Source organism: Mesorhizobium sp. ES1-6 (assembly GCF_020164775.1).
In the GTDB taxonomy this organism is placed as follows: domain Bacteria; phylum Pseudomonadota; class Alphaproteobacteria; order Rhizobiales; family Rhizobiaceae; genus Mesorhizobium.
In genome coordinates this window covers 724,213-838,158 of the sequence record NZ_JAIUGU010000001.1, presented here as the reverse complement: position 1 = coordinate 838,158, position 113,946 = coordinate 724,213, and the positions used below count along the sequence as shown (strand labels likewise).

General features: G+C 63.3%; 104 protein-coding genes and 5 tRNA genes (2 of these 109 cut by a window edge). 69 read left to right on the top strand and 40 right to left on the bottom strand.

The annotated features are described in order from the left end of the window. From LB564_RS04255 to LB564_RS04240, 4 genes are all read left to right on the top strand, one after another. Window positions 1–433 carry the 3' portion of a (2Fe-2S)-binding protein gene (locus LB564_RS04255; RefSeq protein WP_224535181.1) on the top strand. The gene continues 68 nt to the left of window position 1, outside the view, so 433 of the gene's 501 nt are visible here — the last part of the coding sequence; the start codon falls outside the window, past its left edge; it ends in the stop codon at window positions 431–433. Between the two features lie 113 nt (window positions 434–546). Next, window positions 547–2,892 (top strand): xanthine dehydrogenase family protein molybdopterin-binding subunit, encoded by a 2,346-nt coding sequence (locus LB564_RS04250; RefSeq protein ID WP_224535179.1) that lies wholly within the window; start codon window positions 547–549, stop codon window positions 2,890–2,892. A gap of 115 nt (window positions 2,893–3,007) precedes the next feature. Beyond that, complete coding sequence (locus LB564_RS04245) at window positions 3,008–3,805, top strand: FAD binding domain-containing protein (protein ID WP_224535176.1); 798 nt, start codon at window positions 3,008–3,010, stop codon at window positions 3,803–3,805. 257 nt (window positions 3,806–4,062) lie between these two features. Then, window positions 4,063–5,085 carry an acyltransferase family protein gene (locus LB564_RS04240; protein WP_224535174.1) on the top strand — a complete coding sequence of 341 codons (1,023 nt, stop codon included), beginning with the start codon at window positions 4,063–4,065 and terminating at the stop codon, window positions 5,083–5,085. Between the two features lie 117 nt (window positions 5,086–5,202). On the opposite strand, the gene LB564_RS04235 is transcribed toward LB564_RS04240, so the two are convergent. Beyond that, window positions 5,203–5,406, bottom strand: a complete 204-nt coding sequence (locus LB564_RS04235; RefSeq protein ID WP_224535171.1) for a hypothetical protein — start codon at window positions 5,404–5,406, stop codon at window positions 5,203–5,205. Window positions 5,407–5,637: 231 nt separating this feature from the next. Here LB564_RS04235 and LB564_RS04230 point away from each other — a divergent pair, with 231 nt between their 5' ends. Both LB564_RS04230 and LB564_RS04225 read left to right on the top strand, forming a co-directional pair. Next, window positions 5,638–7,266: a caspase family protein gene (locus tag LB564_RS04230; RefSeq protein WP_224535169.1), complete on the top strand. Its 1,629-nt coding sequence runs from the start codon at window positions 5,638–5,640 to the stop codon at window positions 7,264–7,266. 141 nt (window positions 7,267–7,407) lie between these two features. Further along, complete coding sequence (locus LB564_RS04225; protein ID WP_224535167.1) at window positions 7,408–8,700, top strand: glycoside hydrolase family 3 protein; 1,293 nt, start codon at window positions 7,408–7,410, stop codon at window positions 8,698–8,700. A 7-nt stretch (window positions 8,701–8,707) separates the two neighbouring features. Here the strand turns inward: LB564_RS04225 and LB564_RS04220 are convergent, their stop codons facing one another. The 3 genes from LB564_RS04220 to LB564_RS04210 all read right to left on the bottom strand — a co-directional run bounded on the left by LB564_RS04220 (window position 8,708) and on the right by LB564_RS04210 (window position 10,565). Beyond that, the gene (locus LB564_RS04220) at window positions 8,708–9,202 is read right to left on the bottom strand and encodes a GNAT family N-acetyltransferase (protein ID WP_224535165.1); all 495 of its coding nucleotides are present in this window, start codon (window positions 9,200–9,202) and stop codon (window positions 8,708–8,710) included. Continuing rightward, window positions 9,199–9,957 carry a copper homeostasis protein CutC gene (locus LB564_RS04215; RefSeq protein ID WP_224535163.1) on the bottom strand — a complete coding sequence of 253 codons (759 nt, stop codon included), beginning with the start codon at window positions 9,955–9,957 and terminating at the stop codon, window positions 9,199–9,201. The genes LB564_RS04220 and LB564_RS04215 overlap by 4 nt, the downstream gene beginning before the upstream one ends. Window positions 9,958–10,133: 176 nt before the next feature. Next, window positions 10,134–10,565, bottom strand: coding sequence for a cupin domain-containing protein (locus tag LB564_RS04210; protein ID WP_224535161.1), 432 nt, complete (start codon window positions 10,563–10,565; stop codon window positions 10,134–10,136). Between the two features lie 251 nt (window positions 10,566–10,816). On the opposite strand from LB564_RS04210, the gene LB564_RS04205 reads away from it, so the two are divergent. From LB564_RS04205 to LB564_RS04195, 3 genes are all read left to right on the top strand, one after another. Next, window positions 10,817–11,299: an Hsp20 family protein gene (locus LB564_RS04205; protein ID WP_224535159.1), complete on the top strand. Its 483-nt coding sequence runs from the start codon at window positions 10,817–10,819 to the stop codon at window positions 11,297–11,299. 66 nt (window positions 11,300–11,365) lie between these two features. Continuing rightward, window positions 11,366–11,818, top strand: a complete 453-nt coding sequence (locus tag LB564_RS04200) for a hypothetical protein (RefSeq protein ID WP_224535158.1) — start codon at window positions 11,366–11,368, stop codon at window positions 11,816–11,818. Between the two features lie 46 nt (window positions 11,819–11,864). After that, window positions 11,865–12,164, top strand: a complete 300-nt coding sequence (locus tag LB564_RS04195; RefSeq protein WP_224535424.1) for a DUF982 domain-containing protein — start codon at window positions 11,865–11,867, stop codon at window positions 12,162–12,164. Between the two features lie 122 nt (window positions 12,165–12,286). On the opposite strand, the gene LB564_RS04190 is transcribed toward LB564_RS04195, so the two are convergent. From LB564_RS04190 to LB564_RS04180, 3 genes are all read right to left on the bottom strand, one after another. Next, a complete protein-coding gene (locus LB564_RS04190) occupies window positions 12,287–12,874 on the bottom strand; it encodes a DUF427 domain-containing protein (protein ID WP_318012762.1) in 588 nt (195 codons plus the stop codon). A gap of 138 nt (window positions 12,875–13,012) precedes the next feature. Continuing rightward, window positions 13,013–13,087, bottom strand: a tRNA-Asn gene (locus LB564_RS04185). Between the two features lie 29 nt (window positions 13,088–13,116). Then, complete coding sequence (locus LB564_RS04180; protein ID WP_224535441.1) at window positions 13,117–13,425, bottom strand: hypothetical protein; 309 nt, start codon at window positions 13,423–13,425, stop codon at window positions 13,117–13,119. Between LB564_RS04180 and LB564_RS04175 the strand changes: the two genes are divergently transcribed. The 5 genes from LB564_RS04175 (at window position 13,310) to LB564_RS04155 (ending at window position 17,292) form a co-directional block, all read left to right on the top strand. Beyond that, window positions 13,310–13,570: a hypothetical protein gene (locus LB564_RS04175; protein ID WP_140701630.1), complete on the top strand. Its 261-nt coding sequence runs from the start codon at window positions 13,310–13,312 to the stop codon at window positions 13,568–13,570. The genes LB564_RS04180 and LB564_RS04175 overlap by 116 nt on opposite strands. A 211-nt stretch (window positions 13,571–13,781) precedes the next feature. Beyond that, window positions 13,782–13,855: transfer RNA gene (locus tag LB564_RS04170), tRNA-Cys, on the top strand. An 88-nt stretch (window positions 13,856–13,943) separates the two neighbouring features. Further along, entirely contained in the window at window positions 13,944–14,612 is a 669-nt protein-coding gene (locus tag LB564_RS04165) for a protein-L-isoaspartate O-methyltransferase family protein (protein ID WP_224535156.1), read from the top strand. A 181-nt stretch (window positions 14,613–14,793) separates the two neighbouring features. Then, window positions 14,794–16,179: a TolC family outer membrane protein gene (locus LB564_RS04160; protein ID WP_224535154.1), complete on the top strand. Its 1,386-nt coding sequence runs from the start codon at window positions 14,794–14,796 to the stop codon at window positions 16,177–16,179. A 258-nt stretch (window positions 16,180–16,437) separates the two neighbouring features. Further along, window positions 16,438–17,292 (top strand): PopZ family protein, encoded by an 855-nt coding sequence (locus LB564_RS04155; protein WP_224535152.1) that lies wholly within the window; start codon window positions 16,438–16,440, stop codon window positions 17,290–17,292. A gap of 59 nt (window positions 17,293–17,351) precedes the next feature. Here LB564_RS04155 and LB564_RS04150 read toward each other — a convergent pair whose 3' ends face one another. Continuing rightward, window positions 17,352–17,987, bottom strand: coding sequence for a bleomycin resistance protein (locus LB564_RS04150; RefSeq protein ID WP_224535150.1), 636 nt, complete (start codon window positions 17,985–17,987; stop codon window positions 17,352–17,354). Between the two features lie 266 nt (window positions 17,988–18,253). On the opposite strand from LB564_RS04150, the gene LB564_RS04145 reads away from it, so the two are divergent. The 5 genes from LB564_RS04145 (at window position 18,254) to LB564_RS04125 (ending at window position 27,027) form a co-directional block, all read left to right on the top strand. Further along, entirely contained in the window at window positions 18,254–21,037 is a 2,784-nt protein-coding gene (locus LB564_RS04145; RefSeq protein ID WP_224535148.1) for a valine--tRNA ligase, read from the top strand. Window positions 21,038–21,396: 359 nt separating this feature from the next. Beyond that, complete coding sequence (locus LB564_RS04140) at window positions 21,397–22,527, top strand: outer membrane protein transport protein (protein WP_140701624.1); 1,131 nt, start codon at window positions 21,397–21,399, stop codon at window positions 22,525–22,527. Window positions 22,528–22,955: 428 nt separating this feature from the next. Beyond that, window positions 22,956–24,176 (top strand): OmpP1/FadL family transporter, encoded by a 1,221-nt coding sequence (locus LB564_RS04135; RefSeq protein WP_140701623.1) that lies wholly within the window; start codon window positions 22,956–22,958, stop codon window positions 24,174–24,176. Between the two features lie 291 nt (window positions 24,177–24,467). Continuing rightward, entirely contained in the window at window positions 24,468–26,192 is a 1,725-nt protein-coding gene (gene ilvD / locus LB564_RS04130) for a dihydroxy-acid dehydratase (protein WP_224535146.1), read from the top strand. Beyond that, window positions 26,179–27,027 (top strand): tetratricopeptide repeat protein, encoded by an 849-nt coding sequence (locus LB564_RS04125; RefSeq protein WP_224535144.1) that lies wholly within the window; start codon window positions 26,179–26,181, stop codon window positions 27,025–27,027. Before ilvD ends, LB564_RS04125 begins: the two co-directional genes overlap by 14 nt. Window positions 27,028–27,116: 89 nt before the next feature. On the opposite strand, the gene LB564_RS04120 is transcribed toward LB564_RS04125, so the two are convergent. The 4 genes from LB564_RS04120 to erpA form a co-directional block, all read right to left on the bottom strand. Then, a complete protein-coding gene (locus LB564_RS04120) occupies window positions 27,117–27,416 on the bottom strand; it encodes a hypothetical protein (RefSeq protein ID WP_224535142.1) in 300 nt (99 codons plus the stop codon). Window positions 27,417–27,507: 91 nt separating this feature from the next. Continuing rightward, window positions 27,508–28,302, bottom strand: coding sequence for an exodeoxyribonuclease III (gene xth, locus LB564_RS04115; RefSeq protein WP_224535140.1), 795 nt, complete (start codon window positions 28,300–28,302; stop codon window positions 27,508–27,510). Between the two features lie 7 nt (window positions 28,303–28,309). Continuing rightward, the gene (locus LB564_RS04110; RefSeq protein ID WP_224535139.1) at window positions 28,310–28,702 is read right to left on the bottom strand and encodes a VOC family protein; all 393 of its coding nucleotides are present in this window, start codon (window positions 28,700–28,702) and stop codon (window positions 28,310–28,312) included. A gap of 10 nt (window positions 28,703–28,712) precedes the next feature. After that, window positions 28,713–29,060, bottom strand: coding sequence for an iron-sulfur cluster insertion protein ErpA (gene erpA, locus LB564_RS04105; RefSeq protein WP_224535137.1), 348 nt, complete (start codon window positions 29,058–29,060; stop codon window positions 28,713–28,715). Between the two features lie 76 nt (window positions 29,061–29,136). Between erpA and LB564_RS04100 the strand changes: the two genes are divergently transcribed. The 13 genes from LB564_RS04100 (at window position 29,137) to LB564_RS04040 (ending at window position 45,111) form a co-directional block, all read left to right on the top strand. Then, on the top strand, window positions 29,137–30,351 hold the full coding sequence (locus LB564_RS04100; protein WP_224535135.1) for a deoxyguanosinetriphosphate triphosphohydrolase: 1,215 nt from the start codon (window positions 29,137–29,139) through the stop codon (window positions 30,349–30,351). 59 nt (window positions 30,352–30,410) lie between these two features. Beyond that, window positions 30,411–32,168, top strand: coding sequence for an arginine--tRNA ligase (argS, locus tag LB564_RS04095; protein WP_224535133.1), 1,758 nt, complete (start codon window positions 30,411–30,413; stop codon window positions 32,166–32,168). A 103-nt stretch (window positions 32,169–32,271) separates the two neighbouring features. Next, window positions 32,272–35,724 carry an SPOR domain-containing protein gene (locus LB564_RS04090; protein ID WP_224535131.1) on the top strand — a complete coding sequence of 1,151 codons (3,453 nt, stop codon included), beginning with the start codon at window positions 32,272–32,274 and terminating at the stop codon, window positions 35,722–35,724. A gap of 165 nt (window positions 35,725–35,889) precedes the next feature. Next, on the top strand, window positions 35,890–36,909 hold the full coding sequence (nagZ, locus tag LB564_RS04085; protein WP_140701613.1) for a beta-N-acetylhexosaminidase: 1,020 nt from the start codon (window positions 35,890–35,892) through the stop codon (window positions 36,907–36,909). A gap of 62 nt (window positions 36,910–36,971) precedes the next feature. After that, window positions 36,972–37,772 (top strand): segregation and condensation protein A, encoded by an 801-nt coding sequence (locus LB564_RS04080; RefSeq protein WP_224535420.1) that lies wholly within the window; start codon window positions 36,972–36,974, stop codon window positions 37,770–37,772. Beyond that, window positions 37,769–38,533 carry an SMC-Scp complex subunit ScpB gene (gene scpB, locus LB564_RS04075; RefSeq protein ID WP_224535129.1) on the top strand — a complete coding sequence of 255 codons (765 nt, stop codon included), beginning with the start codon at window positions 37,769–37,771 and terminating at the stop codon, window positions 38,531–38,533. The genes LB564_RS04080 and scpB overlap by 4 nt, the downstream gene beginning before the upstream one ends. 179 nt (window positions 38,534–38,712) lie before the next feature. Beyond that, window positions 38,713–38,934, top strand: coding sequence for a twin-arginine translocase TatA/TatE family subunit (locus LB564_RS04070; protein ID WP_095087696.1), 222 nt, complete (start codon window positions 38,713–38,715; stop codon window positions 38,932–38,934). 30 nt (window positions 38,935–38,964) lie between these two features. Next, a complete protein-coding gene (gene tatB, locus LB564_RS04065) occupies window positions 38,965–39,705 on the top strand; it encodes a Sec-independent protein translocase protein TatB (protein ID WP_140701610.1) in 741 nt (246 codons plus the stop codon). Then, window positions 39,702–40,577: a twin-arginine translocase subunit TatC gene (gene tatC / locus LB564_RS04060; protein WP_096446762.1), complete on the top strand. Its 876-nt coding sequence runs from the start codon at window positions 39,702–39,704 to the stop codon at window positions 40,575–40,577. The genes tatB and tatC overlap by 4 nt, the downstream gene beginning before the upstream one ends. A 103-nt stretch (window positions 40,578–40,680) precedes the next feature. Continuing rightward, complete coding sequence (gene serS, locus LB564_RS04055; RefSeq protein WP_224535128.1) at window positions 40,681–41,985, top strand: serine--tRNA ligase; 1,305 nt, start codon at window positions 40,681–40,683, stop codon at window positions 41,983–41,985. Further along, the gene (surE, locus tag LB564_RS04050) at window positions 41,985–42,743 is read left to right on the top strand and encodes a 5'/3'-nucleotidase SurE (RefSeq protein ID WP_224535126.1); all 759 of its coding nucleotides are present in this window, start codon (window positions 41,985–41,987) and stop codon (window positions 42,741–42,743) included. The genes serS and surE overlap by 1 nt, the downstream gene beginning before the upstream one ends. Continuing rightward, window positions 42,740–43,399 carry a protein-L-isoaspartate(D-aspartate) O-methyltransferase gene (locus tag LB564_RS04045; protein WP_224535124.1) on the top strand — a complete coding sequence of 220 codons (660 nt, stop codon included), beginning with the start codon at window positions 42,740–42,742 and terminating at the stop codon, window positions 43,397–43,399. The genes surE and LB564_RS04045 overlap by 4 nt, the downstream gene beginning before the upstream one ends. Window positions 43,400–43,563: 164 nt before the next feature. Next, window positions 43,564–45,111 carry a peptidoglycan DD-metalloendopeptidase family protein gene (locus LB564_RS04040; protein WP_224535122.1) on the top strand — a complete coding sequence of 516 codons (1,548 nt, stop codon included), beginning with the start codon at window positions 43,564–43,566 and terminating at the stop codon, window positions 45,109–45,111. Between the two features lie 108 nt (window positions 45,112–45,219). On the opposite strand, the gene LB564_RS04035 is transcribed toward LB564_RS04040, so the two are convergent. Then, window positions 45,220–46,110 carry an NAD-dependent epimerase/dehydratase family protein gene (locus LB564_RS04035; protein WP_224535120.1) on the bottom strand — a complete coding sequence of 297 codons (891 nt, stop codon included), beginning with the start codon at window positions 46,108–46,110 and terminating at the stop codon, window positions 45,220–45,222. Window positions 46,111–46,224: 114 nt separating this feature from the next. On the opposite strand from LB564_RS04035, the gene LB564_RS04030 reads away from it, so the two are divergent. Further along, window positions 46,225–47,046, top strand: coding sequence for an AraC family transcriptional regulator (locus LB564_RS04030; RefSeq protein ID WP_224535118.1), 822 nt, complete (start codon window positions 46,225–46,227; stop codon window positions 47,044–47,046). A gap of 38 nt (window positions 47,047–47,084) precedes the next feature. Here the strand turns inward: LB564_RS04030 and LB564_RS04025 are convergent, their stop codons facing one another. Further along, complete coding sequence (locus tag LB564_RS04025; protein WP_224535116.1) at window positions 47,085–47,975, bottom strand: ATP-binding protein; 891 nt, start codon at window positions 47,973–47,975, stop codon at window positions 47,085–47,087. A gap of 291 nt (window positions 47,976–48,266) precedes the next feature. On the opposite strand from LB564_RS04025, the gene yajC reads away from it, so the two are divergent. From yajC to LB564_RS03990, 7 genes are all read left to right on the top strand, one after another. After that, the gene (gene yajC / locus LB564_RS04020; RefSeq protein WP_010909882.1) at window positions 48,267–48,608 is read left to right on the top strand and encodes a preprotein translocase subunit YajC; all 342 of its coding nucleotides are present in this window, start codon (window positions 48,267–48,269) and stop codon (window positions 48,606–48,608) included. 76 nt (window positions 48,609–48,684) lie between these two features. Then, on the top strand, window positions 48,685–49,725 hold the full coding sequence (locus LB564_RS04015; protein ID WP_224535114.1) for a SecDF P1 head subdomain-containing protein: 1,041 nt from the start codon (window positions 48,685–48,687) through the stop codon (window positions 49,723–49,725). Window positions 49,726–49,813: 88 nt separating this feature from the next. Continuing rightward, the gene (secDF, locus tag LB564_RS04010; protein ID WP_224535112.1) at window positions 49,814–52,363 is read left to right on the top strand and encodes a protein translocase subunit SecDF; all 2,550 of its coding nucleotides are present in this window, start codon (window positions 49,814–49,816) and stop codon (window positions 52,361–52,363) included. Between the two features lie 27 nt (window positions 52,364–52,390). After that, window positions 52,391–52,783 carry an Mth938-like domain-containing protein gene (locus LB564_RS04005; protein WP_140701600.1) on the top strand — a complete coding sequence of 131 codons (393 nt, stop codon included), beginning with the start codon at window positions 52,391–52,393 and terminating at the stop codon, window positions 52,781–52,783. Between the two features lies 1 nt (window position 52,784). Next, window positions 52,785–53,627 (top strand): phytoene/squalene synthase family protein, encoded by an 843-nt coding sequence (locus tag LB564_RS04000; RefSeq protein ID WP_181173540.1) that lies wholly within the window; start codon window positions 52,785–52,787, stop codon window positions 53,625–53,627. An 80-nt stretch (window positions 53,628–53,707) separates the two neighbouring features. Next, window positions 53,708–54,142 (top strand): hypothetical protein, encoded by a 435-nt coding sequence (locus LB564_RS03995; RefSeq protein ID WP_224535109.1) that lies wholly within the window; start codon window positions 53,708–53,710, stop codon window positions 54,140–54,142. After that, window positions 54,142–55,092 carry a sterol desaturase family protein gene (locus LB564_RS03990; protein WP_224535108.1) on the top strand — a complete coding sequence of 317 codons (951 nt, stop codon included), beginning with the start codon at window positions 54,142–54,144 and terminating at the stop codon, window positions 55,090–55,092. Before LB564_RS03995 ends, LB564_RS03990 begins: the two co-directional genes overlap by 1 nt. A gap of 92 nt (window positions 55,093–55,184) precedes the next feature. On the opposite strand, the gene LB564_RS03985 is transcribed toward LB564_RS03990, so the two are convergent. The 5 genes from LB564_RS03985 to LB564_RS03965 form a co-directional block, all read right to left on the bottom strand. Next, window positions 55,185–55,427, bottom strand: a complete 243-nt coding sequence (locus LB564_RS03985; RefSeq protein ID WP_263491131.1) for a type II toxin-antitoxin system RelE/ParE family toxin — start codon at window positions 55,425–55,427, stop codon at window positions 55,185–55,187. Beyond that, a complete protein-coding gene (locus LB564_RS03980) occupies window positions 55,424–55,699 on the bottom strand; it encodes a type II toxin-antitoxin system ParD family antitoxin (protein WP_224535106.1) in 276 nt (91 codons plus the stop codon). Before LB564_RS03980 ends, LB564_RS03985 begins: the two co-directional genes overlap by 4 nt. A gap of 71 nt (window positions 55,700–55,770) precedes the next feature. After that, entirely contained in the window at window positions 55,771–57,183 is a 1,413-nt protein-coding gene (trmFO, locus tag LB564_RS03975) for a methylenetetrahydrofolate--tRNA-(uracil(54)-C(5))-methyltransferase (FADH(2)-oxidizing) TrmFO (protein WP_224535104.1), read from the bottom strand. A gap of 565 nt (window positions 57,184–57,748) precedes the next feature. Then, window positions 57,749–57,889, bottom strand: coding sequence for a DUF1127 domain-containing protein (locus LB564_RS03970; RefSeq protein ID WP_065005581.1), 141 nt, complete (start codon window positions 57,887–57,889; stop codon window positions 57,749–57,751). A 49-nt stretch (window positions 57,890–57,938) separates the two neighbouring features. Continuing rightward, complete coding sequence (locus LB564_RS03965; RefSeq protein ID WP_013531315.1) at window positions 57,939–58,079, bottom strand: DUF1127 domain-containing protein; 141 nt, start codon at window positions 58,077–58,079, stop codon at window positions 57,939–57,941. A gap of 231 nt (window positions 58,080–58,310) precedes the next feature. Here LB564_RS03965 and LB564_RS03960 point away from each other — a divergent pair, with 231 nt between their 5' ends. Beyond that, entirely contained in the window at window positions 58,311–59,429 is a 1,119-nt protein-coding gene (locus LB564_RS03960) for a DUF2157 domain-containing protein (protein ID WP_224535101.1), read from the top strand. After that, window positions 59,426–60,010 carry a GDYXXLXY domain-containing protein gene (locus tag LB564_RS03955; RefSeq protein WP_140701595.1) on the top strand — a complete coding sequence of 195 codons (585 nt, stop codon included), beginning with the start codon at window positions 59,426–59,428 and terminating at the stop codon, window positions 60,008–60,010. The genes LB564_RS03960 and LB564_RS03955 overlap by 4 nt, the downstream gene beginning before the upstream one ends. A 95-nt stretch (window positions 60,011–60,105) precedes the next feature. Here the strand turns inward: LB564_RS03955 and LB564_RS03950 are convergent. Beyond that, window positions 60,106–60,188, bottom strand: a tRNA-Leu gene (locus LB564_RS03950). Between the two features lie 359 nt (window positions 60,189–60,547). Here LB564_RS03950 and tig point away from each other — a divergent pair. Beyond that, a complete protein-coding gene (tig, locus tag LB564_RS03945; RefSeq protein ID WP_224535100.1) occupies window positions 60,548–62,032 on the top strand; it encodes a trigger factor in 1,485 nt (494 codons plus the stop codon). A gap of 152 nt (window positions 62,033–62,184) precedes the next feature. Next, window positions 62,185–62,709, top strand: coding sequence for a hypothetical protein (locus tag LB564_RS03940; protein WP_224535099.1), 525 nt, complete (start codon window positions 62,185–62,187; stop codon window positions 62,707–62,709). Between the two features lie 47 nt (window positions 62,710–62,756). Here LB564_RS03940 and LB564_RS03935 read toward each other — a convergent pair whose 3' ends face one another. The 8 genes from LB564_RS03935 to radC form a co-directional block, all read right to left on the bottom strand. Continuing rightward, window positions 62,757–64,073, bottom strand: a complete 1,317-nt coding sequence (locus LB564_RS03935; RefSeq protein WP_140701593.1) for a M20 family metallopeptidase — start codon at window positions 64,071–64,073, stop codon at window positions 62,757–62,759. After that, window positions 64,073–65,032 (bottom strand): ABC transporter permease, encoded by a 960-nt coding sequence (locus LB564_RS03930; RefSeq protein WP_140701592.1) that lies wholly within the window; start codon window positions 65,030–65,032, stop codon window positions 64,073–64,075. The genes LB564_RS03935 and LB564_RS03930 overlap by 1 nt, the downstream gene beginning before the upstream one ends. Beyond that, a complete protein-coding gene (locus tag LB564_RS03925) occupies window positions 65,029–65,976 on the bottom strand; it encodes an ABC transporter permease (RefSeq protein WP_224535096.1) in 948 nt (315 codons plus the stop codon). The genes LB564_RS03930 and LB564_RS03925 overlap by 4 nt, the downstream gene beginning before the upstream one ends. Before the next feature lie 47 nt (window positions 65,977–66,023). Further along, window positions 66,024–67,010 carry an autoinducer 2 ABC transporter substrate-binding protein gene (locus LB564_RS03920; RefSeq protein ID WP_224535094.1) on the bottom strand — a complete coding sequence of 329 codons (987 nt, stop codon included), beginning with the start codon at window positions 67,008–67,010 and terminating at the stop codon, window positions 66,024–66,026. Window positions 67,011–67,044: 34 nt separating this feature from the next. Next, window positions 67,045–67,815 (bottom strand): ATP-binding cassette domain-containing protein, encoded by a 771-nt coding sequence (locus LB564_RS03915; RefSeq protein WP_224535091.1) that lies wholly within the window; start codon window positions 67,813–67,815, stop codon window positions 67,045–67,047. Window positions 67,816–67,851: 36 nt separating this feature from the next. Beyond that, entirely contained in the window at window positions 67,852–68,628 is a 777-nt protein-coding gene (locus tag LB564_RS03910; RefSeq protein WP_224535089.1) for a glutamine amidotransferase, read from the bottom strand. A gap of 60 nt (window positions 68,629–68,688) precedes the next feature. Continuing rightward, a complete protein-coding gene (locus LB564_RS03905) occupies window positions 68,689–69,876 on the bottom strand; it encodes a carbohydrate kinase family protein (protein ID WP_224535087.1) in 1,188 nt (395 codons plus the stop codon). 194 nt (window positions 69,877–70,070) lie between these two features. After that, entirely contained in the window at window positions 70,071–70,832 is a 762-nt protein-coding gene (gene radC / locus LB564_RS03900; protein WP_224535085.1) for a RadC family protein, read from the bottom strand. Window positions 70,833–71,080: 248 nt separating this feature from the next. On the opposite strand from radC, the gene LB564_RS03895 reads away from it, so the two are divergent. After that, window positions 71,081–71,464 (top strand): hypothetical protein, encoded by a 384-nt coding sequence (locus tag LB564_RS03895; RefSeq protein ID WP_224535083.1) that lies wholly within the window; start codon window positions 71,081–71,083, stop codon window positions 71,462–71,464. Window positions 71,465–71,501: 37 nt separating this feature from the next. On the opposite strand, the gene map is transcribed toward LB564_RS03895, so the two are convergent. Then, window positions 71,502–72,329, bottom strand: a complete 828-nt coding sequence (map, locus tag LB564_RS03890; RefSeq protein ID WP_140701584.1) for a type I methionyl aminopeptidase — start codon at window positions 72,327–72,329, stop codon at window positions 71,502–71,504. Window positions 72,330–72,756: 427 nt separating this feature from the next. Here map and LB564_RS03885 point away from each other — a divergent pair, with 427 nt between their 5' ends. The 7 genes from LB564_RS03885 (at window position 72,757) to LB564_RS03855 (ending at window position 87,489) form a co-directional block, all read left to right on the top strand. Beyond that, window positions 72,757–73,053, top strand: coding sequence for a DUF982 domain-containing protein (locus tag LB564_RS03885; RefSeq protein ID WP_224535081.1), 297 nt, complete (start codon window positions 72,757–72,759; stop codon window positions 73,051–73,053). A gap of 155 nt (window positions 73,054–73,208) precedes the next feature. Beyond that, window positions 73,209–73,484, top strand: a complete 276-nt coding sequence (locus LB564_RS03880) for a DUF6074 family protein (RefSeq protein WP_318012760.1) — start codon at window positions 73,209–73,211, stop codon at window positions 73,482–73,484. A gap of 303 nt (window positions 73,485–73,787) precedes the next feature. Continuing rightward, window positions 73,788–84,821 (top strand): hypothetical protein, encoded by an 11,034-nt coding sequence (locus LB564_RS03875; RefSeq protein WP_224535438.1) that lies wholly within the window; start codon window positions 73,788–73,790, stop codon window positions 84,819–84,821. 195 nt (window positions 84,822–85,016) lie between these two features. Next, a tRNA-Cys gene (locus tag LB564_RS03870) sits at window positions 85,017–85,092 on the top strand. 244 nt (window positions 85,093–85,336) lie between these two features. After that, window positions 85,337–86,563 (top strand): pilus assembly protein TadG-related protein, encoded by a 1,227-nt coding sequence (locus LB564_RS03865; protein WP_224535079.1) that lies wholly within the window; start codon window positions 85,337–85,339, stop codon window positions 86,561–86,563. Window positions 86,564–86,567: 4 nt separating this feature from the next. Beyond that, entirely contained in the window at window positions 86,568–87,008 is a 441-nt protein-coding gene (locus LB564_RS03860; protein ID WP_224535077.1) for a TadE/TadG family type IV pilus assembly protein, read from the top strand. Continuing rightward, on the top strand, window positions 86,998–87,489 hold the full coding sequence (locus LB564_RS03855; protein ID WP_224535075.1) for a TadE/TadG family type IV pilus assembly protein: 492 nt from the start codon (window positions 86,998–87,000) through the stop codon (window positions 87,487–87,489). The genes LB564_RS03860 and LB564_RS03855 overlap by 11 nt, the downstream gene beginning before the upstream one ends. 119 nt (window positions 87,490–87,608) lie before the next feature. Here LB564_RS03855 and LB564_RS03850 read toward each other — a convergent pair. The 3 genes from LB564_RS03850 to phaC form a co-directional block, all read right to left on the bottom strand. After that, a tRNA-Glu gene (locus LB564_RS03850) sits at window positions 87,609–87,683 on the bottom strand. A gap of 233 nt (window positions 87,684–87,916) precedes the next feature. Further along, window positions 87,917–89,170 (bottom strand): YcbK family protein, encoded by a 1,254-nt coding sequence (locus tag LB564_RS03845; protein ID WP_224535073.1) that lies wholly within the window; start codon window positions 89,168–89,170, stop codon window positions 87,917–87,919. A 215-nt stretch (window positions 89,171–89,385) separates the two neighbouring features. Next, window positions 89,386–91,221, bottom strand: a complete 1,836-nt coding sequence (gene phaC / locus LB564_RS03840; RefSeq protein WP_224535072.1) for a class I poly(R)-hydroxyalkanoic acid synthase — start codon at window positions 91,219–91,221, stop codon at window positions 89,386–89,388. 98 nt (window positions 91,222–91,319) lie between these two features. Here phaC and LB564_RS03835 point away from each other — a divergent pair, with 98 nt between their 5' ends. The 7 genes from LB564_RS03835 (at window position 91,320) to recJ (ending at window position 98,389) form a co-directional block, all read left to right on the top strand. Further along, on the top strand, window positions 91,320–91,712 hold the full coding sequence (locus LB564_RS03835; RefSeq protein ID WP_224535070.1) for a hypothetical protein: 393 nt from the start codon (window positions 91,320–91,322) through the stop codon (window positions 91,710–91,712). Between the two features lie 62 nt (window positions 91,713–91,774). Beyond that, window positions 91,775–92,992 (top strand): LL-diaminopimelate aminotransferase, encoded by a 1,218-nt coding sequence (locus LB564_RS03830; RefSeq protein ID WP_224535068.1) that lies wholly within the window; start codon window positions 91,775–91,777, stop codon window positions 92,990–92,992. Window positions 92,993–93,028: 36 nt separating this feature from the next. Then, entirely contained in the window at window positions 93,029–94,342 is a 1,314-nt protein-coding gene (locus LB564_RS03825) for a homoserine dehydrogenase (RefSeq protein WP_224535066.1), read from the top strand. A 120-nt stretch (window positions 94,343–94,462) separates the two neighbouring features. Further along, window positions 94,463–94,819: a YqjD family protein gene (locus tag LB564_RS03820; RefSeq protein WP_224535064.1), complete on the top strand. Its 357-nt coding sequence runs from the start codon at window positions 94,463–94,465 to the stop codon at window positions 94,817–94,819. 70 nt (window positions 94,820–94,889) lie between these two features. Beyond that, window positions 94,890–95,057 carry a Thivi_2564 family membrane protein gene (locus LB564_RS03815; RefSeq protein ID WP_081295122.1) on the top strand — a complete coding sequence of 56 codons (168 nt, stop codon included), beginning with the start codon at window positions 94,890–94,892 and terminating at the stop codon, window positions 95,055–95,057. A gap of 200 nt (window positions 95,058–95,257) precedes the next feature. Beyond that, window positions 95,258–96,241: a class II fructose-bisphosphatase gene (gene glpX, locus LB564_RS03810; RefSeq protein WP_224535062.1), complete on the top strand. Its 984-nt coding sequence runs from the start codon at window positions 95,258–95,260 to the stop codon at window positions 96,239–96,241. Window positions 96,242–96,607: 366 nt separating this feature from the next. Beyond that, the gene (recJ, locus tag LB564_RS03805; protein WP_224535060.1) at window positions 96,608–98,389 is read left to right on the top strand and encodes a single-stranded-DNA-specific exonuclease RecJ; all 1,782 of its coding nucleotides are present in this window, start codon (window positions 96,608–96,610) and stop codon (window positions 98,387–98,389) included. A 75-nt stretch (window positions 98,390–98,464) separates the two neighbouring features. Here the strand turns inward: recJ and LB564_RS03800 are convergent, their stop codons facing one another. The 3 genes from LB564_RS03800 to folE all read right to left on the bottom strand — a co-directional run bounded on the left by LB564_RS03800 (window position 98,465) and on the right by folE (window position 100,657). Continuing rightward, entirely contained in the window at window positions 98,465–99,436 is a 972-nt protein-coding gene (locus LB564_RS03800) for a patatin family protein (RefSeq protein WP_224535058.1), read from the bottom strand. Between the two features lie 84 nt (window positions 99,437–99,520). Next, complete coding sequence (gene hisI / locus LB564_RS03795) at window positions 99,521–99,982, bottom strand: phosphoribosyl-AMP cyclohydrolase (protein ID WP_224535056.1); 462 nt, start codon at window positions 99,980–99,982, stop codon at window positions 99,521–99,523. Between the two features lie 42 nt (window positions 99,983–100,024). Further along, window positions 100,025–100,657, bottom strand: a complete 633-nt coding sequence (gene folE / locus LB564_RS03790; protein WP_140701570.1) for a GTP cyclohydrolase I FolE — start codon at window positions 100,655–100,657, stop codon at window positions 100,025–100,027. Between the two features lie 240 nt (window positions 100,658–100,897). Here folE and LB564_RS03785 point away from each other — a divergent pair, with 240 nt between their 5' ends. Continuing rightward, on the top strand, window positions 100,898–101,344 hold the full coding sequence (locus LB564_RS03785; RefSeq protein ID WP_224535054.1) for an iron-sulfur cluster assembly scaffold protein: 447 nt from the start codon (window positions 100,898–100,900) through the stop codon (window positions 101,342–101,344). Here the strand turns inward: LB564_RS03785 and LB564_RS03780 are convergent. Beyond that, entirely contained in the window at window positions 101,341–102,255 is a 915-nt protein-coding gene (locus tag LB564_RS03780) for a LysR substrate-binding domain-containing protein (RefSeq protein WP_224535052.1), read from the bottom strand. The genes LB564_RS03785 and LB564_RS03780 overlap by 4 nt on opposite strands. 322 nt (window positions 102,256–102,577) lie before the next feature. Between LB564_RS03780 and yidD the strand changes: the two genes are divergently transcribed. From yidD to LB564_RS03760, 4 genes are all read left to right on the top strand, one after another. Further along, entirely contained in the window at window positions 102,578–102,946 is a 369-nt protein-coding gene (gene yidD / locus LB564_RS03775; RefSeq protein ID WP_224535049.1) for a membrane protein insertion efficiency factor YidD, read from the top strand. A gap of 147 nt (window positions 102,947–103,093) precedes the next feature. Then, window positions 103,094–103,912, top strand: a complete 819-nt coding sequence (blaOXA, locus tag LB564_RS03770) for a class D beta-lactamase (protein ID WP_224535047.1) — start codon at window positions 103,094–103,096, stop codon at window positions 103,910–103,912. Between the two features lie 142 nt (window positions 103,913–104,054). Then, a complete protein-coding gene (thrS, locus tag LB564_RS03765; RefSeq protein ID WP_224535044.1) occupies window positions 104,055–106,031 on the top strand; it encodes a threonine--tRNA ligase in 1,977 nt (658 codons plus the stop codon). An 85-nt stretch (window positions 106,032–106,116) separates the two neighbouring features. Further along, window positions 106,117–107,055 carry a lysophospholipid acyltransferase family protein gene (locus LB564_RS03760; RefSeq protein WP_224535042.1) on the top strand — a complete coding sequence of 313 codons (939 nt, stop codon included), beginning with the start codon at window positions 106,117–106,119 and terminating at the stop codon, window positions 107,053–107,055. Window positions 107,056–107,062: 7 nt separating this feature from the next. Here the strand turns inward: LB564_RS03760 and LB564_RS03755 are convergent, their stop codons facing one another. Then, window positions 107,063–108,025, bottom strand: coding sequence for a hypothetical protein (locus LB564_RS03755; RefSeq protein WP_224535040.1), 963 nt, complete (start codon window positions 108,023–108,025; stop codon window positions 107,063–107,065). Window positions 108,026–108,179: 154 nt separating this feature from the next. On the opposite strand from LB564_RS03755, the gene LB564_RS03750 reads away from it, so the two are divergent. Together LB564_RS03750 and LB564_RS03745 are read left to right on the top strand one after the other, a co-directional pair. Further along, window positions 108,180–108,764 (top strand): nitroreductase, encoded by a 585-nt coding sequence (locus tag LB564_RS03750; RefSeq protein ID WP_224535039.1) that lies wholly within the window; start codon window positions 108,180–108,182, stop codon window positions 108,762–108,764. Next, entirely contained in the window at window positions 108,765–109,373 is a 609-nt protein-coding gene (locus LB564_RS03745; protein ID WP_224535037.1) for a flavin reductase family protein, read from the top strand. A 3-nt stretch (window positions 109,374–109,376) separates the two neighbouring features. Here LB564_RS03745 and LB564_RS03740 read toward each other — a convergent pair whose 3' ends face one another. Then, on the bottom strand, window positions 109,377–110,258 hold the full coding sequence (locus LB564_RS03740; RefSeq protein ID WP_224535036.1) for an HpcH/HpaI aldolase/citrate lyase family protein: 882 nt from the start codon (window positions 110,256–110,258) through the stop codon (window positions 109,377–109,379). Beyond that, window positions 110,258–110,710 carry a MaoC family dehydratase gene (locus tag LB564_RS03735; protein WP_224535034.1) on the bottom strand — a complete coding sequence of 151 codons (453 nt, stop codon included), beginning with the start codon at window positions 110,708–110,710 and terminating at the stop codon, window positions 110,258–110,260. The genes LB564_RS03740 and LB564_RS03735 overlap by 1 nt, the downstream gene beginning before the upstream one ends. A 152-nt stretch (window positions 110,711–110,862) precedes the next feature. On the opposite strand from LB564_RS03735, the gene LB564_RS03730 reads away from it, so the two are divergent. The 3 genes from LB564_RS03730 to LB564_RS03720 all read left to right on the top strand — a co-directional run bounded on the left by LB564_RS03730 (window position 110,863) and on the right by LB564_RS03720 (window position 112,853). Next, entirely contained in the window at window positions 110,863–111,987 is a 1,125-nt protein-coding gene (locus tag LB564_RS03730; protein WP_224535031.1) for a DUF2336 domain-containing protein, read from the top strand. Window positions 111,988–112,051: 64 nt separating this feature from the next. Beyond that, the gene (locus LB564_RS03725; protein WP_140701557.1) at window positions 112,052–112,402 is read left to right on the top strand and encodes a nucleotidyltransferase domain-containing protein; all 351 of its coding nucleotides are present in this window, start codon (window positions 112,052–112,054) and stop codon (window positions 112,400–112,402) included. Continuing rightward, entirely contained in the window at window positions 112,365–112,853 is a 489-nt protein-coding gene (locus LB564_RS03720) for a HEPN domain-containing protein (RefSeq protein ID WP_224535029.1), read from the top strand. The genes LB564_RS03725 and LB564_RS03720 overlap by 38 nt, the downstream gene beginning before the upstream one ends. Before the next feature lie 7 nt (window positions 112,854–112,860). On the opposite strand, the gene LB564_RS03715 is transcribed toward LB564_RS03720, so the two are convergent. Next, a protein-coding gene (locus LB564_RS03715) for an FUSC family protein (protein ID WP_224535028.1) crosses the window boundary here: on the bottom strand, window positions 112,861–113,946 show its 3' portion. The gene runs 984 nt beyond the window's last position; only the last 1,086 of its 2,070 coding nucleotides appear in the window; its start codon lies off the right edge, out of view; it ends in the stop codon at window positions 112,861–112,863.

Genomic DNA, 113,946 nt, shown 5'->3' with positions numbered 1-113,946 from the left:
CGTCCATTTCCTGCGGGAGAATCTCGGTCTCACCGGCACCCATGTCGGTTGCGACACCTCGCAATGCGGCGCCTGCGTCGTCCATGTGGATGGCAAGGCGGTCAAGGCCTGCACCATGCTTGCTGTCCAGACGTCCGGATCGACCGTGGTCACGATCGAAGGTCTCGCCGACGGCGCCGACCTGCATCCCATCCAGGCGGCGTTCAAGGAACATCACGGTCTGCAATGCGGCTTCTGCACGCCGGGCATGATCATGACGGCTACCGACATGATCAACCGCCATCCCGAAGGCCTCGACGAAGCGACGGTGCGCGCCGAGCTGGAAGGCAATATCTGCCGCTGCACCGGCTACCATAACATCGTCAAGGCGATCCTGGCCGCATCGAAGACGATGGCTAAGGGAGCCAAGAGCAAGGCGAGGCAAGCTGCGTGAGGGACATGAGTGAGTAGTCAGTAGTCGGTAGTGAGTAGTTCGGCCTGAATTGGTCCCCTTTCACTACTCACTACTTTCCTACTCACTATGTCGGCAATTCGGGAGGACTTCTGATGGGTATCGAAGGTGTTGGCGCTCGGGTGGCGCGCAAGGAAGACAAAAGGTTCATCACCGGCGCCGGACGCTATGTCGACGACATGGTGGTGCCCGGCATGAAGCACGCGGTCTTCGTGCGCAGCCCGCACGCGCATGCGCAAATCAAGAAGATCGACGTGAAGGCGGCGCAAGCCATGCCGGGCGTCATCGGCGTGCTGACCGGCAAGGAACTCAAGGCCGACGGCATCGGCAACCTGATCTGCGGCTGGATGATCCATTCCAAGGACGGCTCGCCGATGAAGATGGGCGCATGGTCGCCGCTGGCGGTCGACAAGGTCCGTTATGTCGGCGATGCCATCGTGGTGGTGGTGGCCGAAACCAAGGGCCAGGCACGCGATGCGGCCGAGGCCGTGGAGATCACCTACAAGGAATTGAAGGCCGTCGTCGATGCGACCAAGGCACTCGAGAAGGGCGCGCCGCAGGTGCATGCCGAGGCCGAGAACAATCTGATCTTCGATTGGGAGATCGGCGACGCCAAGACGACCGATGCCGCCATCAAGGCGGCGGCGCACGTCACCCGCATGAAGATCGTCAACAACCGGCTGGTGCCGAACGCCATGGAGCCGCGCGCCGCACTTGGCCATTACGACAAGGCCGAGGATCATTACACCTGCTGGACGACATCGCAGAACCCGCATGTCGCGCGGCTGGTGATGAGCGCCTTCTACAATGTCGCGCCCGAAAACAAGCTGCGCGTCATCGCGCCGGATGTCGGCGGCGGCTTCGGCTCCAAGATCTACATCTACCCGGAAGAAATCGTCTGTCTGTGGGCCTCGAAGAAGACCGGCGTGCCGGTCAAATGGGTCGCCGACCGTACCGAAAGTTTCCTCACCGACGCGCATGGCCGCGACCATGTCTCGACGGTGGAGATGGCCTTCGACAAGAACAACAGGATCACGGGTTTCAAGGTCGACACGATCGCCAATCTCGGCGCCTACATGTCGCTGTTCTCGTCCTGCGTGCCGACCTATCTCTATGCGACGCTCTTGTCGGGGCAGTACGACATTCCCGCCATCCATGCCAATGTGCGCACCGTCTACACCAATACGGCGCCCGTCGATGCCTATCGCGGGGCAGGGCGGCCGGAAGCCACCTATCTGCTGGAACGCACCATGGAGGCCGCGGCACGCGAACTCGGCGTCTCCCCGGCGGATCTCAGGCGCAAGAACTTCATCACGACGTTTCCGCACCAGACGCCGGTGATCATGAACTATGACGCCGGCGACTATGCGGCCTCGCTCGACGCGGCGATGAAAACCGCCGACTATGCCGGCTTTGCCAAACGTAAGGCCGCGGCGGCGAAACAAGGCAGACTGCGCGGCATCGGCATGAGCTGCTACATCGAGGCTTGCGGCATCGCGCCGTCGGCGGCGGTCGGCTCGCTCGGCGCCGGCGTCGGCCTGTGGGAATCGGCCGAGGTAAGGGTCAACGCCGTCGGCACCATCGAGGTGCTGACCGGCTCGCACAGCCATGGCCAGGGGCACGAGACGACCTTCGCGCAACTGGTCAACCAGCGTTTTGGCGTGCCGATCGATTCGGTGTCGATCGTCCACGGCGACACCGACAAGGTGCAGATGGGCATGGGCACCTACGGCTCGCGCTCGGGCGCCGTCGGCATGTCGGCGATATCAAAGGCGCTCGACAAGGTCGAGGCCAAGGCCAAGAAGATCGCGGCCCACCTGCTCGAAGCCGACGAGGGCGACATCGTCATCGAGAATGGCGAGGTCAAGGTCGCCGGCACCGACAAGAGCCTGCCGTGGTTTCAGGTGGCTTTGGCTGCCTATACCGCGCACAATCTGCCTGCCGGCATGGAGCCGGGACTGAAGGAAACGGCGTTCTACGACCCGGCGAACTTCACCTTCCCGGCGGGCTGCTACATCTGCGAGGTCGAGATCGATCCGGAAACCGGAACGACAGAGATCGTCCAGTTCGTGGCGGCGGACGATTTCGGCAACATCATCAATCCGATGATCGTCGAGGGCCAGGTGCATGGCGGCATCGCCCAGGGCGTCGGCCAGGCGCTGCTGGAAGGCGCTCACTACGACGACAGCGGACAACTGCTGACGGCAAGCTACATGGATTATACGATGCCGCGTGCGGGCGACCTGCCGTCGTTCAAGGTCTCGACCTCGAACACCCCATGTCCGAGCAACCCGCTCGGCATCAAGGGTTGCGGCGAGGCCGGTGCCATCGGTTCGCCGCCGGCGGTGATCAATGCCATCACCGACGCCATCGGGATCACCGACATCGCCATGCCGGCCTCGCCGTCCACCGTGTGGGCCGCGATCCGCGCCGCGAAATGAGTGAGTAGGGAGGAGTGAGTAGCGAATAGGACAGCGTGCCACCTCCGGCGGCCACTCCTGCTCCCTACCGACTACTGATTACTCACTACTGCCTGACCACTTAGGGGAGGATCCCATGTACGCAGTCAATTATCACCGTGCCGCCTCGGTCGCAGAAGCCGCCAAGCTCGTGAAGAATGGGGACGCCAAGCTGCTGTCGGGCGGCATGACCTTGATTCCCGCCATGAAGACGCGGCTGGCGGCACCTTCCGATCTGGTCGACCTGTCGCGCATCAAGGACCTGCAAGGCGTCAAGGTGTCGGGCAAGACGGTCACGATCGGCGCCGCCACCACGCATTTCGACGTTGCCAAGGACGAGAAGCTGCGCAAGGCCTGCCCGGCGCTTGCCCATCTGGCGTCGCTGATCGGCGATCCGGCGGTGCGCCACAAGGGCACGATCGGTGGCTCGATCGCCAACAACGATCCGGCGGCGGACTATCCGGCCGCGCTTCTGGCGCTGGGCGCCACCATCCTCACCAACAAGCGCGAGATACCGGCCGACAAGTTCTTCAAGGGGCTGTTCGAAACCGCCTTGAAGGAGGGCGAGATCGTCACGGCGGTCTCCTTCACCGCGCCGGCAAAGGCTGCCTACGAGAAATTCCGCAACCCGGCCTCGCGTTATGCGATCGTCGGCGTGTTCGTGGCCAAGGGCAAGGACGGGGTCAGCGTTGCCGTCACCGGCGCCGGCGACGACGGCGTCTTCCGCTCGAAGGAGATCGAGGCAGCGCTTGCCAAGAGCTTCGACGCTGCTTCGCTCAGCGGCGTGAAAGTGCCGGCGAAGACCCTGATGAGCGACATTCACGCCTCCGCCGACTACCGCGCCAATCTGATCGCGGTCATGGCCAAGCGCGCGGTGGCGGCAGCCAACGCCTGACGCGAGATCAATTGCGAACGAGCAAAGGGGCTGTCACGGCCCCTTTTTCGTTGTTGTTGCCCTGTGGCTGCCAGTCCGGTGCAAGCTCGGCCGCTCGAAGCCATTCCGGCCCATACCGCCCAGAAATCGCATCGGCGATCATCTCGCACTTGCACAAACTTATATTGCACTGCAGTATGAGTTGGGGCGGGAATGCGAGCCGGGTTCGGACTGTGTACCGCCGTGCCCTTTCGCATGCCAAATGCGAAGGGATCGGCATGTCCGAAATTTCCGCGACAGATATGGTTCCATCCCGAGCGACCGCCGACCGATCGGCCAGGACACGGCTCGCCTATCTCGATGGCTGGCGCGGCCTGTCGATCGCGCTCGTGCTGATCGGGCATTTTTTCCCCGTTCCCGGCATCAATCTGGGTGTGCTGGGCGTCGAATTCTTCTTCGTTCTCAGCGGCCGGCTGATGGCCGAGATCCTGTTCATCGAACGCTATCCGCTGAAGAAATTCTTCAAGCGCCGCTTCTCGCGCATCTATCCGGCGCTGCTGGTCTTCGTCGTCGTCGCCATGGTCGCGCTCTCCGGCACGTTCATCGCCTTCAAATGGAAGGCGGCCCTGACCGCGCTGACATTCACCTACAATTATGCCGGAATTCTCCTGAACCGGGCCGGCGCGCTCGACCACATCTGGTCGCTCTGCATCGAAGAGCATGCCTACATCATCCTGGCGGCGATCAGCGCGGTCGTTGCCAGCCGCGACCGTGTCGTACCGCTGCTGCTGGTCCTGGCTGCGCTGGCCATGACCAATGGCGCGGTTTCCTACTGGTTCCTGCACATGGACTATGAAACCACGTACTGGCGCACCGATGTGCACATCGCCTCGATCCTGCTGTCGGCGGCGATCTGCCTGCTCAAGGCCGACGGCAAGCTGCCGTCCTTGTTGAAGGGCCCTTATGTCGCCGTGGCAGCGGCCGCCGGCGCGGTTTTCCTGTTCATGGACACGGTCCCAACCCCGATCCACTACCTGCTCGCGGTGCCGTTGCTGGCGCTCGCCGTCAACGCGCTGGATTTCAGCACGCGGCTGTTTTCCGGATGGCTGTCATCCCTGCCGATGACGACGCTGGGCCTGTGGTCGTATTCGCTCTATCTGTGGCAGCAGCCCTTCTACAAATTCGTCTACGAGCAGGGCAGCAACCCATGGCCGATGCTGGCCGGCGTCTTTGCCTGCGCGCTCTGCAGCTATTACCTCATCGAGCGGCCAGCGCGCGAATGGCTCAACCGCAATTGGTGATCTGGGCAACCCGCCACTGCGTCAGAACGCAAGTCAGGCCGCGGGCGGGCTATGGGACGCAAGGCCCTATGGCATCCCGTCAGGCCGGTCGGCTCGTCTTTTCGGCCAGATAGCGCCTTAGAGCAGGGCGCCGCGCGCCCGTGCCCTTGCGCGCGAACCAACCGGTGCCTTGCCCTTACCGTCGAGCGGCACGACTTCCTTGTAGACATCGCCCCACCACAGCGGCAGCAACTCGGCGTCGGACAGCACGTCCCACACTTGCCGAGGCGTGCTGCCGGGAATGTGCCAGCTTTCGTCAAAGCGGAAGACGTTGCTTGGCATAGCGGTTCCCCCGATCAATGAATGTTGCCCTGTCTGCCAGCGACCGGCTTGGCGGCTGCCGATCATGTCGAGCAATGACACCGGCTATTTGGCTGACACCCCAAAGGTTGCCTTTCTTTCGGCAATATACTTATCATGATTGCTTACCACGCAACGCGTCTGACGACGCTTGAGTGGTTGCGGACCGGGGTTCGGCGTCAGGTGGGTAGACGCCTTGGGATGGGCGGTTGGATGCGTAGGGTTGTCGCAGCTCTGGGGCTGGTGCTGTGGTGCGTCTTGTTTGCCTTGCCGTCGTCGGCCGCCGGCAAGGTGGCGCTGGTCATCGGCAATTCCAACTATGAACATGTTGCCCAGCTTCCCAATCCGAAGAACGACGCCGACGACGTGGCAGCGGCTCTTGACCGTATTGGATTTTCGGTAACGAAGGAGACCGATGTCACCTTCGACGGGCTGAGGCGGGCGCTCAGCGCGTTCGCGCGCGATGCCGCGCAGGCCGATATAGCCATTGTTTTCTTCGCGGGCCACGGTATCGAAGTCGACAAACACAATTTCCTGCTGCCGACCGACGCGAACCTCGAGAGCGATCTGGACGTCAATTTCCAGACCGTACCGCTGGATATGGTCGTGGATGCCGTGAGCCGGGCACACGGCCTGAGAATGGTCTTCCTCGACGCGTGCCGAAACAATCCATTCGCCAATCGCATGCGTATGTCGGACGCGACGCGCTCGATCGGGCGGGGGTTGTCGCCGATCGAGCCCAAGGGCAGCACGATCGTCTTCTATTCCGCTCGCGATGGTACCGTCGCCAGCGACGGATCGGGGCGCAACAGCCCGTACAGCCAGGCTCTGCTCAAATATCTGCCGCAAGCCGACCTCGACGTCGACAAGATGCTGCGCAAGGTCCGGGAGGACGTGATGGTGGCCACCAACGGCATCCAGGAGCCCACGTCCTACGGGTTGTTGCCGAGCAAGGATATTTTCCTGTTTCAGTCACGGTCGGCGGTTTCCCTGGTCGAGAATGCAAAGGCGGACGCCCCATCACCGGCGGTTCCGCCGGTGCCGCCAGCCGACCAGGCCGCGACCGAATGGGCGGCGATCGAGAATACCAACAGCCCGGCGATGCTGCTGATATTCATCCAAGCACACGGCGATACCGTGTATGCGAAATATGCCCAGGCAAGGCTTGCCGAATTGCAGGAGCGTGAACGCCAGAGCCAGCAAGTCTCGGCGCAGGAGCAACCCGCTCAACCGATATTTCCGGCACCCAACCAGGTGTCGTCACAGCAATACAATGTCGCTTCCGCCGCGCCGGTCCTGCCGTCTCGTCACTGGTATCTGGCAACTTATTCCAACATGGATTTCTACGGTGGCGATCTGTATTCGAAAGGGCTGGCGTCCGCCTCGCTGGATCAATGCGCGCAGGTTTGTGCCGGCAATCTTTCGTGCAAGCTTTTCACCTACAACAGCGAGAAAAATCGCTGTTTTCCCAAATCGGGCTATTCCTACGCCCAGATTATGACGGGTGCTCAAGCCGGCTACTTCTTCGAAAGCGAGCGGCGGGACCAGGCTCCGACGTTCAGGGCCGAGTGGGAGATCTTTGTGAAGGCCGACCTTCTGGGCGGCGACCATTACTCCGCCAGGGCAGGCTCCTATGACGACTGCCTGCTGATGTGTAAGTCGGACCAGTCGTGCCGCGCTTTTTCTTACGTGCCGTTCGGCAAAAGCAAAAGCTGCTGGATCAAAACGTTCGCGGCCGCGTTGCCTACCCGCAGTCAAAAGACGGAGCGGGGCATCGTGTCGGGAAGGCGTGTCGACGCAACCGTCCAGCCGGACGGCGTTTACGACACGGCTGCCAGGTAATGTCCGGATTGTTCCCGCCGTCCCCGCTATGGTTAATGATCGGTTAGAGACCTCCACGTATTGATTGACGAGAAACCGTCAAACGGGAGATTCGAAGTGTTCTCCACCACTCTGTCAGCCGGACTTGTTTCGGTGTTGCTGATGAGTTCAGCAGCAGTCGCCGGGCAGCAGGCAAAACCGGTGCAGCAGTCCGGACGAGAACCGGCGAGCACATCGAGCCTGGCGCCCGCGCCAGCCGAAACCGATGGCAAATCGGCCGCCCCGCGAGGCCCGGGCGATCCAAGCCTTCGCATGATGATCGGGCAGATGATCCTGGTTGGGTTCAGCGGAACCTCAGTGGACTCGCCATCGGTCGTCGCGGTCAGGGGAGCGATAGCCGACGGCAGCATCGGCGGTGTGATGTATCTTTCCGACAATGTCAGCGACAGAGCGCATGTCGCCGACATGAACGCCGCGTTCCTGGCCGCCAACCAGAAGCTGCCGCCGTTCATTTCGGTCGATGAAGAGGGCGGTGCGATTGCGAGATTGACCACCGGGAGCGGATTTCACGAAGTCCCGGCTGCCATCGATGTCGCCAGGAAATTTACGCCTCGCGGCGCCTACGAACTCTATTCCGGCCTTGCGACGGAATTGCGCGAATGGGGGTTCAATCTCAATTTCGGCCCCGTGGCGGACCTTAACGTCAACCCGGCCAACCCCATCATCGGCAAGCTGGGCAGGAGTTTCTCCAACAATCCGGAAATCGTTGCCCAATACGGCGCGGCCTTCGTCAGAGCGCATCGCGATGCTGGGGTCGTGACCACGCTGAAGCATTTTCCCGGGCACGGCTCCAGCACGACCGACAGCCACAAGGGGCTGGCCGACGTGTCGGACACCTGGTCGAGCCTGGAGCTGGTCCCGTTCCGCAAGCTGATCAATGCGGGTTACGCGGATTCAGTCATGGTTGGCCATATCTACGACAAGGGGCTGCAGAAAGGCGAAGCAGTTGGCCCTGCCTCGCTTTCGTCGGCGATCGTGAGCGACCTGTTGCGCAAGAAACTTCGCTTCCAGGGGTTGGTCTTTTCGGATGATCTGCAGATGGACGCGGTGGAAAAACGCTATTCCCTTGCTGGCGCCGTGGTGCGCGCGGTCGAGGCGGGAGACGACATCCTGATCTTCTCCAACCATAAGAATCCGGACGCCAACCTGTCCGCAAAGGTCATCGATATTCTTATGGCGGAAGCCCGTAGAAACAAGCTGGTCGCGACCAACATCGTGAAATCGTTCGCCAAGATATCGGCCCTCAAGTCTGGCCTTGCCGAGCGGGGTGCTTCAAAGGTGGATATGCTTTCGACCAAATCCATCGATCCCGATCGCGCAAATCAGGTGATGCCGGCCGATGTGGAGATGGTCAGGCGCGACGTCGCCTTGAAGGTCATCGGACTGCCGGGTTGACCGCGCCTCAGACAGCCTTGGCCAGGTCCCGCACGTAATAACGCACCGCTTTCTTGCCGCCATGGATCACCGCGTCGCCGACTTCGGCGAAGCCGAGGACGGCGTGGAAGGCGTCCGAGGCCGGGTTGGGCGGATCCGTGTTGACCTCGCAGGTGACCAGCGTGTGGCCGGCGCTCTGCGCATGGTCGAACAGGTCCTGATAGAGCCGGCGCGCATGGCCGCGGCCCCTTGCATGCGCCGCGACGACGACGCGGTCGACATAGACGAAGCGTTCGTAACGCTCGCGGAACCAGACGAAGTTCGGGCTGTCGTAGTTCGCATCCTGGTCGAAGGTCATGATGAAGGCCTCGAGATCGCCGATGCGGCGCGCATAAAATGCCTCGCCGAGCAGGAAGGACAGCCGTTCGGCTTCGAGCCACGACAATTCGGCGGCGTGCTCGTTGTTGAGCGCCAGAATGGCGGCTTCATCGTCCTGCGCTATGCGGTCTATGGGAGAGGTCATGCCTTGGCCGCCGTGATCGTCGCCGCCACCAGCGGCGTATCGGTCAGCGTGTTGCGATATTCACGGTCGAGGTCCGAGCCGCCCATGCCGACCTTCGGATTGCGGTAGCGCATGGCGCTCGGCACGTCCTTGAGGGCGGCGAAATGCATTTCGACGAGGCCTGTCTTGGCGCGCACCTCGGCGATGTTGCCGAGATCGAGGCCGCCGCAGCCAAGGATGATGATGCGTCCGCCGGCCTGGCGCACCAGGTCGGCCAGCAACGGCAAGCCTTCGATCGCGGTGTCGCGCTGGCCGCTGGTCAGCACACGGCCGACCTTGCAGCGGATCAGCGCTTCCAGCGCCTCGGCGGGATCGCGTGTCATGTCGAAGGCGCGGTGGCAAGTGACGTTCAGGGAGCCGGCAGCCTCGGTCAGTTCGCCCATACGCTGCTCGTCGATGGTGCCATCGGCATTCAGGCAGCCGAACACCACGCCGGGCACGCCTAGCTCGCTAAGCGCGGCAACGTCGGCAAGCATCGAGCGATATTCGGTCTCGCTGTAGAGAAAATCGCCGCCACGCGGCCGCACCATGACGTGGAACGGCACGGTTGCCTGATCGAGCGCGGCGCGCACCGTGCCGAGGCTGGGCGTGATGCCGCCCTCGACGAGGCTGGCGCAGAGTTCGACCCGGTCGGCGCCTGCGGCTTGCGCGGCGAGCAGGCCGTCAATGCCTTCGACACAGATTTCGATCAGCGGCGGGCGGGTTTGCGTGGTCAAGGGTCGATCCAGTTCATGATGTGGTGGAGAGCCCTAGCACCGGGACGGCTGACGCGAAAGCGTGAACCCCACGCCGCCATTTGGACCAGGCAAGATTTCCCTGCTTGCCCGTCCTGCACGTGGGACAACGCGGGAAGGCGGCTGACGTTCTTGCCTTCGGGATATAGTCTTGGCGGCTACTGGCGCAATTCCGTGTTCTTGGCGCCTTCCTCGACCTGATCGATCACCAGGAGTTTGACCGGCCCGTCGCCAATGTTGGTGGCCTGGTGCCACTGGCCGATCATTTCGATGATGAAATCGCCTGTCTTGTAGGTGTTGGCGTTGCCGGTCTCGACATTGGTGACCTTCAGCGTTCCGGCCTCGACATAGGCGTAGCGCGGGAAGGGGTGGCGATGGACCGGCAAGGTCGCGCCGGGCGCGATGTCATAGGTCGAGACCAGCACCTGCACGTTCTTTTGCGGCAGCATGATCGGCTGGCCGGATGCCGTGGTGGTGCGTGATGCGAGCCGCGTCACGACGACCGGGGTCCCGCTGCTGTCGAACGCCAGGGCACAATTTGCATAAAGCGCGGCCGCAGCCAGCAATGCCGATGCCAGGATTTTCCGCATGATGTCCTCCCTTTAACGCAGCATCTATCGCGCGGCGGCGGGAACGTGCAAGGGAAGGCTGTCGCCGAAGGCCTGATACATGCCCGATCACGAATGGCCGTGACGCGGCTCCTAAAAATTTTTCGAGCGACCTCTTGAACAGAAAAACCGTGATTCCCAGATCGTTTTCCGTCGAGGCTTCGGCTCGACAGACCGCGTCGCGGCGACGCCGCGGCGACCCCAAACCATGTTGCTTTACGGAGGATATGGCTATGAGAAGCTTTGATTATTCCCCTCTTTACCGCACCACGGTCGGCTTCGACCGGCTGTTCGACATGCTCGAAAACAGCGTGCGCTCCGACTGGCCGCCCTACAACATCGAGAAGAATGGCGACAACGACTATCGCATCACAATGGCCGTCGCCGGTTTCGGTCCTGATGAAGTGGAACTTGTGCAGAACGGCCCTGAATTGTTGGTAATCGGGCAGAGGAAGCCCGATCAGCAAAATCGGGAAATCCTCCACCGTGGCCTGGCGATAGGCAACTTCAAACAGGCGTTCAAACTCGCGGACCACGTCAAGGTCAAGGCGGCCAATATCCATAATGGCCTGCTGTCGGTGGAGCTGGTCCGCGAAGTGCCCGAGGAACTCAAGCCTCGGCGCATCGCGATCGGTTCCGAAGCCAGAGCGGTTCCGCTTCAGGATGGCGGCAACAAGCAGTCCATGGATGCAGAGCCGCAGCGCAAGGCAGCCTGACAGTGAACCTCAGTCTGTGGTCCGCCTCCCGGCTTGGCCGGGAGGCACAGATCGCGGAGAATGGAGATGAGATCCCAAGCATACAGTTTTCACGAGTCCAAACCGACAGATCACGCTGCGGAATTCGCTGCGATTCGTAGGCCCGAGGACGTCCTGAACGAGGACATGGCGATCGGCGAAAAGCGGGCTCTGCTCGCCTTCTGGGCTTCAGACGCCCATGCGGTTCCTGACAATCCCACCCTACGCCAATTGGACAACGGTGCGATTGCGCGGGTCAGCGAGATTCTTGGCGCGCTCCACGCCCTGGACGGGATTGGGCGCAAGCCGCCGGTCGGGGCATCGTTTGACCGCCGTCCGTCTTCAGGCCGGCGTCGCAACGAAACCAGGCGCCACTGGCTGCGATACCCCTGGCGAGATGACGATGATGATGATCCACCGCCGGTTCCGGCATTTGCCGGCGTCCCGCCCAGACGTGGCGATGGCGGCATGTTCGCGGAGCCTGAGCATGCCGTCGCGTGAAAAGCCGAACCAGCAAATCAAATCGCTCAACCGAATGGAGGACCATATGGGCGACAGGACATTCGATGGACCGGTGTTGGTCAAGAATGGCCAGTTCATTCAAGAATTAGGCAGCCTCGAGGATGCATTCGACTTCCTGGATGAGTGGCCCCGGGAGCGGCGGGGGCCAATCTTCGAAACGGCCTTCCGGGCCTGCCAGCGTGCTTACGACGGCCAGATTCCACTCTCGGTCGCGCGCGATGCCGTCGCTGGATTTGCGAGATCCGTCAAGATTCTGCACGAGCCGCTTGAACCGCTGCCCTGGATGGACGGCACCAAATCCGGCCGCGGCGGGGTGGCCGTCTAACCGCGACAACGGCAGCGGCACTGACGGCATCCGCTTTTTTACCAAGAACGGCTTCGATTGGACCTCATCGGCGAGACAATATCGCCGATGAGGTCGGGCATTCGGATGGTCGAGACGTCGTCCTACTCCATTACATGTGGAGTATGCCGCTTGTCCTCCTTGGGATCGACGTCAATACGGGCCCTTTTCGGATCAAAGGCGCCATGACGCGCGATGGCCAGGGCCGCGGTATCCGGCGTCTCATACGCCCACATGAAGTCGTCGGCCGAGCCGCCGACAGCATGAACACGCCAATAGCTCGCGGTGCCCTTCAGCGGGCACTCGCTGGTGGTGTTGGTCTTTTCGAAAAGGTCGAAATAGATATCCTCGAAGGGGATATAGAATACCGGCTCATGACCTTCCTCCCGAAGAATTTTCGCTCGGTCGGTGGCGGCGACTATGGCGTCGGAAAACCGGACCGTCACCGTGCCGAGGAATGGTTCTATGCTCATGCCGCCGATAGGGCGCCTAGAAATCGCTTCTGAACCTTGCATCTGAATTCTCCTTGGCCAGCGACTTGATGATCGGATGACATTGTCTTCCACGGATGAAGTCGAAATGCGCAGCAGTGGATTGAGGTTCCGGTCCCTCCGGAAATCCTGCCGCCTTGCACGACCAAACTGGGATCGACCGGGACGAAGAAAGCTGCGACCACGGGCAATGCGATGCATGCACCATGCTCGTCGTGGAAAACGGGTCCTCTCCCGCCTGAGCTTCGCGGTAACGGCCGGGGCAGTTGGCTGATCGCACCGTGTGGACCGCCAGGAAAGGCCTGAAAACGTTGAGAAATGAGGACTTCGTATGGAAAGTGGCTCCCCGGGCCGGATTCGAACCAGCGACCAACCGGTTAACAGCCGGTTGCTCTACCACTGAGCTACCGGGGAACGGAGGCTCTTTGAGCAAGTGGCGCAGCCTATAGCAAACCCGTTTCGGCTTTGCAAAGAAGCATTTCGCATTTTTCCGAGACTTTTTCGCGCAGCGGTTTCTCGCAATAGGCCTTGCCCGCCCTCATATTAGCCGTCTTGACGATGGCGCGGAACCGAAAGGGCGGTCGCGGCTTTCGTAAAATGACATTGTCGAGCCCCAGGACAGGCCAGCCATTCACGATGACCGCAGCGGACGAAAACCGGGCACCAGCACGAAAGATCTCGGTTTTCGGGCGGCAATTCACCATGCCGCGGTCGCGCGGGCTGAGAATCGCCATCGGCGTGCTTTTGACCATTGGCGGCATTCTCGGCTTCCTGCCGATTCTCGGTTTCTGGATGGTGCCGCTCGGATTGCTGGTACTCTCCTATGAATTTGCCATGGTGCGGCGCCACCGCCGCCGTTTTGTCGTCTGGTGGGAGCGGCGGCGCCGGCCTGATTGAGCGGGCAGGCAACGCCTGCAAGCGCGTGGCGTCTCTCGTGATTTCCCATTACACATAATGATCTGCTAATGTTCGTCGTCGCCGTAGTGCGCGACGCTTCGATGCGGAGGGTCAGATTCATGCCGAGGAAACCGCGCGGAATGCGTGGTGGCCGCTTGACGCCATTTTCGCCGCAACCTATTGGAACCGGGTGGAACGCCGGGAGCAACGAGGCCTCGTGGCGGAGTGGTTACGCAGAGGACTGCAAATCCTTGCACCCCGGTTCGATTCCGGGCGAGGCCTCCAATGCCCCAGGCTCCCGCGCGCCAGCGCCGGAGCCTGAAGTTCCTATCCAATGGACCGCGATCGTGCCGCGGAAAGCGAGGCTTGGAACATGAGCGCTGAATTTTCCGAACTTCGCGTCAAGATGGTCGACGGTCAGGTTCGCACCACCGACGTGACCAGCGCGCCGCTGCTGGAAGCCATGCTTGTCGTGCCGCGCGAGGTTTTCGTCGGCGAGCGCCAGCGCGATCTCGCCTATATCGACGAGGACATCCGCATCGCCGACAGCGCGGACGGCGCGCGCTACCTGATGGAAGCCTCGCCGCTGGCCAAGCTGATGCAACTGGCCGAGATCAACCCGACCGATTCGGCGCTCGATGTCGGTTGCGGGACCGGCTATGCCTCGGCGATCCTGTCGCGCCTGGCGCGGTCCGTCGTGGCGCTCGAAAGCGATTCGGCCTTGGCGCAAACCGCCGCGTCGACCCTTTCCGGCCTTGGCTGCGGCAATGTGACCGTGGTCCAGGGCGCGCTGGCGCAAGGCCATGCGGCCAAGGCGCCTTACGATGTCATCTTCGTCGGCGGCAGTGTCGGCAAAGTGCCGGCTCCGCTGCTTGACCAACTCGCCGAAGGCGGCCGCCTGGTCGCGGTCGAAGGCCAGGGAAATTCGGGCGTGGCGCGACTTTTTTTCAAGGCTGGGGGGGTTGTAACCGGGAGAAGGGCATTTAATGCGGCAATTAAGCCACTACCCGGATTCGAACGTGAGCATGCTTTTGAATTCTGAATGATTTGGCCTTGCAGCAAAGGCTTTGTCATGGTCGCTTGGATTTGAACGATCGTCGCTAATCCCAGACTGGGGGCACTTTGGGCTGCGCGACAGGGAACATGAAACACGCCGTTCGGGCTGCTCAAAGGGAGAAGCTGGCGCGGCGCGGTTCCCATGGAAAACGAATGAGGGTTAAACCGTGCCGTCAGTACGCAAGTCACTTTTCACCGCCGTCCTCGTTTCGGCGACCGCGCTATCCCCGCTCGGCGCTTCGGCCGAGACCATCACCGGTGCTCTTGCAAAAGCCTACCAGTACAATTCCACGCTGAATGCATCGCGTGCCGGTGTGCGTGTCACCGACGAGAGCGTGGCCATCGCCAAGTCGGGCTGGCGCCCGACGGTTACGGGTTCCGCCAATATCGACTACACGAACACGCGCCAGGCAAATGGCGGCGGCAATTCGAAGCTGACAAGCGGCAGCTACGGCATCCAGATCAACCAGTCGCTGTTCGACGGCTTCCAGACGAGAAACAACGTCGCGGCCGCCGAATCCCAGGTCAAGGCGTCGGTGGAAAGCCTGCGCAACACCGAGGAGAACACGCTGTTCAACGCGGCCACGGCCTACATGGACGTGATTCGCGACCGGCAGATCGCGGTGCTGACCGAGCAGAACCTGCAGTTCCTGACCGAGCAGGCGCGCGCGGCGCGCTCGCGCTTCGAGGTCGGCGAAGGCACGCGCACCGACGTCGCGCAGGCCGATGCGTCGCGCGCTTCCGCGGTGGCGTCGCTGAGCGCTGCCCGCGCGCAGGCGCTGGCAAGTGCAGCAACCTATCACCAGGTCGTCGGTGACGAGCCAGGCAAGCTCAAGGCCGCTTCGCCCTTGGGCCGGCTGCTGCCGTCGAGCCTCGGCGCCGCGATCGCCATCGGCTCGGCCGAACACCCGGCCATCCTTGCCACCCAGCATCTGGTCGACGCCGCGGCGTTTTCGGTGAAATCGTCGGAGGGCGCGCTGTTGCCGCAATTGTCGGCTTCGGCCGGCGTTTCGGAGAACTACCGCAACTCCATCCCCGACGTGACGGGTTCCAACGGCAATTCGACCTCGGCCAATATCGGCGCGACGCTGACCATCCCGATCTATTCCGGCGGCCGGACCTCGGCGATCGTGCGGCAGGGCAAGGAGTCGCTCGGCCAGGCGCGTATCCAGGTCGACGTCAGCCGCGACCAGGTTCGCCAGGCGATCGCCACGGCATGGTCGCAATACACCGCCGCGCAGCAAAGCGTATCCGCCAACAGGCAGGTGATCGACGCGGCGCAATTGGCGCTGAACGGCGTCATCGAGGAGCGCAATGTCGGCCAGCGCACCACGCTCGACGTGCTCAACGCGCAGGCCACCGTGATCACCGCCAAGATCAACCAGGCCAATTCCGAACACGATGTGGTCGTGGCGAGCTATGCCATCCTTTCGGCGGTCGGCCGCCTGTCGGTCGACCGGCTAGGGTTGGCGGTGACGAAGTACAGGCCCGAAGAGCACTACAACGCCGTCAAGGACAAGTGGATCGGCCTGCGCACGCCGGATGGCCGCTAGGCCTCTTCGTTCGAACGGCGTTTCCAGGCTGGGCAGTTCAATCGGGCACGCCCGGCTGCCGCTGGCCTTGTGTCGAGTGCTGACGGGGAGCCGTCATACGACTTTGGCGGAATCGCTCTAATCTGTTGAAATCCCACATGTCCCCAGATTGGGGATTCTCGTGCGGCGATCCGTCGGTTACGCTGCCGTCATGATTCGAATCCGGCTCTTGCCGGAGCGGAAAACCTGCAACGGGTCACAAGGGCGGCGGATGTGACGATGGCAACGGCAAGCAGCGCGCAGCGCGAACCTTCCATGGAAGAGATACTGGCTTCCATCAGGAGGATTATCGAAGACAGCGACAGCGGCCGCAAGCAGCCCGGCGACGCCGAAGAGTCGCGGGCCGATGAGTTGCGGCAGGACCTGGAGCCCGCACCGAGTGCTGTTGCCGCCGCCGACATCGATGCGTTCCGCGCCGAACTGCATGCCGCCCCCGAGGTCGGGAAATCGGCGGTGATGGCTGAAGTCCAGGCGCCGGCCGTACGGCCGGAGATCGCACGCATGGAAGTGCCGCCGCGTGCCGATCCGGCTTTGGGCAGGACGCCGACAACGCTGGCCGAGGTCAGCGCCCGGGTCGCCGCGGAGCCAGCGCCTGCCGCCAGCCGCGACGCGCCGGCGGCTGCCGCGGAGGTTGCGACAAGCGAAGCCGTCGTCGCCGACTGGCGTCGCGAGATCGCGGCCGTTGGCGAGCAAGCCAAGGCGATGCCGGACCGGAGCATCCGCAAGCCAGTGCCCCAGCCGGAGGTGTCGGCGAGCGAGCCGGCGGCGGAACCCGCGATCGAGCGGTCTTCGTCAAGCGATGCTCCAACGGGCACGGCCCAGGCGCGTGCGGCGGCAAACGAAGCGCACGCGGTGCGTCCCGCGATTGTTTCCGAACATACCGGCCGGCAGGTCGCGGCCGCCTTCGGCGAACTGTCCGACGCCTTTGCCAGCCGCGGCAAGAAGACATTTGACGAGATGGCCGAAGAAATGCTGCGGCCGATGCTGCAGGATTGGCTGGATAACAATCTGCCGACGCTGGTCGAAAGGCTGGTGCGCGAGGAAATCGAGCGCGTGGCGCGCGGGGCGCAGTAATCTCCGCCAACGACCACTCTCGAAACGCCGCCCATGAGGCGGCGTTTTTGTCGATGAGATCAGCCCGCGCTGGTCGCGAAGCAGATGAGGTTGCCGTCGGGGTCCTTCACGATGAACGTGCGGGCGCCCCAGGGTTCAGTCCGCAATGTCTGGTGGAACGGGGACGTGGCTGCCTGATATTCCAGAAACAGAGCCTTAATGTTGTCGACAACGATCGTTGCCGCCAGCAGGTCATCGGCCGAACTGGCGGCAAGTGGAGGCTTGTCGTCGACATGACGCAGGTTGAGCCGTGCGCCGTCGCGGATGATTTGGGCGTAGAAGGGCGGCTCACCATAGGTGAAGCGCGTCTCGAAGCCGAGCTTTTGCCGGTAGAAATTACAGGCCGTTACGATGTCGCGGACAAAGAGCTGTGGCTCGGCAAAGGCAAGATGCGGTTTTGCGGCGTCTGTTGCCGCATGATCTGTCACGGCTTGAAGGCCTCCCTTCAGCGCCTCCCAGCTTTCGAAACCTGACTTCCTGGCGACAAGTTCCTGGGCATCGGCAAGCTTGAAACCGTGATCGAGGATTTGGCTGTCGCTGAGACCGTGAAAACGCGGCAAGAGCCATCCGATCACGGCGGCGACGGGATAGTACCGCTCGCGGTGCCATTTCAGATAGAGCTTGGCCTGTTTCTTGTGGTGTTCGAGGGTCTGCATGGGCGCATTTGTGGGGTTGAGGTGGCGTAGGCGGGCAATGCCCCTCCGGCCGGAAGCCGATGCGCCCTACAGCAGCGCCTGTACGGTATGGCCATGACGCCCGGCGGTCAAGCTGCGAGTGCCTCGCGCCAGGACATTCGTTGAAATGAGCGCCGGCACGCCTATTTGCTTCTCATGATCCCAGGCTGCCCTCGCGGTTGACTTGGCCAAGACCTTCCGATTTACACCGAACCAGCAAAATTCCCGACAGCGCGGACCGTTTTCCCATGCTTGAAAAGACCTACGACGCAAAAACCGTCGAGCCGAAGATCGCCAAGGTGTGGAAGGAAGCCGACGCGTTTCGCGCCGGCGCCGGCGCCGAGGAGGGGGCCGAGGCCTTCACCATCGTCATTCCGCCGCCCAACGTCACCGGGTCGCTGCATATGGGCCATGCGCTCAACAACACGCTGCAGGACATCCTGGTTCGCTTCGAGCGTATGCGTGGCAAGAACGTGCTGTGGCAGCCCGGCATGGACCATGCCGGCATCGCCACGCAGATGGTGGTCGAACGCCGGCTGATGGAAAAGCAGATCCATCGCCGCGACCTCACGCGCGAGGAATTCATCGAGAAGGTGTGGGAGTGGAAGGCTGAATCGGGTGGGTTGATCTTCAACCAGCTGAAGCGCCTCGGCGCCTCCGCCGACTGGTCGCGTGAACGCTTCACCATGGACGAGGGCCTGTCCAAGGCCGTGCTCGAAGTGTTCGTCACGCTCTACAAGCAAGGGCTGATCTACAAGGACAAGCGCCTTGTGAACTGGGACCCGAAACTGTTGACCGCGATCTCCGACCTCGAGGTCGAGCAGCAGGAGGTCAACGGCAATCTCTGGCATTTCCGCTATCCAATCGAAGGCGCGGCCTTCGATCCGGAAAACCCGAAGACCTTCATCGTCGTGGCGACGACGCGCCCCGAGACGATGCTTGGCGATACGGCTGTCGCTGTTCATCCCGGCGACGAGCGGTTCCAGCATCTCATCGGCAAGAATGTCGTCCTGCCGATCGTCGGGCGCAAGATCCCCGTCGTGGCGGACGAGTATTCCGACCCCGAAAAGGGGTCGGGTGCGGTCAAGATCACGCCGGCGCATGATTTCAACGACTTCGAGGTCGGCAAGCGCCACAAGCTGCCGGCGATCAACATCCTGACCGTCGAAGCCGCCATCAAGCTCCGGGATAATGAGGACTTCCTCGCCGGTCTCGATGTGACGCCGGAGCGCCAGGCTGTCTGGGACGAGCTCGACGGTCTCGACCGTTTCGTCGCGCGCAAGAAGATCGTCGAGCTGATGGAGGCCGGCGGCTTCCTCGAAAAGGTCGAGCCGCATCGCCATGCCGTGCCGCATGGCGACCGCGGCGGTGTGCCGATCGAGCCGTACCTGACAGAGCAGTGGTACGCCAACGCGGCGGAACTGGCCAAGCCGGCGATCGCCTCGGTGCGTGAGGGGCGCACCAATTTCGTGCCTAAGAACTGGGAGAAGACCTATTTCGACTGGATGGAGAATATCCAGCCCTGGTGTATTTCGCGCCAGCTGTGGTGGGGGCATCAGATCCCGGCCTGGTACGGACCGGACGGGCGCGTCTTTGTCGAGAAGTCCGAGGAAGAGGCGCTGGGCGCGGCGATCGAATATTATCTGGCGCTCGAAGGCCCCTGGAAGGCCTGGGTCGAGGACAAGCTGGAGAATTTCAAGCCGGGCGAGATCCTGACGCGCGACGAAGACGTGCTCGACACCTGGTTCTCGTCGGCGCTTTGGCCGTTCTCGACGCTCGGCTGGCCGGACCAGACGCCGGAACTGAAGACCTACTACCAGACCGACGTGCTGGTGACCGGCTTCGACATCATCTTCTTCTGGGTCGCCCGCATGATGATGATGGGGCTTCACTTCATGGACGAGGAGCCGTTCCACACCGTCTATGTGCATGCGCTGGTGCGCGACAAGAACGGCGCCAAGATGTCGAAGTCGAAAGGCAACGTCATCGATCCGCTCGACCTGATCGACGAATATGGCGCCGATGCGCTGCGCTTCACGCTGACCGTGATGGCGGCGCAGGGACGCGACGTGAAACTCGACCCGGCGCGCATCGCCGGCTATCGCAATTTTGGCACCAAGCTGTGGAACGCCACGCGCTTCGCCGAGATGAACGAAGTCGCGCGCAATGACGATTTCTGGCTGAACGACGCAAAGCTCGCGGTCAATCGCTGGATCCTGACCGAGCTGACACGCGCCGCGCGCGAGGTCACCGACGGCATCACCTCATACCGCTTCAACGAGGCGGCGGGAGCCGCCTATCGCTTTGTCTGGAACCTGTTCTGCGACTGGTATCTGGAATTGCTGAAGCCGGTGTTCATGGGTACGGACGAGGCGGCCAAGGCCGAGAGCCGCGCCTGCGTCGCTTTCGTGCTCGACGAGATCTACAAGCTGTTGCATCCGATGATGCCATTCATGACCGAGGAGCTGTGGGCGCAGACGGCGGGTGAGGGCAGGGAACGCGCCTCGCTGCTGTGCCATGCCGCCTGGCCGTCGCCGGATTTCGAGGACGCCGAGGCGGCCGCCGACATCAACTGGCTGGTCGACCTCGTCTCAGGCATCCGCTCGGTGCGCTCGGAGATGAATGTGCCGCCGGCGGCAATAGCGCCGCTGGTCGTGGTCGGGGCCAACGCGGTGACCCGCGAACGGCTGGCTCGCGAGGACTCGGCGATCAAGCGGCTGGCGCGTGTCGGCGACGTCTCGCTCGCCGATGCGGCACCCAAGGGTTCTGCGCAGATCGTGCTCAACGAGGCGACGATCTGCCTGCCGCTTGGCAGCCTGATCGACCTCACCGCGGAGGCCGCGCGGCTGCAGAAGGAACTGGTCAAGGTGACCGAGGAAATCGCGCGCCTGCACAAGAAGCTGTCCAACGAACGGTTCGTCGCCAGTGCGCCGGCCGAGGTCGTCGAGGCCGAACGCGAAAAGCTGGCCGAGTATCGCGACGCCCAAGACAAGCTTTCGGTGGCATTGACCAGGGTACGTGACGCCGGCTGAAGAGCAGATTCGCGAGACTTTAGCGCCCTCTAAAATGGGTGGTCTTTCGCCTCGAAAATCGGCATTCCGTTGCGTTAATTTTGACGTAAACGGAAGTTTTTGCCCCATTGTTGCCATAATGTAACAATGGGGCCTGTTTCCCCTAAAACCGCTGTTTTGGAGCCTTTTCGGGCCTTTTTTGTATATTTTTTCGCTTGGCTGAGTGGGCATCAGGCCCTTTTTGAGCTTGGGCCGGTCCCTCTGCATTTTGTCGAAAATGCGTTTAGCGGACATGTACATGTACGCCCTGGAATTCGTTGTTGCGCCGTTAACCTGAATTGGTTCTAGCTTGAACCACTAGTTATTCGGGGAGGACATCCATGAACAATTTGCGTCTGAAAGCACTGCTGGGGGCAGGGTGCTTTTCGGTGGCCTTGATGGGTTCGGCACACGCTGGCGGGTTCTCGCGCGGCACGGCCGATACCGATATCCTTTTCGAGGATGGCAATTTCAACATGCGTACGAGCGTGACCTACGTCGCGCCGACCAGAAAGTATTCGACCAACGTGGCCAATCCGTATCTGGTCGGAGAGAATTTCTCCGACAGCTATGTGATCCCCTCGGCCGCGGTTAAATTCAAGCTCTCGGATAGCCTGTCGTGCGCAGGTACTCTTACGCAATCATTTGGCGGCAACGCGACATGGTCGCGTTCAAGCGGTACGCTCGGCAAGTTGAATGAAGACTTCACCATGTATGAGTACGGCGCCACTTGCGGGTTGAAGTTCGATCTCAGCAAGGGACGTATCTGGATCATTGGTGGCGTCTACAATGAAACCACCGACTATAATCTCGTTGCGGGAGCTCCGCTTGGCACTTCCAATTCGAGGCTCGGCGTTTCATTGCACGACAGCAATTTCGGCTGGCGTGCAGGCATCGCGTACGAGATTCCGGAGATCGCGCTCCGCACGCAGTTGATGTATCGCTCCGGAGTAGACATCAATGCCAGCGGTTCGGCGACTTATTTTGGCTTTCCTGCTGGCTCCGCCACGGGCAAGGCGAATTTTCCACAGAGCGTGGAGTTCAAGGCGCAAACCGGTATTGCTCCGGGCTGGCTCGCTTATGGTAGCGTGAAGTGGACGGATTGGTCTGTCACTGAGCAGCTTATCCTCAATGTGCCGGCCCTAGGATTGACCAACGGCAATCAATATTTCTGGCGCGATGGGTGGACCGTCACAGGCGGCATTGGCCACAAATTCAACGATCAGTTTTCCGGAACCGTCTTTGCGACCTATGACCGGGGTGTCAGCACGGGTTGGGATTTGACCGGTGACAGCTATACCATCGGCACCGGTGTTTCGATGAAGGACAAACTGGGCGGCGAACTTCGCCTGGGCGTTGCTGCCATTTACCTGGCGTCGGTGTCGGAAACCAAATATGGCCCGATATTCGATCGTACTGTCCAGGGCGACTGGGGTTACGCGGTCTCGGGCGGTTACAGCATCAAGTGGTAATCCAGACGTCCAACATATTTCGCAAGAATGGCCGGGTATTTGCCCGGCCTTTCTTGTTTGACGATCCGTTCCATCCCGCAGATAGAACAGCCTTGCGGGTGTTGGATTGGCTGCGGATGGAATATTAGCTTTCATGCACATAGTTCCGTTGACGTAAACGGAAGTTTTTCAGCCGATTGTTGCCATAATGTAACATCGGGGCGATTGACCGCCAGATTGCCGCGTTTCGGGACGGTCCGGCACCATTTTCTAGTTTCTTCCAAGCGAGCTGCACGCGAAACGGCGCTTTTCGGCAGGCTGTGGGCCTCGGCGTCATCGGGGCAGAATTCATCCGCAGTATTTGTACATGTACGCCTCTTGAAATCGCAGTTGCGTAACCCATGCAAATTGGTTCTTGCTTGGGTTGTACTCGATTTGGGGAGGGACTCATGGACAAGTCGCGTCTGAAAGCACTGGTAGGGGCGGGGTGTTTTTCCCTCGCCGTGATTGGCACCGCGATGAACGCAGCCCATGCCGGCGGCCTGGAGCGTGGCGGCTACGACATCGACCTTTTGTTTGATCCGGCACCGTTCGCGTCGGATGTGGGGGCGACTTATGTGATGCCACAACGCGACCTCAAGAACGCGGTGGACACATCAGGCGGCGGCCTGACGGGCAAGAGCACTGCTCGCAACACCGAGGGGTACTGGGTGCCTTACGTCGGGGTCAAGGCAGCGCTTGGCCATGGCGTCGACTGTATGCTGGACTATTCGCAGCCCTGGGGCGCAAGTTCAAACCCGGGTATCTGGAACGGCTCCTATTCCAACACCAACACTCAAATCAAAAGCAACAACTATGCAGGAACCTGCTCCTACAAGATGGATGCTGGCAAAGGACAGCTTCGTTTCATCGGCGGTGTCTTCTACCAGGAGGTCTACGGCTTCAAGGAAAGCTACGCCAGCCCGCTTCTTGGCACGACGCTTGGTCGTGTGGATCTGACCAGCAGCGGTTGGGGCTGGCGAGCCGGCATCGCCTACGAGATCCCCGATATCGCGTTGCGCGCCAGCCTTGTCTACAACTCACAGGTCAAGCTCGATAATATTTCGGGCACTCTGAACATCGGCGGCAGCGTGGCGGACATCTATGGTCCAACCCAGTCGATGCCGGATTCATTGGAATTGAAACTGCAGTCCGGCATCGCGCCGGGCTGGCTAGCTTTCGGTTCGGTCAAATGGGTCAACTGGAGTGTGCTGCAGAGTGTTCCGATTTGCTCGTCGGAGACCAAGGCCTTCGGATGCACGACGGTTTCTCCATACCCGGTCAGGCTAACCTCGCTCGACCTGATGTATCGTGATGGCTGGACGGTCACCGGCGGCATTGGCCATCAGTTCAACGAGCAGTGGAGCGGTGCCGCGCAAATCTCCTGGGATCGTGGCACGTCGCACGGCTATGGCGACCAGACCGATACATGGACGTTGGGCGGGGGTGTCGCCTATACGCCGCGACCCAACATCGAACTCCGTCTGGCGGGAGCAATCGGGGTGCTGACCAGCGGCCATTCCGGAGTGGTAGTTGATGCCAATGGTTATCCAGCCGGCACCGACGTCAGCTACGACTTTGGCAACGATCTGGTCACGGCGATTTCCGGCGGTCTCAAGATCAAATTCTAAGACTGTGAAAATGCTTCGAAAAAGGCCGGGCGATGCCCGGCCTTTTTCGTTTAGGCGGGGACTGCCGGCGAGCCCGTCATCCGACCTGCGAAATCCATACGCCGGGCCGGTTGCGCCTCGTGCGAATGTGACGTTTTGGCAACACTTTCTGAACAACCCCCGCGCTAGAAGTCAGGCCGGGGAAATTGCCCATTTCCCGCCATAAACCCGGCGCACCTCGAACTTGTCTCGGGACACGCGCCAAAAGGCTCGGCGATGAGGCAGGCCGCACCGCCCGCGGCAAGGAAGAGAATGGACGCCAAGGTCATTTCAAAGGCTAAGCTCCCTAGCCGCCATGTGACTGTCGGTCCGGCACGTGCGCCGCACCGGTCCTATCTCTATGCCATGGGCCTGTCGGCGGCCGAAATCGCGCAGCCGCTGGTCGGCGTCGCCTCCTGCTGGAACGAAGCAGCACCCTGCAACATATCGCTGATGCGCCAGGCGCAGGTGGTCAAGAAGGGCGTGGCAGCCGCCAACGGCACGCCGCGCGAATTCTGCACCATCACCGTCACCGACGGCATCGCCATGGGCCACCAGGGCATGAAGTCCTCGCTGGTATCGCGCGAGGTCATCGCCGATTCGGTCGAGCTCACCATGCGCGGCCATTGCTACGACGCGCTGGTCGGCCTCGCCGGCTGCGACAAGTCGCTGCCCGGCATGATGATGGCCATGGTGCGGCTCAACGTGCCGTCGATCTTCATCTATGGCGGTTCGATCCTGCCCGGCAGCTATCGCGGCCGCCAGATCACCGTGCAGGATGTGTTCGAGGCGGTCGGCCAGCACTCGGTCGGCACGATCGGTGATGCCGAACTGCTCGAAATCGAGCAGGCGGCCTGTCCCTCGGCCGGTTCGTGCGGTGCCCAGTTCACCGCCAATACCATGGCCACTGTCGCCGAGGCGATCGGCTTGGCTCTGCCCTATTCCTGCGGCGCGCCGGCGCCTTACGAAATGCGCGACCGTTTCAATTTCGCCTCCGGCGAAAAGATCATGGAGCTGATCGCGAAGAACATCCGGCCGCGCGACATCGTCACGCTGAAGGCGCTGGAGAATGCGGCGACCGTGGTTTCGGCCACCGGCGGCTCGACCAATGCCGCGCTGCATCTGCCGGCGATCGCCCATGAGGCGGGGATCAAGTTCGACCTGTTCGACGTCGCGCGCATCTTCGAGAAGACGCCTTACATCGCCGACCTCAAGCCGGGCGGCAAATATGTCGCCAAGGATATGTTCGAGGCCGGCGGCATTCCGCTGCTGATGAAGACGCTGCTCGACCATGGTTATCTGCATGGCGATTGCCTGACGGTCACTGGCCGTACTTTGGCCGAAAACATGCAGCACGTTGCGTGGAATGAGCATCAAGACGTGGTCCGCCCGGCCAACAGACCCATTACCCAAACCGGCGGTGTCGTGGGGTTGAAGGGAAACCTTGCCCCAGAAGGCGCGATCGTGAAGGTCGCGGGCATGGCGGAGTTGAAATTCTCCGGCCCGGCGCGCTGCTTCGATTCGGAAGAGGAATGTTTCGAGGCGGTGACGAACCGCGCCTATCGGGAAGGCGAGGTTCTGGTCATCCGCTATGAAGGGCCGCGCGGCGGTCCTGGCATGCGCGAGATGCTGTCGACCACGGCGGCACTCTACGGCCAGGGCATGGGAGGGAAGGTGGCGCTGATCACCGACGGCCGTTTCTCCGGCGCGACGCGCGGCTTCTGCATCGGCCATGTCGGCCCGGAAGCAGCGGTTGGCGGCCCGATCGGTCTCCTCCGGGATGGCGACGTGATCACGATCGACGCGGTGAACGGCACGATCGAGGTGGCGCTGTCGCAGAGCGAGTTCTCGGCGCGGGCCAAGACATGGAAGGCGCGCACGACCGACTATCAGTCGGGCGCGATATGGAAATACGCACAGACGGTAGGGTCCGCCAGGGATGGCGCGGTCACCCATCCGGGCGGTGCGCAAGAAACACACTGCTATGCGGATATCTGAGTTGTTGAGGTCAACACCAGAGTTGTTGAGGTCATCTGTCCTGCCGGCACTGGTCGCGGTCGCGATCTTTGGCGCCGTGGGCCAGGCCATGGCCTTCGACGACAAGGTGTTCGACGACAAGACCGGGGTGAAGCCGCAGTCGAGCCCCTGGGCGGTGTTCCAGTTCGGGTTCTCCGCCTATAAGAGCGGCCATAAGGAGCAGGCCGCCGAGGCCTACAAATATGCCGCCGAGAACGGCCAGATCGGCGCCACCTGGAAGCTTGCCCGCATGTATGCCGAGGGCGACGGCGTGGCCCGCGACGACTATGAGGCGTTCAAGTTCTTCTCGGAGATCGTCGACCAGGACGTCGAGCCCGGCTCGCCGGAAGAAAGCTATGTCTCCGACGCGCTGGTGGCGCTGGGCGACTATCTGCGCACGGGCATTCCCGGCAGCCCGGTCACCGAGAACGAGGTGGCGGCGCAGGAATACTACATGCGCGCCGCCGCCAACTACCGTAATCCGAACGCCCAGTTCGAGATGGGGCAGATGTTCCTGAAGGGCGAGGGCGGCGTGAAGGCCAGCGTCAAGCAGGCCGGGCGCTGGTTCCAGCTCGCCGCCGAGAAGGGCCATGCCGGCGCGCAGGCGACGCTTGGCCATTTGCTGTTCCAGAGCGGCAAGATCGTGCGCGGCCTGGCGATGATGACCGCGGCCCTTGAGCGCGCGTCGCCGACCGATCAGCCCTGGATTCGCGGCATGCAGGAAGAGGCTTTCGCCGCCGCCGGCGAGGCCGACCGCCGCACCGCTATCTCGCTAGCCGACGATATCCTGACCAAGGGCAACAACGCCGATCAGTAGGGCTGAACGGCCGGGAGAAATTCCCGGCGGGGCAGCGCTGGCGTTCCAGGCCTCGTCTGTTGCTTGCCGACGAGACGATCTCAGGAAAATCAGTTTTCGGTCGGCTCCGTCGGCACCATGCTCGGCGCTGGTGTCGAGATCGGCCTGACATGCAGGTGCGGCGCCATGGTGTTTGACGGGCAGCTATCCCCAACCTTCGTCCAGGACGTGTTGTTGAGCACCATGTCGCAGCGCGCCAGATGACTTTGGTCGGCAACCGTCAGACAGGCGACCTGGCCGACCGGATAGGATTTTCCATTGGCAAGACATTCCGGCGCGGCGAAGGCCGGCACGATCGCGGCCGTGGCGAATGCCAGGCCGATCGGATAAAGCGAAAATCGAATGGTCATGGGAACCCCGGCCGCCGCCATGATGATTTCCCATCATGCGCCCGATTGTGGCGACACGAGGTCCGGTCATTCGGCGGCAGAAGGGGCTGCGTCAGGCCGGCTGCAGGGCAAGGTCGATCGCCACCGGGACGTGATCGGACGGTTTTTCCCAGGCGCGCACATGTTTTTCGATCGAGGCCGACGAGAACCGGTTCGCGGCTTCCGGCGACAGCAGCAGGTGGTCGATGCGGATGCCGTTGTTCTTCTGCCAGGCACCGGCCTGGTAGTCCCAGAACGTGTAGGTGTCGGGCGAATCGGTGACCGCGCGCACGGCTTCGGTGAAGCCGAGATTGAGCAGCCGCCGGAAGGCCTGCCGTGTTTGCGGCTGGAAGAGCGCGTCGCCCAACCAGTTTTCCGGGAACCGCGCGTCGATCGGCTCGGGGATGACATTGTAGTCCCCGGCCAGCACCAGCGCCTCTTCCAGCCTCAGGCGCTCCTGCGCCCAGCGCTCCAGCCGCGCCATCCAGGACAGCTTGTAGGGAAACTTCTTCTCGTCATCGATCGGGTTGCCGTTTGGCAGATAGAGCGAGGCGACGCGCAGCGCACCCTTGTCGGTCGAGAACACGCCTTCGATGAAACGTGCCTGTTCGTCGGTGTCGTCGCCCGGCAGGCCTCTGATGACCTCGTCGAAAGGAAGCTTCGACAGCAGCGCGACACCGTTGAAACCTTTCTGACCATGGGTCTCGACATTGTAGCCAAGCGCCTCGATCTCGGCGCGCGGGAACTGCTCGTCGACCGTCTTGATCTCCTGCAGGCAGACGATGTCGGGCGCGCTTTCGGTCAGCCAATGGGTGAGGTTGCCGATGCGGGCGCGCACGCCGTTGATGTTCCAGGTGACGATTTTCATGGCGACCTCAGTCTTCTTCCGGGGCAAGTCGTTCGACTAAACCGATCGTATTGCCTGCCGGGTCCTTTAGAAAGGCCATCCATTCGCTTTCCCCCGCCGGACCGAACTGGCCCTCGGTGTCGCGATGGACGAGAGCAGGCGGTGCGGTGAACGGAACGCCCGCGGCTTTTGCCTTGGCGTGGAAGGCTTCGAGGCCCGCTATGTCGAGATAGACGATGCCGGCCGGGATGCCGTCGGTGAACAGCAGCCTGACGTCGCCAGCCATGATGAAGGCGATGCCGGGCGGATCGTAGCGTGCATGCACGCCCATGCCGAGCACGTCGCGCCAGAAGGCGAGGGTGATGTCGAGATCGCGCCCGGCCGATAGCGCGATCTGACGGACCGCGCCGATTATAGCCATAACGATATCGCTAGATGGAAAAACTGGTGCCGCAGCCGCAGGAGGCAACCGCGTTCGGGTTCCTGATCTGGAAGGACTGGCCCATCAGATCGTCGACGAAGTCGATCACCGAGCCGCCCATATAGACCAGGGACAGATCGTCGATCAGCACCGTGGCGCCGTCCTTCTCGATGGCGACGTCGTCGTCATTGCGCATATCGACCAGATCGAATTTGTAGGAGAATCCGGAGCAGCCGCCGCCTTCGACGGAAACGCGTAGCGCCGTCTTGCCGGCTTCGGCCGAAACAATCCTGGCGATCCGCTTGGCGGCGGCCTCGGTCATCTCGACTTTCATGGCGGTCTTGGCATCAGCGCCCATGGGCGTCACCTTGCTTTCGGTTTCACATGATAGGTATGAAGCGCGACGGGGCAAGTCAACTGCGGCGGCATCAGCCATGACAAATGAGCTTGGCGACATCGGATTCGGCTATCGGCCGCGCGCGGCCTACGCCACCGATCCGGCGCGCTCGCGCGGCCGGCTGTTCGACGAGGTCGAAAGTCCGACCCGTACGCCGTTCCAGCGCGACCGCGACCGGATCATCCATTCGACAGCGTTTCGGCGGCTGAAGCACAAGACGCAGGTCTTCATCGCCCATGAAGGCGACCACTACCGCACCAGGCTCACCCATTCGATCGAAGTGGCGCAGATCGCGCGTGCATTGGCGCGGGCGCTGCGCGGCGACGAGGATCTCGCCGAGGCGGTGGCGCTGGTGCATGATTTCGGCCACACGCCCTTTGGCCACACAGGCGAGGACGCGTTGAACGAGAAGATGGCGGCGTGGGGCGGCTTCGACCACAACGCACAATCGCTGCGCATCGTGACACGCTTGGAGGCGCGCTACGCCGAGTTCGATGGGCTCAATCTGAGCTGGGAGACGCTGGAAGGCCTGGTCAAGCATAATGGTCCGCTCACCGACGGCAATGGCAAGGGCCTGAAGGGGCCGGTCCCGCAGGCGATCCGCGACTATTCGCAATTGCAGGATCTCGAGCTCGATCGGTTCGCCGGCATCGAGGCGCAGTGCGCGGCGATCGCCGACGATATCGCCTACAACACGCATGACATCGACGATGGGCTGCGGGCAGGACTGCTGACGCTGGACATGCTGAAGGCCGTTTCTCTGCCCGGAACGATCCTGAAGGGGGTGCGCGAGCGCTATCCCAGGCTCGACGACGTGCGCACCGGCCACGAACTGATGCGGCGCCAGATCACGGCCATGGTCGAGGATGTGATCAAGTCGACGACCGCCAATCTGGAGCGTGTCAACCCAGGAAGCGCCGACGCGGTGAGGGCGGCGGGCGAGACGATGGTGACCTTTTCGGCCGAGATGGCGCAAGCCGAGAAGGAACTGAAGGCCTTTCTCTACAAGCATCTCTACCGGCACGAGGAGGTGATGCGGGTACGTGCGGACGCCGAGCAGATCGTCAGGGACCTGTTCGACGCCTATTTCGCCGACCCGCGCGCCATGCCGGACGGCTGGCGCGAAGGGTTGGACCGGGCAGAGGATCGCATCAAGGCGCGCAGCGTCGCCGATTTCCTGGCCGGCATGACCGACACCTATGCCCTCAAGGAACACAGGCGTTTGTTTGACCGCACCCCGGATTTGAGCTAGGGCGGGCTCGATTTGCCGGCCAAAGGGCTGGATTCGTCGTAAAGCCGCCAGAGCACACAATGAACATCTTCGCCGATTTCACCGCGCGAGTCGTAAAGGCTGTCGAAGCGCTCGACCTGAAAGACAAGGACGGCGTTTCGCCTGATCTGTCGCGCATCGCGGTCGAGCCGCCGCGCGACGCCAGCCATGGCGACCTCGCGACCAATGCGGCTATGGTGCTGGCCAAGCCAACCGGCCAGAACCCGCGTGCGCTGGCCGAGAAATTGGCGGAAGCGCTGCGGACCGACAATGATGTCGCCGCCGCCGAGGTGGCCGGTCCCGGTTTCGTCAATCTCAGGCTCAAGGACGGCTTCTGGCAGGCGCATCTGTCGGCGCTTCTGGGCGAGGGGCGCAACTACGGCCGCTCGACGATCGGCGCCAGCCGCAAGACCAACGTCGAATATGTCTCGGCCAACCCGACCGGACCGATGCACGTCGGCCATTGTCGGGGTGCCGTCGTTGGTGACGCGCTCGCCAATCTGATGGCGTTCGCCGGTTACGACGTGACCAAGGAATATGTCATCAACGACGCCGGCTCCCAGATCGACGTGCTTGGGCGCTCGGCGATGCTGCGCTACCGCGAAGCGCTTGGAGAAGATATCGGCGAGATTCCGGCGGGGCTTTATCCCGGTGACTATCTTGTCTCCGTCGGCGAGGCCCTGGTCAGGGAGTTCGGTCGTTCCTTGCTGCAGATGCCGGACGACGAGGCGCTGGCCATCGTCAAGGACCGCACCATCGATGCGATGATGGCGATGATCCGCGAGGATCTGGCGTTGCTCAACGTGCACCACGACGTCTTCTTTTCAGAACGCACGCTGCACGCCGACAATGCCCGGAAGATCCGCTCGGCGATCAACGACCTGACGCTGAAGGGCCATATCTACAAGGGCAAGCTGCCGCCGCCCAAGGGCGAGAAGCCTGACGACTGGGAAGACCGCGAACAGACGCTGTTCCGCTCGACCGCCGTCGGCGACGACATGGACCGGGCGCTGGTCAAGTCCGATGGCGCGTTCACCTATTTCGCCGCCGATGTGGCGTATCTGAAGGACAAGGTCGATCGCGGCTTTGTCGACCTGATCTATGTGCTTGGCGCCGACCATGGCGGCTACGTCAAGCGCTTGGAAGCCTTGGCCCGGGCGATTGCCGGCGACGAGGTCAAGCTCACCGTTTTGCTGTGCAACCTGGTGAAGCTGTTTCGCGAAGGCGAGCCGGTGCGGATGTCGAAGCGGTCCGGCGATTTCGTGACGCTGCGCGAAGTGGTGGAAGAAGTCGGACGCGATGCGATCCGCTTCATGATGCTTTACCGCAAGAGCGATGCGCCGCTCGACTTCGACTTCGCCAAGGTGACCGAGCAGTCCAAGGACAATCCGGTGTTTTACGTCCAGTACGCCTCGGCGCGCTGCCATTCGGTGTTCCGGCAGGCGAGCGAACAGTTGGGGGAGGCGAATTTCGACCGCAACAGCCTGGCGGCCGCGGCAAGGTCGCTGACCGATGAAGGTGAAATCGGGCTGATCAGGAAGCTTGCGGAATATCCGCGCCTGATCGAGTCCGCGGCCCTTGCGCTCGAGCCGCATCGGCTGGCATTTTATCTCTATGATCTGGCTTCCAGTTTCCATGGGCACTGGAACCGTGGCACGGATAATCCGGACTTACGTTTTGTTAAGGTTAACGACCGACAATTGACGCATGCCAGACTAGGGCTGGTGCAGGCTGTTTCGGACGTGTTGACGTCCGGCCTGACGTTGATCGGAGCCGCCGCGCCCACCGAAATGCGTTAGGTTTGACTAAAAAACCTGTCACCTTTTGCCCACATTGCGCTGGTAAGGGCCAACCCTGCGCGACGTCCATGGCGTCCGAATGAGTGCGAGTTCGGGAACAATAATGGCAGACAGAACCCAGCTGAGAGTAGCCGACAACAACGACATCGCCGACGATGATCCGTTCGCGGAACTGACCAGGATCATGGGATTCGACCCACGCCAGCCGGTCAAGGCGCCGGCCCAGCCGAAAGCCGATGTCACCGGTCCATCCGCGGGAGAGAGCGATTTCGACATCGACCTCGAAAAGGAACTGATGGGCGAATTCGACGCTTCCGACAGCGTGGCCGCTCCGCTTGTCGAAGCTCATGAGCCGGCATTCGAGCCTGTGGCCGTCGATGTTGCGGACGACGATCTTGCGTTGTCGCTCGACGATGATTTCCACCTGGACTTGACTGATGTCGACGACCATGCGGCCGTTGCCAGCCATGCCAACGCCGGCGCAGCGCAAGCCGTGCCATCCGTCGAGCCTGCCTTCGACGGCGATTTCGACAATGCCGTCGCCAGTTCGCTCGAGGGCGTTTCGCCTTTTGACGACGATCTGCCGATGGAGGACGAGCTCGCCGCCTCGCTCGACCGGGATTTCCATATCGAGGACGAGGCCGCCGAGACCCGGCACGCCGTTGCCGAGGCTGCGGTTGTCGAGGCGCCGCCTGCCGTCGGGCCGGCCTCCGATGATGAATTTGACGACGCCGTCGCGATCTCACTCGAAGACGAGTTGATGCTCGACGACCATTCCATTGATCAGCGCCATGCGGCCGCTGTCGAATATGCTGAACCGGTGCAGGCCGCCGCGAATGAAACCCAGGCGATCTCCGATGAGGATTTCGTCGGCCACTTCGACGATGCCATGGCCGACGTCGACATGGATTTTGACGTTCGAGCGGATGAACCGGTCGCTTTCGATGAGGAACCGGCGCACGAGTTGCTTGCCGATGGCTTCGAGACGCAGGACGAGATTCCAGGCGCCGAAGCCGTTTCGGATGACGCTTTCGACTTGAATCTGGACGAGGCGTTTGCCGAGCCTGCCGAGGAGCCCGTTGCCGAAATCGCCGCGGCCCCCGCGCAGCCGGCAGCGCCCGTGGCAAGCATCGCGCCGCCGCAAGCCCCCGTAGCGGACGAACGAAGCCTCGAAGACGAGTTGAACGCGCTTCTCGGCGCCATGACCGCACGCACGCTGCCGTCGGCCAAAGAGCCAGCCATGGCTCAGCCCGTCGCGACCCAGCAGCCGGCCGCCGCGCTCGTTCAACCGCCTCTCGCCGCGACTGCAAAGACCGCGGATGAGCCCGCCGATCTTGTCGGTGAGCTCGACTGGGACCTCGAAGAGCCCGTATCCGAGGATGTGCATCACTCCGATCCTATCCGTGCCGCCGACGCCGACCTCGACGACCTGCTGCTCGATGAGCTTCAGGATCGGGATTTCGGCTCGGATGCCGCTGAACAAGGCAATGTCGATTTCGACAATGATGCGTTCGACGCCGCGATGGCCAAGGATATCGATCCGCGTGACGAAACGGCGTCCCGCCAGGATCAACCCGATTCGCTCGATTGGCTGGCGGATCGCTCCGCACCGTCGGAGCCGGCCCGTTCCTGGAGCCGCGTGACACCCGTTCCGCAACAGCCGTCATTTGCCGCGCAACCTGTCGCGGCGAGGACGGCGGTACCGGAAGTGGCGACCTTGCCCTCCTACCGTTCGGCCGAGCCGGTTGCGGCTGCCCCCTATATGGCTCCCGCTTCGGCACCGCAGGCGCGGCAGCCCTCACCCTATGAAGAGATGCCCGATGTCGAGACGGTCGATGTGCCGGAGCGCGTCGTGGCGCTGGCTGACGATCTCGACATTCCGGAATTGCATTTCGAGGAGGATGAGCCGGCGGCAGCCGGTTATGACGATCTCGATGCCGAATTCGCCAGCCTTCTGACCGAGATGAATTCGGTCGAGGTCGCGCCTGCGCCTGCCGGCAACGCCGCCTATGCCGATGAATCCTACAATGCCGGGTTCAATTCGGGATATGGCGCGGCCAATCCGGGATACGACCAGGCCAATCCGGGATATGGCCAGGCCAATCCGGGATATGGCCAGGCCAATCCGGGATATGGCCAGGCCAATCCGGGATATGAGGACAATCGGGCATACGAAGAGCCCAGGCCGACCTATCAGCCGGAAGCGCGGACCTATGCGGCACGGCCGGCGGAAACGCCTGCCCGCGCGTCGGCCTCGGGCTATGCCGACGCCGCCGAAGGTTTCGATCTCGACAACCTGCCCGGCAGCCAGCCGGTTTCGCAGGCGGACGATTTTGCCGTCGACGAACTCGACTACGATCCCGAACTGGACGAAGCGATGTCGGTTCCGGGCCTGGGCGAGCGGGAAGCCGCCAGGCCGTCGGGCCGGCGCGGTCTGTTCATTGCCGCGATTGTCGGTGCGGTCGCGGTCGCTGGCGGCCTTGGTGCCTTTGCGCTGTCTTTCGGCGGCAAGGGCGGCAGCGAAGCTCCGGTGATCGTCAAGGCTGACAATTCGCCGATCAAGGTCAAGCCGGAAAACCCGGGCGGCACCGTGGTGCCGAACCAGGACAACAAGGTTTATGACGCGGTGGTCAAGGGCGCTAAGCCGGCCGAGCCGGTCCAGCAGAAGCTCGTCACCAACATCGAGGAACCGGTGGACGTGCAGGCGAAGGACCCGGCGCGCGCCGTCGATCTTTCCGCCGACCAGAACGCCGCCGCCGGTACGGATGGCGGTGGGGATGCTTCGACCGCAGGCGCGGCCCCGGCCGACACCGCGGCGCCAGCGCCGAAGTCGGAGGATCGCATCGCGCAGGTCCTGCAGGACGCCGACAAGGGCAACAACAACGATGTCATTGCCGTTGCGCCGCGCAAGGTCAGGACCATGGTGGTCAAGTCCGACGGCTCGCTGGTGGCGCGCGAGGATCCGGCCCCGGCGGCACCGCAGGTGGCCGCGGCCGAGCCGACCGATCCGGCGCCACAGCATGTCGCGCCTGCCGGAGCCGACCAGACTGGAGCCGACCAGACTGGAGCCGACCAGACTGGCACCGACCAGACTGGCACCGTGGCGCCCGCCGCCGCGCAGGCCGACGACGAGCCGGCCCTGAAGCCCGCCGCCAAGCCCGCCAAGGCTGAAGCCAAGGCGCAGTCGGCCAACACGCCGCCCAAGGTTGCGATCGCGCCGCAGCGTCCGTCCGACCAGCCGGTCGACGTGGTCGGCGAAGTCAAGCCCGATCAGGTCGCGTCCATTGATCCGGCCTCGACCGCGACCGGCAACGGTTCGTGGTCGATACAGATCGCTTCGCAGCCGACGGTGGATAGCGCCCAGTCGACCTACCAGGATCTGCAGCGCCGCTATGGCAGCGTGCTTTCCGGCCGCACGGCCAACATCGTCAAGGCCGAGATTGCCGGCAAGGGCACGTTCTACCGGGTCCGCGTTCCCGCCCAGTCGCGCAACGATGCCATCAATTTGTGCACCAGCTACAAGGCCGCGGGCGGCAACTGCTTCGTATCGCGCTAGACCTCGATCGACTTCTTCAAAGCCGGCGCGGCCCAAGGCCGCGCCGGCTTTTTCGTACGGCTACATTCATATGACTGACTTTTTCATGTGGAAGCTTGTCTTGCAGCCCGCCGCATGCGGTCAGGGATGATTCCCTTTGGTCGCGCGAAGCCCTAGACTCCTGAAATGACCGAATCAAAATCCATGATCCTCGGCTGTGCCGGGAAATCGCTCACCCGCGAGGAAATCAATTTCTATCGCAATGAATGCCCATGGGCCTTCATCCTGTTTGCCCGCAACATCGGCGAGGCCGAGCAGATCCGCGATCTGGTCGCAGAGATGCGTGACTGCATCGGCCGTCCCGATGCCTTGGTGTTCATCGACCAGGAGGGCGGCAGGGTGCAACGCCTGCGGCCGCCGCTGGCGCCGAACTATCCGGCTGGCGGGGCGCTTGGCGCGCTGTGGCGCGACGATCACGACGCCGGTGCCCGGGCCGCCTGGCTGATGGCGCGGCTGCATGCCTTCGACCTGTTGCGCTACGGCATATCAGCCGATTGCCTGCCGGTCCTCGACGTGCCGATCGAAGGGGCCAGCGACGTCATCGGCGCGCGCGCCTATGGCAAGGATCCGCGTCCGGTCATCGAGCTTGGCCGTGCAGCGGCCGAGGGCCTGATGTCGGGTGGCGTGCTGCCGGTGATGAAGCATATTCCGGGGCACGGCCGCGCCTTTGCCGACACGCATTTCGAACTGCCCGTCGTCGACGCCTCGCTCAGCGATCTGCAGCGGCATGACTTCGCCCCGTTCAGGGAGCTCAACCATCTGCCGATGGCGATGACGGCGCATGTCGTCTACAGCGCGATCGACCCAAAAAACCCGGCGACGACTTCCGGCAAGGTCATCGACGAGATCATTCGACGCGAGATCGGCTTCGATGGACTGCTGATGAGCGACGACACCTCGATGAAGGCACTTTCTGGGGATTTCCCGACAAAGGCGGCCTCGATCCTTGCGGCGGGCTGCGATCTGGTCCTTCACTGCAACGGTGTTTTCGAGGAAATGGCGGGCATCGCATCGCGCACCACGGGGCTTGAAGGCAAGGCGCTGGAGCGCGCCAAGCGGGCGATGACCTATATAAGCAAGCAAGACGCGGTCGAAGAGACCGAGATTCGCGCTGAATTCGCCACCTATTTCGATGCGGTGGCCTGACGAAGGGAAGTGACAGGGTCGTGGCGGAAACATTGGAAAGCAAGGCCGCGAAGGCCGCACCGATGGACCGCCTGTGGGCCGAGAACGACGATTCACGCGTCACCGGCGATCCGTCGCTGGTCGTTGACGTGGCCGGCTTCGAAGGCCCGCTCGATCTTCTCTTGCATCTTGCCCGCACCCAGAAGGTCGATCTGGCGCGCATTTCTATCCTGGCACTGGTCGAGCAGTACCTGACCTTTGTCGAGACGGCGAGGGCGCTGCGACTTGAGCTTGCCGCCGACTATCTTGTGATGGCGGCGTGGCTCGCCTTCCTCAAGTCGAAGCTCCTGATCCCCAAGCAGCCGGGCGAAGAGGGCGAAAGCGGCGAGGAACTGGCGGCGGTGCTGCAATTCCGGCTGAAGCGGCTCGAAGCCATGCGCGACGCGTCGTCGCGGCTGGTCAACCGCAACCGGCTCGGCCGCGACGTGTTCGCCCGAGGCATGCCCGAAATGGTCATCATCGAGAAGCGCAACGCCTATTCGGCGTCGCTCTATGATCTCTTGACCGCCTATGCGCAGCAGCGGCAGAAGCAGGCGATCAACAACGTGACGATCGCCAGGCGCGGCGTCTGGTCGCTCAAGGACGCGCGCGACATCCTGACCCGCCTTGTCGGGGCTGTAAGCGACTGGACGACGCTGGAAAGTTTCCTGATCGTGTACATGACCAGCCCCGAGGAAAGGCGCACGGCTATCGCCAGTTCCTTCGCGGCGACATTGGAACTGGTGCGCGACGGCACGATGGACGTCCGGCAGGATCAGACGTTTGCCCCGATCTATCTGCGCGGCCGCGTGCAGGCAATCAAGGCAGTGGAGGTGGCATCATGAGCGAGCGCGCCAACGCTTCGGTTGTCCCGTTCAAGGTCGAGGACGAGCCTGAGCAGGAGCTGTTTTCCGAGGATGCGGCCGAGCAGGCGCGGAACCCGGCCGAACGGCTGCACATGGCGCAAGCCGTGCGCATGGCCGAGGCGATCGTGTTCGCCAGCGCCGAGCCCGTGAGCGAAAAGCAACTGGCCGCACGGCTGCCCGACGGCATCAATGTCGCCGCGGCCATGGCCGAGCTGCAGCAGATCTATGCGCGCCGCGGCGTCAATCTGGTGCGGGTGGGCGACGCCTGGGCGTTCCGCACCGCCGGCGACCTGGCCTTCCTGATGAGCCGCGATACGGTGCAGCAGCGCAAGCTGTCGCGGGCGGCGCTCGAAGTGTTGGCGATCATCGCCTATCACCAGCCGGTGACGCGCGCCGAGATCGAGGACATCAGAGGCGTCGAGACCTCGAAGGGGACGCTCGACACGCTGCTCGAGACGGAATGGGTGCGCATGCGCGGCCGCCGCAAAACGCCCGGTCGTCCCGTCACCTATGGCACCACCGAAACATTCCTCGACCATTTCGCGCTCGAGGAAATCCGTGATCTTCCCGGTATGGAGGAACTGAAGGGCGCCGGCCTGCTGTCAGGCCGCATGCCGTCGAATTTCTCGATCCCGCTGCCGCCGGCCGATCCCGACGCGCTGACCGAGGACGAGGATCCGCTGACCGACATCGACCTCGAGGAGCTCGGTCTGCTGACGCCGCGCGTCACGGAAGATTGACCGCGAGCGCCTATCAAAAGCCATCCCGTGGCTTTACATGCGCCGTTTGGTAGCGGACCGCATAGCCGAAAATGCGTGACATCCGACACCCTTTCATAAACTCTGTCGCGGTTGTGTTTGAATCCCAACGCGAAAACGCATAGATCATCGCCAGGGAAAACATTCGAGAGAGATTTGCTATGGGTTCATTTTCGATTTGGCACTGGATGATCGTGCTGGTCATCGTGCTTCTGGTGTTCGGCCGCGGCAAGATCCCCGAGCTGATGGGCGACATGGCCAAGGGCATCAAGAGCTTCAAGAAGGGCATGGCCGACGACGACGTTGCAGAGGACAAGCGTACCGTCGAACACCGTGCCGATGAGACCGTTTCGGCCGCGAAGGAAAAGGCCAGCAAGAGCTGAGCCAAAAAGTTCTAGTCGGAACAGATTGCCATGTTTGAAGTCGGCTGGACCGAAATGCTGGTGATCGCGATCGTCATGATCGTGGTCGTCGGGCCGAAGGATTTGCCCAACATGCTGCGCACCTTTGGCCGCACGACGGCCAAGCTGCGCGCCATGGCCGCCGATTTCCAGAAGCAGTTCAACGAGGCGCTGAAGGAAGCCGAGCTCGATGACGTCAAGAAGTCGGTTGACGAGCTCAGGGGCCTGAGCCCGGTTGCCGAGATCAAGAAGCAGCTCAATCCGTTCGAACAGGCCGCGGCCGATGTGCGCGCGGGCGTTGACGCGGCGATGAAGCCGAAGCCGGCCACCGATCCCTCGGTCCCCGCCGCTTCGACGCCGCAGGCGGCCGAGCCGCTGAAGAACGGCGCAACTGAAATGCCAGGCGTCAACGGGCCTCAACCGACGACACCAGCGCCGATTTTTCCGACGATGACCGATGAATCGGCGGCATCCACGGGTCCTGCCGTTGCGACGAAGGCAGCCAAGAGAACCGCCAAGACGGCACCGGCTGCGAAGGCGCCGGCCAAGGCCTCGGCATCCACGAAGGCAGTGGCGGCAAAAGCCCCACTGGCGCCCAAAGCGGCGACAAAGACCACGACGCCGGCAAGACCTGGAAACGTGGCTGCAGAGAAGCCTGCCGCGGCCAAGGTAACCGCCAAGGCGTCGGCGAAACCGAAACCTGCCGTGGCGAAGAAGCCGGCGGCCAAAAAGACGGCTGGAGCCGCCAAGTGAGCGTTTCGGACAAGGAAAAGGACGAGATCGAAAAATCGTCGGCGCCATTGATGGAGCACCTGATCGAGCTGCGCAGGCGGCTGATCTGGTCGCTGGGTGGCTTCTTCGTCGCGTTCCTGGTTTGCTTCTTCTTTGCCAAGAAGCTGTTCAACTTGCTGGTCGTCCCGTTCAAATGGGCGACGAAATGGGCGGGGCTCGACCCGCACAAGGTCGAGCTGATCTACACCGCGCCCCAGGAATTCTTCTTCACGCAGGTGAAGCTTGCCATGTTCGGCGGCATGGTCATCGCGTTTCCGCTGATCGCCACGCAAATCTACAAGTTCATCGCGCCTGGCCTCTATAAGAACGAGCGCAACGCCTTCCTGCCGTTCCTGATCGCATCGCCCATCCTGTTCCTGATGGGCGCCTCGCTGGTCTATTTCTTCTTCACGCCGATGGTGATGTGGTTCTTCCTCGCCATGCAGCAGGTAGGCACGGACGACCAGGTACAGATTTCCCTGCTGCCGAAAGTGTCGGAATATCTCAGCCTGATCATGACGCTGATCTTCTCCTTCGGCCTGGTGTTCCAACTGCCGGTGGTGACCAGCCTGATGACGCGTGTCGGCATGCTGTCGTCCAAGGCGCTGGCGGAAAAACGCAAATGGGCGATCGTCATCGCCTTCATCGTGGCTGCGGTGCTGACACCTCCGGATCCGATGAGCCAGATCGGCCTGGCCATTCCGACCATCCTTCTCTACGAGGTCTCCATCTGGGCCGCGCGATGGATCGAGCGGGATCAGGAAAAACAGCGGCTTGCGCGCGAGAAGCAGGAAGCCGGCGAGACCGTGGCGGACAAGACACCGGACGAGCCTCCGGCGCCGGCTGCTTCGTAAGACTTTGGCGGCGACGGAAAACGACAACCGCCGCCCCGCCTCGTCTTGCATCGATCAAGGATGCGGTTTACGCCCTCAAACCTTAGCTTGAGGACGGATAACCATGCTTGACATCAAATGGATTCGCGACAACCCGAAGGCTCTCGTCGAGGCGCTCACCAAGCGCTCGTGGCCGTCGGCTGAGGCGCAATCCACGGTCGACGGGCTGATCGCCAAGGACGAGGCGCGGCGCGAGCACGTCACCGAGCTGCAGACCAAGCAGGAGCGCCGCAACGCCGCCTCGAAGGAGATCGGCAACGCCATGCGTTCGGGCGATGCCGCACTTGCCGAAAAGCTCAAGGCCGAGGTCGGCGAGATCAAGACCTTCATCCAGAATGGCGAGGCGCGCGAGCGCGAACTCGACAAGGCGCTGAACGACGCGCTGGCGGTGCTGCCCAATGTGCCGCTTGACGACGTGCCGGTGGGCAAGGACGAGCATGACAATGTCGTCAGGCATATCGTCGGCAAAGTGCCGACGCGGCCGAACTGGGTGAAGGAGCATTTCGAGATCGGCGAAGCGCTCGGCATGATGGATTTCGAGCGCGCGGCAAAGCTGTCGGGCTCGCGCTTCACCGTGCTCAAGAGCGGCCTGGCGCGGATGGAACGCGCGATCGGCCAGTTCATGCTGGACCTGCACACGACCGAGCACGGCTATGAGGAAATCATCCCGCCGTTGATGGTGCGTGACGAGGTTCTCTTCGGCACCAACCAGTTGCCGAAGTTCGAGGAGGATCTGTTCTTCACGCCGCACGGGGAGGGCAGGCTTGGCCTGATCCCGACCGCCGAAGTGCCGCTCACCAACCTGGTGCGCGAGGAAATCACCGCCTATGAGAAACTGCCGCTGCGCTACACCGCGCTGACGCCCTGCTTCCGGTCCGAGGCGGGTTCGGGGGGACGCGATACGCGCGGTATGCTGCGCCAGCATCAGTTCTATAAGGTCGAGCTGGTGTCGATCACCGACCAGGACTCCTCACTCGCCGAGCACGAGCGGATGACGCAATGCGCCGAGGAAGTGCTGAAGCGCCTCGGCCTGCCGTTCCGGACCATGGTGCTGTGCACTGGCGACATGGGCTTTGGCGCGCGCAAGACCTATGACATCGAGGTCTGGCTGCCCGGCCAGAACGCCTATCGCGAAATCTCGTCCTGCTCGGTCTGCGGCGATTTCCAGGCGCGGCGCATGGATGCCCGCTACAAGGACAAGGATGGCAAGGGCAACCGCTTTGTTCATACGCTCAACGGCTCCGGCACCGCCGTCGGCCGCGCGCTCATTGCCGTCATTGAAAACTACCAGAATGAGGATGGCAGCGTAACCATTCCTGAAGTGCTGCGGCCTTACATGGGCGGCCTGGAAAAGATCGAATCGAAATAATGCGCATTCTTCTGACCAATGACGACGGCATTCATGCCGAGGGCCTGGCGTCGCTCGAACGCGTCGCCCGCACGCTGTCCGACGATGTCTGGGTGGTGGCGCCGGAGCAGGACCAGTCGGGTTACGCGCACTCGCTGTCGATTTCGGAGCCGCTGCGGTTGCGCAAAATCGGCGAGAAGCATTTCGCCGTGCGCGGCACGCCGACCGATTGCGTGATCATGGGCGTCAAGAAGATCCTGCCCGGTGCCCCCGACCTGATCCTGTCTGGCATCAATTCTGGCGCCAACATCGCCGACGACGTGACCTATTCGGGCACCGTCGCCGGCGCCATGGAAGGCGCGCTGCTCGGCATCCGTTCGATCGCGCTCAGCCAGGGCTACAGCTATGTCGGCGAGGACCGCGTCGTCCCTTACGAGACGACCGAGGCGCTGGCGCCGGCGCTGCTGAAGAAGCTCGTCGCGACGCCGCTTCCCGACGGCGTGCTGCTCAACGTCAATTTCCCGAACTGCCTTCCCGAGGAGGTCGCCGGCACGGTGGTCACCACGCAGGGCAAGCTGGTGCATAGCCTGTGGGTCGACGAGCGTCGCGATGGGCGCGGCCTGCCTTACTACTGGCTTCGCTTCGGCCGCGAGCCGGTCGAAGGCAAGCAGGGCACCGACCTCCATGCCTTGCGCAACCGGCTGGTGTCGGTGACGCCGTTGCAGCTTGACCTTACCGCGCATGAGATCCGTGACCAGCTGAGCAAGGCGCTTGCATGAATCAGGGCTTTCCAATCGATGATCGCGAGGGACTTGCCGCGTTCCTGCTGCGCCTGCGCGGCCGGGGAACGGTGCCGAAGGCTCTGATCGCGGCTTTCGAGGCGACGCCGCGCCGCGGCTTCCTGGCGGCGCAGTTCCACCAGATCGCCTGGTCGGACCGCATGCTGCCGATCGAATGCGGCGAAGCGATCGAAGGGGCCGACATGCAGGCGGCGGTGATCGCCGCCCTTGCCATCGAAGCGGGAAACCGCGTGCTCGAGATCGGCACCGGTTCCGGCTACACGTCGGCTGTCATGTCGCGGCTGGCGGGGCGGCTCGTCACCATCGACCGCTACAAGACGCTCGTCGAGCAAGCCAGGCAGCGTTTCGAGGCGCTCGGCATCGGCAATGTCATCGTGCGCCAGGCCGACGGCTCCAATGGATTGCCCGCCGAGGGGCCGTTCGACCGTATCGTCGCCTGGGCGGCCTTCGACAGCCTGCCGCGTTTCCTGCTCGACCAGTTGTCGAGCGGCGGCATCGTCATCGCGCCGATCGGTCCGGAGGAGGGCGAGCAGGTGCTGGCAAAGCTTACCAAGGTCGGCAGCCGTTTCGAACGCGAGGATATCGGCATGGTGCGGCTGCAGCCGATCCTGCGCGGCCTGGCGGCGGTTATCTAGTTTCAGGCCGGCCGCGGATCTCTTTCGGCCCTGCTCTGCGGGTCGCCGACCATCCTCAAATGTTTTAAGAAAATTTTCGTCGGATTCTAATGGGTTAACCGCCCAGTAACATTAACGCGCTTTAATCCTGTCCAGTTGGTGCAGCGTTTGTGCGGGTTAGTGCGATGCAACTCAGTGTTTTGAAGGCAAATGGTCGCAATCTGGCGCGGGGCTGCGCTGTCTTGATGATTGCGGGCGCGGCGGCAGGGTGCAGTTCCCAGGCTTCGCGGTTCAACAGCGTCGATGACGTGTTCACCTCCTCGACCAACAATCAGCGCACCATCATCAACAAGCAGGATGCCGTGCAGCCCTATCCGGGCGATGTCGCGGCTGCTCCTCTCGACGGCAGCCACACGCAGTCGGTGAGCCGCTCCAGCCTCGAGCCGGTTTCGAGCCGGCCGCTGCCGCCGCCGGTTTCCGCGCAGGCGCAGCCGGCTCCAGCGCTCGCGCCGGCCGCCAATCCGGTGCGTGTCGCATCGGCACCGGCCCTGGTCCGGCCCGCTCCCCATCTCGACAGGACGGCGACCGGCACTGTCGAACCGGCCGCGAAGCCGTTCAAGAATGCCCAGCCCGACGCGCCGAAAATGGCCGAGGCGGGCAGGCCGCACGCCACCGAAATCGTCGTCAGGGACGGCGAAACGATCAATGGCATCGCGCAGCACTACAACGTGCCGGCCGACGTTATCATGAAGGTGAACGGCCTGAGCGCAACCAAAGGGTTGAAGACCGGCCAGAAGCTGGTCATCCCGGCCTATGCCTATTCGAGCAAGGCGGAGCCGAGGGTTGCCGATGCCAAGCAGTTGAAGGACGGGCCTGCGAAAGACGGCAAGCACGACCTGCCGGCCACGGCGCCGGACAAGGTGGCCGTGCTGCCGCAGCAGCCGAAGCTCAAAGAGGGCAAGTCCGCTGCCCAGGTCGATGCGTCGGCCGCGGCGAACCAGCCCAAGGAGCCCAAGCCGGCACAGGTGGCCAAGGCGACCGGCGCCGCCGGCACCTATACGGTCCAGTCGGGCGACACGATGTCCTCGGTCGCCAGGAAGACCGGCGTCGGCGTCGTTGCGCTGAAGCAGGCCAACGGCATGAAGGACGGCATATTGAAAATCGGCCAGACCTTGAAAGTGCCGGCCGGCGGAACGGCGACGGTCGCCAGCGCCAAGCCGGCCAAGGTCGATCCGGTGACCACGGCGACGACGCAAGCCCCGGCAAAGGCCACGCCTTCGGAAACGCTTGCCTCCTACACGCCGCCGAAGAAGGACGCCAAGGTCATCCAGCAGGCCGAGGATGACGACGCGGTGGCGCCGGATGCGACCGGCATCGGCAAGATGCGCTGGCCGGTGCGCGGCCGGGTGATCTCCGGTTTCGGATCCGGCAAGGATGGCGTCGACATCGCCGTGCCCACCGGCACGCCGGTCAAGGCGGCCGAGAACGGCGTCGTCATCTATGCCGGCGACGGGCTCAAGGAATTCGGCAACACGGTGCTGGTGCGCCACGAGAACGGCCTGGTCACCGTCTATGGCCATGCCAGCTCGATCGAGGTCCAGCGCGGCCAGAAGGTCAAGCGTGGCCAGGAGATCGCACTGTCCGGCATGAGCGGCACGACGGACTCGCCGAAGCTGCACTTCGAAGTGCGCAAGAATTCGGCACCGGTCGACCCCTCGACCTATCTCGAATAGAAGAAAAGAAGCGATATGCGGGCCGTCTGACCTCCAGTCCGGCCCGCCGGCTCAGCCCGTTCCGCAAGGAGCGGGCTTTTTCAGTTCTGGCGGATGCCTGTTTCAGGTTCAAAGATGATCGCGGAGCGTGTCGGCGATCATGACCTCGAGGCTGCTGGCCTTGATGCCGAGAAGCATCTCGGCGTCGGAAGAATCGACCAGCAACGGGTTCTCGAAAAGATAACGCATCTCGATCAGCTCATGCATGCCCAGTGCTTCCATCTCGGCAATGGAGTAGGAACGGATTTCAGAGACCTCTCGTCGAAGCATCGCGGCGGTTTTCTGGATGAGCTCCCTGGATGAGGCGTATTGCGAGGGAACGTGAAAAGCGCGCCCCCATTCGCCTGTGTAGCGGGAGGCCGCGACAAGCGTCCTGGCGACATCCTTGGTGAAGGCCCAGGCATGTGTTGCGTCGAGGTTTCCAATGAAAGCGGTGGGTTTGCCCTCGATGATGGAGGGCAGCGCAACCAGCGAGAAGTAGCTGATGGCGCCGTGTCCGAGATAGTCGCTGGACCGCACTTCGATCGCCGGAACGTCGGCACGGACCGCCCGCTGCCACATGATCGTCCTGGCGGTTCCTTTCTTCGAAGTCGGGTCCAGGCAATGGTCGGACCGAAGCGGGCTGTCGGCATTTTCCCCATAGCCATAGAGGTTTCCCAGCACGATCAGCTTCGCGCCGACCGTCTCGGCCGCGCGCACTGTGCCGTCGATGATCGGGAAGAAATCAGTCGGCCACCGGTGATAGGTGGCCATGGCACACATGAAGATGGCATCGGCGCCTTGGCAGACGCGCGCGAGTTCCGAGGCATCGGTGGCGTCGGCCTTTACGGCCAGTACGTTCGGCAACGCGTTAGGGCCGACGCTTCGGCTGGTGAGAACGACATTATGTCCTTCCTCGCCAAGAAGGCGGGCGGTTTCGCGACCGACCGGACCGGCTCCGACAACAACATAGAAACTCATGGCATAACCTCTCGTCCAAGTTTGATGGAGAGGCGTGAGTACAGGTCCGCGGCATTGAAAATCGCGCGGGAATTGCCAAATCTCGAACAGGTTTTGCCATGAAACGAGAGATCCATGCGTTCGCAATTCGCTCCGGCCCAGGCCGCGCCCGACGTAACGATGGCCTCCAGGCATGTCAAAGCCGGCGTCCATCGTTTGCCCCGGGCGCCACACCATCGCATCATGGTGCATGCCAGCGCGGCGACGCGCTCCTACTGCAATCAGGTCGGACGATATTTCGTCAGGCGCGCCGGCGATATCGACCTGGTGCCGGCTGGCCAGGAGGGCGGCTTCGAGGCCGAAACCCCGTTCGACACGATGGAGATTGCGTTGCAGCCAGCCTTGATGGACAGGGTGGCGGCGGAGCTTGGCGGCAAGGCGCAAGCATTGCGGCTCGACACGCGCCACATGCTTCGCGACCAGCGCATCGAACATCTCGTCCGGGCGCTCGAGAGCGAACTGAACGCTAACGCGCCGAGCGACCCTTTGTTTGCCGACAGCATCGGCGCCGCATTGGCGGTGCGGCTGCTTGGCCTCGGTGAACCGGATATCGATCCAACGAACCGTTTGTCGGATACCCAGCTCACGCGCGTGCTGGAGCACATCGAGGCGGCTCTCCACGAGCCGCTTTCGATCCAGCGACTAAGCCGTGTCGCCGGCGCGAGCAGCTCGCATTTGCGGACATGGTTCAAGGTGGCGATGGGGGTCACCTTGCACCGCTACGTATTGCGGCGTCGCGTCGAACGCGCACGCGTTCTGTTGCGGCAGGGTGACCTCAGCACAAGCGAAGTGGCTGAAATGAGCGGCTTCGCGCATCAGTCACATCTTGCGCACTGGATGCGCCGCGAGATCGGCCAAACGCCGCGCGACCTCAGGCGGGCGCAACCGCTCAAATAAGCCTGCGCTGGATCGCGTTGGTTACGCGATCCAATGCTTCAATCGTTCAACGGCTTGCCGAGCCGTCCGGCCAGGTCCTGCGTGAACTGCCAGGCGACGCGGCCCGAGCGGCTGCCGCGCGTCGTTGCCCATTCCAGCGCCTCCGCCCGCAACTGCTCGGGGGCGATGTCGAGGCCATGGTGGCTGGCATAGCCGTTGACCATGGCGAGATATTCGTCCTGCGAGCATTTGTGGAAACCCAGCCACAGGCCGAAACGGTCGGACAGCGAGACCTTTTCCTCGACCGCCTCGGACGGGTTGATGGCGGTCGAGCGCTCATTGTCGATCATGTCGCGCGGCAACAGGTGCCGCCGGTTAGACGTGGCGTAGAAGATGACATTGGCCGGGCGGCCCTCGACGCCGCCTTCGAGCGCTGCCTTCAGCGACTTGTAGGACGTATCGTCATGGTCGAAGGAGAGGTCGTCACAAAACAGGATGACGCGGAAAGGGGCAGCCTTCAGCAGGCCCATCAGCTTCGGCAGCGTGTCGATGTCCTCGCGGTGGATTTCGATCAGCTTCAGCGGCAGGCCGGATGTGGGCTTTCGTGATTTGGCCTTGGCGTTGATTTGCGCATGCACGGCCTTGACCAGCGACGATTTGCCCATGCCGCGGGCGCCCCACAACAGGACGTTGTTGGCGGCAAAGCCGGCGGCGAAGCGCTCGGTGTTGTCGACGAGGATGTCGCGGACGCGGTCGACGCCGCGGATCAGGCCGATGTCGACGCGGTTGACCTTGCGCACCGGCTCCAGATAGCCGGGATCGGCCTGCCAGACGAAGCAATCGGCCACGTTGAGGTCGGTTTCAGGCACCGGCGGCGGCGCCAGGCGGCTGACGGCCTCGATCAGGCGGTCCAGTTTCTGGTTCAGGGCGTCGATGCTGGTGTCGGTCATATCAGGTCTTTTTTGCTTCGGTTCTTGCGGTGGCAGGCCGAACCGGCTCGATTCCGGCGGTTTCGAAACCGGTTGCAACCATTTGTTCGAACGTGATCTTTTCCGAAAACCGGCTCCCGGTTTTCGTGATCCTGCTCTAACACGGCTAAACAGGCCGGAAAAGCAGCGGATTTGCCTGGCGCCGCAGTTGCATTGACAACTTTACCGACTATATTCCGGCCAAATTTCGCGGAGCCGCCAAATCTCGCTTAACCGTTTGGCGGCTGTTTTTCAAAATTCAGGAGTACCTCGATGTTCGTGACACCGGCATACGCCCAAGGCATCGGCGGCGCCTCTCCCGATATGTTCATCAGCATTTTGCCGTTTGTCCTGATTTTCGTGATCATGTATTTTCTCATCATCCGCCCGCAGCGCACGCAGCTGAAGAAGCGCGGCGAGATGCTGGCGGCGGTCCGCCGCGGCGACACGGTCGTCACCGGCGGCGGCTTCGTCGGCAAGGTGACCAAGGTGATCGACGACAACGAGCTCGAGATCGATCTTGGCGGCGGCACCAAGGTGACGGCGCTGCGCTCGACGATCGCCGATGTGCGCGTCAAGGGCGAACCGGTCGCCAACCAGAACGCCAAGAAATAACCCGATTTCAGGCGGAGCGATCCGCGGACAGGGCTCTGACGAGCGACCGTATATGTTCCACCTTTGGCGCCTGAAGATGATGCTGACGTGGCTTGCCGTGGCCACGGCGCTCGTCTTCGATGCCTCGAACCTTTTCGCTGCCCCTCCACAGGCCATGCGACCCGAAGGGCTTGCCGACAGCGGGATGATCGTCGAAGCAAGCCAGCAAGATGGCATCCTGCTTCGTTTGAACGTGGCCGATGTGATCGAAGGGCGGCTGAAGGCTACACGCGGCGATATAAGGGCGCTGCTGCTCGACGCCAGGATTGGTTATGCTGGCCTCGCCATATCGGACAGGGCCGTGCAACTGCGCATCACCGATCCGGCTCGGCTCGATGCCGCCAAGGCAGCGCTCAAGACGATAACCGATCCTGTCGCGGACAGCGGTATTCAGGAAATGACTTTGGACGCCGGCGGGTCCGCGTTGCTCAAATTCACATTGACGGACGCGGGTTTGAAATATCGGAACTCTGTCGCGATCACGCAGTCGATCGAGGTCATTAAAAACCGTCTCCAGGATTTGGGCGCCACGGGCGCGGTTGTCCAATCGGCGGGCAAGGACAGTATTCTTGTTCAGGCCCCGAGCATCATGGATCAACAGAGGCTGAGAGATGTCCTCATTCGGCCTGGTCGCCTAAGCTTCCAGTTGGTCGATCTTTCGATGCCCGTGAACGATGCGATCAGCGACCGCCCGCCTGTTGGCTCGGTGGTACTTTATACGCAGGACGATCCGCCAGTTCCTTATCTGGTCCAAAACCGGGTTATCCTCTCCGACAAGAACCTGCTCGACGCCAACGCAAACTACAATGCGCAAGGCGGTCAACCGGTTGTCGTATTCCGGCTCGATTCCCAAGGTACGGCACGGTTCAAACAGGTTACAACACAAAACATAGGCAATCCGTTTGCGGTGATCCTGGATGATCACGTGATTTCGGCGCCTGTCATTCGTGAGCCGATCGATGGCGGCTACGGTCAGATTTCGGGCAATTTCACGGCCCAGGAAGCCAAGAACATCGCCTTGCTGCTACGCACCGGCGCATTACCGGCAAGATTGACAATCGCTGAGGAAGCGCGATAGGGCCGGCCGTGATCAGAATGAGAAACGTACCCACGAACCGAATCGATGGCGGAACGCTGCCGCTTTACGCCTGAACGGATAAGAATCGATGCTGTATTTCTCGCGCTTCAAGATGATCCTGATCTGGCTGGCCGTGGCCGCCACAGTGGTCCTCGCCGCGCCCAATCTGATCCCCGCAAGCACCTTGGCCCAGCTGCCCAGCTGGGTGCCGAAGCGGCAGATGACGCTTGGCCTCGACCTGCAGGGCGGTTCGCACATCCTGCTCGAGATGAACCAGAACGATCTGATCAAGGATCGGCTGGAGACGACGCGCGACGAGATCCGCACGCTGCTGCGCGATGCCAAGATCGGCTACACCGGCCTCGGCGGCACGGGGCGGTCCTTGCAGGTCCGCATCACCGATCCGGCCCAGGTCGATGCCGCCAAGACGGCATTGAAGACCTTGACCGATCCTGTCGCGGCCGGCCTGTTCACCGGCGGCTCCATCCAGGAGATGGCGCTGGATGATTCCGAACCGGGCCTGCTCAAGTTCACCGTCACCGATGCCGGCATCAAATATCGCACATCGACCGCGCTGGCGCAGTCGATCGAAGTGGTCGAGCGCCGCGTCAACGAACTCGGCACGACCGAGCCGATCGTCCAGCGGCAAGGCGACGACCGCATCCTCGTCCAGGTCCCTGGCCTGCAGGACCCGCAGCGGCTGAAGGAAATCCTCGGCCAGACCGCGAAGCTGACCTTCCAGATGGTCGACCAGTCGATGCCGGTGCAGGACGCGCTCAAGGGGCGCCCGCCGGCCGGTTCTTCGGTGCTTTATTCGCAGGACGATCCGCCGGTTCCCTACCTGATCGAGAACCGCGTCATCGTATCGGGCGAAAACCTTGTCGACGCGCAGGCGACATACAATTCGCAGAACAACGAGCCGGTGGTTTCGTTCCGTTTCGATTCGAAGGGTGCGGCCCGCTTCGGCCAGGCGACATCGCAAAATGTCGGCAAGCTGTTCGCCATTATCCTCGACAACCAGGTGATCTCGGCGCCGCAGATCCGCGAGCCGATCCTCGGCGGCACCGGCCAGATCTCAGGCAATTTCACCGCCCAGAGCGCCAATGATCTCGCCGTGCTGCTGCGTGCCGGCGCGCTGCCGGCGACGTTGACGGTCATCGAGGAACGCACCGTCGGTCCGGGCCTTGGCCAGGATTCGATCCATGCCGGTAAGGTCGCCGGCATCATCGGTTCGATCCTCGTCGTCGCCTTCATGTTCGTGGCCTACGGCTTCCTCGGCTTCCTCGCCAACATCGCGCTGGCGGTGCACGTGGCGATGATCGTCGGGCTGCTGTCGCTGCTTGGCGCGACACTGACCTTGCCTGGTATCGCCGGTATCGTGCTGACCATCGGCATGGCGGTCGATTCAAACGTTCTGATTTACGAGCGCATCCGCGAGGAGCGACGCGCCGGTCGCTCGGTGATCCAGGCGATCGACACCGGTTTCTCGAAGGCGCTGGCGACCATCGTCGATTCCAACGTCACCTCGTTGATCGCGACCGTCGTGCTGTTCTATCTGGGTACCGGCCCAGTGAAGGGCTTTGCCATCACCTATGCCATCGGCATCCTGACCACGGTCTTTACCGCTTTCACCTTCACCCGTCTGCTGGTCTCGATCTGGCTGCGGCGTGCACGTCCGAAGGAGTTGCCGCGCGCGCCGGTGACCTTCGTTCCGCCCGGCACGAAAATTCCGTTCATGGGTATCCGGCGGTGGACGTTCGCGCTGTCGAGCACACTTTCTATACTGTCCGTCGTCTTGTTCATGAGCGTCGGCATCAATTACGGCATCGACTTCAAGGGCGGCTCGCTGATCGAGGTGCAGTCCAAGAGCGGCGATGCCAATATCGGCGATATCCGCAGCCGATTGACGGAACTGAATATCGGCGAAGTGCAGGTGCAGCAGTTCGGCGCCCCGAACGACGTCTTGATCCGCGTCGGCACGCAAGACGCTGGTGAGAATGCCGAGCAGACGGTTATCGACAAGGTGCGCGGCGAGTTGCAGGATCAGTATGATTTCCGCCGCGTCGAGGTGGTGGGGCCGACTGTTTCCGGCGAACTGGCCAAGCAAGGCACGATCGCCATGATCGTCGCGCTGATTGGCATCCTGGTCTATGTCTGGTTCCGCTTCGAATGGCAGTTCGCGGTCGGCGCCATCATCGCGACGGTGCACGACGTCGTCATGACTCTCGGCTTCTTCGTCATAACAGGGCTTGAATTCAACCAGTCGTCGCTGGCGGCGATCCTGACCATCATCGGCTATTCGCTGAACGACACGATCGTGGTCTATGACCGCGTTCGCGAGGATTTGCGAAAATACAAGCGAATGCCGCTGCCGCAGCTGTTGAACAACGCCATCAACGAAACACTGTCGAGAACGACGCTGACGTCCGTGACGACCAGCTTGGCACTGCTGGCGCTGGTGCTGTTCGGCGGCGAAGTGATCCGTTCCTTCACACTGGCGATGTTGTTCGGTGTGGTGTTCGGCACATATTCGTCGATCTTCATCGCGGCGCCTTTGCTGATCCTGTTCAAGCTGCGGCCGCAGGCCTCGGCCGATGAGGAAAAGCCGGTCAGTGGCGGCAAGGCGGTCGCGACCTGACGCGCGGCCTCGAGGGGTGACAGAGTGATGGCCGGCAAAGGCATCGTCATCCGCGAGGCGCATTTCCCTGGCCGTGCGCCGATCGAGGCCTATGGCAATGGCGGGTTCCGCTTTGCCGACATGTCGCATCGGGGCTCGCTGCTCTGCCTGCCCACGGGCATCCATGGCTGGGAGCCGGCGGATCCCCTGGCGTTGACGATCGCGGATTTCGGAAAACTTCTGGCCGAGGCGGACAAGGTCGAGATCCTGCTGGTCGGCATGGGCAGGGATCTCAGGCCGTTGCCGCCGGCGCTGCGAGCGGCGCTGAAGGAGGTAGGCATAGCGTCCGACCCGATGTCGACCGGCGCCGCGGTGCGGACCTACAATGTCCTTCTGGCGGAAGACCGCGCCGTGGCCGCCGCTCTCATCGCCGTCGATTGACATGCCAGGGAACACAGAGATCGTCATGGACGCGGTACGCGCCACCGATCATGACCGGTATCTGACGGCGCTCTACGCGCCCGCCGACAAGCGCGACGCGCTGTTTTCGCTCTACGCCTTCAATGCCGAGATCGCGGGCATTCGCGACCGCATCCACGAGCCGTTGCCCGGCGAGGTGCGGCTGCAATGGTGGCGCGATGTGATCGCCGCCGGCGGCGAGGCGGGCGCGGGCCATCCCGTTGCCGAAGCCCTGAACGCCGCCATCGCAGCGTTCAACCTGCCCAAGCCGGCCTTCGAGAACATGCTCGAGGCACGCATCTTCGACCTCTACGACGATCCGATGCCGTCGCGCACCGATCTCGAAGGCTATTGCGGGGAGACGGCGGCCGCACTCATCCAGCTTGCGGCGATGATGCTCGATCCGGTCGAGGCTCCACGTTTCGCCGAGCTTGCGGGAAGGGCAGGCTGCGCCCAGGCGATTACAGGGCTTTTGCTGCTGTTGCCGCTGCACCGCAGGCGTGGGCAGTGTTTCGTGCCGGCCGACATACTGGCGGCGGCGGGATCGTCGCCGGAAGAATTTGTGGCTGGCGATGGCGGGTCTGGTGCGCAGCGCGCCGTGGCGGCGATGATCGCGCTGGCGCGCGAACACCTCCGGGCCTTCGAGCAAGGTGCCGCCGCGCTGCCGCCCTCGCTGCGCCCGGCGTTTCTGCCGCTGGCGCTGTCGCGGGCCTATCTGGCGAAGATCGAAAAAGGTGACCCGCTTCGTGTCACCCCTCGGCTCTCGGCGTTGCGCCGGCACTGGTTGACGCTGCGTCGCGCGACGAAAGGCTGGCCGGCACTTTGACGTAAACGTCAATCATGCTAAGCATCGCCGCGCGGAACCGTTGCTTGAGACAACGGGCCGGTCGGAGGAGATGCCTGTCCATGAGCTTGCCCGTGCTTGTCGCGATCGTCGTGCTTGGCATAGCGCTGTCGGTCGCCGCGGTGCATTTCACCGGCGGCAGCCGCAAGGCAAGGCTCGCCGACGCGGCGCAGGCGCGCGAACGTTTTGCGCAGGATTATCCGGATGAAGAGGTAACAGCCGTCCGGCTCACGTCCGACGGTCAGGCCGCTTTCCTGGAGTTGGGGAGAGGGCGTCTCGGCATCGTTCAGGTTATAGGCGATTGTTTCCTGACCCGAGTCGTCGCACCTGGTGATGTCGCGGCGCTGACCTCGGACGCCGCCAACGCCATCACTTTGCGGCTTGCCGATTTCACCTGGAAAGGTGGCCGCTTCACCTTCGCCGACGCCGGCGACGCAAAAGCGGTGCTGGCCCGGCTTCAGCCGCAAACACTGAGTGGCGACAGGGAGGCCGCGTGATGGACAGCTATGATTTTCCGCAGGTCACCCAGCTGGCCATTCCGTTTTTCGTCGCGGCGATCCTGATCGAGCTATGGCTGGTGCGCAGCGGCCGCGCCAAAGGTTCGTTCGAGACGCGCGACACGCTGACCAGCCTGATGATGGGAACCGGCAATGTCGTTGCCGGGCTGCTGCTTGGCGTCGTCTCCTATTGGGCGCTGCTGTGGCTGTGGCAGTTCCGCGTCTTCAATCTCGGCCTGTCTGTCTGGGTTTTTCTGACCGCCTTCCTGCTCGATGATCTGCGCTACTACGTCTATCACCGCATCGCGCATCGGGTGCGCTGGGTGTGGGCGGAGCACGTCAACCACCATTCCAGCCAGCACTACAATCTGTCGACGGCGCTCAGGCAGAGCTGGACCGGCCTTTTCACCTTCATGTTCGTGCTGCAGGCGCCGCTGGTGCTGCTCGGCTTTCACCCGGCGGTGATCGCCTTCACCTTCGGCTTCAACCTGGTCTGGCAATTCTGGATCCACACCGAGACGATCGGCAAGATGTGGGGCTGGTTCGAGCTCATCTTCAACACGCCGTCACACCACCGCGTCCATCACGCCACCAATCCGCGCTATCTCGACGCCAATTATGCCGGCACGCTGATCATCTGGGACCGCATGTTCGGCACCTTCGTCGAGGAGCTGGAAGAAGATCGGCCGCGCTATGGAATCGTCAAGAACCTGGGCACCTTCAACCCGCTGAAAGTGGCGTTCCACGAATGGATCGGCATGTTCCGGGATGCGTTCGCGCCCGGGCTGACGCTTCGAGAGCGCCTGAATTACCTCATCAAGCCACCGGGCTGGAGCCACGATGGCTCGCGCGATACGTCGGAGAGCCTGAAGGCGACATATGTGCGGAGAAATCCGGGAGAATCGGGCAAGCCGGGATTGCCGTTTGCCGGCACGGAACCGGCGGAATAGCAGTTCCTCAGGATGGCTCGCTTGATCCGCCATCGCGCATCATCGTTTCAAAGTCGCGGCCGCCGTAGAAGGTGTTGACGATGCGCACGAGATCATTGTCGACGACGTATGCGATAATGGCGGAGTTTTCGAACGGGTTCGCAGGCCCGGCATGATGTCATCACGGGACCGGCACCGCGAGGCGCATTGCCTATGCTTTGGCAGCGGAGTTCGATGCGATCGACGAATTTAATGGCGACTTGCTGGCTTCCGCTCTGATTGAAGATGTAGCTGGCTATCGAACCCATATCCGCGATCGCTTCTTCACTAACAATGACGGCGAGACGCTGGATCATCGCTCTCCCGCCAACCCCGAGATTCGTTTTCTTACTCTCTCGATCGCTTCATCCAATGGAACGCCCGGTCTCGTGTCTTCGATCGAAGCTTTCACGCGGGCTCGGATGGCGGCCATACGCTCGGCATGTTCTTCTTCTTCGCGCTGGAAGGCGCGAAGAGCGGCGCGGATGACCTCGCTTGCCGAGCCGAAAGAACCATCCTCGACCTTTTCGCGGATCATACGCGCCATGGCGGGCGTGACGGTGACGGATAGTTTCTCGGCGGATTCCATGACCGGGGCTCCAAACGCAAAGTAGGATACTATCCTACTTTGGCTTCGGACCCAACCAAAAGGGCTGACCGCTACTCCGCCGCCTGAGCCGTCTCCGCCGGCAAACTCAGCCACTGTCGACAGTCATTCCGCGCGCGCGACGTGATCGCATGGCGTTTGGCAACGGTCTTGTCCTTGCCGCGCAGACGCTTGCCTTCGACTTTCTGTGCTTCCACTGGCGGGAACAGGCCGAAATTGACGTTCATCGGCTGGAAGGATCGCTTGCCCGGTTCATCATCGGAAACGATATGGCCGCCGGTGATGTGGTTGAGCAGCGCGCCGAAGGCGGTGGTGAGCGGCGGCAGGGACGGTGCATGGCCGAGCCGCTCGGCCGCGGCGAAGCGGCCGGCGAGCAGGCCGATCGCCGCACTTTCGACATAGCCCTCGCAGCCGGTGATCTGGCCGGCAAAACGCAGGCCGGGCCGCGACTTCAGCTGCAGCGAGGCGTCGAGTAGGGTCGGCGAGTTGATGTAGGTGTTGCGGTGCAAGCCGCCCAGCCGTGCGAAATCGGCGTTTTCCAGGCCCGGAATGGTGCGGAACACGCGCACCTGCTCGGCGTGCTTCAGCTTGGTCTGGAAGCCGACCATGTTGTAGAGCGTGCCCAGCGCGTTGTCCTGGCGCAACTGCACCACGGCATAGGCCTTCACCGTCGGGTTGTGGGCGTTGGTCAGGCCCATCGGCTTCATCGGCCCGTAGCGCAGCGTCTCGACGCCGCGTTCGGCCATGATCTCGATCGGCAGGCAGCCGTCGAAATAGGGCGTGCCTTCCCACTGCTTGAATTCGGTCTTCTGGCCCTCGATCAACGCCTGCACGAAGGCGAGGTACTGCTCCTTGTCCATCGGACAGTTGATGTAGTCCTTTCCGGTGCCGCCAGGCCCGACCTTGTCGTAGCGCGACTGGAACCAGCAGGTATCCATGTCGATCGTGTCGAAATGGATGATCGGCGCGATGGCGTCGAAGAAGGCCAGCGCATCGGCGCCGGTCGCTTCGGCGATCGACTGGGCCAACCCGGGCGCGGTCAAGGGTCCGGTGGCGATGATCGCCTGATCCCAGTCCGCCGGCGGCAGGCCGGGAACCTCCTCGCGCTCAATGGTGATCAGCGGGTGCGCTTCGAGCTTTTTGGTCACCGCATCGGAAAAACCGTCGCGGTCGACGGCAAGCGCGCCGCCGGCCGGCACCTGGTTGGCGTCGCCGGCGCTCATGATCAACGAACCGGCCAGGCGCATCTCGGCATGCAGCAGGCCAACGGCGTTGTTCTCGGCGTCGTCCGAGCGGAAGGAATTGGAACAGACCAGCTCGGCCAGGCCATCGGTCTTGTGGGCGTCGGTGCCGCGAACCGGGCGCATTTCATGCAAGATGACGGGAACGCCGGCCTCGGCCGCCTGCCATGCCGCTTCGGAACCGGCGAGACCACCACCGACGATATGGATTGGATTTTTGCTCATGGCCGCCGGAATAATCGCTTGGCGTCGCGATTGCAATTGTCGCGCGGCGGTAACGCGAACCCTCGTCGGGAGAGCCTGTCCCTGAAAACAACAACACCCGCCGGGGGAGGAGGTCCGGCGGGTGTCGTTTTTGGGGCCGATCCTCGGGAGGAGGTGAAGATCGACCGTATTCGTCATCGCCGGGGAGGAGGTCGGCTCAGACGAAATTCCTTTCGCCATTTAAAGAGGGCGAAACCTCTGGGGCAAAATACCTTTTGCCGGGGGAAACAACGCCCGCCGCGGGAGGAGGTGCGGCGGGCGCCGTTTGTGTGGCCAACCCTCGGGAGGAGGTGAAGGTCCGGCCTATTCGTCATCGCCGGGGAGGAGGTCGGCTTTGACGAAATTCTTTTCGCCTGACTAAGAGGGGCGAAACCTCTGGGGCAAAATACCTTTTGCCGGGGGAAACAGCGCCCGCCGCGGGAGGAGGTGCGGCGGGCGCCGTTTTGGTGGTCAACCCCTGGGAGGAGGTAAGGGCTGACCGTATTCGTCTGGGTCGGGGAGGAGGTCGACCCGGACGAAATTCAGTTTAGATCGCCTTACGGGCAATGATCTTGATTTCGTCGCGGACGATACCGAGATCATGCAGCTGGCGGTTCGAAAGGCGACCCAGCTCGGTAACCGTCTCGCGATAAACGCGCCAGTTACGATAGTTGCGGATCAGGTTCATTGTCGTTCTCTTTTTCAAAACTGGTTCGGACCATTCGCGGTCCGAAGAATTAGACCGCCTTGCGAGCGACGTAAGGAATGTCGCTGCGGCTGATGCCGAGGTCGGTCAGTTCACGGTTGCTCAGGCGGCTCAGCTCGGACACGGTGTCCCGGTAGCGGCGCCAGTTGCGGTAGTTGCGGATCAGGTTCATGGTAGTCTCGTTTCGTCTTTCTTGCGGATCATTCCGTTTGTGTACGAACCATAAATAGGGGGACCCATATCGATTTAAAAGCGCTATGGCTGCATGGCAGCAATGCAAATTGTGCAATGCAACATTAACGCGGCTTCACGGACCTGACATAAAGAAGCCAGAATCAGAAAGTGCCGTGACGTCAACGGTTTGGCTGTGTCGGCTAAAAGACGACCAGGGTGGGGAGAAGACATGGCGGGCTACTCAGCGCGGGTCAGGGGCGACATCGGGCGATGGCAACAGGCCGGGCTGATCGATGCCTCGACGGCTGACCTGCTGAGGCGCGACGTCGAGGTCAACGCACGCCAGTCGCTCAGCTTCGGTTCGATCCTCGCAATGATGGCGGCGCTGCTCTTTGGAGCGGCCATCCTGATCTTCGTCGCCGCCAATTGGGAAGCGATCCCGCGGCTGGCGCGGGTGGCAGCACTCTTTGCGGTCATTCTGGGCGGCTATGCCGGCGGCGCGGTGCTGAAGACACGCGACCATGCGGCGATCGGCGAAGCGTTGTGGATCGTGGCGGCGGCGGCGTTCGGCGGTTCGATCGCGCTTATCGGCCAGATGTATCATTTGTCCGGCGACGAGGCTTCCGCCCTGGTCACCTGGGGCGTGGGCACGGCGCTGGCGGCGGCGGCGCTGCGCTCCAACCCGCTGACCGTGGCGGCGGTCGGCATCGCCGACGCCTGGCTGTTCCTGAAAGGCTTCGACTATTACAGCCGCAGCGACTTTCCGCATGCCTTCGTCGTCATGGCGATCGTGCTGTTTGTCCTATCGTTCTGGACCCGAAGCCAGCCGGCACGGCACCTGATCATCCTGTCGCTGCTCTTCTATCTCGTGCTGTTGGCCACGGATCACGCGACACTTCCGGTGGCGATCCCGCTGGTCGTTGCCTCTGTCGTGCTTTTCGCGGCTGGCGTCCTTGTACCGGAACCGGTCGACAGGATCGTGCAGCTTGGTGGCCGCTTGCCGTTGCACGCATTGCTCGGCTTCCTCACCGGCCTGGCCGTCATCCAGTTCGAACTGGCCGACGAACGCACCTACAACAGCGGTTTCACCATTGCCTCGGTCGTAGCCCTGGCGGGCATCGTCGCGGCAATCGTGTTCGCGGGGCGCGAGAGCCGGGGGCTACGCTGGCTCGCCTATCTCGGCTTTGCCTTCGAACTCGCCACGATCTATGTGGTGACCCTGCAATCCATGCTCGACACAGCCGGTTTCTTCCTAGCCGCCGCGGTGCTGCTCGGCATTCTGGCAATCGTCATCATCCGCGTCGAAAAACGCATGAAGGATCCAGCCACCGGGGGAGCCACTGCATGATGACCGGGAAGAGGCTTGTTATCTCGGCGCTGGTGCTGGCGGTCGTCCAGATCGGCTTCCTGAGCTGGATCATCGCCGGCCGGGCGGCGATCCTGCGCAACGGCAAGGAAGTGCTGCTGAAGATCGAACCGGTCGATCCGCGCGACCTGTTGCGCGGCGACTATATTGTCCTCGGCTACGACATTTCACGCATACCGGTGAAAATGATCGCCAACATCCCCGCCGACAAATTCTCCAGCGACGATGGCTCGATCGTGGTTCGGCTGAAGAAGGGCGTCGATGGCTACTGGACGCCGACCACCGCCTGGTTCGGCAAGGCGGCGACGCCGGCCGCTGCCGATGAGGCCGACATTTCGGGCCATGTCGCCGCCGGTTGGGATCTGCGCGGCGAAGGCATGACGATCGCGCCGGACTATGGGATCGAACGTTTCTACCTGCCCGAGGGCCAGGGGCTGGCGATCCAGAATGACATGCGGGTGCGTCCGTTCGGAATCAAGCTGGCGTTGGCCAGCGACGGCACGGCGCAGATCAAAGCGCTGGTCGACGGCGATAAGACGCTGTTCGAGGAACCGCTTTATTAGATTGAGGCGCCGGTCCTCCTTCGCCAAGGCTTCGGAGGACACCTTCGGCTGCGTGCCTAAGGTGGCCTGCCACCCGAAGCTCGAAGAGCGAAGGGTGGTGCGGGTAGAGGGACTCGAACCCCCACGATCTCTCGCCAGAACCTAAATCTGGTGCGTCTACCAGTTCCGCCATACCCGCATGATCCGGCAATCCCATGTAGCCATCATTCTGTCAATGTCGGAGACAAGATGTCGGGCAAGGGCCGAAATGTGGTTATTCGCCTAAGCGCGAAGACTGTTGAAAATTAGGCTCGCCTGTGACAAAAGGCGTGTCAAATGTGACGGAACGCGACGATCCGCTTCTACAAGATGTGATAAGAAGTAGGAAAAACAAGAACTTATTCACATTTTGGAACGCAGTTTGGGAGAGTTTGAGCCGTATTTCCGGTCAAATCGCCAGGTTCCGTACCAAAAGCCATTCCCGGCAAGAATTACCGGCAGGCTGTGAACGGCAGGGAGCCGTTTGGCAGCCTCATTGGTGAAAACAAAGGTTTTACGATGCAGGTCACCGAAACACTCAATTCCGGTCTCAAGCGCGAGATCAAGATCACCGTGCCGGCCGGTGACATGGAAGCCAAGCTGATGGCCCGGCTGTCTGACGCGCGCAACAAGGTCCGCATCAACGGCTTCCGTCCGGGCAAGGTGCCGGTGCAGCACCTCCGCAAGGTCTATGGCAAGTCGTTCATGGCCGAGGTCGTCAACGAGATCCTCAACGACTCGACCCGCTCCATCATCACCGGGCGCGGCGAGAAGGCCGCCATGCAGCCCGAGGTCATCATGACCGAGGACGAGAAGGAAGCCGAGAAGATCCTGGCCGGCGGCGTCGATTTCGAATTTCGCCTCAACTACGAGGTCATTCCGGCCATCGAGATCAAGGATTTCTCCGACATCAAGGTGACGCGCCAGGTGTTCGACGTTCCGGATTCGGAAATCGACGACCAGGTCAAGCGCGTCGCCGAATCGGCGCGCAGCTACGAGCCGAAGACCGGCAAGGCCGCTGAAGGCGACCGCGTCTCGATCGACTATCTCGGCAAGATCGACGGCGAGGCTTTCGCTGGCGGCGCCGGCACCGACCAACCGCTGGTGCTGGGCTCCAAGGAGTTCATTCCGGGCTTCGAGGATCAGCTCGTCGGCACCAAGGCCGGTGACGAGAAGCAGGTCACCGTGACTTTCCCGGAAAACTACCAGGCCGCGCATCTGGCCGGCAAGGAAGCGACTTTCGACGTTACCGTCAAGGAAGTGTCGAAGCCTGGCGAACTGGAAATCAACGACGAGACCGCCAAGAACCTCGGCCTGGAATCGCTGGACAAGCTGCGTGAGATCGTGCGTGGCCAGATCGAAAACCAGTTCGGCTCGATGACGCGCCAGAAGGTCAAGCGCCAGCTGCTCGATCAGCTCGACGCGGCCTATTCGTTCGAAGCGCCGTCGAAGCTCGTCGAGGCGGAATTCAACAACATCTGGGCGCAGGTCAACCGCGACCTGGAAGCCGCCGGCCGCACTTTCGCCGACGAAGAGACGACCGAGGAAGAGGCGCGCGCCGAATATATGCGCCTTGCCGAGCGCCGCGTGCGCCTCGGCCTGGTGCTGGCCGAGATCGGCGAGAAGGCCGGTGTCACGGTATCGGACGAGGAACTGCAGCGCGGCCTGTTCGAGCAGGTTCGCCGCTTCCCGGCCAATCAGCAGCAGGAAGCCTTCGAATTCTACCGCGGCAACCCCGAGGCGCTGAACGCGCTCAGGGCGCCGATGTTCGAGGAAAAGGTGGTCGATCACCTGCTCGGGCAGATTTCGGTCACCGACGTCAAGGTCAGCAAGGAAGAGCTGATGGCCGACGACGAGGAGGCCGATACCGCGACCAAGGCGAAGCCTGCGAAGAAGGTGGCCGCCAAGAAGGCCGAAGCCAAGGCGAGCGAAGCCGCCGACGACGCGGAAGAGCCGAAGAAGAAGGCCGCGCCGAAGAAAAAAGCGGCCAAGGACGCCGAATAAGTCCGCATATTCCAATGAATTCCTAAAGGCCGCCTCCGGGCGGCCTTTTTCGTTGCGAAACTGCAACATCGGATTGGCTTGTGATGGGTGCCAGTGGCGATACGAAGCCTTGATCATTATCTGGTTGATTGAAAGACCAGAGGTAATTGGCGATGTCGTTGCGGGTGTTCGTGGAACTGAGGCGCGCTGCCGCCACAGGGTTTTTCCTGGCCTTGGCCTGCGGCGCTGCCGGGGCAGGCACGGACAATTGGCGTTTCGACACCGGCAATGACGGCCTCGTCACCGCGTCGGTCTATGCCACCAACAAGCTGATCACCGGCGGCGGCGCGCTGAGCTACAGCCCGGTGCTGACCATTGCCTGCCGGGCGGACGGCGAGCCCGCCTGGACCGAATGGCTGCAGTTGAACGACGCGGTCTCGGCCAGCCGGAAAATCACCATGTCGGTCGCCATCGACGGTTCCGGCAAATTCGACGAGAGCTGGTCCGTCGGCACACGCGGCAGGGTGCTTGTGCGCGACGGCGCCGATGGCATCAAGCGCCTCGTTCCGGCAAACCGCCTGCTGCTGTCATGGCGCTTCGGGCTGTTGTCCGGGCGCGGTCAGGCCGATTTCGACCTCGCCGGTTTCGGCGAGGCGGTCAGCCAGATTGCCGGCAGCTGCAAAACCGATCCGCCCTGATTTTTGGAAAAGCCGCAGCCTGTCGGGCCATCGCCACTGGGGTGGCTCTAACGGCACCATTTCTCGACGGCGAGCGCGATCGCCTTCGTGCAGTCGACGAGATCGCGTACCGAAACACGTTCATTCGGCTGATGTGCCTGCGCCGGATCGCCCGGGCCGAAGTTGACGGTCGGCGTGTTGCCGAGACCGGTCGGCAAGCCGATATCGCTGTGCGCGCCAAAGCCGCTGAGGACCGGCGACAAATTGGCCTGCTCGACCGCCTGCCGGAAGACGCCGACGAATGGATTGTCCGACGGGATTTCGGCGCAGTCGGCGTCGAGGATCCATTCGACGCGGGCAGGGTGCTTTCGCAGATAAGGGTCCGCCTGACAGACATTGGCGATATGCTCTTCGATCTCGCGTTTGACGTTGCCGCCCAGCTTGAATTCGTCATGCTCGCTTGGCAGGTACTGCGCGTCGATGATGATCTCGCCGCGGCCCGCCATCGAGGAGGGGTGTTCGCCGGCATTGATCTGGGTGACGATGATCTGGTTGGGCAGGTCCATCAGCGGATGGTTCTTCCTGGGGTCGAACATCCAGCGCCGGTTGAGGATGTCGATGCCGTCGAGGATTTGCCGGCAAAGCTGCACGGCATCGACCGGACCGCTCGAATACCAGGCGTTCGGCGTCAGTTCGGCATGGCCGCCTATGCCGTCGATGATGATCTTGCCCCAAAGGATCCCGTGACAGAGGGGAGCGATCTTGTTCGCCGTCGGTTCGGTCATGATACCGGCATCGGCGCGAAAGCCGCGATCGACCATGGCAAGCGAACCCATGCCGCCGATTTCCTCGTCGACGACGGTGGTGAAAACGACGTCGCCAGACAGGGGAACTTCGAGTTCCCTGAGGATCTCGACCGCCATCAGCATGCAGGCGACGCCGCCTTTCATGTCGACGGTGCCGCGGCCATGCAGGAATCCATCCTTGAGAACGGGCTGGAAGGGGTCGGTTGCCCAGTGTCCGGCGGCGCCTGGCGGGACGACGTCGATATGGCCGGTCAGCATGATGGAACGACCGCCGCCAGTGCCCTTCAAGACGCCGCCGAGATTGGGCCTGCCGTCGAACGTCCTGCCTTTGTTGGCGCCGGCGCGCCCCTTGTATTTTTCGTAGAGCGCGGGGCCGTCCGGATCCCAGAGATCGGTCGTAAAGCCCAGCGCCTCGATGCGCTTCTGCAGATAGAGCTGGCAATCGCGCTCGCCGGGACCTGCTTCCTTCGGGTTGGATTTCACGATCGAAGGGAAGGCGACGAGATCGCTCAGCGTTTCGACGATGCGATCGGCCGCTGCCTCGACGCGCGCGGCGATGGTCTCTTCCATGGAAGGCATTATGATCTCCAACGTTGGGAAAGCCGGTCGGCAAGCAGGACGAACACCAGAAGGGCGCCGACGATCCCCACCTGCCAGACCGTGTTGATGTTCAATTGCAAGAGGCCGGTCTTCAGCGTGACCAGCAGCAGAACAGCCGCGAACACACCACCGACGCCGCCGCGCCCCCCGGTGATGACGATGCCGCCGAGCATTGCGGCGGTCAGCGATTCGAGTTCGAGGTTCTGGCCGATATTGGGCCTGCCGCTGCCCAGCCAAGCGATCGAGACGAGGCCTGCGGCACCGGCAAGGGCACCGCTCAGCACATAGAGAATGAAGCGAACGCGCTCGACCGGGATGCCGACCAGTTTGGCCGAGCGTTCATTGAAACCCATGGCATAGATCCAGCGGCCCCAGGCGGTCGCCATCAGCACCAGGCCGGCAAGCGCGAAGCACGGGATGGCGAGTGTGAGGAAGGGAACGGGAATGCCCAGGAAAACCCCACGGCCCCACAGAAGCAGCCATGCGGGCACCCCCGCCTGCGCCGCGCCGCCGGTGACGGCAAGCGCGACGCCTGAATAGACGAAGAAGGTGCCGAGCGTGGCGATGAAGGGAAGAAGGGCGAGACCGTTGACCAGCCACCCGTTCATCGCACCGAGCAGTGCGCCGGCCAGGATGCAGATGACCGGCAACAGAACAGGCGGCAATCCAAGCTTCAGACAAAGCATGGCGATGATTGCCGAGAGCGAGACCGCACCGCCGACAGACAGATCTATGCCCGTTCCGCCGGCCAGGATGACCAGCCCTTGTCCGAGGCCGACCAGAGCGAGGATCGTCGAGAACTGCAGGATGGTGGTGACGGTGCCGAGATTGAAAACCGATGGTTTTAGCGCCAGCAGGCCCAGGATCACGATGAGCCAAAGTCCGCACAGCAAGGCGAGGGTCAGGGCAGGACCCTGCAGGTTCCGAAGCGTTTTCATGCGCGGGCTCGCTGGAACCGGGCCAGAGGGAGGCGGTTGGAGACGGCTTCGAAGCCGAGCACGCCAAGGATGAGAACGCCAGTGACGACGGGCTGCCAGAGCGAGGGAATACCGATCAGAAGCAGTCCGTTTTGCAGAATTCTGAGCAACAACACCCCAAGCACCGTGCCGATCAGGCTGCATCGCCCGCCCAATATGCTGGTGCCGCCGAGAATGACCGCCGCTATTGCATCGAGTGCCAGCGTGCTGCCGATCGTCATTTCGACATTGCGGTATGTGGCGACGTAAAAAGTGGCGGCGATGCCGGTGAGGACACCGCTGATGACGAAGGTCGCGAAGCGTATCTTGACCACCGGGATTCCCGACAGCCGCGCCTTCTCTTCCGAATTGCCGATTGCCAGCAGGTGCAATCCATAGGGCGTGCGCCGCAACGCCAGCCATACGGCGAGATAGGCAACGGCTATGGCGAAGGCCGCGACGGGGATCCCCAACACAGTGGTTGAGAGAAGATCGGTGAGGCTCGAAGGCAGGCCGGAGAGCCATTGCCCGCCAAGCAGGACGAAGACGGCGGTGCGGTAGACGCCCAGCAGGCCAAGCGTTCCGACGATCGCCGGAACGCGGCCGAGAACGACCACCGCGGCCGTCACGCAGCCCAGCACCGCGCCGGCCATGGGACCCGCGACGATCGCCAGGAACGGGCTGCCATCGGCGCCGAGTATGCGCCCGATGGCAATGGCGGCGAGGCCCATGACGATACCGATCGAGACATCGATACCGCCCATGGCCAGAAGCAAGGTCATGCCAAGGCCGATCAACAGCAGTTCGACGCTGTTGCGCAGCACAGTCACCGCATTGCCCGAGGTGGCATAATGCGGCGATGCGACGGAGAAGATGGTGATCGCCAGCAGGCAGGCGACAAGCAGGGACCATTCCCGCCCGTTCATGGAGAAGATACCGTTTCCAGACCGTCGCACCGTATTCATGTCAGGGCTCAGAAGTTGAACTTGTCGACATTGTCCTTGGTGAAGACGGCTGGCGGGCCGAGCAGAAGAATGCCCTTCGCGGCATCATAGGTGGCGGGCTTTTCCAGGCCGGTGATGTTGTTCTCGGCCTCGAAGCTCTTGCCATCGATCAGCTGCTTGCCGGCCCAGACCGTGAGATAGCCGAGCTGTTCGGGATCCCACAGCACGGTGAAGCCGAAGGCGCCGCTCTTCAGGTAGGATCGCGCGGTGTTGGGGCTGCAATAGCCGGCGCCGATGACCGAGCCGATCTTGCCCGCGGTTTCGATCGCCTGGGCGACGCCCGGGCAAGTCGAGGAGGCAACGGCGATGATGGCCTTGATGTCGGGATTGGCGGCCATGAGGTCGCCCGAGATCTGCGCGGCGCGCTCGGCAGTGCCGCCGGCAAATTGCGGAGCCAGCAGCTTCAGCTTCGGATATTTGGCGGTTGCCTCCTTCTGCATGAAGCCGATCCAGGCGTTCAAATTGGATGCCGTGGCTTCGCCCGAGACGATGCCTATCGTCGCGTCCTCGCCGACGCGCTTGACGAGTTCGTCGATGATCGTCGTGCCGAGGCCTTCGTCGGTCGCCTGGGCCACATAGACCGCGCGGCCGCTGTCGGGCGCGTCGCTGTCGCTGGTGAACAGTTTTATGCCCTTGGCCTTGGCGCTCTCGACCACGGGAGCGATGCTGGAGGCATCGAGCACGCTGACCGAGATCGCTTCGACGCCCTGGTCGATCAAGTTCTGCACGATCTGCAACTGGTCGACCGGATTGGTGTCGACAGGGCCGGAATAGATGAAGTCGACGCCGAGATCCTTGGCGGCGCGATTGCCGCCGGCTTCCATGGCGTTGAAATAGGGAATGCCGATCAGCTGCGGGACGAAGGCGACCTTGTGCTTGTCGGCCGCATGCGCCGCCGTGGCAACGGCGAGCGACAGGGCCGAGGCGGCGAGCACTTTCCTTAGATGTGAAAGCATTGTGGTTTTGATCCTCTCTGGAATGACGTGCGTTTCAGTTTGTTTTTTCGAGCGCCCGCACGTCGGGATGGGCGCCTGTTATGAGCGATACGACTTCCTCGTGATTGGTCTCGGTGGCCAGCCGTTCGGCCACCTTGCGGCCGCGTCGGAAGACGACGATGCGGTCGGCGACTTCGAACACTTCGGAAATGTTGTGGCTGATGAGGACGACGGCGCAGCCGCGCGCGGCAAGCCGCCGCGTCAACGCCAGCACCTTGCGGGTCTCGGCGACGGCAAGGGCTGCCGTCGGTTCGTCCATGATGACCAGTTTGGCGTTCAGATTGAGCGCACGGCAGATGGCGACGGCCTGGCGCTGGCCGCCAGACAGGCTGCCGACCGGCGCTTCGGGGTCGGAAATGTGGGCGTCTAACTCTTGCAGCAGCCCATCGACGCGCTGGCGCATCTCGCCGCGCTTCAGAAAGGGGATGCCCAAAATGGAGCGTTTCAATTCACGGCCGAGAAAGACGTTCTCGGCGATCGACAGGTTCTCGGAAAGCGCCAGTTCCTGGAAAATCGTCGCGATTCCCGATGCGGCCGCATCCTTGGGCGAGGAGAAGGCCACCGGATTGCCTTCGATGATGATCTCGCCCTCGCTCGGCGGATGGGCGCCCGCCAGGATCTTGATGAAGGTCGATTTGCCCGCGCCATTGTCGCCGAGCAGCGCCAGCACTTCGCCGGAGCGGACTTCCAGGTCGACATTGGCGAGCGCCGTCAGCGCGCCGAAGCGCTTGGCGATGTTCCTGGCGACAAGAAACGGGGCTGTCATGGCGGTTTCCCAGCGGTTGCTGATCGGGTTGAGTGGCTAGATGGTCTTGCTCACCCAGCGCAGCACATTGGTCCAAAGCCTGGCATAGCCGGGCCATTCGACGAAGCTGTTCGGCAGCCAGTGCGGCCCGATATCCGACGTCCAGACCAGCGTGCGCCCCTCGCCATGGCGCCCGGTAACCAGCAGCGGATGACCGCCCTGGTCCCGCGGCAACCGCGCCAGCACCTCGACATCATCCCGGTCGCGGGTAACGACCTCGTTGGCGCCGAGAAGAATGGGCCATTCACCGTCGATGCCGGCAAACAGCGGATGATCCATGGGACCGGTGATCTCGGGCCGGAAGCCCTCCGGGATTTCGAGCCGGTCGTCATTGGGAAGGCAGGTTACCGGCAGCGCATCCTCGACGGCCGTGCGATGCCAGCGGGCCTTGCCGTCAATGCCCTGGAAGCTGAAATAGCCGCCGATCATGACCAGCCCACCGCCGGCTTGCGTCCAGTCGCGAAGAAGCTTGAGCCGGTTGGGAACGGTCTTGCCGTGCAGCCAGACGTCAGGATGCAGCAGCAGCGAATTCGCGCCGATATCGGACAGGATGATCGCCCTGTATTGCGACAGGCCTTCCATGGTGAAAGGCAGCTTTTCGACGGCTTCGTGGGCCGGCATGTATTCGAGATCGAATTCGCTGTCCTTCAGGGCGTTGACCAAAGGTGTCGCGCCGAGATGGAAGGTGACGCTGCCGAACTGGTCGAAACCCTTGTAGTGGGTGGCCGAACTCATCCAGCTCTCGCCGACCAGAAGGACTTTCGCTTTCGTCATGATCATGTTTCTCCCGATATTGCCTGGTGTGGGATGCTTTCATCCCGGTAAGGTATCGATTTAGCTTGCCATCACGTCATTCGCTAAAGCGGTGGCCTTCAATGTCGTGAAGTCGGCGATGTACCCTTGAGCGCCCTCGACGGTGGTCGTCAGGCTGGCGCCGATCGCCGCGTAGCGGGCCGCTGTTTCCAGCGATGCGCCATGCAGCCACAGACTGAGGAAGATGCCGGCGAAGCTGTCGCCGGCACCGGTCGCGTCGACCCTGTTGACGGGCAGCGCCGGGACCTCGATACGCGGTCCGCCCGTCGACGGAAAGACGACCGCGCCGAACTCGCCAAGGGTGAGCACGACCGTTCCGCGCGGCTTGACGCGCGACAGGATCAGCCGCACCTCTTCGATCATGGTCGCCACTCCGGTGCGAAAGCCGAAAATCTCGCGCATCATGACGTCGTTGATGAAGGTCAGGTCGATCTGCCTGATCATCCGCGCAAAGACTTCGGGCGTCCGCGCGCTCCTGGGCAGACCGGCGGAATGCAGGCTCACTTTCCATCCGGCTTGATGAAAGCGCTCGATGGAAGCGGTCATCGTGTCATAATGAAAGCCTTCGATGTGCAGGCAGGCGGGGCGTAGCTCGGGTTTGATCTCCAGATTGGCGGTCAGGTCGACTTCGCCCAGTTCGAACGGTTCGCTGATGATGGTGCGGCTGCCGTTGCGTTCGATGATGACGATCGCCTGCGAAAGCCGGTTGTTGGGCGTGCTGCGGATAGGCAAGGCGTGGACGCCCAGTTTCGAAAGCGCGCCAAGCGCCCAGTCGCTCTCCGCGTCCTGGCCGACCGCCGTCGCCAGTTCCACGTCCAGCGCATAGGGCGCCCCGACGCCAGCGGCGGCAACCGCAAGGTTGGCCGCGGGGCCGCCCAGCGCTTTTTCGATATGGCTTGCCGTGATCCGGTCGTCGCGATGCGGCAGCACGTCGACGCGGCACAGGAAGTCGACGCTCACCCGGCCCGCCACCAGAAGCCTCGGCAAATGGTCGAGATTCTTCAGCCGCTGCGGCGCGCGGCCGGGCAGGGAGCGTGCAAAGGAACTCGGCCGGTACATCAAGGCGGCGATCGCCTTCTCGATGCGGTCCCGCGTGCCGTCCTTCAGCCCGGCTGTGCCATTGATGAAGTTCGAAACCGTGCCGATGGAGACACCGGCCGTTCGTGCGACATCCGCTATGGTCGGGCGCTTGCGTTGCAACTGCGTCATCCAATTGAAGCGTTTCAAACCGTAACAGCGGAAATGCCAGCCCTCAACGAAATCATCTTTCAAAAAACTGGATGCGCCGCTTCGTCTGTGGAAGATTGATCCGCAAAACGCACGATATCGGGATCGTCCTTTCCAAGATTGAACGATTTTCAAATTACGGCCAAGACGTCACCCGCTTTGGCGGGACCTTGGACCTAGATCAGCAGCAGGCCCTTCATGCTGGCGTATCCTTTCCGCCCGATGATGATGTGGTCGTGCACGGAAATGCCCAGCCGCTTGGCGGCTTCGATGATCTCTTTCGTCATCTCGATATCGGCGCGCGACGGCGTCGGGTCGCCCGAGGGATGATTGTGGACCAGGATGATCGCTGTCGCCGACAGTTCGAGCGCGCGCTTGACCACTTCGCGGGGATAGACCGGCGTGTGGTCGACCGTGCCTGTCTGCTGCACCTCGTCCGATATCAGTGCGTTCTTCTTGTCCAGGAACAGGATGCGGAACTGCTCGCGCGCCTCGAACGCCATGGCCGAGTGGCAATAGTCGAGAAGCTGCTGCCATGAGGCCAGGACCTCGCGGCCTTGAACCTCGCCGCGCGCCATGCGCTGTGCCGTTGCCGCAACCACCTTCAGGTCGAACGCCACCACCGGACCGATGCCCTTGATCTCCTGCAGAAGGCCAACGGGCGCGCCGAGCACTTCGGCCAAGGTGCCGAAGCGGGCCAGCAGCGCCTTGGCGACCGGCTTGGTGTCGGCGCGCGGGATCAGGCGGAAGAGCAGGAGTTCCAGAAGCTCATAGTCGGGCAAGGCATCCGGACCGGCCGACGCAAAGCGCTCGCGCAGACGATCGCGATGGCCGAGATAATGGGGCTTTTCGGCTGGGGCGGGCTTTGCCTTCGCGGCTTGCCGGACCGGCACTTCGGAGAAGAAACCGCGCTCGTCGTCGTCGCCTTGTCTCGCCATGTACCGCCCATATCCAGCCCGCAGCCGAGCAATGATCGCTGATCCCCACGAAATACTAGGACGGCGGGCGGGGGCGGTCGAGGTCTTTTCGGCGCTGCCAATCAAGCAATAACCGTCAAGAGGCTGGGCCGCTCCCAGTCGGCGGCAGGGAATGAGTAACCTCCGCCTTCGACGCAATGTTGCGGCAATGGGGCGCGTGCAAGCTCTCGGTGTCGTCACTGACAACGCCACATTAGGAGACAACCAAGATGCCCAGGCTCATTCGTATCCTGCTGTCCGCCGGGCTGCTTCTTGGCTTCGCCCCGGCAATGGCTGCCCCGATGATCGATGCCGGACCCGCCGTTAGCCGCCCGGATCAGCACTTTCCGATCCATGTCATCCAATACGATGATCCCTGCACTGACGGCCGTTACAACGACGGGAGGCCGCATGATTGCCGCGAGATCCTGCGCATGCTGGATCACCGCGAGCATTATCGGGAAAGGCACCGGAACTACGCGCGCGAACGCTACGATCCCTGCACGGATGGCAGGGTCAGCGATGGCCGTCCGCGCAGTTGCCGGGAAATAATGCGCTGGTTCCGAGACCAGGACGAGGACGAGGACTGGCGGCCACGCCAACACTGGAAATAGGCGCGAAACAGAACAGGCGATTGAGGGCCACGGGCTCCTAGGCTGGCAGGCCGGGGCGGTCGAGCTTTTTGGGCGACAGGGTGAAAATCTCGCAGCCGGTGTCGGTCACGCCGACCGTATGCTCGTATTGCGCCGACAGCGAGCGATCGCGCGTCACCGCCGTCCAGCCATCCGACAGCACCTTCACATGCGGCCTGCCGAGATTGATCATCGGCTCGATTGTGAAGATCATGCCGGGGCGCATTTCCACGCCTTCATTGGCGCTGCCGTAGTGCAGGATGTTGGGCGCGTCGTGGAACAGCTGGCCGACGCCGTGACCGCAGAAATCGCGCACCACCGAGCAGCGCTCTGCTTCGGCGTAGGTCTGGATGGCAGCGCCGATGGCGCCGGTGCGCGCGCCCGGCCTGACCGCGGCGATGCCGCGCATCAGGCATTCATGGGTGACCTCGAGCAAGCGCTCGGCGGCGCGCTTGATCGTGCCGACCGGATACATGCGCGAGGAATCGCCATGCCAGCCATCGAGGATGTAGGTCACGTCGATGTTGACGATATCGCCATCCTTTAGCGGTTTGTTATCGGGAATGCCGTGACAGACGACATGGTTGATCGAGGTGCAGGACGATTTCGTGTAGCCGCGATAGTTGAGCGTGGCCGGCAGTGCGCCATGATCCATGCCGAACTCGAAGACGAAACGGTCGATCGTGTCGGTGGTGACGCCGGGACCGACCATCGGCGCCAGCTCGTCAAGGCAGCGCGCGGTGAGGTCGCATGCTTTGCGCATGCCGGCAAAGCCTTCCTCGCCATAGAGGCGGATCTGGCCGGTGTTTCTGAGCGGTGCCGTGGCGGCGTCGAGATAGGTGACCATTTTGTCCGTATAGAAGATGACGCGTCGCAGGAGTGCTGGCGCGAATATGCCACCAGATTTGGCACTTGGCGGCGAAAGGTTCAAGGAAGAACTGCCTGGTGCGGCTCCCGCCGCCCGGATATTCGCTTGCCGAACCCGACCGGAGCGCTCGTCCTTGGCGCGCTGTTCGCCTTGCCGTCGGCCTATGTCTTGCTGATGGTGGTGCCCATGGCCTTCGACGCGGAGACCGACCCGGCCAACCAGTAGTCGCTGCCTGGTGCGCCGGAAAGCCTTGCCGGGCCGGCTGTGCCGGCAGGGCTTTCCCTGGCCGGCTGCAGCAGAAGCGGCTGCTTCCGCAGTGACGACACATTTTCGTGGCACAAACGGATAAAGCAACTTTTGACGACGAACGGCGTTGCTTGGGCGACGCCAGTTCGGGAGATGTTGGATGGACAGATTGCAATTCGAGGTACCGGTGCGCATCGCACCAGGTCCCGGCTTGCCGGTCGAGGAAATCTACAGCGTCGAGCAGGCGCTCGATTTTCTGCAGGACTGGCCAGCGCGCCGGCAGGGCCCGGTGTATCAGAAAGCCTTCAATGCCTGTTTTGGCGCCACGGTGGACGTGGTCGAGACCGAAGACGCCTGCCGGGCGTTCATGGCGTTCTGCCGCGTCACCGGATTGATGGCCGGCGACATGATGGCGCCGCGCAAGCGCGGCGGCGAGGCGAGACCGCTGCAGGCCTGAGGCGGCTTCGAATCCCCGGGTGACCAGCTCATCTTCCGGCGCGCATGACAATGTCACGTGCGGCGATGCTTCGGCTCGCCTCGTTAAGCTTCCGTTTCCACCTTCGCGGTTAGCCATTGCTTGTTCGGCAATGGTTGATTCGTTGCGTCAGTTTCATGGTTCGGAAGATGTCCCCAGAAAAAGTCCGTGCGTTCCCGATCGATCGTCAGCTATTCTTGGTCAGGGAAGTGGCCGCTACGCTCGGTAGTCTAAACGGCGAGAAGGCCACATCGTTCTGGAGGGCCAAGGCGGCGGAGCTGCTTGATCGGATCATAGGATCGGGCAGAGACAGGGCTACGGCCAGTGACGAAGTACGCAGGTTTTTCCTTGCTGTACAAAGAGAATTGTCGGCCGGGTCGGTTGCTGAGCCGGCGCCAGTTCTTTCTGCTTGAAGCAGATTTTATTCCATAGTCTTGTGCTACTTCCCAACAATACGTAACCACCCGATGGTTGCTGCGGTTTCTGTGTCTAAACGGCAACAGAGTATCTAAATTACCTCATATCTATTCTTGAGAATACCCGGCCGTGGCTGCGATCTGATAGGTTGCATTAGCAAGGGATGATTCGTTCCGGGTTGGGCGCGGGTCGGGGGGATGGCGATGGCTCTTCGGGAGAGTGCGGTCGGGTCGCGTGGTGTTTCAGCATGGCTGAAACCTCGATGTCTCGGTATTTCCGGCTTCGTGGCGGCAGCTGCCGTGACCTTGGTCATGGCGGCGATGCTGTTCATTGGTCCGACCGGTCCCGCCAAGGCGGCTTGCGTTGCGGCCAGTGGCAATGTCGAGAACTGCACAGGCGCGCCAAATGCCGACATCAGCTATACCGCGCCGGGCGTCACGACGCTCAACGTCAATACGCTGACGATCGATCCCAGCCGGATATCGTTGACTGGGACAGGCGCTGCCCCCGCTGACCCAAGTGCGGGTGTGCAGCACTACACCTGCAGCAGCAATGATCCAGCGCGGTGCACGATCACGCCGGCGACGCCTGCCAGCAACGGGCATCCCGCTACCGCCGAGTCGTGCGCTGGGCCCGATTGCGTCGCGCCGCCCGCGACAGCGGCAGGTGGACCATCTGGCAATTCCGGTCCGACACTTACGGTCAACTACAACCAGCCTGCGGCCAACACCAATACATCCGGCAGCGGCGCGGTGATCGCGAACGGCACCATCGGCGTGCTTGGGTCCTCAAGCGGCAGCCGCGGCGGCAATGGCAGCAATGGCTACGTCTTTTCCAACGGCGGCGACGGTCACGACGGCGCCGATGGCGGTAGTGTTACGGTCAACGTCACCGGAGCCGTCCAGACGAGCAACAATTGCGTATTGCCAACGGCATGTCCCAACGCGGGCATCGTTGCGAGCAGCGTTGCTGGCGATGGCGGCGACGGCGGCGACGCCAAAGGCATCTCGGGCAATGCCGGCGACGGTGGCTTGGGTGGCAGTGGTGGCACGGCTACGGCCAACTTCAATGGCGGCAGCGTCGAGACCTTCGGTAACTACTCCGCTGGTGTCGTCGCTATCAGCCAGGGCGGTCATGGCGGCAATGGCGGCGGTGGCGGCGGCCTGGTCTTCAACCCCGGCGGCGGCAGTCCGGCTGGCAGCGGCGGCAACGCCAACGTCTTCACCGGCGTCGGCACGACGATCGTCACCCACGGTATCTATTCGCACGGCATAGTCGCGCAATCGATCGGCGGCGGCGGCGGCGGCAGCGCCGGCGGTTTCGGCCTCTTCTCTTCTTCCGGCGGTAGCGGCGGCAATGGCGGCAATGGCGGCATCGTCCAGGTCACCAACAATGCCGCCATCACCACCTGGGGCAACAATTCGCAAGGCATCCTCGCCCAGACAATCGGCGGTGGCGGCGGCGACGGCGGTTCGAATTTCGGCCTGTTCGCCTCGGGTGGCAGCGGCAGTCTCGGCGGCAATGGCGGTCCGGCCAATGTCGTGACCGTCGGGGTCACCAATTCGGGCGCGATCGTCACCCACGGCCAGGAATCGAACGGCATCCTTGCCCAGTCGATCGGTGGCGGCGGCGGCAATGGCGGCAATTCGGGCGGTCTCGTGTCGCTCGGCGGCAACGGCGCCTCGACCACCAATGGCGGCATCGTCGAAGTGACGAACACCGCCGCCGGTTCCATCGACACCGACGGCAAGCAGTCGGCCGGCATCTTCGCGCAGTCTGTCGGTGGTGGTGGCGGCAATGGCGGTACGTCCGGCGGCCTGTTCTCTGCTGGCGGCAAGGGCGGCGCGGGCGGTAATGGCGCCCGCGTGACGGTCACCAATGCCGGCGATATCGAGACCGGCAAGAACGCGATCTTCGACAGCACGGCGGCGGTCAATTCGGCCGGCATCTTCGCGCAATCGGTCGGCGGCGGCGGCGGCAATGGCGGCGGCGCCTTCTCCGGCGGCCTCGGCTTCAGCGTGGCCCTTGGTGGCGCTGGCGGCAGCGGTGGTACGTCCGGCGCCGTCGAGGTGCTGCGGGACGCCAGCGACACCGCCTATTCCATCATCACCCATGGCGACCAGTCCGACGCTGTGTTCGCGCAGTCGATCGGTGGCGGTGGGGGCAATGGCGGCTTTGCGGTTTCGGGCGCGATCGGCCCCCTTGCCCTTGCCATGGGCGGAGCGGCCGGCAATGCCAGTGACGGCAACACGGTGACGGTGGAGACCGCCGGCTCGCTGACGACCTACGGCGACGGCTCGCGCGGCATCTTCGCGCAATCGATCGGTGGCACGGGTGGCAATGGCGGCGCGGCGATCGCGGTCGCGGTCAATGCCACGGGAACGTTCGCGGCGGCGATCGGCATCGGCGGCAATGGCGGGAAGGGCGGGGCATCGAAGCTCGTTACAGTGTCGAGCCTGAGCGACATTTCGACATCTGGCGACAATGCCGCCGGCCTCGTCGCGCAGTCGGTCGGCGGCGGCGGTGGCAACGGTGGCTATTCGATCGGCGGTGCGATCGGCGGGATCGGTATCGCGGTCAACATCGGCGGCCAAGGCGCCGGCGGCGGTGCCGGTGCGGATGTCATCGTCGGCAGCTCCGGCTCGATCCATACCAAAGGCGAGAACTCGACCGGCATCCTGGCGCAATCGATCGGCGGCGGCGGCGGCAATGGCGGCTTTACGGTCTCGGCGGCAATTGGCGTCGGCGCGGCAAGCGTCGGCCTTGGCGGCGCCGGCGCCGACGGCAGCAACGCTGGAAACGTCATCGTCAACGCCGACGGTGCCAACCATGCGGTCACCATGGCCGCTTATACCGGCACCTGGAACCTGGTCACCGAAGGCAAGAACGCCGTCGGCGTCCAGGCTGAAAGCATCGGGGGCGGCGGCGGCAATGGCGGCTTCTCCGGCAGTCTGACACTTGGCGGCGTGGCCGCCGTCGGCGTCAACCTTGGCGGCAAGGGCGGTGGCGGTGGCGATGCCGGCACGGCGACCGTCAACAATGGCAAGAAAGTCGGCAATGTCGTCACGCAAAACAGCATCCTGACCATCGACGACGGATCAACGGGCATCCTGGCGCAGTCGATCGGCGGCGGTGGCGGCAATGGCGGCTTTGCCGTGACGGTGAGTGGCTCCGGCTCCTACGAGGGCGCCGGCGGCGCGGCGGCGGTATCGATCGGCGGCAGCGGCGCCACGGGCGGCGTCGGCAAGGATGTTTTCGTCACCAGCTACGGCAACATCGCTACATACGGCAAACAGGCTGACGGCATTCTGGCACAGTCGATCGGCGGCGGCGGCGGCAATGGCGGCTTCAGCGTCGCCGGCACGTTCACCACCGGCGCGTTCGGCGCCTCGGTGGCGATCGGCGGCAGCGGCGGCACCGGCCAGCTCGCCGGCGCGGTCACCGTGACCTCGACCGGCAACATCCAAACGCATGGCGACCAGTCGATCGGCATCATGGCGCAGTCTGTGGGCGGCGGCGGCGGCAATGGCGGCTTCGCCGGTTCCGGCGCGATCACGCTGCAGGGTGTGGCAGCAGCGGTCGGCCTGGGCGGCAATGGTGCCGGCGGCGGCAGCGCCAAGACGGTCAAGGTCACCTCGACCGGTAACATCACCACTTATGGCGACCAGTCGATCGGCATCCTGGCGCAGTCGGTGGGCGGCGGCGGCGGCAATGGCGGCTCGACCGTGTCGCTGGCTTTAGGTCTGGATGCGGGCATTGCCGTTGGCCTTGGCGGTAAGGGCGGCGCGGCGGGCGCCGGTCTCGACGTCACGGTCATATCGACCGGCAATATTTCGACTGGCGCGGGCTTCACAGCTGGAGACGTGCGCGGCACGGGTGCCGCCGGCATCCTGGCGCAGTCGGTTGGCGGCGGCGGCGGCAATGGCGGCTTTGCCGGATCGCTCGGCGGCGGCAAGTCGATCGCTATCGGCGTCTCGCTTGGCGGTAACGGCGCCGGTGGTGGCGCCGCCGACATCGTCAAGGTGACGAGTACCGGCAACATCTCGACGAATTTTGACAATTCCTCCGGCATCATCGCCCAGTCGATCGGCGGCGGCGGCGGCAATGGCGGCTTTGCGGTCGCCGTCTCGGGCGCGATCGGCGATCCTGACGCGGCTACGGCGGCTGTCGCCATCGGCGGCAAGGGCGGCGTCGGCGGCGTCGGCAAGGACGTGACGGTGACGAGCACCGGTACGATCACAACGACCGGCAAGTTCTCCAACGGCATCCTGGCGCAATCGGTCGGCGGCGGTGGCGGCACAGGCGGCTTTGCCATCGCGGGCTCGGCGACGACAGGCAATGCCGGCATCGGCGTCGGCGTCGGCGGCAAGGGCGCGACCGGCTCGACCGCCGGCAAGGTGGTCGTCAACAGCTATAGCCTCGTCGACGGCAACGGCCTGCCGGTGCTGCAGGCGCCGCCGTCAAACACCGTTTCGATCTGGACCCAGGGCGACAATTCTTCCGGCATCTTCGCGCAGTCGGTCGGCGGCGGTGGCGGTTCGGGCGGCTTCGCCGGCAGCCTTGGCGTTGGGCTTGGCGGTGGCGGGCTGGGCGTCAGCATCGGCGGCGGCGCCGGATCCGGCTCGAATGCCGATACGGTCACCGTCACCAGCTACAACAATATCCTGACGCAAGGAAAAGATTCTTTCGGCATACTGGCGCAATCGGTGGGCGGCGGCGGCGGCAATGGCGGTTTCGCCATCGCGCTGTCAGGCAGCAACGCCATGGCAGCCAGCGTCGCGGTGGGCGGCTCCGGCTCGAGCGGCGGCGCCGCCGAGGCCGTCACCGTCACCAGCAATGGCAGCATCGAGACCGATGGCGACGGCTCGCATGCGATCTTCGCCCAATCGGTCGGCGGCGGCGGCGGCAATGGCGGTGGCGCCGTGGCCGGCACGCTGACCGGCCGGGGTGCGGGCAGCCTGGCCGTCGGGGTCGGCGGCTCGGGCGACAATGGCGGCGACGCCAAGTCGGTAACGGTCACCTCGACCGGCGATCTCAGGACCGAAGGTTTGAAGGCCGACGGCATCCTGGCGCAGTCGATCGGCGGTGGCGGCGGCAATGGCGGGTTCTCGGGCGCGCTTGCGATCACCGCGGGTCAGGGCGCGGTGGGCGTCGGTGTCGGGGGTTCGGGCGCCGGCGGCGGCAATGCCGATACGGTCACCGTGACCTCGACCGGCAATATCGTTACCCTAAAGAACGGTTCGAACGGCATCCTGGCGCAATCGGTGGGCGGCGGCGGCGGCAATGGCGGCGCGGCGGTGACCATCGCCGGCTCCGCGCAGCAGGCGGCCGCGGCCGTTTCAGTCGGCGGCAGCGGCGCCAAGGGCGGCACCTCCAAACTGGTCACGGTCAACAATACCGGCACGATCGACACGACGGGCGACAAGGCGAACGGCATCCTGGCGCAGTCGATCGGCGGCGGCGGCGGCACAGGTGGCTTTGCGATTTCCGGAGAGATGGTCGTCGACGGCGCCGGCGGCGCCGCCGTCAGTGTCGGCGGCAACGGTGGCACCGGCCAGGATGGCGGTCCCGTCATCGTCAACAGCAATGTCGGCACCACCCTCGCCGACAACAACGCAACCGTCCACACCGTCGGCGGCGATTCCAACGGCATCTTCGCGCAGTCGGTCGGCGGCGGCGGTGGCGATGGAGGTTTCTCCGGCGCCATCTCAGTCACCGGCCAGAATGCCAAGGCCGCGATCGCCGTGTCTGTCGGCGGTTCAGGTGCGGGCTCCGGCGACGGCAAGACCGTCAATGTCACTTCGGTCGATAACATCCTGACCGAAGGCAACGGCGCAAACGGCATCCTGGCACAGTCCGTCGGCGGTGGCGGTGGCAATGGCGGCTTCTCCTTTGCCGCGACCATCAAGGGCTCGCTCGGCAAGAATCCGAGCAAAAACGGCGCGGTTTCGGTATCGCTCGGCGGCGGGGCCGGTTCCGGCGGCGATGCCGAGAAGGTCACGGTCGATTCAACCGGCATCATCCAGACCGGCGGTGATAAGGCCTTCGGCGTCCTGGCGCAGTCGGTTGGCGGCGGCGGCGGCACCGGCGGGCTCAGCGTGGCGGCGGCTCTCAACCTCGGTGAGGGCGGCAATCAGATCACCGCCGCCGTCGGCGGCGAGGGCGGTGGCGGCGGCACGGGCGGCGAGGTGCTGCTGACGCGCCACGGTTCGACGATCACAACCGGCGATCAGTCCGTTGGCCTCTTCGCACAGTCGGTCGGTGGCAGCGGCGGCAATGGCGGCATGGCGATCTCCGGCGTGATTGCCGGCACCGACGCCAAGACCTTGTCGGCCAGCGTCGGCGGCTTCGGCGGTGCTGGTACCAACAGCGGCAAGGTGACGATCGACAATACCGGCGCGATTTCGACCTATGGCATCGAATCCCATGCCATCCAGGCACAGTCGATCGGCGGCGGCGGCGGCAATGGCGGCATGGCCGTCTCGGCGGTGATCGGCTCGCTGGGCACCGGAACCAATTTCAATGCCGGCGTCACGGTCGGCGGCTTCGGCGGAGACGCCGGTTTTGCCGGCGACGTGTTCGTCACCAATCACGGCCTGTTGCAGACCGGCCTGCTCGCGGCGGGCCAGACCACGACCAACGGCGATGGCGCTTACGGCATCTTCGCGCAGTCGGTCGGCGGCGGCGGCGGTTCCGGCGGCAACGCCATCACCGGCGTGCTCGGCCTCAACGGCAACAATGCGGGCACGCAGGTCAACGTCAGTGTCGCGGTCGGCGGCTCGGCGGGCAACGGCAATACGGGTGGCAACGTCACTATCAGACAGTATGGCGGCATCGAAACCAGCGGCGTGGGCGCTTTCGGCATCCTGGCGCAGTCGATCGGTGGAGGCGGCGGCACCGGTGGTCGAGCCAATTCGATCTCGCTGCAGCTTGGCGCGAAATGCACCCTTCCGAAAGTCTGCGAACCGGCCGGCGGCAAGCCGAACTGGAATCTTCAGGCGACGGTTGGCGGCGCCGGTGGAACCGGCAACGACGCCGAGACCGTCGACGTCGGCAATTATGATTTCATCATCACCCATGGCGACAAGTCGTCCGGCATCGTCGCACAATCGATCGGCGGCGGCGGCGGCATCGGTGGCGACGCTTATGTGGGAACGGGTGGCCTCTTCGCGATACCTTACGTGCCGGTCGATCCGACGCTGCTGCTGAAGCCGCTCGGCACCAGCAGCCTGACCAGGTCCGGCACGGTCGCCATCGGCGGCAACGGCGCTGGCGGCGGCAATGGCGGAACCGTCATCGTTGCCAACGAAGGCGTGATCACCACCTTCGGCACCAAGTCGGATGGCATTCATGCGCAGTCGATCGGCGGCGGCGGCGGCGATGGCGGCGACGGCCAGGCCGGCGCGCTCGGCACCGTCGGCATCGGCGGCCGGGGCGACGCCGCCGGCAATGGCGGCTCGGTCACCGTCACCAACGGCAAGGCCGACCTCAGCCAGGCCGGCACGGCCACCATCGAGACGCACGGCACGTCGCCAACCCCGCCGGCCGAAGGCGCCCCGAGCGCCGATCCGGAGCAAGGCTATTCCGCCGGCATCTTCGCGCAGTCGGTCGGCGGCGGCGGCGGCACCGGCGGCGGCGCCGGCGGCCTGCTGTCGCTCGGAGGTTCCGGGAAAGCCGGTGGTATAGGTGGCCACGTCACGGTCAACAATTATGGCGGCATCCTTACGCATGCCGATGATTCCGTTGGCATTTTCGCGCAATCGATCGGCGGCGGCGGCGGCGCCGGCGGTTCGCTCGGCATCAGCGCGATCGCCGTCGGCGGCTCTGGCGGCTCCAGCGGCAATGGCGGCCAGGTGGATGTCATCAACGACGCCATGATCGAGACGCACGGCATCGATTCCTATGCCATCCAGGCGCAGTCGGTGGGCGGCGGCGGTGGATCGGGCGGCGGCAAGAATGGCGGCATCACCGGCTCGATCCCGGCCCTGATCTCGATCGGCGGCGCCGGCGGCTCATCCGGTATCGGCGGCATCGTCAACGTCACCAACAACAACAGCCTGCACACTTATGGCGCAGGCGCCGACGGCATCAACGCGCAGTCGATCGGCGGCGGCGGCGGTTCGGGCGGCCGCGCGATCGGCTTCATCGCCGTTGGCGGCAAGGGCGGCGATGTTGGCAACGGGACCATGGCCGGCAGCAATGGCGGCGGCGGCGCGGTCACGGTCAACAACAATGCCAATGGCACGATCACGGTCGAGGGCATCGGCGCGCATGGCATCTTCGCGCAATCGGTCGGCGCCGGTGGCGGCTCGGGCGGTGGTGGCATCGGCGCCAGCATCGTGCCGACCTCGATCGGCGTCGGCGGCGATGGCGGCAGTTCTGGCGACGGCGGCGTCGTCACCGTCAACAATCACGGCGACATCACGACCGTCTCGGCCGCTTCGGTGGCGATCTTCGCCGAATCGATCGGCGGCGGTGGCGGCAACGGCGCCATGAGCATTGCCGCGGCGCTCAGCCCGGGCGCCTTGACATTCGGCATCGGCGGCGACGGTGGTGCCAGCGGCAAGGGCGGCGACGTCAACGTCACCAATTTCAGCGACGGCTTCATCCACACCCAGGGCTTTGGCTCGACCGGCATCATGGCGCAGTCGGTTGGCGGCGGCGGCGGCAATGGCGGGGCGACCTACTCGGTGGCCGGCGGCGTTCCCGGCTTCTCGCTGGCGCTGGGCGGCAAGGGTTCCGCCGGCGGCGACGGCGGCGTGGTCACCGTCGTCAACAACGGCCAGATGCAGCTCGACGGCGACAATTCGGTCGCGATCTTCGCGCAGTCGGTCGGCGGTGGCGGCGGCAGCGGCGGCACCGCGATCGCGGCGACCATCGGCGTTCCGGTGTTCATCGGCGGCGACAGCGGCGCGACCGGCAAGGGCGGCGATGTCACCGTCACCAACACCGGCGTGATCGTGTTGAAGGGCAATGGCTCGGTCGGCATTTTCGCGCAGTCGGTCGGCGGTGGCGGCGGCGTGATGACCGCCGGCACCGATGGCATCATCGAGGCCGTCAATGGCGGCAGTGGCGATGGCGGCAAGGTGACGATCAACAGCAATGTCGCCATGCTGATCACCGGCGACAATTCGGTGGGCGTCTTCGGCCAGAGCGTCGGCGGCGGCGGCGGCGTTGGCGGGTTCTCCGGTAATTTCCTCGGCCTCGACCAGGCACCGGCTGCAACCAGCCTGATGGTGAGCCCGTTCTCGACACCGGCACCGCAAGGGTTCATGGGCAGCGCCGGCGGCGCCGGTGTGGGTGGCGACGTCACGTTCGAGCAGACCGCCAACCTCTATGTCACCGGCAAGAACTCATCCGCGCTGATGGAGCAGAGCTCCGGCGGCAGCAGCGACATCGCCGACAATGGCGACATCAACGTCACCATCGCCAAGGACGTGATGATCATCGGCGGCTCGGGCACCGGCGCCGGCGTCAGCTACCTGGACGGCAGGGACAATGTGCTGACCAACAACGGCTTCGTCGGCGCGGTCACCGGGGCCGACGGTTGCATCCCCGGGGTCGACGCGGGCTGCGAGCGCAAGATCGACGGCTATGCCATGCTCGGCGGCGTCGGCAACGACACCTACAACAATTTCAAGGACACGATGGGCTCGATCGCCCTCGGCGACGGCCAGAATGCTTTCAACAACGAGAAGGACGCCATCTACCGGATGGGCGACACCGTCGACCTCGGCGGGACCGGCCAGTTCAGCAATGACGGCTATGTCGCGCCGGGCGACCTCGACCATGTCCTGACGACTTACGTCACGGGGAACTGGACGCAGTCGGGGATCGGCACCTACCTGCTCGACCTCGATCTCGACCCGCAAGCCGATCAGATCAACATCACCGGCACGGCAGACCTCGATGGCAAGGTCAATCTCAACATCATGGAACCAGGTGCCGCGAAGCCGGGCACCGAGGAGTACCTGATCCTGCATGCCGATGGCGGCATCACCGACAGCGGGCTCGTGCTCGACTCGATCCCCAGCGCGGTCGCTCAGTACAAGCTGGTGTATGAGGGCCTCGACGATCTCTATCTCAATGTCGATATCAACTTCGCCCGCACCGGCCTGACCGAAAACCAGACCTCGGTCGGCCAGGCCGTCAACGCCATCCAGACGGACCTGACCTCGCCGGCCTTCGAAAAGATCGCCGCTGCGCTGTTCTATATCCCGACGCTCGATCAGCTTGGCGCTGTCTACGACTCGATCTCGGGCGAGGGTGTTTCTGGCTTCGAGCAGCCGCAGTTCGACGCCTATGACACATTCATGGCCTCGATGAACCGGCAGGCGAATTTCTGGCGCACCGGGCTCGGCACCGATCCAACGGATTATTCCCTCAAGCCGCAGGCCTATGACGAGCCGGCGGCGAAGAAAAAGGATCCGTTCAAAGCCATGCAGCCGGACGAACGGCGCTGGAGCTACTGGGGAACGGCCGGCGGCAACGCGGGTGACCTCGGCGGCGATGCCGTCGTGGGCAGTGCCGAAAATGTCTACAGGGGTGGCAGCTTCGCGGCGGGTCTGGAGTCCACCGGCGACTCCGACATGGTGATGGGCTTTGCGCTGGGCGGCGCGGCGGCGTCCTTCGCCGTCGACGACCGCCAGACCTCCGGCAACATCATCGGCGCCCAGGCCGGCGCCTATGTCGCGCGCAAATGGGATCAGTTCTACATCAACGGCGGACTGGCCTTCGGCCTCTACAACAACAATGTCCATCGGGCCACCTCGGTACCCGGCTCGGACACACCGCTCGATCCCGTGCCCGCGATCACGACGGAGAACTGGCGCAGCAATTTCCTGAGCGCCGGTTTTGGCACCAATGTGGAGGCCGGCTGGCGCCAGCAAGTGGGCCAGGGCGCGATCACGCCGTTCGCCGCGCTCCAGTTCTCGTTCCTGTCCATGGATGCCTTCGACGAGACGTCGCTTGGCGGCGGCGCACTGGGGCTCAGTTTCAACCAGCGCGTCATAACCTCGCTGCCGGTCTCGCTCGGCTTGCAACTCGACACGACGATCGCCGCAGGCGGTGACCGGTCGCTACAGGCCTGGGGTCGGGCGGCATGGGTGCACGAGTTCGAACCCGACCGCTCGGTCAAGCCGAGCTTCCAGGCGGCGCCGGGCTATTCCTTCGTGATCCAGGGCGCCGCGGCGGCCGAGGACGCGGTCGCCGTCAATGCCGGCCTGAAGATGAACTGGAACAGCAACACCTCGATGTTTGCCACTTTCGACGGCAAATTCGGCGACGGCGTGCAGACCTATGGCGGCAATGTCGGCTTCAAGGTGAACTGGTAGGATAGCGACGGAAAAGAGAAGCCAGCAAGGGCGTGGAGCCCTTGTGGAGCCAGATGCAATTCACGTCCGGCAAGCGAGTCCTGGATGACATGTATCTGCCGTTTGACAGGCTCTTTTCCACAATCGGGAGTTGCTGAAAGTTTTACCCACGACATCAAGAGACTTTAAACTTCTGCCCGATAGCAAAGCACGTATGGCCTCGTGGCGGAGCGGCTACGCTAGAGACTGCAAATCTCGGAAGCCTCGGTTCGATTCCGGGGCGAGGCCTCCAAAATTCCGAAGCGGATAGGCAGGTGGATCGGGCGCGACTGGACGCCCATCCCCCGGCCTATTCTGGCATTGCGCCAAGCGGCTTCACGCGCGATTGCCGCCCGGGTGGAGTGTTCCTGCTCACGAAGATGTCAGCGCGCGGCGATCGGCCAAGGCGCTGTTTGAAGCCAATTGGCGCCCGCGAGCACAAATGAACCGAACTTTTTAGCCGTTCGTTCATATATGCATGCTTTCTAATTTAAGTTATGGCTTTCAATTGCATCACCCGATTTTGGCTCGCGGCGACCGGCATATGCCGGAGCAGAAATGCAAACGTTGCCACCATCTTCGCCCTCAGCCTGCCGATCGTCGTGGGTGCGGCGGGTTTCGGCGTGGAAACGTCCTACTGGTACTATAACAGCCTGAGACTGCAGGCCACGGCCGATGCCGCGGCCTATGCCGGCGCGCTGGAGCAGATCTCTGGTTCCGACAAGCCAACAGTCATCGCGGCGGCAACGCAGTCGGCCGCGACGAACGGGCTTGGCGCGGGCACGATCGTCGTCAACACGCCGCCGGCGTCCGGGCCGAACACGGCGAAGAAAGCTGTCGAGGTCATCGTCGGGCAGAACCTCGACCGCGTGTTCACGGCGATCTTCACGCAGACTCAGGTTCCCGAACGGGCGAGGGCGGTGGCCCTCATCACCAATGCCTCGAAGGCCTGCATGACCGCGCTCGATCCGACCGCTTCGCAGGCCGCACTGTTTTCCGGCAACACCGCGGTGAAGGTCACCGGTTGCGTGATAATGTCCAATTCGATCGCGCCGGACGCCATCAAGCTCCAGGGCTCGGCGAGCCTCCAGGTCGATTGCCTGATATCGGCGGGCGGTGTCTCTCTCAGCAACCCCGTCACGACCATCTGCGCGGCGCCGATCACGCAGGCGCTGCCTGTCGCCGATCCATTTGCCGACCTGCCGACCCCGGCGGCCTCGAATCCCTGCCAGAATGACAACAAGGCGACGCTGAGCCCAGGCACCTATTGCAACGGCATGTCGCTGAAGGGCAATGTCACCCTCTCGCCCGGCGTCTATGTCGTTCAGGGCGATCTCAAGATTAACGCCAACGCGGCCATTGTCGGCAGCGGTGTGACCATCTTCATGTCGGGCAGTTCGACCGTCGGCATGAATGGCACCGCCTCCGTGAAGCTCAGCGCGCCGACCTCCGGTGCCTATTCCGGTGTGCTGTTCTATGGCGACAGGACCGGCAACAGCGCATCCAGCACATTCAACGGCACGGCGGATTCGCTGCTGACCGGAGCCATCTACTTCCCCAGGCAGCAAGTGAGTTATCTCGGCAATTTCTCGGGCAACAGCGGCTGCACCCAGGTCGTCGCCAATACGATTCAATGGTCCGGCAGCACAACCGTCAACCAGGATTGCACGAGTCTCGGAATGCGCGACATCCCGGCGGCGCAGTCCGTGGCGCTGGTCGAGTAGCCCTGTGAAACGCCGATCGGTGCCGATCCTGAGCGATAGAGCGGGCGTTGCGGCGGTCGAGTTCGCGATGGTTCTGCCCTTCCTGTGCGTGGCGCTGCTCGGCATCATCGATGGCTGGTCTTACATGACGAGCTCGCTGTCGATGCGCGCTGGTGTCAAGACCGCCGCGAACCTGATCATGGCGGGATCGACCAATGATACGGCGACCCAGGGCGTGGCTATTTCGAGCTGGGAGAAGCGACCGCCGGATGGCCAGGTCACGCTAAGCCGGATTTACAAGTGCGGGACGACGGTGGTCGATGCTGCCACCTTGTGCAGCGGGCCGAAGGCGCCATCGGTCTATGTACAGATTCAGGCATCGGCGACCTGGGTGCCGCCCTTCGCCTTCGGTGTCTTCTCCAGTTCCAGCGTCATCGGTCACCTGGAGGTGATCCGTGTCCGCTAAAGCAATCCCGGGAAAAGCGCACAGCGGTTTTCCGTCCGGAATTGCGTCAAAACAGGCATCTTCAGGACGTCGTCAACGGCCTGCTGGAGCAAACGCATTCAGGCGGGATCAGGCGGGTGGGGCCGGGTTGGAATTCGCGCTCATCGCGCCTTTTCTCGTCATGCTGTTGTTCGGCATCTTCGCCTTCGGCTGGTCGATGAACGCCGTCTCCAGCGTTCGCTATACGCTCGAGACATCGTCACGATCACTGCAACTTCAAAATACGTTGACCCAGGCCGACATCCAATCGATCGCGACGCAGAAACTGCAGGCCTTGGGCCTGAAGGATGTGAACGTCACGATCGCCATCGATCCGGCAAGCGGCGGCTTTCGCATGGCGCACCTGACCGCGACCTACGCCTTCGTCATCGATTTTCCCTACTTCAGCGCCTTTCCGATCAACTACGCGACAACCGTTACCGTGCCCCTGGTTGGCAGTTAGGCCATGTCGGGGCGTGCGCTTTTGGTGGTCAGGTGACGCAAGCCCGGCCCGATTCTCGAGCGACATGGCCAAGCATCGGACGTGGGAAAAAAGGTTCTCGGCAAAGTGCTTGAAAAGCCTGGTACGCCCAAGGGGAATCGAACCCCTGTTACCGCCGTGAAAGGGCGGTGTCCTAACCGCTAGACGATGGGCGCGCTCAGACGAAGCGGCTTATACTGACGTTGTGCGCAACCGGCAACCCGTCAGGTGCCGCCTTGGACAACTTTTTTCCAACCTGACAAATCAGCGATTTCACGAGGGGCGGCAGGGCTTGGCGATTAGTGGTGACGTCAGTTGCTTCGTCACGGAGCTCCGCTCCTTGCTCCGCCCGTGGATAACGAAGTTGGCCGCCCCTAGCCGACAGGCTTTCGGTCCGCCAAATCAGCCGCTAGCCGTCGCCACCGCCGCTGCGCCGGCGGCAGCGCCAGTTCCAGTCGCGCTCGGGGCCGACGTCGACATGGACCGATTCGGTGTGGCAATAGGTTCCGACGCCGCCGCGGCCGGGCATGGTCCTGATGTAGTTCGCCAGCTCCCATTTGGAGACGCCGGGCACCTGGATGTCGGCGGCGGCGCAGTACATGTGCAGCGAATTCTTGGCGCCGTTGGCGCGGCGGTTGCGGGCCGGGTCGCGATAGCCCGAGGTCACCATCATCTTGCGGCCGTAGTGGCCTTCGATCGTCTTCAGCACACGCACCAGCGACGGCTTCAGGCAGGCGACATCCACGCTCTCATTCTGCTTCAAGAGGCCGTTGGGCGCCAGGCGGGCCATGCCGGCGGCGGACGCGACCTGATAGCTGCCGCCCGAGCCTTCGTCCTCGTTGAGGTCGACGTCGCTTTCGTCGTCGAGGCCGGATTTGCGCTTTATCTCGAACAGGGCCGTCTGGCGCACGCCAGGCAAGGCGTCGCTGCCCGTGATGTGACCGGCATCGTCACCGCCGGTCGAAGCCAGTTGTATCGGCTTTGCCGTGGAATCGGCCGAGGCCAGTGTGATGATCGGCTTTGCCGCCGCCGGGGCAGGCTTGGCCTGCACGACCGGCTGTTCGCCAGATCGTGTGTTGACCAGCGGGGCAGGCGTCGCCGAAGCCGGGGTGGCACCGAACATCGATGCCAGGAAGCCTTTTTTCCTCGGGGCGTCGGCTTGCGGCGCCTCGCCAGCGGTCACATAGACGGGGTTGTTCATCACCGGTGCGGCTGCCGGCTTCGGTGCGATCGCGGCGGCATCCGCAGCGGCGATCTTCTGGGCAACCGCGTCGGTCTGCTGTGCCGTCTGTACTGGTTGTTGCAAGGCCTGCGGCGTCTGTCCCACGATCGTTTCAGCGCCGGCCGGCGTGGTGAGCGGGAAGACAGCCTGCGGCTTGGCCATCGGCACGTAGGCAACCTTTTCGGGGAGCGCCGTGTCGGTTTCGCTCATCACGGTCGTCTGCTCTGTCGCCACCTGCGACGACGAATCGGCGGCGGCGAGCGGCTTGCCGGTGGAGGCGGCGTTCATGTTCGACGCGGAAGCATTGTAGCCGGGCATTCCAGCCGACATTGTCGGGTCGCCAGCCGATGTGCAGGAGGCCAGGAGCATCGAGCAGAGCGCTGCCACAATGGCGCGGCGTTCTCCCTTTGCGAGGCTCCATCCTGCTGATTTCAAAGTCAAATTCCCCCTCGATGTCCGGTCGGTATATCCGAGACGCTGACCAGTATGTCCGCGTCAGGGTGACCTTTGTCTCCGATCCGGAAACGAGACCTGTGTCAAATCAGCAAGCCTGTAAGTATTTTTGCAGCGACTGCCGAATTGCGGCTGCTTGATGGTTGACGACACCATTTCGCCCGCTTTTACGGGTCCGTCAACTCACCACACATTACAGTCCGTTACACACGCACCCTGACATAGGTCCCGGGAGCATCGCCCAAGGTTTTCATATGCTTGCCGGGTTTGCGGGCAGGGACGCGGGTGTTGTCCTTGGCCTCTATCCAGCTTTGCCAGTGCGGCCACCAGGATCCGGGATGGTCCTGGGCGCTGGCTATCCACTGGTCGAAGTCGCCTTTCGGCGGGCCGCCGGTCCAGTACTGGTATTTGTTGGATGCGGGCGGATTGACGACGCCCGCTATATGGCCCGATCCCGCCATCACATACTCGACCGAGCCGCCGAAATATTTCGAGCCGAGGAAGACGGACAGCGCCGGCGCGATGTGATCTTCCCGGGAGGCGAGATTGTAGACCGGAATGGTGACATCGCCGAGCGAGACCGTGTGGCCCGCCAGCTCCATCGTGCCGCGCGAGAGTTTGTTCTCGAGATAGCAGTTGCGCAGGTAGAAGGAATGGTTGGCCGCCGCCATGCGGGTCGAATCGGCGTTCCAATAGAGCAGGTCGAAGGGCAAGGGATCCTTGCCGCGCATGTAGTTGTTGACGACATAGGGCCAGATCAGGTCGCCCGAGCGCAGCATGTTGAAGGCGGTGGCCATCTTGGTGCCGTCGAGATAGCCCTTTTCGTTCATCGACTTTTCCACCGCCGCGACCTGTTCCTCGTCGACGAACACTTTCAGGTCGCCGGCATAGGTGAAGTCTACCTGGGTGGTGAAGAAGGTCGCCGACTTGATGCGGTCGTCGCCTTCCCTGGCCATCAGCGCCAATGCCGCCGCCAGCAGCGTGCCGCCGACGCAGTAGCCGATCGCGTTGACGTAGCGTTCGCCGGTCGCCTTCTCGATTGTATCGAGGCCGTATTGCAGGCCTTCCCTGATATAGGCTTCCCAGTTCTTGGCGCCGTGGCGCTCGTCCGGATTGATCCAGGAGATGACGAAAACGGTGTGGCCTTGCTCGATCGCCCAGCGGATGAAGGATTTCTGCGGGTTGAGGTCGAGGATGTAGAACTTGTTGATCCAGGGCGGGCAGATCAGCAGCGGGCGCTTCAGCACCGTCTCGGTCGCCGCATCATACTGGATGATCTCGGCGACATCGCTGCGGCCGACCACCTTGCCGGGCGTGGTGGCGATGTTCCTGCCGATCTCGAAGGGCGAATAGTCTGCCTGGCGCAATTTCAGGTCGCCCTTGCCGGCGGCGATGTCCTCGGCCAGCATCCTCATGCCGCGCACCAGGTTTTCGCCGTTGGAGGCGACGGTTTCGCGAAACAGTTCGGGATTGGTCAGGATGAAATTGGACGGCGAGATGGCGTTGGATACCTGCTTGACGTAGAAGCTCGCCTTGTGGCGGGTGTGCTCGTCCAGGCCTTCGGCATGGTCGACCAGCTCGGACGCCCAGCGCGAGGTGACGAGATAGGCCTGCTTGAGGAAATCGAAGAAGGCGTTGCGGCCCCATTCCGGATCCTGGAAACGCTTGTCGCCGCGCTCCGGTTTGACGGCATCGTCGGGCCCTTCGGCGTTGGGGCTGACGCGCTGGATGGCATTTGCCCAAACCGTCATATAGCCGGCGAACAGCCTTGTCTGCGCCTCGAGCGCGCGCTGCGGATCGGCAAGCCAGTATTCCGAGAGCTTGGAGAAGGTCTTGACCATGTCGACGACCGGCTCGGCGACATGGTCGCGCACCTCACCTTTTTCGCGCGGTTCGGCCCAGGCGGAGGCAGCTTTGCCGGCCTGCTCGATCATCCGCGCCATGTTCAGCGCGAAGCGTTCCGGATCCTTCACCAGATATTGCTCGACCGTCGAAGGTCCGCCATCTTCCGCTTTGCCCGAATCGGGTGTTTTGGACATGGTTCGCGGGGTTCCTCCGGAAGCGTTTTCTTGACATATTAACATGGGACATCCGACAGGGTCCAATCTCGCTCTACCCCGGCTGCCAAGGAAACAATATGACGAATAAGTTTGGCGAGACTGTTTTTTTCGGTGCCGGCCATTTTTGCCGCATCGGCACGGCGATCATGTTCGTGGCCATTGCCGCATGTTCGAGCACGAATACCAGTGGTCCGGTGCCGATGGCTTCGGACGCCGGCCCGAAGGACACCGGCACCTTTCCGAACCTGAACATCCCGCCGAAAGTGGCGGCGAAACAATTCACCGAGGCCGAGAAGAACGCCAAGCTCGCCCAGTTGAAGGCCGACGAGAACGGGCAGGGCGCCAAGGGTGGCGGCCCGGCCGTCACCAATCAGGCGGCGTTGACCGATCTCGCCAAGAAACACGGTCCGCAGACGCTGAAGCAGATCGAAGGCAAATGCGACCCCGCCCTCGACCCTACCTGCAAATGAGTATATAGCGCGCGCCCAATGCCCTAACATGTCCGGGGCTCCCTTCGCTGTCTGGAACCGCCATGGAAGAATTTCACAAGGTCCGCCGGCTTCCGCCTTACGTGTTCGAGCAGGTCAACCGGCTCAAGGCCAGCGCCCGTTCGCGCGGCGCCGACATCGTCGACCTCGGCATGGGCAATCCGGACCTGCCGACGCCGAAGGCCATCGTCGACAAATTGTGCGAGGTCGTGCGCGACCCGCGCACGCACCGCTATTCCTCGTCGCGCGGCATTCCAGGCCTGCGCCGCGCCCAGGCAAACTACTATGCCCGCCGCTTCGGCGTGAAGCTCAACCCCGACACGCAGGTGGTGGCCACGCTTGGCTCGAAGGAAGGCTTCGCCAACATGGCGCAGGCGATCACCGCGCCCGGCGATGTCATCCTGTGCCCCAATCCGACCTATCCGATCCACGCCTTCGGCTTCATCATGTCGGGCGGTGTCATCCGTTCGCTGCAGGTCGAGCCCGATGACGGCTTCATTCCGGCGCTCGAGCGCGGTGTCCGTCATTCGATCCCGAAGCCGCTGGCGCTGATCCTCAACTATCCGTCGAACCCGACGGCACTGGTGGCCTCGCTCGATTTCTACAAGGACGTCGTCGCCTTCGCCAAGAAGAACGACATCATCATCCTGTCCGACCTTGCCTATTCCGAAATCTATTTCGACGGCAATCCGCCGCCCTCCGTGCTGCAGGTTCCGGGCGCCATGGATGTCTGCGTCGAGTTCACCTCGATGTCGAAGACCTTTTCCATGCCCGGCTGGCGCATGGGCTTCGCCGTCGGCAACGAGCGGCTGATTTCGGCGCTGACCCGGGTCAAATCCTATCTCGACTACGGCGCCTTCACCCCGATCCAGGTGGCCGCCGCCCATGCGCTCAATGGCGACGGCGCCGATATCGCCGAGGTGCGCGACATCTATCACAAGCGCCGCGACGTGATGGTCGATGCCTTCGGCCGCGCCGGATGGACCATCCCGGCCCCGGCCGCCTCGATGTTCGCCTGGGCGCCGATCCCGGAGCCGTTCCGGCATCTCGGCTCGCTCGAATTCTCCAAGCTGCTCATCGAGCATGCCGACGTGGCGGTGGCGCCGGGTGTCGGCTTCGGCGAGCATGGCGACGATTTCGTGCGCGTGGCGCTGGTCGAGAACGAGCACCGGATCCGCCAGGCGGCGCGCAACATTAAGCGCTTCCTGTCGACCAGCGCCAAGCAGCCCAACAATGTGGTGCCGCTTTCCGCCCACCGGTAAATACAATTCGATCTGATTTGAGGGACGCCGCCTTCCATGGCTGAAGCACTGCGTGTTGGAATTGCCGGACTTGGCACGGTCGGTGCCTCGGTGGCGCGCGTGCTGCGCGACAAGGCGACGGAACTGACCCGCCAATGTGGGCGAGACATCATCGTGGCGGCGGTCTCGGCGCGCGACAGGAAACGCGACCGTGGCGTCGATCTCGGCGCCGCGATTTGGTTCGACGATCCGGTGAAGATGGCGCAGACCGCCGAGATCGACGTGTTCGTCGAGCTGATCGGCGGCGACGAGGGACCGGCGCGGGCTTCGGTGAAGGCCGCGCTCGAAGCCGGCCGCCATGTCGTCACCGCCAACAAGGCGCTGCTTGCCAAGCATGGCGTGGCGCTTGCCGAGATCGCCGAGAAGAAGGGCGTGCTGCTCAACTACGAGGCCGCGGTGGCCGGCGGCATTCCCGTCATCAAGACGATGCGCGAAGCGATGGCCGGTAACTCGGTCACCCGCGTGTTCGGCATTCTCAACGGCACCTGCAATTATATCCTGACCCGCATGGAGGCCGAGGGCGTCTCTTTCGATGTCGTGCTGAAGGACGCGCAGCGGCTGGGCTATGCCGAAGCCGACCCGACCTTCGACATCGAGGGCCATGACACCGCGCACAAGCTGTCGATCCTGACCAGCCTTGCCTTCGGCACCAGGATCGCTGCCAACGACATCTACATGGAAGGCATTTCCAACATCACCCAGGCCGACATTCGCGCGGCCGGCGATCTCGGCTACCGGATCAAGCTGCTCGGCGTCGCCCAGCGTACCGAAAGCGGTATCGAGCAGCGCGTGCACCCGACCATGGTGCCGACGGCTTCCGTCATCGCGCAGGTGCATGGCGTTACCAATGCGGTGGCGATCGAGACCGATATTCTGGGCGAACTGCTGCTCTCTGGCCCAGGTGCGGGCGGCAATGCCACAGCTTCGGCGGTCATCGGCGACGTCGCCGACATCGCCAAGAGCCGACCCGGTTTCCAGCACGGTCCGGTCTTCGGCCGTCCGGCGAAGGAGTTGAAGCCCTACAAGAAGGCGCAGATGCGCAGCCATGCCGGCGGTTACTTCATCAGGCTGACCGTGCATGACCGCATCGGCGTCTTCGCGGCAATCGCCAAGCGCATGGCCGACAACGACATTTCGCTGGAATCGATCGTCCAGCACGCGGTCAGCGGCGAGGCGGCCGCGCAGAAGACGGTGATCCTCGTCACCCACGAGACAACCGAGGCCGCCGTGCGCAAGGCCGTCGACGGCATCACCAAGGACGGCCATCTGACCGACAAGCCGCAGGTCATCCGCATCGAGCGGGCGGGGTAGCCAACAGTCCCGTTGCCACCCGGCATGGTCGACGGCGGCTTTCGTTTTCGATGAGGGCCGCTACCGGAACGAATCCGCGCCCGCGCCGTTCTCTTGGTCAGCAACCAAGGGAGCCGCTTCATGGCCGATACCAACAAATCCGACACCCCTGACATCGACGACATCCAGAAGACGCTGGAAAAGCAGATCGCCGACCTGCGCAAGGAAATCACCAAGATCAACAAGAGCATCTCGTCACGCAGCGCGGAAATGCTCGATGATGCCAGCGAACAGGCATCGGATTTCTACGAGACGGCCGCTTCCCGCGCCTCGCGGACGGCACAGCAGTTGCGCAGCCAGGCCCAGTCCGTTTCGGAAGTCGCGCGCGAAAATCCAGGCACGACGACCGCCGTGGTCGGCGTGATCGGCCTGCTCGGTTTTCTGGCCGGGATTGCCGTCGGCCAGTCGATGAACGACACGCCGCGCCGCTGGTACTGACCGCTCCGGTATTGAGCCGGCATTGCCGGCTCGTTTCGCCGTTTCAGGAAATCATTTGAGGGAGGGCATCATGGCTTCGTCCGTGTTGATCGGCATCCTGATCACGTTTCTCGTCATCATTCTCGTTCTCTATCTGGTGCAGCGACTGCCGCTCGACGCCAGGATGCGGCAGATCGTGCAGATCATCGTCATCATCATCGGTATTATCTCGCTGCTGAAATACCTCGCGGTTTTCTAGGCCGCGAAGGACGGCAATTTCTGTTTCGTGCCGGCCTGGTTCCTCTCGAACCGGGCCGGCATTGTTTTAAGAATGGTGTCAATCGATTGATATTGCTATCCTTTCGGTAAAATTCCCGCCAGGTCTTGCCGTTGTCATGCTCGTTTGACAAAACAAGCGCGCCTCGGGCGGGAGGCGGCATCAAACGAGGATTTGCCGACATGAATGTGGCCCAAAACATCGTCGCCGGCCTTGACCGGATACTCACCATGGAACTGGCGCGCGTCACCGAACGGGCCGCCGTCGCGGCCGCCAGGCTGCGCGGACGCGGCGACGAAAAGGCCGCCGATCAGGTCGCGGTCGACGCCATGCGTCACGAACTCAATCAGCTTGCGATCAAGGGCACGGTGGTGATCGGCGAGGGCGAGCGGGACGAGGCGCCGATGCTCTATATCGGCGAGGAGGTCGGCACCGGCAAAGGCCCGGCCGTCGATATCGCGCTCGATCCGCTGGAAGGCACGACGATCTGTGCCAAGAACCTGCCGAACGCGCTCGCCGTGATCGCGATCGCCGAGAAGGGCAGCCTGCTGTTCGCGCCTGATGTCTACATGGACAAGATCGCGATCGGTCCGGGTTACGCCGAAGGCGTCATCGACATCGACGCCTCGCCGGCCGACAATATCGCCAGCCTGGCCCGGGCGAAAGGTGTCGCCGTGGCCGACATCACGGCCTGCATCCTCGACCGGCCGCGCCACGCCAAGCTGATCGACGCCGTGCGCGCCACGGGCGCGGCGATCCGGCTGATCGGTGACGGCGACGTCGCCGGCGTCATCCACACCACCGATCCGGAAGAAACCGGCATCGACATCTATCTCGGCACCGGGGGCGCGCCGGAAGGCGTTCTGGCGGCGGCGGCATTGCGCTGCACCGGCGGCCAGATGCAGGGCCGGCTGATCCTCGATACGCCGGAGAAGGTCGCACGTGCCGCGAAGATGGGCATTGCCGATCCGAAGCGGATCTATCGTGCCGAAGACATGGCGCGCGGCGACGTGCTGTTCGCGGCCACCGGCGTCACCGACGGCAACATGCTGGCCGGTGTCAAGTTCGGCCGCACCACCATCACCACGCATACGATCGTGCTGCGCTCCTCATCGCGGACCGTGCGGGAGATCAAGGCCCGGCACCAGGATCTGGATAAGTTCTAGAGCAATTCCAGGAAAAGTGTGTAACGGTTTTCCATTCGGAATTGCGTAAAAACAAAGCGTCAGAGCGGTTCAGCGATTCCACCAAACGCTGAACCGCTCTAGGCCTGCTTGCGGAGCCGGGTTTCAGTTGTTAGCCATCTGGCTGGTACGCCGCCCGCATTTCGCAGCGGCCGGCGAATGGCGCCGATGCATGGCCCAAAGGCGGAAAGCGTAGTTTTTCCTTGAAGTCTCCCGCTACGCGCATCCGCCTGGCTTTGCCGGCCTTTGGCTTAAAGTGTCGTTTGTGCATGTGGTCACCCTCAAAACCGCTGCACAGTTTTGGGCGACATGCATTATCCTGCGGCCAACCATGAGTTGGCAAAGCGCATGACGGGCGAAAGGCGCCTCTTCCTCGATGTCAGGCAGTCGGCTACCGGTCTCTCCTGGGAGCACCGGCTGACCGAACGGCAGGACATGATCGCGCTTGCCATCGCCCAGGGCCGTGGCGTGCCCGACATCGTCGCGCGCGTTCTTGCCGGACGCGGCGTGACCGCCGACGGGACCGAGCGCTTTCTCGATCCGACGATCCGCGACCTGTTGCCGAATCCGGCCTCGCTGACCGACATGGACAAGGCCGCCATCCGCATCGCCGCCGCCGTCGTGGCCCGGGAGAAAGTCGCGATCTTCGGCGACTACGACGTCGACGGCGCGGCCTCGTCGGCCTTGCTGAAGCGGTTTCTCACGCATTTCTCGGTGCCGTCGGAAATCTATATTCCGGATCGTATTTTCGAGGGCTACGGTCCGAACCCCGATGCCATGCGCGAACTGGTCTCGCGCGGCGCGACGCTGATCGTCACCGTCGATTGCGGCACCAACAGCGCCGTTTCCGTCGAGGCCGCCAAGGAGGCGGGCGCCGATGTCGTGGTGCTGGACCATCACCAGGTTGGCGGCGCGCTGCCGGCGGCGCATGCCGTGGTCAATCCAAACCGCGACGACGACCTTTCCGGGCAGGGTCATCTCTGTGCCGCCGGCGTGGTCTTTCTCGCCCTCGTCCAGACGGCAAAGGTGCTGCGCGGGATGACCGACGCCACGCCGCCGGATCTGCTTTCGCTGCTCGATCTCGTGGCGCTTGCCACGGTCTGCGACGTGGTGCCGCTCACCGGCGTCAACCGCGCCTTCGTCGTCAAGGGCCTGCAAGTGGCGCGGCAGCAGAAGAATGAAGGCATGGCCGCGCTGGCGCGGGTGTCGCGCATTGGCGAGCCGATCAGCACCTTCCATCTTGCCTATCTGATCGGCCCGCGCATCAATGCGGGCGGGCGCATCGGCGATGCCGCGCTCGGCAGCCGGCTGCTGGCAACGGACGATCCGGTCGAGGCGCAGACCATAGCCGAGACGCTCGACCGGCTGAACCAGGAACGGCAGCTGATGGAGCAGGAGATGCTCGCCGCCGCGCGCGCCGAAGCCGATGCCGAACTGGCGGGCGGCAGCGGCCCGGCGATCGTCGTGACCGCCAGCAACAACTGGCATCCCGGCATTGTCGGCCTGCTCGCTTCGAGGCTCAAGGATCACGCGCGCCGGCCGGCTTTCGCAATTGCCTTTAATGCCATGGGCATCGGTACCGGTTCGGGCCGTTCGGTGTCGGGCTTCGATCTTGGCCGGCTGGTGCGCGAAGCCGCCAATGCCGGGCTCATCGTCAAGGGCGGCGGCCACGGCATGGCGGCCGGCATCACCGTCGAACGCACCAGGCTGGGCGAGCTCAGGGCCTTCTTCGAGGAGCGGGCGGCCGCCGATGTTTTCCGGTTGCAGGACGAGGAAAGCCTGGCGATCGACGGCGCGGTTGCCGCGGAAGGCGCGACGCTCGGCCTGCTCGACGCGCTGGAGAAGGCCGGCCCCTTCGGCGCCGGGCATGTGGCGCCGGTTTTCGCCCTGCCGCGCCATCGGCTGGCCGACATCAGGCCGGTCGGCACCAACCATATTCGCGCCGATTTGCAGTCGGAGAGCGGTGGCCGCATCCAGGCGATCGCGTTTCGCGCCGTCGATACCGTGCTTGGCGAATTCCTGTTCAAGAACCGGGGCAAGACTGTGCATGTCGCCGGCTCGCTGTCGGGCAATTACTGGAACGGCAACCGCACGGTGCAGTTTCGCATCATTGACGCGGCACGGGCGTAGCGGCACGCAACCGGCAATCGGCCGGCAGGCGCATAACGCCGCAGCGTCACGAGCGAACAAGCTTGATGAGACGATCTAGGCGAGAACGCTCTGCAGGCGGGTCAGTTCGCCGATCTGCGCCATCGTCGCCTGGTAGCCGAGCTGGATTGCCTCGTCGGCGCGGTGGAATTCGGTCAGGCCGATATGGCTGAGCTTGGGCTGCAGCGACATGTCGGGCGGGTCGCCGGCAAGTCGCGCCCGTGAAATACGGTCCTGGATGATGTTGAAGGCCTCGACCATGACGCCGGTGATGCCCAGGCGCGTCTGGTGCGATTGGTGTTCGCCGCCGACCTGGCCGGGCCTTGGCGCGTCCTTTTCGATAACCAGCTCGCCGGCGCTGTGCTTGATCACGGCGGCGCGGCCGAACAAATCGTAGTGAAGATTGACCGCCACCACGAGCGGCTGCTCGTAGGCGCGGCAGACCGAGACGGGTACCGGGTTGACCAGCGCGCCATCGACCAGCACGCGGCCGTTGCAATCGACGGGCTCGAACACGCCAGGCAGTGCGTAGGAGGCGCGCATGGCCGTGATCAGCGAGCCGCTCGACAGCCAGATCTCGTGACCGGTACGGATTTCCGAGGCGACGCAGACGAACGGCTTGGGCAGATCCTCGAAACGGACGCCGGCGACATGCTCGCGCAGGCGCGCATCCAGTTTCATGCCGCCGAAAAGGCCGCTGCCGCGCAGGTTGAGATCGAGCAGGCAGAAGATGCGCCGCTTGGTGAGGCTGCGGGCGAACTCTTCCAGCTCATCCAGTTTGCCGGCAAGATAACAGCCGCCGACCAGCGCGCCGATCGACGTGCCTGCGATCATGGACACTTCGATGCCGGCTTCATCGAGCGCGCGCAGCACGCCGATATGGGCCCAGCCTCTGGCGCAACCGCCGCCGAGCGCCAGCGAAATGCCTGTTTTCCTCGGGGATTTTGTGTCGGTTGCGCCGCCGGCCGAGGACAGGCCGTTGGCCTCCCTGACATCTGGTCTGTTACGCAATGACGCCCATTCGAGCATCACGATCTCCCTTGTCCCAAGACTAGTATACGGAAGGGCCGTATCGAAATGGTGAATCTGTGTGGTTGATGTGAGGCAGAAAGTTCAAGCTGGTGGCTTCCGATACGTGTTTTCCGCATCGAACAGCGGATTGCTGCCGTCGTCGGCAAGCGTCCCCTTGCCATCGACCAGCCCCACCGTCCGATAAAAGCAGGAACGTCGGCCGGTGTGACAGGTTGCGTCGTGGCCCAACACTTTCACGCGAAGCCACACCGCATCCTGGTCACAATCCGTGAGCATCGCCACGACATGCTGGAAATTGCCCGAGGTTTCGCCCTTTTTCCAAAGAGCGTTGCGCGAGCGCGACCAATAGTGGGCGATCCCGGTCTCCAACGTCAGCGCCAGCGCCTGGGCATTCATATGCGCGACCATCAGCAGCATGCCGTCGACGGCATCGGTGACGACCACGGTGACCAGACCGGCGGCATCGAAGCGCGGCGAGAACACCGCGCCTTCTTCCAGGGTCTTCTTGTCCGAGGGAGCTTTTGGGAATTCCAGTGCCGACATATCAGGTCTATTTTCCTTTTGACCGTGGTGCCGGCGAGGGGCTTACGCCCCGCCGCGCACCATGGTGACGAAACGAACCTGTTCCTCCGGCGTGTCCTTGAAGACGCCGGTGAAGGTCGAGGTCAGCGTGGTTGAACCCTGCTTGCGGATGCCGCGCATGGCCATGCACATGTGCTCGGCCTCGATCATGACGGCGACGCCGCGCGGGTTGAGCACGTCCTGGATGACGCCGGCGATCTGCGCGGTCAGCGCCTCCTGCGTCTGCAGGCGATGGGCAAAGATGTCGACGACGCGCGCGATCTTGGACAGGCCGACGACCTTGCCGTCGGGCAGATAGCCGACATGGGCCTTGCCGATGATCGGCACCATGTGATGCTCGCAATGGGAATGGAACTGGATGTCCTTGACGATGACGAGATCATCGTAGCCGGCGACCTCCTCGAAGGTACGGCCGAGCTCTTCCGCCGGGCACATGTCGTAGCCGCCGAACATTTCGCGGTAGGCCTTGGCCACGCGCTTGGGCGTGTCGATCAGCCCCTCGCGGTCCGGATTGTCGCCGGTCCAGCGCAGCAAGGTGCGCACGGCGGCCTCGACTTCGGCTTCGCTCGGGCGGTCGGTGACCGGCTTTTCCATATAGGCGGACTGGGGCATGAGCTTCTTGATGACGGCATCCATAAAAGGCGTCTCCCGTAGTTCCTCTCTCAGGAGGAACGAGTTGAACGGACCACGACCTTCGGTGTCGGAAACTCGCCCCGTCTCCAGCCCCGTAAGCGGCGTGAACTTCCCGGAAATGACAGCGGCGTTCATCGCCTTGTCGATACCGGACTGCGAGCATTATATAAGGTCGTGGCCAAGCGAAAGGAAGACACGGCAGCGGCAAACGCTGTTCGCTTGGCGGCGACGGATTGGAAAATAATGATCAACGACGTCTACAACGCGAAAATTCTCGGTTTTGCCGGAAACATCGCCCGCATCGGCCGGCTCGATCATCCCGACGCGACCGCGAAGGCGCATTCCAAACTGTGCGGTTCGACCGTGACCGTCGACCTCAAGATGCAGGACGGCGTCGTCACGGACTTCGCCCACGACGTGAAGGCCTGCGCGCTCGGCCAGGCATCGTCCTCGATCATGGCGCAGCATGTCGTCGGCGCCAGCGCCGAGGAATTGCGCGCGGTGCGCGAGACCATGCTGAAGATGCTGAAGGAGAACGGCGCGCCGCCGCAAGGCCGCTTCGCCGACCTTGGCTATCTGGAGCCGGTGCGCGACTACAAGGCGCGCCATGCGTCGACCATGCTGACTTTCGACGCCGTGGTCGACGCCATCGGCCAGATCGAGAAGAAACGCGCCGAAGAAGCGGCTTAGCACGCGCCTAAATCGCTCCTGCTTTCGGCAAATTCGCTTCTGATCCAGTCGGCGAAGGCCGCGGCCGGCTCGGTCAAATCGCTCAAACGCCTCGCCACCAGCCAATAAGCACCGGACGCGACGTCGATGTCGAACGGCTTGACCAGCGTCCCGGTCGCCAGTTCCTCGCCGATCTGCAGGAGATCGCCCAGCGCCACCCCATGTCCAAGCAGCGCGGCTTGCTTGGAGAGCGAGGCGTCCGCAAGCATCGGGCCGCGCGCGGGCACGGCATCGGCCGGCACGCCTGCCGCCTCGAACCAGCGCGCCCAGCCCTGGCGGTTTTCCTCGTGCAAAAGCGTGAAGCGAGCAAGATCGGCCGGTGTCTCGAGGACCGATCCCGACGAAAGCAACGCCGGCGACAGGACCGGCGAATCCACTGTCGGGGCCAGCCGCTCGGCCTCGGCACGCGGCCATGAGGTGGCGTGTGCGCTGAAGCGCAGGGCCAGCTCGGGCTGGTCGCCGCGGAACTCTATCAGGCGAGGATCGACTTCGAGGGAAACGTCGATATCGGGTCGTAACTGCCGGAACCGGTTGAGCCTGGGCACCAGCCATACGGCCGCGAGCGAAGGTTCGACGCTGACACGAACGACAGACTGTGCCGGCGTGGCCACCAGATCACCGAGCAGCTTGTCGATTGCATCGAAGCTCCTGACCAGTTGAGCAAGCAATCGGCGGCCGGCATCCGTCAGTTCGACGCGGCGATGGTGCCGTTCGAAAAGCGGCTGGCGCAGGAAGGTTTCGAGTTCGCGGATCTGCCGGCTGATCGCAGCTTGCGAGACGAACAGCTCCTCGGCGGCCTTGCTGAAGCTCAAATGCCGGCCAGCCGCCTCGAAGCTCCTCAATGCCGTCAGGGGCAGGCGTCCGCGCTTCATTTTCGCATAACCCAGGATTATCCGAAGCGGAAATTATACTCGTTTGAAGGCGAAGGCCAGCGGCGGTCTAATCCGGTCAAAGGAGACACGACCATGATCCAGTTCCTGGACATTCTCGGGGATGTCATGCGGATCGCGACGTTTCAATGGCGTGACGAAAGACGCGATGGAGCGCATCACGAAGAACGGCTCCACCCTGGCCGGTGGGCGCCTCCAACCGACCGGCAACCATTTCGCCGTTTCTGCCCGTGACGGCGGGACGGGTGGGATTGCGTTCTCCGGCGCAAGCGCACATCTATCAGCTGGAAACGCGGAGATCGCAGTGGGCGACCAGCATGGGCATGCGCATACGGCGTCGAGGCGCGGCCGCAACTGGCCGGGCCCTTGGCGCAAGACGCCCGGACGCGTGCTCGGCACCTCTTTCGTGCGGCTTTACCAGCTGACGCTTTCCGGCTTTGTCGGCAATTCCTGCCGGCACCTGCCGACCTGTTCGGAATACGCGCATGAGGCGATTGCCCGCCATGGTCTTTGGGCCGGTGGCTGGATGGGGTTGTTCCGCGTGCTGCGCTGCGGTCCATTCGGCACGCACGGCATCGACCTCGTGCCGGAGGTGCTGGCGCCCCGTTACGCCTGGTTCATGCCATGGCGGTACTGGCGGATCGGCCGTAAGCGCGGCGACGCGCAGGGATGAGGACGCTGTTCATGCGGCGCCAGCCGCGCCGGTTTACGATCCGGTAGGGTTAACGCAAGCCTGCACAACAACTGCGCATTTGAGACAAAATCGAGACAAGAGACCTCGCTAAGCCCGCTCGCGAACCCCTCCTGGAGCGAGCATCCCATGCGCAACATCGACCGTCTTCCCTTCATCTTTGCCGGAATCCTGTTCCTGCTTGCGTGGCTGTTGGGATTTCCGATGCGCGCTCAATCGGCGCCGCTCGCCGATGTGCACTGCACGCTCATCGTCGACGCCCTGAGCGGCAAGACGCTTTACCAGGACGGCACCTGCGACCAGCGCTTCAGCCCGGCCTCGACGTTCAAGGTGCCGCTTGCGTTGATCGGCTATGACGCAGGCATCCTCGCCGACGAACACACTCCGACATGGGACTACAAGCCCGAATTCAAGGCGGTGAAGCGCGACCAGAAATCGGTCGATCCGACGATTTGGGAGCGAGATTCCATCATCTGGTACTCGCGCGAAATCACCCGCAGGCTCGGAGCCGAGAAATTTGCCGGCTATGTATCGAGGTTCAACTATGGCAATTCGGACGTATCAGGCAATGCCGGCAAGGACGATGGGTTGACGCACTCCTGGGTCAACTCCTCGCTCCAGATCACGCCGGTCGAACAGGTTGCTTTCCTGCGGCAGCTGCTGGCCGGCACGACGCCGGTGTCGGCCAAGGCGCATGAAATGACACGGGCCATCATACCGAGCTTCAAGGCCGGCGATTGGGCCGTCCAGGGCAAGACCGGCAGCACCAGGCTCGGCGAGGCCGGCAAGGACAAGCGTTCGCTCGGCTGGTTCGTCGGCTGGGCGCGCAAGGACGGCCGCCAGATCGTGTTCGCCCGGCTGGTTGTCGACACGAAGCGGAGCGACCTGCCGAAGGGTTTGGCGACGCGCGCCGCATTCCTGAAGGACCTGCCGCGGCTGATCAAGTGAACGGGCTTTACGGCGGCGGCATCTGCCCATAAAAGACTGCCGCCGCCGGACGCATCCGGCACCCTGGCAGGTCGCAGCCCCGAACCGCTGATATCTGCATTTACCACCCGCGCTCGTTTGCGGGACTGGATAGGAGATACCCATGCTGAATTCCGTTTCCCTGACATTTCCCGATGGCTCCGTGCGCGACTATGACGCGGATATGACCGGTGCGGGCCTAGCCGAATCGATATCGAAGTCGCTGGCCAAGAAGGCCGTGGCCTATGCCATCGACGGCACCGTGCGCGACCTCAGCGATCCCCTGGGCAAATCCGGCAAGGTCGAGATCATCACCCGTGAAGACCCGCGCGCGCTGGAACTCATCCGCCACGACACCGCGCATGTGCTGGCGGAAGCCGTGCAGGAGCTGTGGCCGGGAACGCAGGTCACCATCGGGCCGGTGATCGAGAACGGATTCTATTACGACTTTGCCCGCAACGAACCATTCACGCCGGATGATTTCCCGGTGATCGAGAAGAAGATGCGCGAGATTATCGCGCGCAACAAGCCGTTCACCAAGGAGGTCTGGTCGCGCGACAAGGCGAAAAAAGTCTTCGCCGACAAGGGTGAGCGCTACAAGCTCGAACTGATCGATGCCATTCCCGAGGATCAGGATCTCAAGATTTACGCGCAGGGCGACTGGTTCGACCTCTGCCGTGGTCCGCACATGGCCTCGACCGGCCAGATCGGCAACGCCTTCAAGCTGATGAAGGTGGCCGGTGCCTATTGGCGCGGCGATTCGAACAATCCGATGCTGACACGCATCTATGGCACCGCCTGGGCCGATCAGGCGCAGCTCGAGGCCTACCAGACGATGCTGGAGGAGGCCGAGAAGCGCGACCACCGCAAGCTTGGCCGCGAGATGGACCTTTTCCATTTCCAGGAAGAGGGGCCTGGCGTGGTTTTCTGGCATGCCAAGGGCTGGAAGATGTTCCAGAACCTGGTCAACTACATGCGCCGCCGCCTCGACGAGCAGGGCTATCAGGAGGTCAATGCCCCGCAGGTGCTCGACAAGAGCCTGTGGGAGACGTCGGGCCACTGGGGCTGGTACCGCGACGCCATGTTCAAGGTGACGGTCGCAGGCGATGAAACCGACGACGACCGCATCTTCGCGCTGAAGCCGATGAACTGCCCGGGTCACGTGCAGATTTTCAAGCATGGGTTGAAGTCATACCGAGATCTACCCGTAAAACTTGCGGAATTCGGCAATGTGCATCGCTACGAGCCATCGGGTGCGCTGCATGGGCTGATGCGCGTGCGCGGCTTCACGCAGGACGATGCGCATATTTTCTGCACCGAGGAGCAGCTGGCGTCGGAGTGCCTGCGCATCAACGACCTGATCCTGTCGACCTATGCCGATTTCGGTTTCGACGAAATCAGCGTCAAGCTGTCGACGCGGCCGGAAAAACGCGTCGGCACCGATGAGGCATGGGACCATGCCGAGGCGATCATGGGCAGCGTGCTGGAGACGATCAGGACACGCTCCGGCAACCGCATCAAAACCTCGATCAATCCGGGCGAGGGTGCCTTCTATGGGCCGAAGTTCGAATATGTGCTGAAGGATGCCATCGGCCGCGAATGGCAGTGCGGCACGACGCAGGTCGATTTCAACCTGCCGGAGCGCTTTGGCGCCTTCTACATCGGCTCGGATTCGGAGAAGAAGCAGCCGGTCATGGTGCACCGCGCCATCTGCGGGTCGATGGAGCGTTTTCTCGGCATCCTGATCGAGAACTATTCCGGTCATTTCCCGCTGTGGTTCGCGCCGCTGCAGGTGGTGGTGGCGACGATCACGTCCGACGCCGATGACTATGCGAACGAGGTCGTGGCGAAGCTGAAAGCCGCCGGCCTGCTGGCGGAAGCCGACCTGCGCAACGAGAAGATCAACTACAAGGTCCGCGAACACTCGCTGGCCAAGGTTCCGGTCATCCTCGTCTGCGGCAAGCGCGAGGCGGAGGAGCAGACCGTCAACATGCGCCGGCTCGGCTCGCGCGACCAGGAGTCGCTCGGCCTTGCCGAGGCGATCGAGCGGCTGACCGAGGAAGCGGTCACGCCGGATCGCCGGCGCAAGCGCGCGGCCTGATTCGGACTGTTTTCGATCGAATGGCGGTGGAGCGATCCACCGCCATTTTCATATCCCTGTCACGCCGGTCTTGTAACGGGTCTCCATGCTCAAGCTGAAATTGCGCGAACGACCGTTTCCCGAGCTCTCCTACGCCAATCCGCGCCAGCCGGCGCTGGCGCGCTGGTTCATTCATTCGGTCGAGGGCCTGTCGGGCCGCGATCGCTTCGCCGCGCTTTATGATTTCTGGCGTCGCCAGGTCGTGCCGACCGGCGAGCGTGTGTTCAGCAGAATGCTCGACCTGATCGATGTTGGCGTGCGGACTGCCGACCAATGGCCGCCGGCAAACCTGCCCGATACGCCGCTGGTGATCGTCGCCAACCATCCCTTCGGCATTGGCGATGGCATTGCCGTGCTGTCGTTGGCGGAGCAACTCGGGCGACCGTTCCGGGTGATGATCCACAAGGATCTGCTCAAGATCCGCGAGATGGAACCTTATTCGCTGCCGATCGACTTTTCCGAGACCAAGGACGCGCTGAAGAACAACATGGCCGTGCGCCATGAAGCGGTCCGGCTGCTCAGGGAAGGCGTCACCATCGTGGTCTTTCCGGCCGGTGGCGTCGCCACCGCGCCCAAGGGTTTTGGCCGCGCACGCGACCTGCCATGGAAGATGTTTCCGGCCCGTCTCGTCCAGGAAGCCAAGGCATCCGTCATACCCATGCATTTCTCCGGCCAGAACGGCAGGCTTTTCCATCTGGTCAGCGGCCCGATGAACATGGCCGAGCGCGACGGCCGGGTAGCCAGATTCGTCGGCAAGGCCTCGCTGACCTTGCGTACCTCGCTGCTCATTCGTGAATTCGCGCGGTTGTCCGGCAAGGCAATCGAGGTGCGCGTCGGCAATGTGCTGAGCTGGGACGAACTGGAGCCGCTGCGCGACCGCAAAGCGTTGCTCGATCGGCTCTATCGCGGCGTGTTCGACCTGGCGCCAGACCTGCCGCGTCGGCGCATTCCCTTCCTGCCGGCCCGGACGAAACTGGCGGCGTAGTCCAAGACTAATCCGCGCCTTCCTCGGGATCCATCGCAGCGGCTTCGGTCGCCAGAACCTCGATCTCCTGGTTCTGCCCGGCAACGACCGTGAAATCCTTCTGGTAGATGCGGTCGCGGTTCTTGGCGATGATGGTGTAGTCGCCTTCGGCGAGCACCATCGAGGCGAAGGCGCCGACGGTTTCCTTGATCGGATCGCCGGATTCGTTGAGCAGCGACCACGAGGTGTCGGCGATCGCTTCGCCACCGGCTTCGCGCACCAGCTTCATGGTGATTTCGGCCGCGTGATGCTCGACGGTGGCTTCGGTCAGCTTGCCGGCCTCGACGCGTATGTCCGAGCGGATCACTGCATTGACCGCACCATAGGTCGAGACGACATGGTAGATGCCGGCATTGAGCCGCACGACGCTGTTGGGTTCGACATCGGGAATGATCAGCGCGCGGTCGCCATTGGCCTCGGCGGTGCCCTCATAGATCGAGAAGCGCAGTCTCTTCGGCGGTATGCGAACGCCGCCGGACAGGACCGCGTCGAGCTTCAAGCCGCCGGCATCAAGCACCAGGCTTTCTCGCTTGGCGTCCTTGCCGACAGTGATGCGCTTGGTGGCGCCGGCGCGGCCGTAGGAGGCGTGGACCAGGTAGCTGCCGGGCTCGAGCTGGAAGACGGCGCTGCCGCCATGGGCGGAGGCGACCATCGGCAATTTGCCGTTGACGGCTTCAGGCTTGAAGACACGCCAGACGAGCCCTCGGGTGATGTCGGTGCCCTTGTCGGTCAACTGGGCCGAGAGCGTAATGGCACCACCGCCGCCAAGCGCCAGCGGGGTTTCACTCTTCGGCGTCGCGTAGCTCGAAATTCCGGGAAGTTTCAGGTCGCCGACGCCGTCCTTCTCCTGCGCGACAGCCAGTGAAACCGGCGCCATGAACAGCGCGGCGCAGAGCCAGACCAGGAAAAGACGCAGTCGCCCCTCAAACATGCCTTGCGTTGAAGCCCATGGCGGTGGCAATTTCAAGGCTTAAGAGTCCGATCCGTGACTCTTCAGCCCTGCGCTAACGCGCCTTTGCCCGAGCCGCCCGAATTCCCGATGGTGCGCTTCAGCTCAAAACAGAGTTTTTAGGAGACTTGCGCCCATGGCGTCGCCGATCATCGAATTCCTGCTGACCCGAAATTCGGCACCGATTCCCGACCTCAAGGAGCCAGCGCCCAGCGATGCCGACATCGCGACGATGATTGCCGCCGCCACGCGCGTGCCCGACCACGGCCGGCTCGAACCGTGGCGCTTCATTCTCTATCGCGGCGAAGCCCGCATCGAGATCGGCAAAAAGCTGGCGGCCCTGGCCGAACAGCGCGAGGGGCCGTTGCCGGAAGGCCGCCGCAACCAGGAACTGGCTCGGTTCTCGCGCGCGCCGCTGGTGATCGGTGTCGTGTCCGTGCCCAAAGAGAATCCCAAGATCCCGCAATGGGAGATGTTCCTGTCGGGCGGCATGGCGGCGATGAATCTGATGATCGCGGCCAATGCGCTGGGCTATGGCACCAACATGATCAGCAATTGGTATTCCGATGTCGCGGAGGGCAGGGCGATCCTGGGGCTGGCGCCGCAAGAGCGCGTCGTCGGCTTTGTCCATATCGGCTCCCATGCCGGTCCGGCTCCGGAGCGGCCACGGCCCGATCCGGCCAAGCTCTACGCCGATTACGCCGGACCTTGGGCGGGCTGAATGTTCTACGAGCCGGCCAAGGGGCACGGGCTGCCGCACGATCCGGCCAAGGCCATCGTGGCGCCACGCCCGATCGGCTGGATATCCACGCTGAACAAGGCCGGTGAGGTCAATCTCGCGCCATACTCCTTCTTCAACGCCGTCTCGACGCGGCCTTTCATCGTCTGGTTTTCCTCGGAGGGCGAGAAAGACAGTGCTTCGTTTGCCCAGGAAACCGGTGAGTTCGTCGCCAATCTGGTCAGCCGCGAGCTTGCCGAGAAGATGAACTACACATCCGTCGACGCGCCGCGTGGCGTCAACGAGTTCGTCTATGCCGATCTCGCCATGGCGCCCTCGCGTCTCGTCGGGCCGCCGCGCGTGGCGGCCGCACCGGCGGCGCTGGAGTGCCGGGTGACGGAGATTTTTCGCCCAAAGGCGCTGGACGGATCATCGACAAGCGCGGTCGTCGTCGCCGGTGAGGTGATCGGCGTGCACATCGACGATGCCTTCCTGAAAGACGGGCTGTTCGACATCACCAAGGCCGGCAATGTCGCGCGTCTCGGCTATATGGATTATGCCAGTGTCGACGAGGTCTTCTCGATGCGCCGACCGCGCTGGGAAAAAGGGTAAGCGTCAGGCGGATATACCGGCCGCCCTGGCCCGTGCCAGCAGCCGTTCGGCCAGCCGCAGATGCGGACGGTCGAACATCTTGCCGTCGATGCCGACGACGCCGGGATTTCCCGCAGCCTCGAACGCCGCGACGATGGCCGCCGACTGCTTCACCGCCTCGGCCGAGGGCGTGAAGGCGGCGTTGATGACGGGCACCTGGTCGGGGTGGATCGCCATCTTGCCGGTGAAGCCGTCGCGTTCGGCCTCGGCGCATTCGGCGGAAAAGCTGGCCATGTCGCGAAAATTCGGGAACACGGTGTCGATTGCCGCGACCTCGGCCGCGCCGGCGGCAAGGATGGTCATGGCGCGAGCGAGACGGAATACATCTGTGTAGCGGCCGTGCTCGTCGCGGGCCGCACGCGCGCCGATCGCGGCAGACAGGTCTTCCGCGCCCCAGGTGAGGCCGGCGAGCCTGGCGCTTGCCCCGGCATAGCTAGCCGCCGCCAGAACACCCCTGGGCGTCTCGGTGATGATCGGCAAAATCCTGATCGAGCCGTCGGGCAGGCCGTTCTCGGCTTCGCGAACCCTGAGCTTGGCCGCGAGCTGCTGCACGTCCTGGCCGCTGTTGGACTTGGGCAACATGATGCCATCCGGACTTGCCGGAATGAGCGCGGCAAGATCGTCGTCCGTCAGCCCGGTCGAGAGGTCGTTCACTCTGACATAGATCGCCGAGCTGGTTTGCCACCTGCGTTCGAGGATGAAGCGCGCCGCGATCTCGCGCGCCTGAGCCTTGTTCTGCGGCGCCACGGAATCCTCGAGATCGACGATGACCACGTCGGCGCCGGCGCCAAATCCCTTTTCCAGCTTGCGCTCGGAATCGCCGGGAACAAACAGCAGCGAGCGCATCAGGCCGCCTTCTTCAGCATCATCGCTTGCCTGGTGCATTTGGCGACCAAATCGCCATGCTGGTTGTAGGCCCGGTGCTCGAATTCGACGATGCCGCGGTCAGGCTTCGATTTGGACTCGCGCACCGAGATCACCATGGTCTCTACCCGGATGGTGTCGCCATGGAAAACCGGGTGCGGAAACACGGTTTCCTTCATGCCGAGATTGGCGACCGTGGTGCCGACCGTGATGTCGTTGACCGAGATGCCGATCATCAGGCCGAGCGTGAACAGGGAATTGACCAGCGGCTTGCCCCATTCGCTCCTGGCGGCGAAATCGAAGTCGATATGCAGCGGCTGCGGGTTCAACGTCATCACCGAAAACAGCATGTTGTCGCTCTCGGTGACGGTCTTGCGCAGCGTATGCTGGAAGACGTGGCCGACAACAAACTCCTCGAGATATAGCCCGGCCATTTCCCGTCTCCTGCGCTGTTTGACGGTTGATAGGCGCTGCTTCAGGCGCTCGCAAGCCAGTTAATGAACATGGTGAACCGTTCGTAAACCATTTCTGCCTACCGTCTTCACGGGGCCGGAAACCCTCCGGCAAGGGGCTTGAGCAGGCGGGCATGGTTGTTGTTTCGCATTTCCTGAAATGGATCTACACGGCCAGGGTATCGGAGCGGGCCGCCGCGGCCAATGCGCTGGCCCGTGCCTATGTCAATTCCGAATTGCCGTTCGAGGACCGCTGCGCCGCCGAGGCGGCGCTGACGCTGCTGCTCGACGATTCTTCGTCGAAGGTGCGGCTGGCGATGGCGGAAGCGCTCTCGATGAGCCACCACGCGCCGCTGCAGATCATCAGCGTGCTTGCCGCCGACCAGCCGGAGGTCGCCGGTGTCGTGCTGGCGCGCTCGCCGCTGCTCACGGACGCCGATCTGATCAACCGCGTGGCGGCGAGCCAGAAGGCAACGCAGAAACTGATCGCCGACCGGCCTTCCGTCTCGATGGCGTTGTCGGCGGCCATCGCCGAGGTCGGCGAGGCGGAGGCCTGCGCCGTATTGCTCGCCAACAGCGGCGCCGCCATCGCTTCGATGAGCTTCCGCCGCATGGCGGAACGCCATGGGCATCTGCCTCTGGTGCGCGAGGCGTTGATATCGGATATCAGGCTGCCCGCCGACTGCCGGCATATGCTGCTCGTCAAGCTTGGCGAGACCTTGAAGACGTCGCCGTTGGTCATGGCATTGATGGGAGCCGCGCGTGCCGACCGCGTCATGCGCGACGCCTGCGTCAAGGCGTCCGTGACTCTGATCGAGGGCACGCGCCAGGAAGAACACGCGGCGCTGATCGAGCATCTCAGGCTGCGCGGCGATCTCACCGCGAGCTTCCTGATCCGCACCATCGCGCACGGTAAGGTCGATTTCTTCGGCTCGGCGCTGGTCGCGCTCAGCCAGCAGTCCGAACCACGGGTGAGGGCGCTGCTGGCAGGTGGGCACGACGTGGCGCTGCAGGCCCTGTTCCGCGGCGCTGGGCTGGCTTTGGCCACCCATGCGATCATCCTGCGCGCCTTGAAGATCTGGCGCGAGGTCGCCAATGGCAAGCGTGTCGCCGGCGTACAGGAAGTCAGCTGGCTGATGCTCAAGGAGTTGGGCGGCCAATCCGCCGAGGGGGATCTCGCCGCGCTGGTCAAGTCGATCCATCTCGATGCGCTGCGCGAGAACGCGCGCGGCCACGCACTGGCGATTGCAGCGGCCTAACGCTTGCCTACTGGCGGCTTTTGGCTGCGACGTCGCTGCGTTGTAGGCACAACCGATTGGTATTATGTTTCCGCCTATGCACGTTCCGCCCGCAATGCGCCTCAGGGTGCCGGCTGAAATCAAGCCGCTCATCGACGAAATCAGGGTTCGCCTGAACCCCGATTCCATTTGGCTGTTCGGCAGCCGGGCGAGGGGTGATCATCGGCCCGACAGCGACTGGGATATTCTCGTTGCCTTGCCTGACGACTCGGAGGCGGACCTCCTGGACCCGCTAATCGGGTGGTCAATCCAGCACGACGTTGGAATACCAGCCACGATCCTGTCCACGACGTCCAGTGCGTTGGCCGCGAGTTGGGATTCACGAAATACGATAGCCTATGACATCGCTCGGAATGGGCGTCGACTGGATGTCTGACCACTGGACAATCGCCAGCGCGCTTCGGTTGGCGAACGGATGCATCAGGGATGCGCATGTTCTTGCCGAGTCAGGGTCCCGTAATGCGGCCTATCTCAGCCAGCAAGCTATCGAACAGGTCATCCGAGCGTTGGCGACTTCGGAGGCCATCCACATCGAACGTCACGATGCACATCAACTCGATAAGATCGTAAGGCGCTTGCCAGACGATCACGCCGAGAAGACGGCGTTGCAGTCCCTCGTTTGGCTGGAAGCCTATGCGACCACATTCAGATATACACTGCCTTCTGGCCAGATACCTCGTGCGCCCGACAAGGTAAAACTTCAGAAAGCCATTGACGATATCACGAACCTTATCCTGCGGCTTGCAGCACACTTCAAGATCGATCTTGGCGATGAATCAAAGCCGGCCCAGACGGTGGCGCCTATGCGCAGGCCCTGTCTACGATGATCTTTGCCTAGGACCTGTTGCTCGCGAAGAAATCCGGAAAATCCTCCATCGCCGCGGCGATAATGCGTAGCGACGCCGCGATCTGCAGCATGTCGCCGGTGGCGTTTCGCTGGGCGATGCCCGCCGCGTACTGCCGGGCGACGGCGACGGTCGCTGTTTGCGGATCGCCAGGAGCCCGGAAAAGCAGCTCGCGCGCCAATCCCCTCAGGAAGTTGGCGATTGATAGCGCTGTTTCCGATGGGATGGCATGGTTTTGGGTGGCACTGCGCAGCCGCAGGATCTCCAGGCCGACCGTGACGGAGGCGACGCCGCCGCCCAGGATCGCCTCGCCCTTCCTGCCGGAATTCTGCACCAGCGGCATCAGCTGATTGACCCGGTCATAAGCGAGGCTCTCGAAGGCCGAACGCCTCGGCACGCGCTCATGCAGGCAAAGCCGCGCCAGATCCTCGCGCATGGCCCGCACGATGCGGTCGGCCGCGAGCCAGGGATCGGCCGGCAATACGACGATGAAGACGCCGATCGCCAGCAGGATGCCGACCAGGATCGACGCCGAGCCGGCGAAGAAGGGGCCGGGATCATAGGTCATCGCCTGGTGCGGGCTGAGGAAGGCCAGGAAGTTGATTGCGAAGGCCGTGGCCACGCCGACATAGCGCGGATTGGCCATGGCGAGTGCGGCCGGCACCATGATGGGCACGACGAACAGCATGAACCAGCCGAAGCCGGGCAAAGCGGGAAGCGCGATCTGGCCGACGAGAAAGGCAAAGGGCAAAGCGAGCAGCGTTCCCTTGAAGAACCCCCAGGATACCTGCACCGGATCGGGGCGAGCGGCAAACAGGCTCGACACGACGGCAACGAGGATGACGGTGCCGGCCGCTTCCGACCACTTCGTCGTCAGCCAGAAAGCCGCTACCAGCAGCGTGGCAACGGCCGCGCGGATGGCGTTGCGCGCGGCACCGGGATAGTCGCGATGCACCACCAGCGCGGGCTGCTGGCTGCCGGGACCTGGACGACGGATCACCGGCGCGCGCAAGGCGTCGAGGCCACGCAGCACCTGTTTCAGTGCCTCGGCGAAATCGGCTGCTATGGTGAGGCG

Coding starts and splice junctions, on each gene's coding strand:
- LB564_RS04250 (WP_224535179.1), top strand. CDS start 547: ATGGGTATCGAAGGTGTTGGCGCTCGGGTGGCGCGCAAGGAAGACAAA.
- LB564_RS04245 (WP_224535176.1), top strand. CDS start 3,008: ATGTACGCAGTCAATTATCACCGTGCCGCCTCGGTCGCAGAAGCCGCC.
- LB564_RS04240 (WP_224535174.1), top strand. CDS start 4,063: ATGTCCGAAATTTCCGCGACAGATATGGTTCCATCCCGAGCGACCGCC.
- LB564_RS04235 (WP_224535171.1), bottom strand. CDS start 5,406: ATGCCAAGCAACGTCTTCCGCTTTGACGAAAGCTGGCACATTCCCGGC.
- LB564_RS04230 (WP_224535169.1), top strand. CDS start 5,638: ATGCGTAGGGTTGTCGCAGCTCTGGGGCTGGTGCTGTGGTGCGTCTTG.
- LB564_RS04225 (WP_224535167.1), top strand. CDS start 7,408: ATGAGTTCAGCAGCAGTCGCCGGGCAGCAGGCAAAACCGGTGCAGCAG.
- LB564_RS04220 (WP_224535165.1), bottom strand. CDS start 9,202: ATGACCTCTCCCATAGACCGCATAGCGCAGGACGATGAAGCCGCCATT.
- LB564_RS04210 (WP_224535161.1), bottom strand. CDS start 10,565: ATGCGGAAAATCCTGGCATCGGCATTGCTGGCTGCGGCCGCGCTTTAT.
- LB564_RS04205 (WP_224535159.1), top strand. CDS start 10,817: ATGAGAAGCTTTGATTATTCCCCTCTTTACCGCACCACGGTCGGCTTC.
- LB564_RS04200 (WP_224535158.1), top strand. CDS start 11,366: ATGAGATCCCAAGCATACAGTTTTCACGAGTCCAAACCGACAGATCAC.
- LB564_RS04195 (WP_224535424.1), top strand. CDS start 11,865: ATGGGCGACAGGACATTCGATGGACCGGTGTTGGTCAAGAATGGCCAG.
- LB564_RS04190 (WP_318012762.1), bottom strand. CDS start 12,874: ATGCATCGCATTGCCCGTGGTCGCAGCTTTCTTCGTCCCGGTCGATCC.
- LB564_RS04175 (WP_140701630.1), top strand. CDS start 13,310: ATGACCGCAGCGGACGAAAACCGGGCACCAGCACGAAAGATCTCGGTT.
- LB564_RS04180 (WP_224535441.1), bottom strand. CDS start 13,425: ATGGTCAAAAGCACGCCGATGGCGATTCTCAGCCCGCGCGACCGCGGC.
- LB564_RS04165 (WP_224535156.1), top strand. CDS start 13,944: ATGAGCGCTGAATTTTCCGAACTTCGCGTCAAGATGGTCGACGGTCAG.
- LB564_RS04155 (WP_224535152.1), top strand. CDS start 16,438: ATGGCAACGGCAAGCAGCGCGCAGCGCGAACCTTCCATGGAAGAGATA.
- LB564_RS04150 (WP_224535150.1), bottom strand. CDS start 17,987: ATGCAGACCCTCGAACACCACAAGAAACAGGCCAAGCTCTATCTGAAA.
- LB564_RS04145 (WP_224535148.1), top strand. CDS start 18,254: ATGCTTGAAAAGACCTACGACGCAAAAACCGTCGAGCCGAAGATCGCC.
- LB564_RS04140 (WP_140701624.1), top strand. CDS start 21,397: ATGAACAATTTGCGTCTGAAAGCACTGCTGGGGGCAGGGTGCTTTTCG.
- LB564_RS04135 (WP_140701623.1), top strand. CDS start 22,956: ATGGACAAGTCGCGTCTGAAAGCACTGGTAGGGGCGGGGTGTTTTTCC.
- ilvD (WP_224535146.1), top strand. CDS start 24,468: ATGGACGCCAAGGTCATTTCAAAGGCTAAGCTCCCTAGCCGCCATGTG.
- LB564_RS04125 (WP_224535144.1), top strand. CDS start 26,179: ATGCGGATATCTGAGTTGTTGAGGTCAACACCAGAGTTGTTGAGGTCA.
- LB564_RS04120 (WP_224535142.1), bottom strand. CDS start 27,416: ATGACCATTCGATTTTCGCTTTATCCGATCGGCCTGGCATTCGCCACG.
- xth (WP_224535140.1), bottom strand. CDS start 28,302: ATGAAAATCGTCACCTGGAACATCAACGGCGTGCGCGCCCGCATCGGC.
- LB564_RS04110 (WP_224535139.1), bottom strand. CDS start 28,702: ATGGCTATAATCGGCGCGGTCCGTCAGATCGCGCTATCGGCCGGGCGC.
- erpA (WP_224535137.1), bottom strand. CDS start 29,060: ATGGGCGCTGATGCCAAGACCGCCATGAAAGTCGAGATGACCGAGGCC.
- LB564_RS04100 (WP_224535135.1), top strand. CDS start 29,137: ATGACAAATGAGCTTGGCGACATCGGATTCGGCTATCGGCCGCGCGCG.
- argS (WP_224535133.1), top strand. CDS start 30,411: ATGAACATCTTCGCCGATTTCACCGCGCGAGTCGTAAAGGCTGTCGAA.
- LB564_RS04090 (WP_224535131.1), top strand. CDS start 32,272: ATGGCAGACAGAACCCAGCTGAGAGTAGCCGACAACAACGACATCGCC.
- nagZ (WP_140701613.1), top strand. CDS start 35,890: ATGACCGAATCAAAATCCATGATCCTCGGCTGTGCCGGGAAATCGCTC.
- LB564_RS04080 (WP_224535420.1), top strand. CDS start 36,972: ATGGACCGCCTGTGGGCCGAGAACGACGATTCACGCGTCACCGGCGAT.
- scpB (WP_224535129.1), top strand. CDS start 37,769: ATGAGCGAGCGCGCCAACGCTTCGGTTGTCCCGTTCAAGGTCGAGGAC.
- LB564_RS04070 (WP_095087696.1), top strand. CDS start 38,713: ATGGGTTCATTTTCGATTTGGCACTGGATGATCGTGCTGGTCATCGTG.
- tatB (WP_140701610.1), top strand. CDS start 38,965: ATGTTTGAAGTCGGCTGGACCGAAATGCTGGTGATCGCGATCGTCATG.
- serS (WP_224535128.1), top strand. CDS start 40,681: ATGCTTGACATCAAATGGATTCGCGACAACCCGAAGGCTCTCGTCGAG.
- surE (WP_224535126.1), top strand. CDS start 41,985: ATGCGCATTCTTCTGACCAATGACGACGGCATTCATGCCGAGGGCCTG.
- LB564_RS04045 (WP_224535124.1), top strand. CDS start 42,740: ATGAATCAGGGCTTTCCAATCGATGATCGCGAGGGACTTGCCGCGTTC.
- LB564_RS04040 (WP_224535122.1), top strand. CDS start 43,564: ATGCAACTCAGTGTTTTGAAGGCAAATGGTCGCAATCTGGCGCGGGGC.
- LB564_RS04035 (WP_224535120.1), bottom strand. CDS start 46,110: ATGAGTTTCTATGTTGTTGTCGGAGCCGGTCCGGTCGGTCGCGAAACC.
- LB564_RS04030 (WP_224535118.1), top strand. CDS start 46,225: ATGCGTTCGCAATTCGCTCCGGCCCAGGCCGCGCCCGACGTAACGATG.
- LB564_RS04025 (WP_224535116.1), bottom strand. CDS start 47,975: ATGACCGACACCAGCATCGACGCCCTGAACCAGAAACTGGACCGCCTG.
- yajC (WP_010909882.1), top strand. CDS start 48,267: ATGTTCGTGACACCGGCATACGCCCAAGGCATCGGCGGCGCCTCTCCC.
- LB564_RS04015 (WP_224535114.1), top strand. CDS start 48,685: ATGATGCTGACGTGGCTTGCCGTGGCCACGGCGCTCGTCTTCGATGCC.
- secDF (WP_224535112.1), top strand. CDS start 49,814: ATGCTGTATTTCTCGCGCTTCAAGATGATCCTGATCTGGCTGGCCGTG.
- LB564_RS04005 (WP_140701600.1), top strand. CDS start 52,391: ATGGCCGGCAAAGGCATCGTCATCCGCGAGGCGCATTTCCCTGGCCGT.
- LB564_RS04000 (WP_181173540.1), top strand. CDS start 52,785: ATGCCAGGGAACACAGAGATCGTCATGGACGCGGTACGCGCCACCGAT.
- LB564_RS03995 (WP_224535109.1), top strand. CDS start 53,708: ATGAGCTTGCCCGTGCTTGTCGCGATCGTCGTGCTTGGCATAGCGCTG.
- LB564_RS03990 (WP_224535108.1), top strand. CDS start 54,142: ATGGACAGCTATGATTTTCCGCAGGTCACCCAGCTGGCCATTCCGTTT.
- LB564_RS03985 (WP_263491131.1), bottom strand. CDS start 55,427: ATGATCCAGCGTCTCGCCGTCATTGTTAGTGAAGAAGCGATCGCGGAT.
- LB564_RS03980 (WP_224535106.1), bottom strand. CDS start 55,699: ATGGAATCCGCCGAGAAACTATCCGTCACCGTCACGCCCGCCATGGCG.
- trmFO (WP_224535104.1), bottom strand. CDS start 57,183: ATGAGCAAAAATCCAATCCATATCGTCGGTGGTGGTCTCGCCGGTTCC.
- LB564_RS03970 (WP_065005581.1), bottom strand. CDS start 57,889: ATGAACCTGATCCGCAACTATCGTAACTGGCGCGTTTATCGCGAGACG.
- LB564_RS03965 (WP_013531315.1), bottom strand. CDS start 58,079: ATGAACCTGATCCGCAACTACCGCAACTGGCGCCGCTACCGGGACACC.
- LB564_RS03960 (WP_224535101.1), top strand. CDS start 58,311: ATGGCGGGCTACTCAGCGCGGGTCAGGGGCGACATCGGGCGATGGCAA.
- LB564_RS03955 (WP_140701595.1), top strand. CDS start 59,426: ATGATGACCGGGAAGAGGCTTGTTATCTCGGCGCTGGTGCTGGCGGTC.
- tig (WP_224535100.1), top strand. CDS start 60,548: ATGCAGGTCACCGAAACACTCAATTCCGGTCTCAAGCGCGAGATCAAG.
- LB564_RS03940 (WP_224535099.1), top strand. CDS start 62,185: ATGTCGTTGCGGGTGTTCGTGGAACTGAGGCGCGCTGCCGCCACAGGG.
- LB564_RS03935 (WP_140701593.1), bottom strand. CDS start 64,073: ATGCCTTCCATGGAAGAGACCATCGCCGCGCGCGTCGAGGCAGCGGCC.
- LB564_RS03930 (WP_140701592.1), bottom strand. CDS start 65,032: ATGAAAACGCTTCGGAACCTGCAGGGTCCTGCCCTGACCCTCGCCTTG.
- LB564_RS03925 (WP_224535096.1), bottom strand. CDS start 65,976: ATGAACGGGCGGGAATGGTCCCTGCTTGTCGCCTGCCTGCTGGCGATC.
- LB564_RS03920 (WP_224535094.1), bottom strand. CDS start 67,010: ATGCTTTCACATCTAAGGAAAGTGCTCGCCGCCTCGGCCCTGTCGCTC.
- LB564_RS03915 (WP_224535091.1), bottom strand. CDS start 67,815: ATGACAGCCCCGTTTCTTGTCGCCAGGAACATCGCCAAGCGCTTCGGC.
- LB564_RS03910 (WP_224535089.1), bottom strand. CDS start 68,628: ATGACGAAAGCGAAAGTCCTTCTGGTCGGCGAGAGCTGGATGAGTTCG.
- LB564_RS03905 (WP_224535087.1), bottom strand. CDS start 69,876: ATGACGCAGTTGCAACGCAAGCGCCCGACCATAGCGGATGTCGCACGA.
- radC (WP_224535085.1), bottom strand. CDS start 70,832: ATGGCGAGACAAGGCGACGACGACGAGCGCGGTTTCTTCTCCGAAGTG.
- LB564_RS03895 (WP_224535083.1), top strand. CDS start 71,081: ATGCCCAGGCTCATTCGTATCCTGCTGTCCGCCGGGCTGCTTCTTGGC.
- map (WP_140701584.1), bottom strand. CDS start 72,329: ATGGTCACCTATCTCGACGCCGCCACGGCACCGCTCAGAAACACCGGC.
- LB564_RS03885 (WP_224535081.1), top strand. CDS start 72,757: ATGGACAGATTGCAATTCGAGGTACCGGTGCGCATCGCACCAGGTCCC.
- LB564_RS03880 (WP_318012760.1), top strand. CDS start 73,209: ATGGTTCGGAAGATGTCCCCAGAAAAAGTCCGTGCGTTCCCGATCGAT.
- LB564_RS03865 (WP_224535079.1), top strand. CDS start 85,337: ATGGCTTTCAATTGCATCACCCGATTTTGGCTCGCGGCGACCGGCATA.
- phaC (WP_224535072.1), bottom strand. CDS start 91,221: ATGTCCAAAACACCCGATTCGGGCAAAGCGGAAGATGGCGGACCTTCG.
- LB564_RS03835 (WP_224535070.1), top strand. CDS start 91,320: ATGACGAATAAGTTTGGCGAGACTGTTTTTTTCGGTGCCGGCCATTTT.
- LB564_RS03830 (WP_224535068.1), top strand. CDS start 91,775: ATGGAAGAATTTCACAAGGTCCGCCGGCTTCCGCCTTACGTGTTCGAG.
- LB564_RS03825 (WP_224535066.1), top strand. CDS start 93,029: ATGGCTGAAGCACTGCGTGTTGGAATTGCCGGACTTGGCACGGTCGGT.
- LB564_RS03820 (WP_224535064.1), top strand. CDS start 94,463: ATGGCCGATACCAACAAATCCGACACCCCTGACATCGACGACATCCAG.
- LB564_RS03815 (WP_081295122.1), top strand. CDS start 94,890: ATGGCTTCGTCCGTGTTGATCGGCATCCTGATCACGTTTCTCGTCATC.
- glpX (WP_224535062.1), top strand. CDS start 95,258: ATGAATGTGGCCCAAAACATCGTCGCCGGCCTTGACCGGATACTCACC.
- recJ (WP_224535060.1), top strand. CDS start 96,608: ATGACGGGCGAAAGGCGCCTCTTCCTCGATGTCAGGCAGTCGGCTACC.
- LB564_RS03800 (WP_224535058.1), bottom strand. CDS start 99,436: ATGCTCGAATGGGCGTCATTGCGTAACAGACCAGATGTCAGGGAGGCC.
- hisI (WP_224535056.1), bottom strand. CDS start 99,982: ATGTCGGCACTGGAATTCCCAAAAGCTCCCTCGGACAAGAAGACCCTG.
- folE (WP_140701570.1), bottom strand. CDS start 100,657: ATGGATGCCGTCATCAAGAAGCTCATGCCCCAGTCCGCCTATATGGAA.
- LB564_RS03785 (WP_224535054.1), top strand. CDS start 100,898: ATGATCAACGACGTCTACAACGCGAAAATTCTCGGTTTTGCCGGAAAC.
- LB564_RS03780 (WP_224535052.1), bottom strand. CDS start 102,255: ATGAAGCGCGGACGCCTGCCCCTGACGGCATTGAGGAGCTTCGAGGCG.
- blaOXA (WP_224535047.1), top strand. CDS start 103,094: ATGCGCAACATCGACCGTCTTCCCTTCATCTTTGCCGGAATCCTGTTC.
- thrS (WP_224535044.1), top strand. CDS start 104,055: ATGCTGAATTCCGTTTCCCTGACATTTCCCGATGGCTCCGTGCGCGAC.
- LB564_RS03760 (WP_224535042.1), top strand. CDS start 106,117: ATGCTCAAGCTGAAATTGCGCGAACGACCGTTTCCCGAGCTCTCCTAC.
- LB564_RS03755 (WP_224535040.1), bottom strand. CDS start 108,025: ATGTTTGAGGGGCGACTGCGTCTTTTCCTGGTCTGGCTCTGCGCCGCG.
- LB564_RS03750 (WP_224535039.1), top strand. CDS start 108,180: ATGGCGTCGCCGATCATCGAATTCCTGCTGACCCGAAATTCGGCACCG.
- LB564_RS03745 (WP_224535037.1), top strand. CDS start 108,765: ATGTTCTACGAGCCGGCCAAGGGGCACGGGCTGCCGCACGATCCGGCC.
- LB564_RS03740 (WP_224535036.1), bottom strand. CDS start 110,258: ATGCGCTCGCTGCTGTTTGTTCCCGGCGATTCCGAGCGCAAGCTGGAA.
- LB564_RS03735 (WP_224535034.1), bottom strand. CDS start 110,710: ATGGCCGGGCTATATCTCGAGGAGTTTGTTGTCGGCCACGTCTTCCAG.
- LB564_RS03730 (WP_224535031.1), top strand. CDS start 110,863: ATGGTTGTTGTTTCGCATTTCCTGAAATGGATCTACACGGCCAGGGTA.
- LB564_RS03725 (WP_140701557.1), top strand. CDS start 112,052: ATGTTTCCGCCTATGCACGTTCCGCCCGCAATGCGCCTCAGGGTGCCG.
- LB564_RS03720 (WP_224535029.1), top strand. CDS start 112,365: ATGACATCGCTCGGAATGGGCGTCGACTGGATGTCTGACCACTGGACA.